Below are 115,343 nucleotides of genomic sequence, written 5' to 3'. Positions count from 1 at the left end.
GGATTCTCCGGTTTCATTTCATTAAACTGCTTCATCCGGTACTCTCTCGGAGAGCAACGCACCAGCTTTGAGAATAAGCGGGAGAACTGTGACAGATTACCGATCCCTACCTTTTCCGCCACCTCGACGATCGACATATGTGAAGTGAGCAATAAGGTCTGTGCCCGTTCGATCCGTTTCATCTGGATGTATTCGCAGGGGGGCATACCGATGATCCGTTTGAATATCTTTGAGAAATGATCGGAAGTGATACACATCCGGTCGGCCAGTGTCGTGACGGATATCCGTTGATCCAGATGCTTGTTGATATATTGAAGCGCCACATCCAGCTTTTCGTACGAGCTGTTCACTTCCGGCACACGCAGGCAGTCCTCGGTGATGAAGCGGGAGAAAAGCTGCAACAAGATACCGCTGCTCTCCACTGTCGTTGAAAAAGAAGAGACCGGGATTTCATTCTCTTTCGTATAGATATTCCGGTCGTTATCGTAATGCTTCGGGTCGGATGTAGGAAGCGACTTATCCGGGTTCAAAGCCAGAAAACGCTCCATCAGCGAATAGTCCATCGGAGTGGCTGCGACCTGCAGGTTCATCTTCATCGGGCTGCTGATGCCTTTACCGCCTGTCGTCTCGTCAAAGAAACAGATATAGTAGTGTTCCATGAAATCGTCGCACTCATAACTATGGAAGGCAAACTTAGGAATAAGGAAAAGCTGTCCGGGCAATAACTCATACCCTTTCTGATTAATATAAACGACTCCCCGCCCTTTTGTAATCAGATAAAGGCGGTAGAACGGACTGATCACATCCTGATAATTCCACCAGGTTTCAACCCGGGAATAGTCGGCATAAAGCAAAGGCAACGACAGATCGTAAGGTGAATAAGATACAAGCATATCAGACAATTATGGGTTAACCGCCGTAAATGTAGAAATAATTTCCCAATTCACAATATCGGATTATGCAAAGTATCCGTCTTATTTTGTCAAAGTATATAGAAAGAGATACTTTATTTTTGCATCAGTATAACTTTCTAATCTAAATTCATCATGACTCGCCTTTTCACAGTGTTACTTATTCTGTCCGGACTTCTCAGTCCGTCGATGCTCTCTGCGCAGGACTCCTGGCAAAGCCTGATAAACCGACTTACCTATTACTCGCCCGAAAAATATAAATCGGCCGTTAATAACCTGAAAAAGAAATATCCTGACAGCTATCGGCCGGATGCCGGTTGGGAGAAGGCTGTCAGCGAACTGGAGACTAATAAAGAGACGTTGATCAGCGGCCTGAAAGCCAAAGACACAAAAGCGGAAAAACAAGCCACCAAACTGTTGCAACAACTGGATGCCGCCCTGCTGGCCAACCCGTTGCTGGCCGACAAACAGGTCGTTGCCATCCGCAGAACCCTGGGCGACAAAGCCCGTAAAGCCATGAGTGGTGAACTGGGAATAGCCCCTTCCAACTTCCAGAACAACTCCGAGATAGGAAACCCCAAAGGGGGATGGACAAACGAATTCGTTTCACTCGACATCATCCCCGGCAAAATAAAACAAACCACACTCTATAAACCGGAACCCGGAATGATCATCACTGACCCGGAACCTCATTTCGACGGTAATAAACTCATGTATTCCTCTATCGGTTCATCCGACCACTGGCAACTGTTCGAACTCGACCTGAAGACCGGAAAGACCCGGCAACTAACCCCTGATACATATAAAGATTTCGACAGCTTCGACGGTTGCTACACCCCCGACGGACGGTATATCTTCTGCTCCACCGGCACCTTCCTCGGATTGCCTTGTACAGACGGAGGGAACAAAATGTGCGGATTATTCCTGTATGATCCGAAAACAGGGCGAACCCGCCAGTTGACTTACGACCAGGACAGCAACTGGGGACCAGTCATCATGGACAACGGTACCGTACTCTATCAGCGTTGGGAATATGCCGACCTGCCCCATTCCAACTCGCGGCTGCTGTTTACGATGAATCCGGACGGCACCACACAATCGGCCTTCTACGGTTCGAACTCCTACTTCCCGACCTCATTCTTCAATGCCCGCCCCATACCGGGACGGCCGTCGGCGGTAGTCGGTATTGCCTCCGGCCATCACAGCGTTTCACGCAGCGGACGCATGCTGATTATCGATACCAACAAAGGCCGTCATGAAGCGGACGGAGTCGTTGCCGAGATCCCGTATGCCGGCAAAAAAGTGGAAGCTATCGTTCGCGACCGCCTGCCCGACGGTATCTGGCCACAGTTCCTGCAACCGTATCCGTTGAACGATACCTACTATCTGGTGTCCATGAAAGAGAATCCGGAAAGCTTGTGGGGGCTTTACCTGGTCGACACGTTCGATAACCGTACCCTGATTGCCGAAGAGGAGAACGTCGCTTACCTTGAACCGGTGTTGATGGACAGCCGTAAGACACCGAATGTAATTCCCGACCGTGTCGATCTCGCCTCTTCAACTGCTACCGTATTCCTGCAAGACATCTATGAAGGCGGAGGATTGAAAGGGATTCCGCGTGGGACAGTCAAGAAGCTACGCATCGGTTCATTCAACTTCAGCCCTTGGGGCCAAGGCGGATTGCTGGGCACCATCGGTATGGACGGGCCGTGGGACATCAAACGAATCCTAGGTGAAGTGGATGTCGAAGAAGACGGTTCGGCCATGTTTACCATCCCAGCCAATACGGCCGTATTCGTACAACCGCTGGATGCAGAAGGAAAAGCATTGCAAATCATGAGAAGCTGGTTCACCGGCATGCCGGGCGAAACAGTCTCTTGTATCGGTTGCCATGAAGAAAAATCGACTATCGCCATTCCGAAGCGGACAAAAGCATCCTTGCAAAAACCGCAGGATATCAAAGAATGGTATGGAAAAGAAAGAGGATTCAGCTACCGCCACGAAGTACAGCCCGTTCTAGACAAATATTGCATCTCTTGCCACAATCAGGACAAACCCGGAAAGCCTTACCTGAAAGGGGACAAATGGATCGATGACTGGACTTCGAACATATCGGGAAGAGCCTGGAAGAACGGCGGACACTTTACACTCTCGTATGCCAACCTGCACCGTTACGTACGCCGGCCGGGTATCGAAAGTGATATGCACATGCTCGTTCCGATGGACGTGCATGCCGATCAGACCGAACTGATGCAGATTCTCCAGAAAGGCCACTACGGTGTCAAACTGGACAAAGAATCTGTGGAAAAGCTCTCCTGCTGGATAGACTTCAACGCTCCTTTCCACGGACGTCGTTCCGACATTCCAAAGTTTGAAGATGCAGAACAGAGCAACGAACTGCGGAAACTATACCGCGAAATGTTCGGTGCTCCTAAGTCGACTACCGAATGGTTGCCGGAAATCCCGCAGAATATCGAACCGGTCCGGTTTGAAAAGGAACAAAAAGCAATAGGCGATACCTTACTGGAGAAATGGCCGATCTACAACCCGACAGAAAAGCCTTACGACCAATGGAACGACACCCAATGGAAGCAACTGGCTCTGGGTAACTTCCAGAAAAGCATCCCGTTGGGTAACGGCCTGACACTCGAACTGGTAAAAGTACCGGCCGGCTCCTTTATCATGGGTAGCGACCGTCATCCGGACGAGTTGCCGCAGACCATCGTACAGGTAGACAAAGCGTTCTGGATGGGACGTTTTGAAGTCACCAACGCACAATTCAGAGCCTACGACCCGGAACACGACAGCCGCGACGAACACCGTCATGGTTACCAGTTCGGACGCAAAGGCTACTCGATGAACCATCCCGACCAGCCGGCTGTCCGTATCTCCTGGCAGGAAGCGATGGATTATTGCAAGTGGCTGTCGGAAAAGACAGGTATGAAGTTCTCGCTCCCCACCGAAGCACAGTGGGAATGGGCTTGCCGCGCCGGAAGCGATACGCCGTTCTGGTATGGAAATATGTCCGCCGACTTCTCCGGCTATGCCAACCTGGGCGATATCAAGCTGAAAGAGTTTGCCGCCTGTACCGCTTATAAGTTCTACGAGAGCGCGATGGTCATCGAAAACCCGAATAAGTATGACGACTGGATTCCGCGCGACACCACGTACAACGACGGCGGCTTTATCTCCGAACCGGTGGGACGCTACATCCGTAACCCGTGGGATCTGTTCGACATGCACGGAAACGTATGGGAATGGACATTATCGAGCTACCAACCTTATCCGTACAACGAGAACGACGGCCGCAACGGGGTCACTTCCGAAAACGGCAAACGTGTCGTACGCGGCGGTTCCTGGTACGACCGCCCTTACCGGGCGACCTCTTCTTTCCGTTTGCCCTATCGCGAATACCAGAAAGTATATAATGTAGGATTCCGTGTAGTAATGACTGAAGAATGACAAAGTGTTGTTTAAAATATTTGTTTTGTATAGTAGTAGTAATTAGCACCTGTTGCTCGTGCAGCAACACCAGAGAGAAGTTACTTGTTTCCGGCTGCGGCTGGAAACAGGTAGCGATCCTGGACAAAGCAACAGGTACGATCGAGTGGAGCCATCCGCTCACCCCCGGGGAAGACTGCAACGATGTAGAGATTACACCGGATGGTCATATCCTCTATGCCTATACTTCCGGCGCCCGTCTCATCACCCGCGACCAGCAAACCGTCTGGGACTTCAAAGCTCAAAAAGGTGAAGAACTGTTTACCGCCACGCATCTGCCTTCCGGCAATTACATGCTGGCAATCTGCGGCAACCCTTCCCGTATCGTAGAACTCGATGCCAGCGGCCAGCCGGTAGACGAACTGCAATTCGACACCAGCATCACCGGTGTGCACGACCAGTTCCGGCAGATCGTAAAGACTCCGCAAAACACCTACCTGATACCGCTTATGGGGAAAGGGGAAGTCGTTGAAATGAACAAAAACAAGGAAATAGTCAACCGGGCCGAATGCGGTGGCAATCCGTTTGCCATCCAGATACTGCCTAACGGAAACTGGCTGGTATCCTGTGGTGACGCGCATAACTTCGTGGAGATCGATCCCGCCGGAAAACAGATCATCCGGAATGTCGGTGACGACGACCTGCCGGATATCTCCCTCCTGTTCGTGGCCGAACTCGTCCGTTACAAAAACGGCAACACATTGATAAGCAACTGGAACGGACACAGCCAGGATAAATCGCAACCGCTATTGGTAGAGGTAGATCCCGACAACCGGGTCGTATGGACGCTTCCCCTGCATCCGGATATAGTCAATATCTCGGCGGTCTATTCATTTCAGGAATAACAGGCCTTAACTACCATACTTTTACACTATAGTGCTGACAGCCTTAACACTACTATGCTAATACTGTTAACACTATAGTATGAGTTGTACTGACACTACTATTCAAAAAGGATACGGAAACGGGTCAGTCCGTCTGCATACGTACGCAGGGAGAAAGAGCAGTTCTGTTTCTGCAAGACTTCGCGGATAAAGATCAGGCCGATCCCCTGCCCGTTCGGTTTGGTGGAGAAGAAAGGGCTGAATAGCTTGGCTTCGGTTTCCTTGTCTATCCCTTTACCTGTATCGGCTATTTCCAGACAGACCGGATGATGCGAAGTGCGGATGTAAATCTGCCCGTCATGGTCGATCGACTCCGCTGCATTCTTTATGATATTGACCAGCACCTGCTCGAAGAGGGCACTGTCGAGCTTTACGACAGGCGAAACGTCGTCGAGTTCCATGATGATCCGGATATTACGGTTCCGGCAAATCGTCTCCATAAACCGCTTGCAGGAAGTAACGACCGCATTCAGTTTATGGTTTATCGCCTGCGGCTCGGGAATACGCACCACATCCGCAAAGTTCGTAATGAAATGGCTCATACTGTAACAACGTTCGATGGAGACACGCAATACCTCGCATATATCTTCCGTATTTTCCAGTTCGCTGAAGGTCGATTCGAGCGTATCCAGGGTAGAAGTTATGCCGGCCGTCGTATTATTCACTTCATGGGCGATCATGCGGATCACCTTTTCATACGCCTTCTTTTCTGCTTTGAATACTTCCTGCGTCAGCACTTCCACCAGGTAGAAAGAATGATGAAACCCACGGTCTACGAAAGAGGAATGGGTACATTTATAGATATTGGCATCATTCAGGCGGATGGTCTGCGACTCGTACAAAGGGATATTCACCAGTTCCGCAGCCAACGGCGAGTCTATATCGGTCAGGGATTTACCGGCAAAACCGACGGTGGACGGCTGTCCGAACATTTTATGTGCCGCCGGATTGACAGACAGGATCACATTATCCAGATTCAGCATGATAACGCCCATCGGAGAAGCATTGATCAGCAGGTCGAGGAAATGGTTCTGCTCCCTCAGATGCAAACGCTCGTTCTTAAGCTGCTCCATCATCTTATTGAAGATGTCGACAATACGGTCGGCCTCTTTCTGCCCTACCCGGCTCAGGCGGGAACTGAAGTCCTGCTCCTTCAGAAGCTCCATACCGTTTCCGATAATATCCAGCGGTTTGATGATACGGCGGTAGAAAAGGATCAGATAAAGAACGGAAATGAACACCAGTCCCTCCACGACAAAAAACATGACGGAGGAGTAATTGTAGAATACGTGATAGGTCATCACCCCCATCACGGTCAGCAACAACCCGGTCAATATCCAGAACAGTCCTTTTACCCTCATCCGTCTGTCATTTATTTATCTGTGGGAATATCATATTTCTCCAAACGGCGGTACAGGGCAGCCCGGCTGATACCGAGCGCAGAGGCCACATGCGATAGGTTGCCGTTATGCGTTTCAAGCGCCTGAAGGATCGTTTGCCGTTCTATTTCATCCAGCGTCATGCCTTCAAAACTGGCGGCACTTCCTTTTGCTACGGTCTGGGGATTTCCCAGGTTCAGGCACTGGCTTTCAAAATCAGCCACGTCCAGCAACGATTTGCCGGAGACGAGCATCGTCCTTTCCACCAGGTTCTTCAGTTCGCGGATATTACCTGGATAAGGAAGACGTTGCAAGAAAGCCTTTGCATCGGCAGAGAAATCGACACGGGGCAAACCGTTCACCTCCGATTGCTTATCCGCAAAATAACGCGCCAGCAAAGGAATATCGTCTTTCCGTTCCCGCAAAGCAGGCAGATGGATCGTGATCAGGTTAATACGATAGAACAAGTCTTCACGGAACGTACGGGCGGCTACCATTTCCGGCAGGTTACAGTTCGTAGCACTCACCACACGGATATCCACCTTCCGGGGGCGACTGTCGCCCAATACCTCGAAAGTCTGATCCTGCAATACACGCAACAGTTTCACCTGGCAGGACAATTCCAGATCGCCTATCTCATCCAGAAAGATCGTACCTTTGTTAGCCATCTCAAAACGCCCGGTACGGTCGATATAGGCATCCGTAAAGGCACCCTTCTTATGTCCGAACATTTCACTTTCAAAAAGGCTTTGAGACAATCCGCCCAGGTTGACCTTCACAAAAGCCTCCTTTACACGCGGGCTGTTTGCATGGATAGCTTCAGCGATCAGTTCCTTCCCGGTTCCGCTTTCGCCGGTGATCAGTACCGAAGCATTGGTCGGGGCGATCCGTGAAACCGTGCCCAGTACGTCCATCAGTGCGTCGCTCTGTCCGATGATCTTGGCAAAATGGAATTTATTATCCGCATCGTTCCGGTTGAGCGGAGCCTTCTCTATTTTCTTCTGCTCGTTCAGTTCGAGAGCCGTACGGATCGATTTGAGCAGCACCAGGTTGTTCCAGGGCTTGGTTATAAAATCGAAAGCGCCGGCTTGCATACCCTGCACAGCCAGCGAAATTGAACCCCAGGCAGTCATCAGGATGACCGGCACATCGGGTTGAAATATCTTTACCTGTTTCAATAATTGAATTCCTTCTTCTCCCGTCGTAGTCAAGGTAAAGTTCATATCCATAAGGATCAGCTGCGGCGTTTCTTTGCGCACGATCGCCAACGCTTCTTCAGGCCCCGGAACAGCTTCCGGTTCAAAGCCTGCCCGCTTCAGCAAAAAGGTAAGCGAAGAACGAACAACTGCATCATCATCTACAATTAATATCATATCGGTGTCTTTTTGGGTTTGTAAAGATACGAATTATCTCCTTACTATTTCTTCAAAATCGGCATCCAGATTACGATCGTTGAGGAAATCATAGAGGGTGACGCTGCGCACATTATAGAAATAATTCCAGAAACCGTACAACTCGCGGATATGCTTTTGCTTGGCATCGTCTTTGGATTGCTGGGCGTCGTTCAGGTCGAGGATATTGATCTTACCGATCATAAAGGTTTCTATCGAAGTCTGATAACGCTTCTGTGCAATCTCGTCGGCTTCGGCTGCAATCTCCAGCTGGGCGGCCTGGTTGTTGAAGTTCTCCACCAGCAGGAAGATATTCTGGTTGAACGTCATCTGGTTCTGGCGGTTTTTGGAAAGTACCACCTCACGGTTCGACTCTGCCACTTTTACCTTCCCTTTCCGTTTGCCCCAGTCGAGGAGCGGGATACTGAAACCAACCTCTACCACCTGGTTATCCTTCAGCGGATTGTAAGCTCCGGCAAAATCATAGTCTTTTCCAGTATACCCCACGGAAGCAAACAGGTTTATATCGCGACGCTTCCCTTTGGCGGTGGCAACGGCATAATCGGCTTCCAGTTGTTCGCGCAGGATACGTTTCGCAAACGAGTTATTTTCCTGCGCCTTTTCCAATACATCCTGGTAAACCAGACGCATATCGGGTACAGACTCGGGGATAACCGGCTCTATCACATCTTCTTCGCTCAACCCCAGGAAAGAACGGAGCTGGAACATATTTGCGTTCAGGTTCGACTGTGCTTCCGTTAGTTTGCCTTTCGCCTGCAAAGCGGATAGTTTGAGTTGCATCAACTCACTTTCGGAGATATGACCGATCTTACGTTTAGCGACGGCTATCTCATATAGTTTATTGGCATTCTCGAGATTTTGCTCCGAAGTGAGCAGGTTCTCTTTTGCCAGCAGAAGGTTAAAGAAATAGGCGATCGTGGAGATGGTAACCTCTTCCACACTCTCGATATAGGCGGCTTTCGCCTCCTGATAACGTACGGGCTCGATACGGCGTTTCCATTTCTGGTCGTTCACCCCGAAGATAGGCTGTGTCAGGGTCAGCCCGATCGGGACGCTCATAAATTCATTGTAGGCACCGTGCCCGAGCTGACGCGAGAAGTTGAGCGACGTATTCAACGAGATCTTACCTCCGGTTAGCGCAATGTTCTGATCGATGGAGATAGCCCCGTCCATAGATAGGTTATTGTCCTGCACGAACGCATAGGTACCATCCGGCTGTTGGTTACGGCTGTATTGCTTGCTGTAGCTGGGGATCGTTCCTTTGAAATTCATTTCCGGCAACTGGTCTGCTATGTGGGTGCGGTATTCCCAGTAAGACGTTTTCAGTTCGTTGAGGGCTACAGCGGCATCCACCGACTGGAGTTGTGCCAGACCGATAGCCTCTTTCAGGGTCAGTTTCACTATATTCTCCTGTCCTTCCGCATGCAAGCCGGATACGGTCAGCAACAAAGATGCGATAGCTATATATATCTTTTTCATTGTTATAAATGTTTTTGCCTTTCCACAGGCAAAAGCTATGCCAAAAAGATATACAACTGATTTACTGAATCATAGCCACCTTCGATAGTGTCCGATAATGAACAGTGTGTCCGATATCGTTTCTTCTCCTTTCGTATACCAATTATATTTCGATATATTCTGCTGCGATTGATCTGTATGAAATACAGATTTATTACCTTTGGAGGTCTTAGAAAACAACTTACACTTATGTGAAACCATAACAAAGATAAAATGAAAAGCTTATTGGTATTTTTGATGATCGGTGTATCATCCGTAATGGCCCAGACTGAAAAGATCGACCTGACTGTCGCCCAAAAGATCAAGCAGGAAGAACAACTGAATTCCGACATAGAGCGGTTATCTTACCGTTTGCTGGATTATGCCGGCCCCCGCCTGACAGGGTCTGACGGGATGGAGAGAGGTTATAAAGTAGCCAAAGAAATGATGGAGGAATACAAGCTGTCTAATCCCCGCATCGAATTTGCCCGTGACTGGCCGCGTGGCGGATGGGATATCGAAAAGGCTTACGCCGCAATGACGTTACCTTATTATATACCCATCTTTCCGGCTCCGGTAGCCTGGACAAACGGCACAAACGGGCCGGTAAAAGGGGATGTTGTACTGATCACTGCCACAAACGACAAAGAATTGCAGGCATTGAAAGGGACACTGAAAGGAAAGATCGTACTGATGCCGTCTGTTACGGATTATAAGATCAGTTTCGAACCTATGGCCCGCCGGCATACGGAAGAGTCTTTAAAGCAAACAGCCGAATATCCGATCACTAAAGTACAGCCCCGTCGCCGCAGACCCGCCCAGGCCATCGAAGGAAGCGAGTTGTCTTATGCCGAAATACTGAGTTTTGTACACAAGGAGAATCCGGCCGTCATTATCCATGAATCGGGGAATTACAGTGTTCCGGGATTGAACTTCCATAAATTAGAAGAAGCCGGCCCCGTACCTTGCGAACTAAATATTGCCTGCGAAAACCACGGCTTGATGGAACGCTTGATCAGGAACGGTGAAAAGGTAGAAATGGAAGTCGATATCGCCGTTAAATTCGAGTCTGACCGCAAGATATATAACGTCATAGCCGAGATACCCGGCACCGACCCCAAACTGAAGGACGAACTGGTCATTATCGGCGGCCATCTGGATTGTTATCATATGAGTCCGGGAGCCGGTGACGATGGTGCCGGATTTATTGCCATGCTTGAAGCCATGCGTATACTGAAAGCCATCGGTGTACAACCGAGACGTACGATCCGTGTCGCTTTCTGGGGTGGTGAAGAAGTGGGCCTGCATGGTTCGAGCGGTTATGTGGAGCAGTTTGTGCAAGACCCGGTAACCAAAGAGAAAAAGAAGGAATACAATAAGATATCCGCTTACTTTAATTCCGATTATGGCCCAGGGAAATTCAGGGGTATATTTACCCAGGATAACCTACAGGTCTATCCGATCTTTACAGAGTGGATGCAACCTTTCCTGGATACAGGCTTTACGACTGTTTCCAACCGGAGCGTCGGCAGTACGGATCATATACCTTTCGACAATGCGGGTATTCCTGCTTTCCAGTTTATCCAGGATCCTATGGAGTGGGGACGCCATTCGCATCGCACACAGGATTTCTCCGACCGCCTGGTACTGGACGATATACGCCACAATGCAGTTATCGTCGCCTGGTTCGCTTATAATGCAGCAATGAGGGATGAGATGATGCCCAGGAAATAATAGCCAAGTTTGTAGGGGCAGGGTTGCCCCTACAAACTTCATATATCCCTTACAACAAACACATAATCTCCCGATCCGACTTCGACACAATAGAAACCATCTGCAAACCCGGCTGCTTTTACATCCTGTACAGTATCCAGCGGACGACCGCTTTCCGTTATTTCCGAACCGGTCGATGAAGGGAGACAGATACTGGCTGTTGCATTGACCGGGATCGTTACCCGGAGTTCAAAGGTATTGCCTTCTTTCTTCCAATTGCTTACAATCGGGCCGTTCACTGAGCGATAAGTACAGTTTACCCATGTCAGGTCACCGGCAGGTTGCGGTTTGATCCGGATTTTACTGAAACCGGGAGCCATCGGGTTTATTCCGGCCAACGACTGATAGAACCACTCTCCTACACTACCGAACATCGGGTGGTTTTGAGAATATACATTATCCGAATACTTCCAGGTTTCCCATAAGGTTGTTGCTCCGGATTCGAGCATATGCCCCCAGCCGGGGAAATCCTTTTTCGTGACCATTTCATAGGCAATATCATTCCGGTTATTCTGACGCAATACTTCCAGAATAGCGGGAACACCGAAAATGCCGGAAGCGATATGTCCGTCCCATTTCCCGATAGCTTTCAGAAAGACGGCAAAGACAGCTTCCTTTTCACTTTCCGGAATCAGATCATAAAACAAGGCGAATGCCTGGGCTGCCTGTGTGGCATTTGCCACTTCCCCTGTTCCGGGTTTCACGAATTCTTTTATAAATGATTCCTTTATATCCGCTGCCAACAGGGAATATTCCTGTGCATCCTTCGGCCGGCCTGTCAATGAGGCAAACTCAGCCAGTAAAATCACATGATGATAATAATGCGCGGTAGCGAACAAGGCGGGAACGCGTTCTTCCAGGCTCTCATGATCGTTGATACAAGTCCCGATCCGGTTCTCTTTCGCTTTTGAACGAAGGAATTCAACTTGTTTGCGCAAGGTCGGATAAAAGGCTTTTATTGTCCGCAGGTCACCATAATATTCATACAACTGCTTCTGCATGAAAGCGAAAGCCAGTTGCCACCCGATCGGGCCGGAGTCGTTCCCCAGTCCCATATCGGCTATCCCGTTATAAGGGGCCGTTTCGGTCATTCCCCCTTCAGGGCGCTGGTCGTTGGCAAAATCATGGAGCGCCTTCCGGTAGAAGTTCTCCATGTCGTAGAACCAACAGAACGTACGGGCAGTCCCGACAATATCGCCACCATAACCGAACTTCTCACGTGCCGGACAGTCGGATTGCACACTGAAAAGATTACTGCGGAACGTATAATCCAACACCTTATCCAAACGGTTCAGCATCGGATCGGAACATTCGAAAGACCCGGTTCTTTGCAAATCCGCACTCAGCCGGATCCCTTCCACATCCGATAAAGACGGGCGACCCGGCCATCCCGTTATCTCCACATACCGGAAACCGTGGAACGTAAAGCGGGGCGACCATATCTCTTCCCCCTCTCCTTTCAACGTATAGACATCTTCCTGCCAGGCAGTCTGTGGTTGACCGGCGGTTTCCCAATCGGCATCCCAGACCCTTTTCTGCTGTCCGGCAACGGAAGTCATCACGTTCAGGCTTCCGTCCGAATAAATATCTTCCCCGTAACGGATCCTGACAGTCGAGCCTTTCGCCCCTCTGACTTTGATACGCGCCACACCGGCAAAGTTTTGCCCCATATCGAAGACAAACTCTCCCGGACGCGTTTCCGTCATCCTCACGGGGTTGATCACTTCTATCTCCCGGATAGGCGGTTGCATTTGAGCCGTCAGCTGCCCGGCCGTGGCATTTGCTATCGGTACGGCCTGTTTCCAGCGGCTGTCGTCGAATGGGCAAGTATCCCAACCGTCTATCTCATTGCGGGCATCATACTGTTCGCCGAGATAGACGTTGTTACGCATAACCGGGCCGGTAGTTGTTTTCCAGCTTTCATCCGTACAGATTGTTTCCACCGACCCGTCGGTATACCGGATACGAAGTTGTGCTTTCAGGCAAGGGCGACCTATCGTCAGGTACTCCCGTAAGGGTTTGAAAATACGCATAGGCAGCGGGTTGTAATATCCGTTGCCTAGCATGACCCCGATCGCGTTTTCTCCCGAGCCGATCAACGGGGTTACGTCATAGGTACTGTATAATATTTGTTTCCCGTAATTCGTCCAGCCCGGATCAAGGACATGGTTGCCGATACGTTTACCGTTCAGGCTGGCCTCATAATATCCGATACCGGCAATATACAGACGCGCTTCCTGCACCGTTTTAGCGGGACGGAACGTTTTACGGAAAAGCGGGGACGGATCGTCTTTATAGAAATCTTCCTCCTTCTCCGGTGCTTTCGAACCATCACCGATCCATTCGGCTTTCCAGTCATCCGGAGACAGCATGGAAGTTTCCCAAAAGGCCGGCTCACTCCAAGCGGACACTTCCCCTTCCCGGTCATAGGCACGGACACGCCAGTAGTAGCGGGTAAAAGGCTTCAACTTCCTACCGGAGTAAACGATATTTACATTTTGCTGGCTGTTGACTTTCCCGCTTTTCCAGACCAACCCTTTCCCGTTCCGAAGATCGTCTTCCTTCAAAGCGACTTGTATCTCATAGGCTGATTGCAGTTGGTTACGGGTCTGTGACTCCAATCGCCATCCCAGCACGGGATTAAGTGCATCCACTCCCAGCGGGTTTTCCACATACTCGCAGGTCAACCCCTTTAGTTGTAAGGACTTGGCTCCGGCAAAAAGTGCGATACCTGCCAGGAAGCAGATAAGTATTCCTATTCTTCTCATAATCATACTAATTTAACAGGGCCAATCATTCCTGTAGGCAGCCATTTCTGATGGCGAGTCCACGACTGTCCGGTTTTATTCTCCGGGGTAGCTTTCAGATAGTTACCTACCGTAGTCGTGATCTTCACCTGCAATGTCTTGACAGGCGCCTTTGCCAGATGTTCCGGCAACTGATACACCCGATTGCCATACCATTTACATCCCAGACTTTCCCCGTTCAGGATCACTTCCGAAACGCCGTAGACCTTTCCCAGATCCAGATAATAGAACCCGGCTGCATCTTCCACCGTCTTTTCATAATATAGCACACCGGCAAATCCCTGCGTAGCCGGATCGGCCGACCAATCTATCAGGGTATCGATCTCCAGTTTTTTCGTATCTCCGTTGATATGTTCCATCCGGACATTCCAGCCGTTCAAGTTGACGGGAGACGAACTTTGTAACGGTATGGCAGGAATAGCCATCTTGTTCGCTTTGGCATCTTCAAATACGATCAGTTGGGAAGCGGCAGGCCCCAGAGTGATCTGCAAGACGGAACCGGATGCAGAAGGATAAGGCGACCGTTCGCCTGTTTCCGGATTCCAGAGCCAGGGCGTTTTACCGTTGTCGGCAAATGTGGCTTGTATGCGGATCTCATCATCCGGGTTACAGTTCGTTATAAAGTAAATATCCTTGTCCCCCGCCTGATGGCGTATCTGGCTGACATAAGGGCTCGGAGTATCAATTTTCATATAAGGGACAATATCGCATTGCTGTTGTACCCCTCGGAACCAGGATACCGGCTCGACCGGAGCTTCCACCGTAAAGAGCTGTGACGGATAAGCTTCCCTGATCCTGCCGATCGTCTGTTTCACCTTTTCGTCGTTCGTTTGATGATCTTTATATCCCGGTGATTTATAAGGTTCCTTACCGACAAAGATCAGTTTGCCCCCCGCCTTCACAAAGGCAAGCAAGGCCTCTGCCGTGGCCGGCATCATCGACTCGACTTCGAGCAATATCAGGGTATGGTACTTCCTTTTATTGAAAACCAGATTGCCCTTTTTAAAGCTGCTCTGCTGAATGATTCCTTCACTGATATAATCGCAACTGTTTCCGTTCCGGTGGATCGCCTCCCATACCTTATATTGATAGGACGGATAATGCAGTCCGGGGAATGGGTCACGCTGCGGCCCGTGTATCGTCCACATATCCGCCAACGGATGCATCACGGCGATGTCGGCGAAGAAATCAGACTCCTGAAGCACGGTCGATATGCGGGTTTTGTACGTCGCCCACAGATTAAAATAAGGCCACCAGGTATTGCGTTCGTTCAGGAACGTGCCGTACATGACCCATCCGGGGAACGGTACTTCCAGCGGACTATAATTAAATCCATGCAGGATAGAATGGGTCACGCCGGAAAGGTTACTCTGGTCGCCCGTCATCTTGATCTTTTCGAGCGTGGCGTTAAAGACATTTCCGGTATTGGTTATTTCTTCGCAACTGACTAACCTTTTCCCCGAATAATGGGCGGCCGATGCGACAAATTTATTCACGTTCGTATCGGTGGGCGATTTAATAAAGGCATCTTTCTCGCAACCGTCCGCATTCCAGAACCATGTTTCGCATTCGGGAATATCCACTTCCAGGGATGCTTCCAGCGGGTGGAACTCGCGGCCATAGGTTTGTATCCTCGACTTGAAACCGTATTTATTGCACCACTCCGTATAGGGCTTCAGGAAACGATCCCGCACGATATCCATACAGGTGACAAAGAAGTCATATCTCACGCGGTCTACCTCTTCCTTGGCCTCGCCGAACAAGGTCGTTGCCAGTGCTCCCTCGACAGCATGCCCCATATGCCCGACTTTATAGAGGATAAAAGGCAGATAAGGCTCTACATCATATCCCCGGCGGGTCTGAAACTCTTCCAGGAAATCATGGCACCAGTTGGCTCCTTCCAGTTCCATGCTGTCGCAGAACAAAGCACGGAACCCTTTCAGGTTGCCGATAGCGGGGAAGAGTTTATCCGACATCCTGTTGAGGAACTTCTCCACTGCTTGCTGGTTGTAATGGTTCAGCACTGGCCCGGCAGCACCGGGAGCACCGTTGATAACGGCCTGGAAACCGGTCACTTTCACCAGTGCATACAGGATATGTTCACCTTCCGGCAGATCGATGGAGATTACGTCCGCCCCTTTCTCAAAAGGAAGGTCTATGGCGGGGGTGAATGCCGACATTTCCACCGGAGCCAGGCAGAGGGAGTATAACTCGCTGGTTGCCCCTTCGTATTTGGATGCGACCTGCGGAGAGGCTTCCGCCAGCAGGTCGGCTGTTTTCAGTTCTATCTTTCCCGGCCCTTTTACTTTCAGGGCGGTCTGTGTCATTAGCTGGGTCTGTTCTTCCGGTTGCAGGAACTCGCCCCCGAAAGGCCAGCCCGAACCGACGATGATATCGCATATCATGCCCCGTTCTTCCGCTCCCTTGAGTGCGGTCTTTACCATTTCGATCCATTCGGGGCTTAGCCATTCCAGAGAAGGTATTCCCAGATCATCCCCTCCCGGAAAACGGATCGGATTGATCTCGACACCTCCTATACCGGCGGTCTTCATTATGTCGAGTTCGCGCAGGATCTCTTTTGCCGTTACTTTATCGCCGTTCCACCACCAACGAACAAAAGGTTTTGAAGTGACAGGCGGGTTCTGAAACAACATAAACAGCCTGTCGCTTTCGTCATTTTCACTGTCAACAAAGCGGCATCCTTGCATAAAAGGTAAGCTAAGAGCTGAAATCACACTGGACTTGATAAAGGTTCTTCTTGAAAGAGTCATATTCATGGATTATTGATTTGCAAAAAGTTAACTCCGTAAATGTAGATAAAAACTTTATAACAGGAACTAGCTGAAGCACAGAAAATAACAAAATAACGCAACTTTGAATGCAGTGTCATTATTGTAACATTTAATATCATTTATGCAACGTTTGTTCCCAGGAGAAAGAGTACTTTTACCAACTATTTATACCCTGATCTACCTATACGTTATATTCAGTCTGCATCATCCCATCCACGAATTTAAAAGCGTTTCTATTGTGTCGATCAATTATTGTCCTATAAATGAAGTTATATTGATTAATATCACTACATTTGCGATTAACAATATATTAACTATCATCTTAAATAAACCTGCTATGAATGAAATACTAATTATTCAAAGTAAAATATACGAAATTCGGGGACATAAGGTAATGCTGGACTTTGATTTGGCAGAAATGTATGGTACAGAAACAAAGTACTTAAAGCGGTCTGTAAAAAGAAATATTGAAAGATTTGAAGGTGATGACTTCATGTTTGAACTAACCAAAGATGAACTTTCAAGGTGCATTTTTGGCACCTTGAATAATCAAAGAGGGCACAACTTCAAATATATGCCTTTTGCATTCACAGAGCTAGGCGTTGCAATGCTTAGCAGTGTACTTAATTCAAAGATGGCAATAGAGGTAAACAGAGGTATTATGAGGGCATTTGTTGCTGTTCGTCAATTAATAACTATACCTTCAGTTGATAGAATAGAGCAATTGGATAATCAAATGAAGGAACTCAAAGAATACATCGAAGAGGTATTTACCGATTACAATGATATTAATGAAGATACCCGGATACAATTGGATTTGATCAATAAAACATTAGCAGAATTACAGGTACAAAAGAAGCTATCGAGTAAACCACGTAACCCGGTAGGCTTTGTGAAGCCAAAGTAATTATGTTATTAACAAATATCTGTTTAATTCATAAACAAATACATCATGAAAGTCAAAAACTCTACAATCCCTGCGGACAGCCTGATAAACAAATACCTCCCGGCAAACTATTCGGATGCATTCGAGTGTGAGATAACGACGGAGAAGGAGATTACTGCGGATGATATTCTGATCTCGTTATGGACAGATATGCCGGATTGGGTAAACAAACTCTTCAAACTGCGTAATTTATTGGTAAAACCATTCGGCCTCCAAGCCGGAGAAAAGGAAAAGCCGGACATTGAAAGATGTATCCGGACAGGAGAAAAGACTCCTTTAGCCAACATCACCGACAAATCACCCAACGAAACCATTATGCAGTTGGACGACAAACACCTCTGTGCTTACCTCTCCATCCATATGGAAGATCTCGGAGAAAACCGCAAAAAGATTAGATGTATTACCGTCGTACATTTTCATTACTGGCTGGGATATGCCTACTTTTATGCCATATGCCCATTCCATTTCCTGGTAGTAAGAGGAATGTTGAAACATATACTGAGACCAAGCGCCTTAAAAACGAATAAATAGCAGATTTACAGCTTCTCTGATTGATATTTGAAAGCTTTTGACCGATTACTGCAACCCGGTCAGAGCTAATTTATGTTCTTTTGCCTACGAAAAAATGATTAAAATGTCGTACTCATTCAAGGGGTACCTTTCCTTTTTGAGTTTGACTAATTAAATCGACCTTGTCTAACGGTAAGGACATAAATGAAAAACTATATATCATGAGAAATGTATCTTTAATGTGTATCTTGTTTTCGTGGCTGCTTTGCGCTTGTAGCGGCCCTTCAAACTATTTTGAACCCGAAAAGCAGAATGCACTCCGCGCCCCCTCCTATCCGTTGGTAACGATCGACCCATACACAAGCGTATGGTCGTTTACCGATCAGTTGAATGAAGATGCTACCCGTCACTGGACAGGCAAAAAACACCCGTTGCTGGGCGTTGTCCGGGTAGACGGTAAACCGTACCGTTTTATGGGTGTGGAGGATCTGCCGCTTAAGGTCATCCTTCCCACAGCCACCAAAGAGAAATGGGAAGCCGCCTATACCGAAAAAGAACCGGCTGCCAACTGGATCAAGCCCGACTTCAACGATGCTTCTTGGACAAAAGGACAGGCAGCCTTCGGTACCCCCGACATGCCGGATCTGTCTACCCCCTGGAACAGCAAGGATATCTGGGTACGGAGAACATTCGACCTCACCGAAGATTACACGTCACAACCGCTATATCTCGAATATTCGCACGATGATATTTTTGAATTATATATTAATGGTATACAGGTGATCTCGACAGGCTATGTCTGGAAAAACAATGTGCTGTCCGAACTCCCCGCAGAAGTGAAAGCGACCCTGAAACCCGGAAAGAACATTATTGCCGCCCATTGCCACAACAAGACCGGAGGTGGTTATGTGGACTTCGGCCTGTACAGGAAGGAAGAGAACAAAACATTCTTCCAGGAAGCCGCCGTTCAGAAATCTGTTAACGTACTGCCGACCCAGACATTCTACACATTCGAATGCGGCCCGGTCGAACTGGATGTTATCTTCACTTCTCCTTTATTAATGGACGACCTGGACTTGATGACAAGACCGGTCAACTATATCTCTTACCAGGCCAAATCGCTGGACGGACAGAAACATGACGTACAGATCTATATGGAAGCCACCCCGCAACTGGCCGTCAACTCCGACAACCAGCGTGTATCCTTCGACCGGGAAGAGAAGAACAATATCACTTACCTGAAGACAGGAACCACCGAACAGCAGGTACTTGCCCGGAAAGGGGACGATGTACGTATCGACTGGGGATATTTCTACCTTGCAGCCGGCACGGATGCCAACACGACAATGACGATGGGCCCGTATCATGCCACCAAGCAGAACTTTGCCGTCAACGGTAAACTGCCCGTAAACACCAACCTTGAAGGACTCTCATCCGATATGCAGGAAGAGATGAGCGTGTTGGCCTACAGCCACGACCTGGGTAGCGTATCGTCGCCCGTCGGCAGCTTCCTGATGATCGGATACGACGACCTGTATGCTATCCAGTATTTCAACGACAACCGGATGGCCTACTGGAAACACAACGGGCAGAAGAATATCGGACAGGCTTTTGAAGAAGCGAACAACGACTATGCTTCCGTTATGAAACGCTGCCGCCAGTTCGATACGCAACTGATGAACGATGCGGACAAAGCCGGAGGTAAAGAGTATGCCGAACTGTGTGCAATCGCTTACCGCCAGGCAATTGCCGCCCATAAACTGGTAGAGGACAAAGACGGCAACCTGCTGTTCCTTTCCAAAGAGAACTTCAGCAACGGCTCTATCGGTACGGTCGATATTACTTATCCTTCGTCACCGCTGTTCCTGATCTATAACCCTGAATTGTTGAAAGGGATGATGAACCCTATTTTCCATTACAGCGAAAGCGGTATGTGGAACAAGCCGTTCGCAGCCCACGACGTGGGTACTTACCCGCAGGCTAACGGCCAGACTTACGGGGGCGACATGCCCGTGGAAGAAAGCGGTAACATGCTGATCCTGACAACCGCCATTGCCCTGCGCGAAGGGAATGCCGAATATGCGAAGAAGCATTGGGAAACACTGACTACCTGGGCAAACTACCTGCTAAAGGAAGGGCTCGATCCGGAGAACCAGCTTTGTACGGACGACTTCGCCGGACACTTTGCACACAATGCAAACCTCTCCATCAAAGCGATCATCGGTATAGCCGGATACGGTAAACTGGCCGATATGCTGGGCGATAAGGTGACTGCCGAAAAATATATTTCCGCCGCTAAAGAGATGGCGATGAAATGGTCGTCTATGGCCAATGCAAGCGATCATTACCGCCTGACTTTCGACCAGCCTGCCACCTGGAGCCAGAAGTATAACCTGGTATGGGACAAACTGTTCGGAATGGGTATCTTTCCACAGGAAATAGCAGGCAAGGAAATGGCTTACTACCTGACCAAGCAGAACACCTACGGCCTGCCGCTCGACAGCCGCAAGACATATACCAAATCGGACTGGATCATGTGGTCGGCCTGCCTTACAGACAATATGAATGATTTCAGCCAGCTGGTATCGCCCATATATAAATATGCGAACGAGACGACTACCCGTATGCCGTTATGCGACTGGCATGAAACGACGAATGCCAACTCGGTAGGTTTCCGTGCCCGTTCTGTTGTAGGCGGTTACTTTATGAAGATGCTTGAAAAACAAATGTATAAGGGAGCCCCTGCGGCGGCTCCTTCTTTGACCAATGCACCTGCCATGCAAAAAAGCGAACTATTTATGGAATTACCGGACGATTGCCCTACCCCCGACGGGATGGCAATCGCACCGAACGGTGACCTGATCCTGGCCTGCCCCAACTTTGCCGACCTGGCAAAACCGGCTTGCCTGATGAGGATCACCCAGGACGGAAAGATCAGCAAATGGCTGGATGTCCCGGTATTACCGGAGACAGGATGGGCTGCCCCGATGGGTATCACGTTCGATAATGAAGGAAACTTATTCATCTGTGACAACCAGGGATGGAGCGGCGCAGAGAAAGCCAGGAACAAGGGAAGATTGTTGTGTTTAAGGCTGAAAGATGGTAGGTTGGACGAAACCATTGTGGTCGCTTCAGGAATGGAGCACCCCAATGGGGTTCGTTTCCACAACGGCAAATTGTATGTGACGCAAAGCTCCCTGTCCACTATCCAGGATCCGTCGGGCTTACTGGTTAGCGGAGTGTATTGTTTCGACAAGAACGACAAGAACATAAAAGTGACCAATACGAAAGCGGATAAGAACCTCATCACCACCGTCATTACGAAGAACAAAGCTGTTCAGTACGGACTGGACGGCATCGTATTCGATAAAGAAGGTAATTTATATGTAGGTAACTTCGGCGACGGCACTATCCACCGGATCACATTCGACGGCACCGGCAAAGTTATCGGAAACGATATCTGGGCACAGGATCCTTCACAACTGCGCACCACCGACGGGATGTGCATCGACGACGACGGCAATATCTGGGTAGCCGACTTCTCCGAAAATGCCGTTGCCCGTATCGACAAGAACGGCCGCATACAACGTATCGCCCAGAGTCCCGACTGCGACGGCAGCGACGGAGGACTGGATCAGCCGGGCGAACCGATCGTATGGAACGGCCAGGTGATCGTCTCCTGCTTCGATATCGTAACAGGGCCGGACAAGGTAAACACCGGACACGACAAGCCTTTTACACTAGCTAAATTACAACTTAACTAATAGATTATAACCTGCTAACATCATGAAACACTACTTATCAACATTCGCCGGATCGGCCATATGCGGAGGCTTTGCCTTCGGTATCTGGCCGGAACTCTGGAAAACTTACGGACTGATGGGCGGCTGGCTGGCGGCCACGCTTATCATCGGGATTATGTGGTATATGAACCATTACAACGGAGCGATATTGAATCCGGAAGGAAAGATATGGCTGGATCAGGGATGGTGTATCGGCTCTGCCGGTATCGCCTGGGGGATCGTCCGTTTCCAGGGCGACTTCGGAGGCTTCTTCCTGGCTGCCCCTACCCTGGTTTGTTGTCTTATCGGAGGTGCCCTGGCCGGACTCACCATCTGGGTGATGCGTTCGTGCGGTAACCGCCTGTCTAAAGAAGAGGAGACTACGGTATGAGCGAGTGGTTACAGACTTACAATGAACTGTTCGGCATGTACAATGCCGGTATCATAACCAGTATATTCGGTTCGTTCGCCGTCACTTTCACGGTGATATTCTGCTGGCCTAAACTGGTCAGGGACTTCGGGGCAAAAGGTGGATTTATCGCCGCCGCATTGATCATCGGAACGTTCTGGCTGGTCAACCATAAATTGCCCGGTTTCGGTTTCTCCACCGGCCTGGCCACGGATGCAAACGGCTTGCCGATGCAGTTCAGCCTGATCCATCAAGGCGCGCGGGGCAGTGCACCGTGGGTAGATATGGGTTGGGCCATTGCTATGGGGTTTGTGGTGTGCGATACGCTCTGCGGCTCCAAAGGCAAAAGGTGGGGCTTATTGAAAGAGGCTTTCCCGCGCTGGGTGGTTATCATTGCCGGAGGGATCGCCGGAGGTATTCTGGTCGGGCTGACCGGATATACGAATGCTGCATTATAAATAATATTCTATAGACCATGTCAAAATACGTTATTGCACACGACTTAGGTACGAGTGGCAACAAGGCTACTTTGTTCGACGAAGAGGGCAAGCTCATTGCTTCCCATGTAGCCGCCTACCGTACCGATTACGCTGCCGGCAACCGGGCGGAACAGAATCCGGACGATTGGTGGAAAGCGATCGTTGAAACAACAAATGCTTTACTGCAAATCGTCTCGCCCGCCGATATCGCCGGGGTTGCCCTGAGCGGCCAGATGATGGGCTGCTTATGTATCGATAAAAAAGGGAATCCGCTTCACCCTCACCTGCTTTATTGCGACCAGCGTTCGCAGGAAGAAGAAGCCTTCCTGACGGAAAAGATCGATCCGCTTCATTTCTATGAAATAACAGGCCACCGCATCAGCGCTTCTTATTCCATAGAGAAACTGATGTGGATACGGAAACACCTGCCGGAAGTATTCGCTAATACCTATAAGATGCTCAACGCAAAGGATTACATCAACTTCCGTCTTTGCGGCACGATTGCCACCGATCCCTCGGATGCATCCGGTACGAATGCCTACGACCTGAACCGCTGGGCATGGAGCGAGGAGATCATCGACGCTGCCGGACTGGACATGTCGCTGTTTCCGGAAGTTCGTTCCTCTATCGACGTGATAGGCGAAGTAACGGAAGAGGCTTCGAAAGCGACCGGACTCCGTAAAGGCACCCCGGTGATCTGCGGAGGTGGCGACGGTAGCTGTGCCGGAGTAGGCGTAGGCTGTGTAGCCCCGGATACTTCCTACAATTACCTGGGTTCCTCTTCCTGGGTAGCCCTGACCGTGGAAAACCCCGTCGTAGACGAACAGCGGCGCACCATGAACTGGGCACACGTCGTCCCCGGAATGCTGCACCCGTCGGGAACCATGCAGACGGCAGGAGCTTCCTACAACTGGATGGTACAGCAACTCTGCCAGCTGGAACAGGAAGAAGCCAGGCTACGGAAAGGGAATGTATATGAACTCATCGACGAGCAGATACGGCAATCCCCGATAGGAGCCAACAAGCTGTTGTTTCTCCCCTACCTGATGGGCGAACGCTCGCCGCGTTGGAACGTGAATGCCAAAGGTGCCTTTATCGGCCTGACGGTAGGACATACGCACGGCGATATGCTCCGCTCGGTGATGGAAGGTATCACCCTCAACCTCGGACTGATCGTCAACATCTTCCGCAACCACGTCCCCGTTGAAAACATGACGGTGATAGGCGGCTGTGCCAAAAACCCGATCTGGCAACAGATGATGGCCGACATTTACCAGACGGAAATAAAGATACCGAACTACCTGGAGGAAGCCACCTCTATGGGCGCCGCTATCCTGGCCGGTATCGGAGCCGGCTTGTTCAAAGACTTCAGCGTGACCGACCGCTTTATCCATATCGATAAGAAGATCAGTCCCATCCCGGCCAACGTAGAGAAATACAAAGAATTAATTGCCGTTTTCGACCGGACGTACGATCACTTGAAAGAAGTGTACACCGACCTCTCGGAAGTAAACCTATAAGAATTGAATATGAAAGGACAAATGAAAAGCGTAATCGCAACAGCTCCCGGCGTAGTAGAGATCCGGGAAATAGATATACCCGTTATCACGCCTTACCAGGCTCTGGTAAAAACGGAAATGGTAGCCCTGTGCAATGCCACCGACAGCAAACTGATAGCCGGACATTTCCCCGGTGCAGACCAGTTCCCGATGGCTCTGGGACACGAGAACGTCGGTATAGTAGTCGAAGTAGGAGCCAAAGTACGCAACTTCAAGGTGGGCGACAGAGCCATCGGCGGACTGAATGCCACCTTTACAACACCGGGGCTGAACAGTGCCTGGGGTGGCTTCAGCGAATACGTCGTCGTAAACGACTTCGAAGTATTGCAGGAAGAAGGCTTGGCTACACCGGAGCAGGGTTGTTGGGACAGTTTCGAGATCCAGAATGCCGTACCTGCCGACATACAACCGGAAGAAGCGGTAATTGCCTGCACCTGGCGCGAAATAGTCGGTGCCTTCAAAGACTTCCGCCTTGAACCGGGAAAGAAGGTGATGGTATTCGGTGCGGGCCCTGTGGGACTGAGCTTCGTCAAGCTCGGCAAACTGTTCGGACTGGCGCAGGTGGATATCGTAGACATGCTTCCCGCCAAACTGGAACTGGCGAAACGGATGGGAGCCGACAACGGCTATACCCCGGCAGAGATCGCCACGCCCGAATTTATCGCCGCCGCCAACCGTTCGTACGATACGATCATCGACGCGGTAGGCCTTCCTTCCATCGTCAATTCGGCCTTGCCACTTATCAAGATGGCCGGCGACATCTGCGTATATGGAGTCATGACGAAGAACCCGACGATCGACCTCGACCAGGCACCTTACAACTTCAACCTCTTCATCCACCGCTGGCCAACCCGCTCGGAAGAGAAACGGGCCATGACCGCACTGGCCGGATGGATACGCGAAGGCCGCCTGTCAGCATCCGACTTCATCTCCCATCGCTTTAAAATAGAACAAATAAACGAGGCGCTCGAAGCCGTCAAACGTAACGAAGTAATAAAAACAGTATTAACATTCTAAACATCATTTATCATGAACGAAATAACAGCAAACTTATCAGCAGAACAACTGGCAGGAATGATCGACCATACTTTCCTGAAGCCTTTCGGCACGGCGGAAAACATCGAGAAGCTATGTGCCGAAGCACGGAAATACAATTTCGCAATGGTTGCCATCAACCCGGCAGAAGTAGAAACCTGCGTTAAGTTACTGGAAGGCTCACCTGTCCGCGTAGGGGCGGCTATCGGTTTCCCGTTAGGCCAGACAACCACCGAATGCAAGGCGTTCGAAACACGCGACGCCATCGAAAAAGGGGCTACGGAGATCGACACCGTGATCAATGTGCGTGCCCTGCAGAAAGGCCGCCTGGATATTGTAAAGAAAGAAATCGAAGATATGGTTGCCATCTGCAAGCCCGCCGGCGTGATCTGCAAGGTCATCCTGGAGACTTGCTATCTGTCGGATGCCGAAAAGGAAACGGTCTGCCGGATCGCCAAAGAGGCCGATGTGGATTTTGTAAAGACCTCGACCGGTTTCGGTACAGCCGGTGCAACGGTGGAAGACGTAGCACTGATGCGCCGCGTGGTCGGCCCGGAGATCGGCGTGAAAGCAGCAGGCGGCATCCGCGACCTGGATACGGCTTTAGCCATGATCAAGGCAGGTGCCACCCGCATCGGTACGTCCAGCGGAGTCTCTATTGTAGAAGCGTATAAAGTTTCACTAGGTTGAAACAAAAGTTTCTTCGGCATGAAACAAATGTTTCACCTAAGAGAAACAATAGTTTCATGCCGAAGAAACTAATTGAAACATACCAAGCTGTTTCAATTATTCCGTAAAGCGGATCATTAAGAAAGAAGGGAGTAGAATGAATAACTTACACAAAATAGGAATGGGACTTATATGCCTTGTCCTGGCCGCCTGCCAGAACGAGGAAAAAGTGTATAAGGATCATCAACCTGTCGACAAACAGGAATTTATAACAGATATACAAGACCGATTTAATAAGATAAAGGCAACCGAAGGGATTGTCTCGAAAGACAGTACGGCTTCCCTCATCCGGGAAGCGCATCTGCATCTATATCACCACTATCCGGTTTACTACGACTGGTGGCTACAGGACGGAAGCGATATCAAATGGTTCGACCGGTCACTGCCCGAACAGATCAGCGAACGCCTTCACAAATTGCAGCAGGAAACAAAAGTAACCGACACGCCCGAAAGCATCACACAGGCTATCTCCTCTTACCTAGACGCCTGCCAGGCACGAAGGGAACAACGGTTGGCTTCCTTTGTAAAAAGCACGCCCGAAGTGGTGTTTACAAAGTTCCGTACCTTACGCCCGTCTTTCTTCGCCTATACGGAAGGTTTGTCGGATGCCCGCGCAGAATGCAATTTCTTTGCAGGAGGTGAGTTGGCTTACTTCAAAATGGAGGGTATCTGGGCGAAGGAGGAGACTTTATTGAAAGATACAGCCGGCGTTTTCCGTGATCCGGATGTACATTTCGACGGCAAACATGTCCTTTTCTCCTGGAAGAAATCCCAAAAGGAGGATGACTTCCATCTATATGAAATGGAAATGCCATCCCGGAAACTAAAACAGATCACTTCCGGACTGGGATTTGCAGATATAGAACCCATCTACCTGCCGGACGAAAATATCATGTTCAACTCCACCCGCAACGGTAGCTCGGTGGATTGCTGGACAGTGGAAGTCAGCAACCTGTATCTTTGCGACCGCGAAGGGCGTTATATGCGGCAGGTCGGTTTCGACCAGGTGCATACGTCCAACCCGACACTGCTCGATGACGGCCGCGTGGTCTATACCCGCTGGGAATACAACGACCGTGGACAGGTATTCACGCAACCGCTCTGCCAAATGAACCCGGACGGTACCGGACAAGCGGAGTATTACGGAGGAAACAGCTTCTTCCCGACCACCGTCACCCATACCCGCCAGATACCCGAAACGCGTAAGGTGATGGCGACGATCCTCGGACACCATACGCCGCAGCACGGTAAACTATGTATCATCGACCCGGAGGCAGGACGCGACGAGAACGAAGGCGTTATGCTGGTCGCTCCGCTTCACCGGCCGGAAGCCGTCAAAGTAGATACCTACGGACAGTTCGGCGACCAGTTCCAACATCCTTACCCGCTCAATGAGAATGAGTTCCTGATCTCCTATACCCCGCTCGGTTACCATGTAGGCCACCCGATGGAGTTCGGTATCTACTGGATGACACCGTCCGGCGAACGTGAACTGTTGGTTTCGGATGCAAGCATCTCCTGTAATCAGCCGGTCTTGCTGGCCGAACGCGAACGTCCTTTCGAACGTGTAAACAATGTGGACTATACGAAAGAGGAAGGCGTTTACTATATGCAAAACATCTACGAAGGAAACGGCCTGAAAGGTGTCGAGCCGGGAACAATCAAGAAACTGCGTATTGTAGAGCCGATCTACCGCGTGGCCAGTATCGGTGCCGCTTTCGGTTCTGATGCCGGGGGCGGAGGACATGCCTTCTCACCGGTAGGTGTGGGAAACGCCAGCTGGGACGTAAAGCGGATACTCGGCACGGTCGACGTACAGCCGGACGGTTCGGCCTTCTTCAAAGTGCCTTGCCGCACTCCGTTGTATTTCCAGGCGTTGGATGAGAATAACCGGGTGGTGCAGACCATGCGTAGCTGGTCGACCTTGCAACCGGGTGAAACACAGAGCTGCGTAGGATGCCATGAGCATAAGAACACGGTTCCGGTGGCTTCGCATCCGGTTTCGATAGCAATGAATACAGGTATCCAGAAGATCGAGCCGGAAGGTATCGGCGACCGCTCCTTCAGCTATATCAAAGAGGTGCAGCCTATCTGGGATGCACATTGTATCTCCTGTCACGACGGTGTAAAAAGCAAACTGAGCCTGAAAGGTGAACTGAAAGTGGTAGACCAGCAGACCAAGCGCAAGTTCTCGGACTCTTATCTCAACCTGACCCATGCCCGCCGTATGACCGAAGGTAACGACTCCTGGCAAGGAGACGCCCATCACCCGGAAGTGAACTGGATCAGCAACCTGTCCGAACCAACCTTGCTTGCCCCCTATTTTGCCGGTTCCAATACAAGCAACCTGATCAAAAGGCTTGAGAACGGGCACGGCGGATGCCGGCTAAGCAAGGAAGAAATGGAAACGATCGCGCTCTGGATCGACCTCTGCGTTCCTTTCATCGGCGATTACCGGGAAGCGAACAACTGGACACAGGAGGAAAAGGATTACTATACTTATTATGAGAAGAAGCGGGAGACATCCCGTGCTGCCGAGAAAGAGAATATCCGTCAGTATCTCCAATCGTTAAAAGCAAAGAAGTAATGATCATGAAAATAAACTGGACTTATATAGCCTGTCTCTCTTTAGCCTTCCTTGCCGGATGTAACGGGCAGGAAGTTTTTGCTCCGGATCATATCTGGAGTAACGGGGAGAGCGGTAATCTCCTGGTGACGAACCGGGATAAAAAGGAAGTATGCCTTATCGATGCCAATTTCAACAAGACCGGGATAAAGGCGGCATTACCCTCCCCGGCAAACGACCTGGTACAAACACCCGACCGGCATATCTGGGTGGTTTGCGACGGTGCCGGCGGTTCCCTCTGCGAGTTGGACGGGAAAGACCTGTCCGTCCTGTCAGAGACCAAGCTGGGGCATACACCTTCTGCCGTACTGTTCAACCCGCAAACGGGTTCTTTATGGACAACCCAACGTTTTAACAACGAGTTGTGGGAAGTGTCTCTCGAGACAAAAGAAGTTACGAACCGGATCACCGTCGGCCGCGAGCCGGTGGATATGGTGGCTTTTGCCAACGATAGCTTATTGCTCGTCGCCAACAACCTGCCGGAAATGTCTTCACTCGCCTATCCGATTGCCTGCCAGTTGGATATCGTGGATGTAAACAGTAAAAAGGTGGTAAAGCGATTACAATTACCCAACGGCTCGACGGATGTCAAGGCACTGGCTACCGACAGCAAGGGCGATTATGCCTATGCCGTTCACTTACTGGCGCGTTACCAGCTTCCTACCAACCAGGTAGACAGGGGATGGATGAGTACCAACGTGCTGTCCGTTATCAACCTGCATTCACAGGAAGTGGAGAATACGGTTCTGCTGGATACGCCGCAGAAAGGTGCATCCAATCCCTGGAATGTCGTTGTCTCACCGGACGACAGTAAGATATGGATTTCACTTTCCGGCACACACGAACTGGCTTCGGTGGATAGAATATCGCTGCACGACCGCCTGGCACGTGTCAAAGCCGGGGAGAAAGTGACTCCTTCGACCAAAGATGCTACCCATGTACAGGATGATGCAGGCTTCTTATATGGCATCCGCAACTTTTACAAGACAAAAGGCAAAGGCCCCCGCGCCTTGTATGTCACTCCGGAGAAAGTATATACGGCTAATTATTATACCGGAGAAATGGTCGCCTTCAACGGCAACGGCAAAGAAATGACCGCTGCTGTATTAGGCAGTCCGCTCGCTTCCACTCAGAAAGGGAAAGGGGATATGTATTTCCATGATGCAAGCATCGGTTTCCAGGAATGGCAGAGCTGTGCCAGTTGCCACCCGAACGATGCACGTATGGACGGATTGAACTGGGATCTGATGAATGACGGGATGGGGAATCCGAAGAATACCAAGACATTGGTTTTATCGCATCAAACTCCCCCTTGTATGATCTCCGGAATCCGTAAAGATGCGGAGACGGCGGTTATCTCTGGTATCAAGTATATCTTATTTGCAGCCAATACAGAGGAGATTGCTCCGGCCATCGATACATATCTGAAGTCGTTATCCCCTGTACCAAGCCCTTACCTGGTGAACGGGAACTTATCGGAAGCCGCCCAACGAGGAAAGGAACACTTTGAGAAAGATTGCGCCTCCTGCCATGCCGGTACTTATTATACGGATATGAAGCAATACAAGGTCAGTTGGACAAACGGAGCGGACAAGAATACAAAAATGGATGTCCCCGCCCTGAATGAAGTCTGGCGAACCGCTCCTTACCTGTATGACGGACGCAGTTACACGATGCAGGAGATGCTGAAAGTTCACGGCCCCGTTGAAGCGCTGACGGAGAACGAACTGAATGACCTCGCAGAATATGTATTATCTCTATAAATAAGAATCATGAAATATTTCGCTTATATATTTGTGTTTTCCTGCATGCATTGCCTGAGCGTACTGGCACAATGCGGGAACTTTGCCGGAGCCGATTATTCCCAGGGGATCGTTTTCATCATGGAAAACAACAAGATCGTCTGGCAGCATGAGGCTCCGGAATCGAATGATCTTTGGGTGCTTCCAAACGGCAACTTACTGTTCTCGATAGGCAAAGGCGTATTGGAAGTGACCCGTCAAAATGATACCGTTTTTCATTACGCCTCAGCAAGTCCAGTCTTTGCCTGCCAGCGTCTGAAAAACGGCAATACGTTTATCGGTGAGTGTAATGCAGGCCGCCTGCTGGAAGTCTCCCCCGCAGGGAAGATCGTCAGCGAGGTTTGCATCCTTCCGGAAGGCGTTACCGACGGCTCGTTCGCTTTTATGCGCAACGCCCGCAAACTGGACAACGGACATTATCTGGTAGCGCATTACGGCGATGAGTATGTAAAAGAATACAATTCAAAGGGTAAAGTCGTCTGGCAGGTACAGGTACCGGGCGGCCCCCACTCAGTGATCCGTCTACCTAACGGGCATACGCTGGTAGCCGTAGCCGACAAGACGCAGAATCCCCGTATCATAGAACTGGATAAGAAAGGGGATACCGTATGGGAGATCTCCAACAAGGATATTCCGGGAGAACCGCTGAAGTTCCTGGGGGGTATGCAGTATTTCCCCGATGGACGCTTACTTTTCACTAACTGGGTCGGACACGTAAATCCGGAGAAACGGGATCATCTGTTCCTGGTAGACCGGGACAAGAACATCCTTTGCACATTAAAGGACTTTGAAGGGATACAAACCATGTCGTCCGTATTCAGCACGGACAACAACGGCAAGTCTTATCATTAAACGATTTATTCAACGATGCATAGTAAACCTGTTATTACCCCGAAGCAACGCATCAACTCCATAGATGCGTTGCGTGGCTTTGCCCTGATAGGGATCATGTTACTCCATTGTATGGAGCGTTTCGACCTGACGTATGTTCCGGTAGTGGAATCGCCTTTCTGGCAAGCAGTCGATACGTTTGTTTTCGACTCGATGTCGTTTTTATTTGCCGGGAAGTCGTATGCGATCTTCTCGCTTCTCTTCGGCCTGAGTTTCTTTATGCAGATGGACTCGCAGGCAGCCAAAGGATATGATTTCCGCGGACGTTTTTTATGGCGTCTGACGTTATTACTCGTATTCGGATATATCAACGGTTTGGTTTACCTGGGTGAATTCTTTGCCGTGTATGCCATCCTGGGTGTTTTCCTGATACCGTTATATAAGGTTCCGTCGAAATGGCTGGTCGTTTTATGTGTCCTGTTATTCTTACAGATACCGGCTGTTATCAGTTTCATTTCTCTGCTGGAAAACAATGTGCCTAATCAGCCTACGGCTGCCGTTGTCTATATGAACCATCTGTATGATCTCTGTGCCCAACGGTTTACAGACTGTACTTTTGGGGGAGTAATAGAGTTCAACCTATGGAAAGGACAGTTGGCCAAGCTCCTGTGGGTATTCAATAATTATCGCTATTTACAGCTGTTCGGTTTGTTCATTACCGGTATGCTGATCGGACGCATGGGTATTCATAAGAGTGAGGAAAAGATGGTTAAGTATAGCCGGATGGTATTGCCTTACAGCATTGTATGGTTCATTGCTTTTTATGCGATCGTATTATTACTCCCCGTCCTCGGGGTGGAAGGTTTTGCCCTTTCTGTCGGAAAGACCTTGTTTAAGACGTATGCCAATTTAGGTATGATGATGATTTATATCTGTGGTTTTACCTTGCTGTATTATCGTTATAACGGACGTAATGTGATGGACAGGATCGCTCCGGTCGGTCGTATGAGCGTGACGAATTATATGGCTCAATCGATGGTGGGAGTTACTTTGTTCTATGGTTTCGGTGCTAACCTGGCGGTAGAGTTCAACTACCTGCAAAGTTTACTGGTCGGCATTGTTTTCTGCTTTATCCAGATCGGTTACAGCAATTGGTGGATGAAACGTTTTTACTACGGCCCGATAGAATGGCTCTGGCGCACGCTGACCTGGTTTGCCAAGGTACCTTTGCGACGGAAATAATAAAGAAAGGTAGCACTATAGACTCAGGTACTTCAACACTATTGTCTTATACCTATCAGCACTATAGTGCTACCTTCACTCACACAGGCTGACTGCTTATTTTTGCCGTGTGCTTTCTATCACTTCCCGGTTGATTTGTTCAACCTTCTCCAGATCCATCTTCTCGACCCAACGGTCGTATGTGACCAGCCCGTTTATCTCGTGCTCCACATCCGTTGTCTGTGTGTAGATAGCCGTACTCAAGCCGAAATACCGGATCATCTGTTCCAGTTCGTTGAGCATGAGTATATAGGTGTCGGTTAAGGTTTCTTTATTCAACATCATTTCATAGGCATCATTGCGAACAGGCCATAAATGGTTTCTGACAAACAGCCCCTTACCTCCGAACTCTCCGAGAGACGCTGCCCTTTTTTCATCCGGACAGGGCATTGCCTTCGGTTCTATTTTGCCATAATGGTGCATATCGACAAAATCGCCATTCCCCGGATCGCCATAGGCCGGGCGGTAACCCGGCGCGTAGTTGTAACCGGACAGGCCATTGACCAAGCGGCTGGGATCATACTTTTTCACCCAGTCTGTTATATCCGTTACCTCGAAAGCGCCCCAGTTTTCATTAAAAGGAACCCACATCACAATAGAGGGAGAGCTGATATGCTGGTCGATCATCACTTTCAATTCGTCACGGAACTGCCGGCGTACAGCAACGGAGTCTGCCCCGTCCGGTTCCCACAGGTTAGGCATGTCCTGCCAGACCAGCAGACCTAAACGGTCGCAATGATAATACCAACGCTGGGGTTCTACCTTTATATGTTTACGGATCACATTGAAACCGGCCCGTTTAGCCAACTCGATATCGTACAGCAACGCTTCATCCGTCGGTGCCGTAAAAATACCATCCGGCCAGTAGCCCTGATCCAAAAGGCCTATCTGGAATACAAACTTGCCGTTCAACAAGGGACGGTTGATCCCATCCACCTTTCCCAAAGAAACGGAGCGCATACCGAAATAGGAATCCACTTCATCTACTACTTTGCCTCCTGGATTCTTCAACTGCAACTTCAAATCGTATAAGAACGGATCTTCAGGACTCCACAGGTGAGGGTTCCGGATAGGCAAATAAAACTTGTTGTTCGCCGTCCCTTCCGATTTGGCAACTTCGGTAGTTCCATCTTTGGCGATAGCGGCCACTTTAAATCCGGCGTCTTCTGTCAAAACTGTAACCTCCAAGCGGTTATTTGTCAGATCCGGGATCAGTTTGATCCGGGAGATGAATTGTTTTTCCACCGGTTCCATCCAGACAGTCTGCCAGATACCGGAAGTAAAGGTATAATCGCCACGCGGGCCGTTCTTACCGGATGCCGCCTTTCCATCGTTGGGATCATAAGCTCCGACAACCAGCGAGTTCTCCCCGGACTTCAGGTAGTCGGTGATATCAAAAGTAAAAGCCTCGTAGCCTCCCGTATGTGCTCCTACTTTCTTGCCATTTACAAAAATGGTCGCAATACGGTCTACTGCTCCGAAATGTAACAAGACATTTTTACCTTTCCACGTTTTAGGAATAGTAAAACTTCGGCGATACCACAAACAAGTATCCCCTTTGCGGGCGATACCGGACAACTCCGCTTCAGGCGGAAAAGGTACCCGTATCTGCTCCGGTTTCGCTGGAAATGCCGGGACAGTAGTTGCCGATACCGGATCTTGCAACTCTTTCCCTCCCATATAATCCCACATGCCGTTCAAATTCTGCCAATCCGCCCTCACCATCTGCGGCCGCGGATACTCCGGCAGAGGAACAGACGCCTCCAATGCCTTATCAGTCCAAGGGGTCGGTAAGGTAAACTTTTCCGAACGCTGAGCCTTCATTTCAAATGCTCCTCCCAAGAAGAGACTGAAGGCCAAACTAAGAAACACAACTTTTTTCATGATATAACTATTTAATATTTGATTTTTAAGCATAACCATTTAGGGGATACCCTCCTTTTTTGAGTCTAAATATATGATAACTTTATTGTTTAACCCATAATTTTATTAAGTTATGAAACAAATTACAATGTTTGCATGTCTAAGTCTATTATCACTCGGACTAAGTTCTTTTACTGAAAAAGAGCACAAAACAGAAAATGTAAAAACAGAAACTGTTGCTTCAACACCAACACTTGTACAAACTTGTGGGAATCGTCTTTCAAGCGATGTCATTTACATCGATCAAAGCGGTTCAAACCTTTTTTTCACAAAAGGAGCAGGCTCTAGTTTTCGTATTGATTGGCAATGGGATCAAGGTGGTGGTGCAAAATATTATCCCAAAGGGACAACACAAGTTTCTATTCTAGGAGACAGATTCAGAATCAGCGTTCCGGGAGAAAGTGGCCCGAATGTTCAAACCTATTGCTTTACTATAGAACGATAATTCTGTATCACTATTATTAAACATCTTCATTGTTTTCTAGTAAAAAGAGCTACCCTGTGATGGGTAGCTCTTTCTTTATAAAGATCTCCTTATTTATAAACTCAATTCAAAAACGTTGGAATAAATATATTGGCTTGCTCCATTAGCTTTCACACCAATACGGCCGTATATTTTCCCGGAACGCTTTTTCGCTGTTTCTATTGAAGACAATACATTTCCATCCGTAATCGTTACAGAATAAGACTTACCCGCTCCTGGAGTCTTATCTTCAAAAGAATATCGGGCAAAGTTTGAATCCTCATCTACAAAATTGGTTGTACTTAAAAATACTTCAGCAACAGAAACTTCTGCATCTTCAATTATTCTTTCAATATCACAAGTTGCACTTATTGTTGAGCCAGACAGAGATACATTTGCATTTTTAACTAAGAAATAAGGAGTTACAAAAAGCTCTATAGTCTGAGTTCCGCTCAAATTAAAATCAACGGTATCCTTTTTTGCTTCAGATATCTGAACAGTTTTCCAAGGCCCATTACCACTATTCAGGATAATATGATATTCACCATCGAACAGAATCGCCTCAAACTTGGCATCCTGATCTAAATAAACTTCTATAGCATTTGATAATGCATATCCATACTGATAAATAGAAGCCTTGATAGAACTAGCCGTTCCTTTTACGTGGAGCTCATGTTTTTCACCAGAAGCATCTTTATAAAAAACTTGTCCATACAATTTCGACTCCGGAGCCTCATAATTATCCAAACCACAACTGAACAAAGACACCGAAAATAAACCGAATACGATATATTTAATTAACTGTTTCATATGCTATTAATTTTGATATGGATTCTTTACTAATTTGGGATTATTATTCAGCCAGCTATTATCAAAGAAATTATAATAATTTCTCATTTGGAAATATCTTGGATACTTCACCATATAAGCACGCTCTTCGTCGAAAATCCATTTACCATCATTCGGATCACCAGGTGCATCCACTTTATAAGGATATAATGCATAAGGAACAGCAGAGCGGGTATTTTCATTATTATCCCAAAGCTTATCTGCAATTCTCCAACGCTTAGCATCCCACCAACGATGATTCTCAAATGCCAGTTCCACTCTTCTTTCCTGTATAATGTTATCCAAAGTTACAGATCCGCTTAATAATGAAATGCCAGCTCTTTCACGAATCGCATTTATATATGTCAAAGCATTTGCCTGGTCTCCCAATTCCATTGCAGCTTCCGATGCAATCAAATAAACTTCTCCCATACGAAAACGCGGGAACCACATTTCAGAACCTTTTCCACGCAACGTAGCACCAATCGTTTCATCCATAAACTTCTTCAGGAAGAAACCGGTTTTATTGATATACTGTTGTTCTCCGGCTGTAACAGGTCCATTTACAGATGTGATCAACAAACCACTTCCGGTCTTTTCAGTACCAGGATTTCCGGTTTTGAAATTCCATTCACCATTACTTCCCTTCTGCATTAATCCTGTTTGCAGCGTCACCTCCGTATCACGGAAAGAACCTCCCGGCACTATTACTGTTGCAAATAAACGTGGATCCTTGTTCTCAAATAAATCCAAAGGTTTTTCATAATAAATGTAATTACCCTTATCATCCGTCAGTTTTAAAGAACCATCCGAATTGTTTATATACTCGAAATCTTCCACCAAATTCAAGATCACTCCCAGATAACCACGGTCTACATCTTCTGCATGAGAAGGCGGTACATTTTCTCTCGTAAATCCGATATAGTTGTCCGGCCCTACATAATCACGTGCCCAAATAACCTCCACATTATTATCCTTTAAGGATGTTGCAGCATAAAAGTTTTCTGTTTTATCAGAAGAAGTCTGCTGTAACTGGAAAGGAGACTGCTTTATAATTATTTCAGCTGTTTCAAAAGCAGTTTTATAATAATCACTAGCTTTTGAAGCCGGAATCCCAACTTCTCCGTTTGCTGTTTGAATAGGAGAAGATAATCCACTATTATATTTAGCAATAGAGCCTGCATATAATGCAGCACGCGATTTCAACGCTAATGCCGCCCATTTGGTAGCGCGAGCGGAATTCTTCGTAGCCTCTGTCGGTAACATCTCTGCTATTGCCGAGCATTCAGAGATTATATAGTCATAGGTTTCAACTTCACTGGAACGAGCGTATTGCAGTGAAGTTACATCCATTCCTGAACTATATTCAAATACCTCATCACCCACAATAGGAACTCCCCCTAAACCTTTACACATGGTAAAATAAGTGTATGCACGCAAAAAGCGAACCTCACCCTCATAGCGGTTACGGGTTTCATCATCCAATTCTACATTCTTCAGGCTGATAAGGAACTGATTAAAATTACGGATCAGCTCATAATCATATACCCGCCACCAATCGTCACCGAAAGTACGATGTTCACTGGCTCCTCCATCACATCTGATTGCTTCATCCAAATACTGATAATCACCGGAAGAGGATGTTCTTTCTCCCCATTCCAAACGACCATAGTAGTTAGCCAGAACTGATTTTACCATTGACTCATCACTAAAGACCAATTCATCTGAAACGATAGAATCCGGATCACGATCTAAAAAGTCAGAACAAGAACTTCCTGCCAGCATTAAAGCTATAACTGCTGAATAAATATATTTTCGCTTCATACTTCGTTAAAATTTAAGATTCAAACCAATACTCATTACCCGGTTAGTAGGATAAGCAATACCCGTATCTTTATCCACCTCCGGATCCAGATCCGTATTAGTCAACGTAAATAAATTCTGCGCAGAGAAATACACACGCAAATTGGACATATGTATTTTATCTAACCATACTTTCGGGAAGTTGTAGCCAAACTCAAGATTTTTCATCTTCAGATAACGGACATTTGTTGTCCAGAATGTACTTTCCCAATAATTACTGTGACCAGAGTTATTTAATAAAATAGTCGGATATTTTCCAGGTATCAACTCACTATCTGCATCCCATATATCAGATAAATGCCAGGTATCTTCCATCATATACTGAGGATTATTACCTCCTCCGTGGAATGGAGCCTGTACTTCACTTGTTCTTGAATAGCTGTTAAATGCACCGCCAGTTAAGTCAAATGCTAAATCAAAACCTTTCCAATTAAAGTAAAAATTAAATGCAAAGTTCAATGTCGGAGTACTTCCGCGTTGATAGCCGATAGGACGTTTATCCATATCGTTAATAACACCATCACCATTCACATCCCGATATTTGATATCACCAGGACGTAACGTCTTATTTCCTTTACCATCATTATCGATAGGATATGAAGCTATCTCATCCCAGCTCTGGAATTGCCCTACTGCTTCATACAACCATGTCAAATTACCAAAACGTTCATCTTTACTATTGCGATATTCATCCCATGAGTTAGAGAAACGAGGTTTATATTGATGCCAATCATAGAAACGGGCATAAGTCATATTATAACCCAATGAGTAACTAAAGTCACCAACCTGATCATTCCAGTTCAATATGAGATCGTAACCGGTCGTCATATCGGAGTTCAAACTTTCTTTAGGTAAACTAAAGCCTGTTTCGGTCGGGATCAGCACATCATAACGAGACTCGGGTAAACCCGTACGTATACGACGGAAATAATCGGCAGTCAAGCTTAAACGTCCATTTAAGAAAGATGCATCAAAACCGATATCTAAAGTTTTAGCTTTAATCCAACTCAACGTAGTTACCGGAAGTCCGCGAGGTTTAGAACCGACGATATAGACTCCATCCAAAGTAGAACCACCATCGTTATATGTATATCCGGACATATAATCAAAAGCAGAGTAACCGTCTGTATTATCGTCTCCAAGCAATCCGTAAGAACCACGAATCTTAAAATCAGAGAACACCGTTGTCAACAAACTTGTATTTTTCCAGAAGTTTTCTTCCGACATTCTCCAACCTAAAGAGGCAGAAGGGAAGAATCCCCAGCGATGATTCGGCGGAAATTTCCAGGAGCCATCATAACGGGCAGAGAATTCCACTAAATATTTAGAAGCAAAATCATAAGTACCACGAAACATATATCCCAAACGAGCTTCCGTATTATTACCGGAGTTACTTAATCCTGAAATATCAGAGAAATAAAGCAAATCCAACGCATTGGTTTTAGGCAATGTATTAACCGTCAGACTTGGTGTTGAACGGGTCTTAGCCTCCATACCGACCATCGCAAACATCTTATGTTTTCCAAATTGTTTGTCATAAGCCAACTGGATATTTGACGAGTATTCTTCTACATATTTTCTTATTTCCTGACGGTAAGGATTCGAGTTTGTATACACTACATTGTATTTATCATTTATATTATCATAATCATACAAATTATAAGTATACTCATGACAGTCATATTGATTATCTGCAAAATAGTATCCAAACAAACCTTTCGCCGTCAAGCCATCCAGAATTTTATATTCCAGATTACCCGTCAACTGCATAACACGCCAGATATCCAGATTATATCCGGATTTATCATATGTAAACATACCAAAGTTCAAATCATTCTGATTCGTTTGCGCAGGGTAATCCGGATTATCATTGGCAAAAGGACGATTCACTGGCAAGTTACGGTAGGTTGCAAACATAGCAGTCCAATAATCATCGCCACCAGCAACACCTGGATTCTTCTTCTTTTCATAACGGCCATTAATAGATACACCAGCTTTAAAACGTTCGTTAATCTGTGAATCCAGATTTACCTGAACATTCGTACGATTAAAATAACCGAAATCACGAACTATAGACTGTTGATTGGTATTAGATAACGATGCATAATATGATACTTTATCAGAACCTCCGGATATATTCGCACCAACATAAGATTGTGGAGCTGTTGTCCAAATAAAATCATACCAATCGAACGGACGATAACCGGCCTCTGTCCCTTGCATCCATTTATTGTATTCTTCCTGAGTATATTTACGGTTAGCTACTCCCTGAAGAGTTTCCGATTGTACATAATTATTCAAATAAGTCTGTGCATCGGCAGGTCTGGGGAAGTTTTGTTTCTGCCATCCATAACGGGCATTTATCGATACGGTATTTTTAGTATTCTTTTTACCTTTCTTTGTAGTTACCACAATAACACCGTTAGCAGCCCGCACACCGTAAATAGAAGCGGAAGCATCTTTCAAGACAGAGATAGTTTCTATATCATTATAGTCAATCTGGTTAAACTGTCCTTCATCTGTTTGAACACCGTCGATTACATACAATGGCGTACCCATATTACGGATTTTTATACCGGTAGTAGAACCCGGACGACCATCCGTTTGACGAGCATTAATACCGGCTACTTTACCGACCAATGCACCGGAAGAAGAGACAGAAGAAGAACGAGCAATATCATCTGCTCCAACAATTGCGATAGCACTTGTTAATGACTCTTTCTTCTGTGACATACCGAAACCGGTAATAACCACCTCATCCAAAGCCTGCGCATCCTCTCTTAAAGTAATATTTACAGTTGTTCCTTTAACGGGTGTACGCTGGGTGATATATCCGATAAATGAAACTTCCAGAACTGCATTAGGGGATACTTCTAAAGAAAAGTTTCCATTTACATCTGTAATAGTACCGTTGGTTGTCCCTTTTTCAACAATATTTGCACCAATAACCGGTTCGCCTAAATTGTCGACAACAGTACCTCTGATCGCACCTTTTTGTTGCTGCGCCTTCATTACAATGGTTCCGGAATCATTTTTACTTGTGGTTTTCCTTTCATCCGGCAACAATACGATCTGATTATTCGAGATTTCATAAATTAGTCCGGTAGATTTCAGAATACTATCCAGCACCTTCGCTACAGTCTGGTTCTGGGCATCGATACTGACCCGATGAGAAAAATCAATTTTATTCTCATCATAGAAAAAGGAGTAACCGCTCGCTTTTTCTATCTGGCTGATCGCATCACTTAACAAAACATTTTCTAATTGAATTGAGAAAGACTTTGCTTGTTCATTTGAATATCCATACAAACTTGAGGCAAGAAAAAAAAGACCTATAAACAGAGGTATTCTCCATATTCTTCCACTGGCCTCATAGAACATTTGCTTCTTCATAAACTCTTATTTTAAGATTATTATAGAAATAAATTAATTAATAAATAAAGGTTAATACAATTCTCTCATTTCGTTTCTGTTACTTCATAGGCAATGTGATTTAAAAGGTTTTTACTTATGCATAATTTTCACTATATTCTTTTCATCAAAACTGTATTGGATAGGATTAGTCCGTGCCATCAGCCGGAGAATCTCTTCCAGGGGTTCATGCCTGATAGAAAAAGTATAAGCCTGGCTTTCAGGAATAAGAGGATCCAGAATGATCTTCACACCATACCATTTTGATAAATATTTGGATAGTTCTTTGATTGATTTTCGTTCAAAGTGAATGGACTCGTTCGCCCACATCACGGCAAAAAGCACATCATTTTTTTCAGTAAGGATACTGCCTTCACTTTTAGAACAGACAGCCGTCTCGCCCGGCACAATCGTTTTTGAAACCACTCCATTACCGACAACAACAGACCCGGATAACAGGCTGACATTGATATTAGGGTCATTTTCACGCGCCGCTACATTAAAGGTTGTACCGTGCACTTTGACATCGAACCCATTACTCTTGACAATAAAAGGTCGATCCGGATCTTTCTTTACATCGAAGTATGCCTCCCCTTTCAATTTGACATTTCTTGTCTGATTCCAGATTGAAGTAGAGTACTCCAAAGTTGATTCAGTATTCAACCAAACCTGCGAACCATCAGGAAGCATTACTTTCGATTTACCGGTCAAAGAAGAATAAGTATAAGCCAGGTTACTCTTATACGTCTTGACAGACAGATATCCGGTCAGTGACAGCAAAGTCAGGATTAAAATGGATGCAACTCCGGAAAGCCAACGGAAAGAAGCCTGTGGTAATTTTATAACTTTGGGTTCATTCTTCTTCATACGAAGTTCCATCTTTGCCCACAAAGCATCCACATTCGACTCATAATTAGTGCCTTCTTCTACAATTGATAACCAAAGAGAATTCAAATCATTATAGACAGACATATTCTTCCCGTCAGCAAGCCAGACATCCAAAGCGGCCTGTTCTTCCAACGAGATTTCATTTTTGAATCTCTTTATTATAATATCCCAAGGTATGTTTCTATTCATTTTTTGCATCTTATACACCGTGAGACTCAAAAAGAATAGGCACCCCCTAAAAGAGATTGTACTTTTTTAGAAAATAATTTTATTGGCGAATGATTGGGAAGGAATAAATTGCTCATATTCAAAAACGGTTACCATATCCACCAGTTTCCGAATTGGACAATAAAAAAAGAAGCGTGGAAACTGTTGACATATCGATTCTGAGGCTCTGGACTGCCCTATGACCAATATATACAACAGCCCACGCTCTCTATCTTGGTATACGCTATATTTTAGGTATATAACAAGAAAAGAGCATGAACGTTTGTTGTACCTTATCCGGTCATAGTGAAATTGTCCAGATTTCAGAATCGGATAGTATCTTAAACGCTTATGCTTTACTCGTACATTGCACAGCAGGAAACGCTTTTCCCCTTATTGCTGTACGAAGCAAAGATAAACAGAAGATTTCAATATCAAAATATATTTCCTAAACATAAAACTAATTCCACCATATAATTATCACTGGCTGAAGTCAATGACAGGTAGAATTTACTCCGTCGTGGGAAAAGAAGCGATTCTCAGACGTGCTGCTCCCATCGGGATCAATGTGATTTCGTCTACCGCTTCTGCTTTCCGGGCATCTTCATACGGCAACACACCACACAGGCCATACTCATCGACTTTCCATTCCGGAATAAGACGTCCTTTCGCTTTAAATTCCAAAGGAACAGTCGTTAATGTAAACGGATTATTATTAAAAGGCCATTCTTTACGCTCGACAGTGATCGGAGCACTGGTCTGTAAGGCGTAATTCCATGAGCTTGCCGGATAAATCTCATAAGTAGGCCATGCCGAAGCATCAGCCCCTTCCTGCCATTTCGAATCACCGATTGCTGTTTCCCGGCTGTCTTTCTGTTGATAATCTTCATCAATCTTCAATGAAAGGGAAAGAGGGCCGTAATCGACACTGACACTGTTTTTATTGACCTGCCACTGCCGGTAATTGATCTCCATAGGAACAGTAAGAACTATCTCATCGGCATCCGACCATTCACGTGTGATCCTCGCATATTTACCTGCAATCAAATCAGCATTCAACTTCTCTCCGTTAACAGTTATCGATGCATTTTTACACCATGACGGAATACGTAAATATAGAGGGAAGGTAACATTCTCCGGTGTGGTAAGTGTAAAACGGATCGTTTCCTCAAATGGATAATTCGTTTGTTCCTGTATAGTGACTTCGGTACCGTTCCCCACTTTCACTTTAGCCTTACAAGCATTGTATAAAATGGCGGCAAGTCCATTATCTGGTGTAGCATAAATCAGATTTTCGGTATAATACGGCCAACCGAAACCATGATTATGCTGGCAACAACGGCTACTGAACGGATTCATCGAAAGGAATGGCCCGCTGTTATCGATACCCGGATGATGATTTTTGGAATCACTTACCACATGATTAGGGCTGGTAATATAGCGGAGCGCTTTATAGTCGGGCATTAAGGCAGCAGGATAACTATTAAACGCCACATCTTCACAATTCTCGGCCCAGTAAGGGTCACCACTTATCTGCAACATTATTTCATCTGAAGCCATCTGCTCCACGAAACCACACGTCTCCGTACCCTGCCGGGGATCGAAAAAGCCGATACGCGCATTCTCATCCGCCCCGAACATTCCACCCGGTACTTGTCCGAATGCACGACGCACCAGACTTTGTACATTATAGCTGGCTGATAACATGGAAGAATCGCCGGTGAACATAAAATAGGTAGCAGGTTCCCGGAAACATTGAGCCACATTTACATTATGCCAGTTAGGCAACTGAGTCGATTTCGTCCAATCGGCAGTATTCTTATGTATTTTCTCTCCTAACGTAAGTAAATTATGGTCTCCTGTCCGGTTGTATAGCCAGGCAACGCTCCAAAGATTATCGCCCCCACGGCTATTTTCCCAATAACTATACAGGAAATCTTCATCAGGCACAGTTAGTAAATAATTACAGTACTTTGTCATGAAGTCGATTACGCGCTCGTCATTAGAATATTCATAATAAGATTGCATAATCCACAGGACAATCATATTCGGCCAGAAATCCTGTTTTCCGTCATTCGAATGCACCGGCCCGAAATTACCGTCCTCACGTTGGCTTTTCAGAATATTTTCAATCCAGAACCGGGCTTCATTCATCATCTCGTTATCCTGGACGATATAAGCCAGGTTAGCATATCCGCGAAGCCAGTAAGGAACTTCCTCCCATCCCCATTGGCCTCCGGTTTCCAACCACGCATTATCCTTTTTCTGCAACCATGCACTGATCTCTCCCAAATGTCCGTTCAACCCATTCCTCTGCAACTCCAGTTGTTGTTTTAGCCATCCCTCCGGCTGAATGGTTCCGGCAGGTAATTTAATAAACTGTTGCGGCTGTAGAGGAGCACGGTTACTAACATAAAAATCATTTTGTACAGCAACCGGCAACCGGTCAACCTGTTCCAATAAAGTATCCTGCGGAGCTGAGCAGGATGCACAAATTAAAGAAAGAAATAATATACTATTCTTCATAATAAAACTATTATATTTCAGGATGATCAAAACATTTGCTTTTACAAATATAGACTCCAAAAAGGCTGATACCCCCTAAAAAATATAGTTTTTTTTTACCACAAATATGAATATGAGTCGCCCAGATATACCCTGATCTTCTTAAGCGCTATCGTTATTTGTCCCTCTACCGTCTTTTCTGAAATTTGAAGTTGCTGGGCTATTTCTTTATTAGTAAGATTATCTTCGCGGCTTTTCTTAAATATCTCCCTGCATTTCTCAGGTAAAAGACATACAGCCTCTTCTATCAAACGGTATAATTCCTGCAATTCCAGGTCTGAATTATAGTCTTGTCCGATTTCCTGCGTGGAAACATCCTCCAGGTAAACAGGGATCTTTTTATCATAAGTAAATGCCTTGTTGCGGGCTGCCTGGAAAAGATAGGCTTTTAGTGTTAACTTTATTTCAAAACGTTCACGGTTTTCCCATATATAGGTAAATATATCCAAGACCAACTCTTCTGATTTTTCCCGGTCATGGATATAATAGGTAATAAAACGTTCCAATGAATCCGTATACTGATAAAACAAATGCTTAAAAGCGATTTGATCACCTTGTTTTATAAGCTTTAGCAATAATATATCGTCGTTGTTACTGCTCATTCTCTAAATCCATAGATTGTTACCACCGGCATCAAAGATACGTAAAGATTTAATAATTTATTAATAAAGATGGAATTTATTTAATATTTCGGCTTAGTATACTAACTTAGGACACTTTGCTTCCGAGCATATATAAAAATAAAAAAGTCCCACAAACTTATCGTTTATGAGACTTTTTCTTCTATTTAAGTGATTCCGGAGCGATTCGAACGCTCGACCCACGCCTTAGAAGGGCGTTGCTCTATCCAGCTGAGCTACGGAACCATCCTTATTTGCGGTGCAAAGGTAGTATTATTATTTTAATCTGCAAACCTTAAAGCCTTTTTTTTCATTAGAAGGGATAACCTACTGCAAAATGCCAGGCAAAATTACCTTTCAGATTCGGATCCAGGACAGCCCAACGCTTTTTCCCACGCATCTGAGGATCATATGCTTTCATACCCGTATCAAAACGCAGGAGGAAAAAGTCGAAATCGAGACGTAACCCCAAACCATACGATACTGCGATCTCTTTATAAAAACGGGCAAAGTCAAAATTAGCATTCTCACGGTCTTTATCCTTATGCATTGTCCAGATATTTCCCGCATCCACATAAGCTGCCATTTCAAACTTCCAGAACATCTTTGTCCGATATTCCACATTCAGATCCAAACGGATATCCCCCACCTGATCGGCAAATGTGCCTTCCGAACCGATCTGCATACTTCCCGGTCCCAACGAACGGACAGACCATCCTCGGACACTGTTTGCCCCTCCTGAAAAGTAACTGCGTTCAAACGGCAACATTTTGGCATTACCATAAGGATAACCCACTCCTACTCCAGCATGAAATGCCAGTTTATTCCGGCTATCCAACACGATACTTTTACTAAAGTCGATGTCTCCCTTTACAAATTGAGCATAATTGATTCCAAATAGACGATACAAACCTGCTTTATCTTTATCCGCATGTGATAATTTAGATATTGCATAAAGCATATTACCTGCCATTTCAAACGAAACACGTAAGGAATGAGTATTCCTCAAACGGTTCTGGGGATTATAATTAGAGAATGAATAAGTATATCCGGAACCGACTACAAACTGATCGGTGAAATTATAAAGTTTCATCGACTCAGGTAGATCCGCCTCAAAATCAGCATCTATCTTTGGCAAATGAACATAATCTATATCCAGTAATTTGAATGTATGCCGTGCCTGCATATTTGAACGATCCTGCCAAATGTAACTCCATCCGCCGGAAAGAATGGCACGACGGTATTCGGGACGCGTCTGAATGCCATAACTCACTTTGAATTCAGTAGATGCACGAATCTTCCGTTTAAAATTATCACTTACGAAAGGAAACAGGAAGCGCGGAAACAAAATAGAAGACTCCGCCCCCAACTCCCAGTAACTACTCCCGTCCGATTGCGAAGACAAAGCCTCATAAGCCCCCCGCACCTTGGCTGAAAACACTTCCGACCCTTTAAACAGATTCCTGTGCTGATAGTTCAAACTGGAAGCAAAGCCGAAATCACCGGCCGAGTTCGTCCCTTCCAGGTCGACACCAAACCCTTGCAACTTGGCAGGAGAAGTCAGGATAGTGCAATTCAGCTTCATGGTATCCCCTTCCTCCACTTCCGAAAAGCGTATATTTACATTTCGCAATGCACGAAGAGCAGCAAAAGAAGAATAGGTTTGCTCTACAGCACGCTCATTAAACAAACGTCCCGGAGTAATGTAAGTACTCTTCGATAAAATACTCGGCCGGATACTTTTCCCGTTCTTTCCATATAATATCTGCAAATCACCAACTTTTATCGTATCCGACGAAGCCAGCGTTAAATCGCTCTGTACCTGATTCAGCGGATCATAATCCGTTACGATGGTTACATCCTTTATATAAAACTGACGGTGCAACGTATCGATTACCGAACCGTCCGGCTTAAGCTGACGATAAGGTTTCAATACCATATCCAGATCCACAATATTCCGATTATAAGAGCTGTCTGCCAGATAAGCCAGATAGTCGCGGTTAAAAGCATAATATCCCCTTCGACGAAGCAATGTCGTGATCCGCTGACGTTCCTTATCCAATATATCCCTGTCAAACAAAGCACTGTCTTTTATCAGAGAATTATAATCTTCCGGAGAAACACGGAAAGCCGATGATACGGCAGAACGGCGGGGTGCCTTCAAATGAGCGATACTGTCGATCTTCGGATCATCCAGATTCATTGTATAATCATGTATCCGGTAAGGCTCATTGGAGTTAATCCGGTAAGTAACAATTGCCTTCTTCTGCCTGGATGTATCCAATACAGCAGACACTTCGGCATTCACATAGCCTTTGTTGATAAAGAAACGCCGCAACTCATCCGTCGATTGGTCTACCAACGTAGTATCGAGGATAACAGGAGGTTCGCCAATACGGCGAAGCTGTTTACTAAGCCATCGTTTCTCGTTTCGTCCCGACCAGTCGTAGACGAAAAGCTGCCATTTCATCAGTCCGAACACCTTAAAGTTGGGTTGCTGCCTGAGATAAGGCTTCAACTCATTCGCTTTATAGGATTTATTATCGGAGACGATTACCACTTTATCCAGCAGATATTCTCCGTCACCGACATATTTCGTCGTACTACAGGCGGCCAGCACCCAAACAAGGCATAGGAAATATAGTATATGGAGGATTCCCTTCATCATTCAACCTTTTACGATCGCAAATGTAGCTGAATTTAAATAAAATCCTGTACTTTTGCTTTGTAAAAAGAGTAAAGATGCTGAGTAAGTCTAAAGTAAAACAGATCCGTTCGCTGGAATTAAAGAAGTTTCGTAACGAGTTGAATGCATTTGTGGCAGAGGGAAATAAACTGGTTGCCGACATGTTGCACGCATTCGAATGTGACCTGCTGATCGCCAAACCATCCTGGATGGCAACACAGGGAGACATTTCGGCCAAAGAATTACTGGAAGCCGACGATGAAGATATCCGCAAAGCCAGTTTCCTAAAAAACCCGCAGGATGTGCTTGCCGTCTTTAAACGCCCCGCCTGGACGCTGGAAGAAGCAGACCCGGCAAAGCAACTGATCATCGCTCTCGACGGGATACAAGACCCCGGCAACCTCGGTACGATCATACGCCTGGCCGATTGGTTCGGAATCGAACATATCGTATGCAGCCAGGATACGGCAGACGTATTCAGCCCTAAGACCGTGCAGGCCACTATGGGAGCCCTGGTTCACGTAAAAGTACATTATACGGATCTACCCGCTTACCTACAGACACAAGCCGGGAAGAAAATACCTTTATACGGTACCTTCCTCGACGGAGAAAATATGTACACGAAAGAATTATCCGAGACAGGCATTATCATCATGGGAAATGAAGGGAACGGTATCCGGCCGGATATAGAAGCGCTTGTCAATGAGAAATTATATATTCCCAACTATCCGCAGGAACGGGAGACATCAGAGTCGCTGAATGTGGCAATCGCCACTGCCGTTATCTGCGCCGAGTTCAGACGTCGCGGGGGTAAAGCCGGTTAACCGGTATACTGATACCGGAGCCCCTTTTGTTACCGTATCAGCAGCAGAGATCCATTGAGCCGGGACGAAACCTTCCCCGGCCGGAAAGACAACATCCGCCGGAACCGGTATCAACGTTCCATCATAAAATTCCGTACCGGCTATCTCCTGCTCCAGAGGATATATACCGGTAAAGCATCCTTCCGCATCCAACTCCAGGTAATGCATACGATACCATTTCCGCCAGTATATATAATGTGAAGCTATCCGGCGCATACAAGATTTATTTTACTGAATCTTTGCCCGCTATATTGACAGAATCCTTAGCGATACCCGGAAGGCGTCCGTAGTTGTAACGCATCAGGTTCAGGCTATCCACATATACCTTGAAATAAGAAGTCGAGTCATCTTTTCCATCCAGACGGATAAAACCATAGATACTCTTAACCTGTTTGGTCGGCAACGTACGTAAAGTCGTTTCGTGATAGCCGTCTTTCAATATTTTATCATTAACGGTAATGACCGTATCGCCCTGATTAGCACTCAGACGGATTTCCGGACGGTTCTTCATACCGTCATTCAATCCCCAGACACGCAATCCCAGGACAAAGGAGCTACCGGATGGATAATTCGTCTCCGGCTTGATATCGATCGTTACTCCGTTAAACAGAGCTTTCGGCTCAAAGGTGAGATAAGTCAGGCGCGGCCAGATATCTACCGAGTCCTGCTTGGAAACAGGGGCGGCGCTAGCCTGCACATCGCCCAACGCTTTTTGGCGTTCATTCAGTTCCGCCAGTACCAGATCGTACACCTGCATATAGATATCCAGGTTACGTCCATACCAAACCAGGGAACTATCATAAACAGCCTGTTCTATTTTATGCTTACGGAACACTGCCTGATAAAGCGCCTCCTTCTGTGCATCATCACTGTACGCCTTATAATCCGTATTGATCACCGCCTCTGCCAACTGCATATCGATCAATACAGCCTTCATCTCCTTTTCGGAGAGAATACCGTCAGGAACCTTACTGCATGAAAACAGCAAAGCAGCACCAAACAAAACGACGCCATATCTGCGCAAACTATTCCGCATTTATTTCTTTTCCTTTTCTTTCGAGAGACTGTCCGACAAGGTATGCCGGTAAAAAATCAGCAACAGAAAAACACCTACACAGATCGCAGAATCTGCCAGGTTGAAGATTGGACGGAAGAAGACAAACTCCTCTCCTCCCCAGATCGGGAACCAATCGGGAAACTCCGTCTGGATTAACGGGAAGTAGAACATATCCACCACCTTACCATGCAGCCAGGTAGCATACCCGCCATCGGCAGGCATAAAAGTAGCCAGCTGGCCATAGCTATGGTCGAATACGACCCCGTAAAATATTGAATCTATTATATTACCGATAGCTCCTGCAAAAATCAACGCGACACACGCTATAAAGCCAAATTTGTACTTCTCCTTCACGAGCTTATACAGGTAGTACCCGATAAAGCCAACCGCAACGATACGGAATACAGATAAGAACAGTTTGCCAATCACCTCGATCCCGAAAGCCATTCCCGGATTTTCAGTAAAATACAGATAGAACCACGGAGTGATCTCTATACTTTCGTGCAACTGCATATGTGTCTTGATCCAAATTTTGAGAGCCTGGTCAAGAAGAAGGAGCAGCATTACAATCAACACTGCTCCCCAGCCTTTGGAAAATTTCATTTATCTTTTGCCTCCTTGTTTTGCTTCGATACTCAAAGTTGCATGAGGTACGGCACGTAATCTTTCTTTCGGGATCAGCTTGCCTGTTTCACGGCAAACGCCGTAAGTTTTGTTTTCGATACGGATCAGAGCCGCCTGCAAGTTCTGGATGAACTTCATCTGGCGTTGTGCCAGACGTCCGGCCTCTTCCTTCGATAAAGTAGCAGCGCCCTCTTCCAACACTTTAAAAGTCGGAGACGTATCAGCCACATCATTCCCATCAGAGTTGGTCACACCTGACCGCAGCAAGTCATAATCCTTCTTCGCCTTATCCAACTTCTCTAAAATTATGGCGCGGAACTCCTCGAGTTCTGCATCCGAATATCTTGTCTTTTCTGCCATGGTTCAATAATTTTAGGTTCAACATTCATAATATAACATCAGGCGATCCAAAGTCGCAGTCCAAATATACGACAATATTTATATGCGGCAAGGGACGCTTTTCTTTTTTAATAAAAAATCATTCTTTCTCGATACGAACCGACAGATTGAAGTCTTCAAAATCAAGCACGGTTGCATCGCTTATCGCATGATCTGTTATTTCAACAGATACAGCCAGCACCTGGTTTGCAATATATTCATTATATTCTTTAATCGCTTCATCCATTTCGTCGGAAGAAAGAACCGTAACAGTGATCTTATCGGTTATATCAAACCCATTGCTCTTACGCAGGTTCTGGATACGGTTCACCAGTTCGCGGGCCAATCCTTCCTTACGCAATTCTTCTGTTACCGTGATATCCAATGCGACAGTCAGGCGGCCTTCGTTGGCAACCAGCCATCCCGGGATATCTTCCGAAATGATTTCCACATCCGCCCGTTCGATAGTCGCTTCCTGTCCTTCCACATTCAGCGTGAATGTACCGGCAGCTTCAAAAGCCATGATATCTTCCTGGTTCATGCCCTGGATAGCGGCAGCCAGGCTCTTCATGATCTTACCGTAACGCGGGCCTAACTTCTTGAAGTCCGGCTTGATACGTTTCACCAGAATACCGGCAGCGTTATCGACAAACTTCAGATCCTTCACATTCACTTCGTTCAGGATCAGGTTCTTCACCGCCTCGATGCTTTCCTGCTGGTGGGCATCCACAACCGGCACCATGATCGTTTGCAGCGGCTGACGCACCTTGATATTTACTTTACGACGCAGAGCCAATACCATAGAAGAGACATCCTGTGCCATCTTCATACGTTCTTCCAGGTCTTTGTCGATCAATGCTTCATCATATTTCGGGAAGTCCGACAAGTGTACGGACTCTACCGTTTCGCGTCCGGTAACGGCAATCAGGTCGCAGAACAGCTGATCCCCGTAGAACGGAGCGATCGGCGACATCAATTTGGCTACAGTTTCCAGACAAGTATATAAAGTCTGATAAGCAGACAACTTATCGGTCGTCATGCCCCCACCCCAGAAACGGCGGCGGTTCAGGCGTACATACCAGTTACTCAGGTTATCGTTTACAAATTCGGAGATAGCACGTCCGGCGCGTGTCGGCTCGTATGTCTCATAATATCCGTCCACATCCTTCACCAGTGTATTCAGCAACGACAAGATCCAGCGGTCGATTTCCGGACGTTCGTTCAATGCCACATCCGGCTGCGAGTAATCGAAGCCGTCTACATTTGCATACAGGGCAAAGAAAGAATAGGTATTATATAATGTACCGAAGAACTTGCGGCGTACTTCGTCCATACCTTCGATATCGAATTTGATATTATCCCAGGGTGATGCATTCGTAATCATATACCAACGCAACGGGTCGGAACCATACTGTTCGATCGTTGAGAACGGATCGACGGCATTTCCCAGACGTTTGGACATCTTGTTACCGTTCTTATCCAGCACCAGACCGTTGGAAACAACCGCTTTGTAAGCCACGCTGTCGAACACCATCGTTGCCAGCGCATGCAGGGTAAAGAACCATCCGCGAGTCTGGTCTACCCCTTCGGCGATAAAGTCGGCCGGATAAACCGTACGGTTATCCAGTATTTCCTTATTCTCGAACGGATAATGGATCTGAGCATACGGCATCGCACCCGAGTCGAACCAAACGTCGATCAGGTCTGTCTCACGTTTCATCGGCTTACCGCTTTCAGAAACAAGGATCACCTCATCCACATACGGACGGTGCAGGTCGATCTTCTCGTAATTATCCTTATTGTATTCGCCCGGATTGAAGCCATTCACCTTATAAGGATTGCTTTCCATAAATCCGGCCTTAACAGCTTTCTCTATTTCGTTGTACAGTTCTTCCACCGAACCGATACATATTTCTTCCGTTCCGTCTTCCGTACGCCAGATAGGTAACGGGGTACCCCAATAACGGCTACGGCTCAGGTTCCAGTCCTGCAGGTTTTCCAACCATTTACCGAAACGGCCCGTACCGGTACTCTGCGGCTTCCAGTTGATCGTATTGTTCAGTTCGATCATACGGTCGCGGCAAGCAGTAGTACGGATAAACCAGCTATCCAGCGGATAATATAATACCGGTTTGTCGGTACGCCAGCAGTGCGGGTAGTTGTGTACATGCTTTTCGATACGGAACACGCGGTTCTGCACCTTCAGCATCATACATATCTCGATATCCAATGTTTCGTCTTTGTCGGTCTTTTCCGGATCGTACGCATTCTTTACGAACTTACCCTGCCACGGATCGTAATCGGCAGCGTTCATATGAGCCTGTACATACTCCGGATCCAGATCTTCCAGCAGATAGAACTTACCGGTCATATCCACCATCGGACGTCTGTTGCCATCCTTGTCGATCATCATCAACGGCGGGACACCGGCAACCTTAGCCACACGGTCGTCATCCGCACCGAAAGTCGGGGCGATATGTACGATACCCGTACCGTCTTCAGTAGTCACAAAGTCACCATTGATTACCCGGAAAGCACCTTCGCCCGGGTTTACCCACGGGATCAGCTGTTCGTAATGCATACCTGCCAGTTCCGAACCTTTCCACTCGCCGACAACCTTAAACGGGATCAGCTTATCACCTATCTTGTAATCAGATAACTCCAGATCGGCAGCTTTCGGGTTGAAATGTGCCCCCATCAAATCCTTCGCCAGTACGACCGTCATTGGCATACCGGTGTACGGGTTGTAGGTCTGAACAGCCACATACGTGATGTTCGGCCCCATACAAAGAGCCGTATTGGAAGGCAATGTCCACGGAGTAGTCGTCCAGGCCAGGAAGAATGCATCACCGAACTGTGCCATTTCGGGCTTCGGATCGAGGATATGGAATTGAGCCGTACAGGTCGTATCCTTCACGTCGCGGTAGCAACCCGGCTGGTTCAACTCGTGTGAGCTCAACCCTGTTCCGGCTGCCGGCGAATACGGTTGGATCGTATATCCCTTGTACAGCAAACCTTTCTTATATAATTCTTTCAGCAGGTACCACAGCGTTTCGATGTAACGGTTATCGTAGGTGATATACGGATTTTCCATATCTACCCAATAACCCATTTTGTCGGTGAGGTCTTCCCATTCTTTGGTAAACTTCATCACATCGCGTCGGCAAGCTGCATTATAGTCAGCGACAGAAATCTTCTTGCCGATATCTTCCTTGGTTATACCCATGGATTTCTCCACACCCAACTCAACCGGCAGGCCGTGCGTATCCCATCCCGCCTTACGGTTGACCAGGAATCCTTTCATGGTCTTGTAACGGCAGAAAATGTCCTTAATCGAACGGGCAATAACGTGGTGAATACCCGGCATACCATTTGCAGAAGGCGGTCCTTCGTAAAATACAAATGAGGGGTATCCTTCGCGGATTTCAAGACTCTTGTGGAAGATGTCGCCATCCTGCCACTTCTTCAGCACCTCTTTATTGACATTCGATAAGTCAAACTTAGAATATTCGGCAAATTTCTTACTCATTTCGCGTTATATTTATCTTTCTTCTAAAAATGCCGCAAAGTTAGTGATTTAATTCTAATTAGGCAATAAAGAAATTCGCAGAACCTGATTGGATTTTACAAAGCTAAGTAATCTCCTTTTCAAAAAAATATAACTATCTTTGACCGCATAATAAGGTAACTGCTATGAAATCGACAAATGAATACTTGACACTATTACGGCAATATATGGATTCCCATGCCGGTAAATATGGTATTGTCCGCATGGGGATTTTCGGCAGTGTTGCCCGTGGCGAGCAAACAGAAAATAGCGATGTGGATATTTGTTTTGAAGCCCCTGCTCCCAATCTTCTCACATTAGCCCGTATCAAATTTGAACTTGAAGCTTTGCTAGGATCCAAGGTCGATCTGGTAAGATTGCGTGATCGTATGGATGAGTATCTGAAACGAAATATCGAAAAGGAAGCTTTGTATGTTTGACAAAAACAGGATAGTATTAATTCATTCGTGTATAATTGATCTTTTCCAGACTAAATTAAGAGAAAGATCAGGAATAATATTTATCTTTGCATTGGATTTATAAACTATAAATAATTATTACGATGGCCAAACCGATTAAAGAGACTCCGATCTTATTTGGAGAAGATGCAAAGCGTTTTAATCAATCCATTAAGGATGTGAAACCTGCTTCTGACGATGAAAAAAGACGTATAAAGGAAGCTTACGAGAATATGAAGAAAATAGCAACCTTTATGATGTGAATATGAAATTAGCAAAGTTGGAAGAATTAGAAAAGATAAAACCGTTTGATTGCGGCGACGTTGATTTAAACGGTTTTCTTTTTGATGATGCGTCCTATTATAAAGAACAAATGATTGCCAATACATTTGTTTTGGAAGAAGAAAGCGAAACGATTGCCTATTTCAGCCTTCTTAACGACAAAATATCTCAAACAACTATTTCTAAGAACTTATGGCGTAAACTCAGAGGAGTATTTCCCCATAGAAAGCATCTAGGAAGCTATCCTGCTGTTAAGATAGGACGGTTTGCAGTGTCACAAAGTCATAAAAAAGAAGGTTGGGGCACAGAATTGATCTCGGCCATCAAACAAATGCTGATTAATAATCAATCTATTTCGGCAAATAGGTTTCTGACAGTAGACGCATATATAACTGCAGTTCCTTTTTATGAGAAAAACGGATTTAAGCGACTGGTTAATAATACAGAAGACGATACACTTCCAATGTATTACGATTTGAAAGAGTTGGTTTAATCCCTTTGACCCATATTTCCTTACACCTGTCCCGTCCACACCTATCAAAAGTTGGCGGGACATTTTATTCCTTATCGTACAAATCGAGTAATCATAGCATTCATAAGAACAGCACATAACTCATGATTTCTAAGTCAACGAGGCATTTTTTCGTTATAAACAGTTGTTTATTTAATCGTATCTACTATCTTTGCAGTATTACAGAAAGTGCAGAAGCTATAGCGTTAGGTTCTGTTCTGTAGAAATATTTAGAATAAGGCATTTTAAAATATTATCTCAGTCTACATAAATTATCCCGTTTTTAGACAGAATTGAGATAGTAGCAACAAAATGCCCATGTTATTTGTATATTTAATTATATATGATATAGCGTGGGCTGTTGCTTACTATCAGTCTGTCGGGGAGGGATACCCTATGTAGCTGAGATGTAGCAATAGCGCCACGTTTTTTATGCCTTTTTCAAGCTATACTTTTTACAGCCCATACACTAGATAATATATTAAACAATCATACAATTCAGTAAAAGGTATAGTGAAGAGGGGACTCTACAACTGTCCGGTTCGGGAGAATAGGATAGTATCTATTATATAGCAAATAATATGTATCAGATAAAACGATTTATTCTATGATTAACCTGTTGACTAAAATACGCGATTATGTAAAACTTCTCCTCCCAAACGATCAGAAGCCAACCCTTTTAGGGAATGTACTCCCCGATCCTAAAGCTGAAATCTGGGAAGAAGCCTGTATCGTATCCCCACCGGTAAACCTGCCGGAAGAGGAAGAACGACCTACACAAGAGGATAAAGATAAAGAATGTGACTTCATTATTGAAGCATTTAAAAGCTTGTCGCCCGAATATATATTGATCGTTTCGGAAATGAGAAACCTACTTAACTCCGATCTTAAGAAAATAGTATTCCATGCATTAGCCACAAAGTTAAGCGTCGAAGAGGTTGCGACACATTTAGGCTTTACTCCACAAGAAGTAAAAGATATATTCCAGGCAGCAATTATGGATATAAGTATCCAATCCGGATTTGTAAGAGAATACCTCAACAATAGGATTCAAAAGGACAGAGAAATCAATGAATTGAATTCAAAGTTACAATTATTGAGAAATCAGTTAGTAATGGAAGAGATCAGACATCCGGCCAAAAAGAAAACCGCTTCTAAAATACCTTATGACAGACAAAAGAAATTGTTATCAAAACCATTAACCCAATGCTTGGATCTGGAGACAAGAACCTTAACTATTTTCAAATCAGTGGATATATACACATTAGAAGATTTACTGAAATATATCTCGACCAAGGGTATCGCAACACTGACGCTGCAAAAAAACTTCGGAAGCATATCCTTAGATAGATTGGAAAAAGAATTAATACGAAAAGGGATCTTTGACTCTAATGGTCATTGCGAACTATATCAAGATATGATTAAGAGGTAATAGCTAATATTTTTTTTCTGAAACTGCAATACAGTTATAAGCCATCCGGCTTGTGAGAGTCGGATGGCTTTTTTTACAATAGTTGAATATGCATGAAGTTCTCTTGATTCAACAAAACAACTTCACCGTCGCCGCGCCGATCAGCAGCCATCCCAGCAGGTTGCCGGGGGTTAATGGGGGCGGTTGTTTTTCCGGTTCGCGGCTTCCGGACGGATGATCGACAGGATCGCCCCGATGGCCGCCAGGGCTACCTCCGTCTGCGACAAGAGGATCGACAACAGTGCTGTCAGCCCCAACCACGGGATCGCCTGGCTGGCAGTGCCTCCCTTTCAGCCCTTGCGGGAAAAGAGTGTGCACCAATGACAACAGGAATTTACAAACAATACGAAGAGCATTCATACGCTATTGATTTTTTTAGGGATAAAACAAAAGATATTCAACACACCGGTGTCTTGATCAATTTACCGATCGCCGACGAAAGGTTGTCGAGCAAGCGGCAGTAAACGGCCCGGTTATCGCCGTTCACCTCACTGATATATTTGCTGTACGCAATTTCACGGGCAAAAGCAGCGGGATAATAACTAGCCGCGGCAGCCACCGGATAAGCCGTAGCAATGAGCCGGGCATAATCGAAAAAGCTACTCTGCGTATCGGCATACTTACGGAACGGCAACCCACCCTCCGACAGTATTACCTGGTAACCGTGCCAGAATTCGTTGGACGGCCCATATCCGGTGATACCGAACAAATTGCGATGCTGTTTCGCCAGGTCACTCTCCCCCCAACCCGACTCGATAGCCGCCTGTGCAAGCATGATTACCGGATTGATACGGAACCGTTTCTCCGCCGCTTCGGCTTCAGGAAGAAAACGTTTTACAAATTCATATTTTGTCATAAGATAGTATGATTTTATATAGCACAAATATCACCAAACACTTGACTTTCATCCGATATTTCACTATATTTGGGTATAGTAAACATCAAAAAGACATCGTATGAAAACAGAAGAACAAACCGTCGGATCCGACTACGGAATAGAACGTTCATGGGGATACCAGGAACTAGCCATTCTCTATTTTCCTCATATCAAACCGGAGAGTGCCACCCGTCAACTCGGCCGCTGGATCAGCGTCAGCCGGGAACTGATGTCCCAGCTGACTGCCAACGGATGGAAACCCGGCCGTAAGTTACTGACCCCGAAACAAGCCGCCTGTATCTTCCGCCATCTGGGCCCTCCCGGATGCTGACAGGCGGCCTCCGCCGCTACTCGATTACCGGACGGTCGTCTTCGCCACCACCACCGGACGAACCACTGTCCTCCTTATCGAGCATCATACGCTCGACCTTCAGCTTCTTGGCCAGCTCCAGCAACGCTTTCCCCGGACGGAACGTGATCCTCGGCCGCCTTACCATATCGGGAGTAAACTCCTTCTTGGTACTCGACCCCTTACTTCCCAATACCGCCTGGAAATATCCCAGGTCACCCAGTTGGATGGTCTGCCCATCCTGCAATTTCTGTTTCACCACAAACAAAAGACCATCCAGCACCAGCTTCACATCCCCTGCGGTTGCCGCCGAACGGTCGGCGATAATGTCACAAAGCATTGTCAAATCGCACATCCCGTTCGAACTGCTCGCCGCATAAAACAACTTCGCATCAGCCGCAGCGTCTTTGCTCATATCACGCCTTAATACCAATCGATACTTTACCGACATAATCTTATCAATTAAAAAGTTACTGACTCCGTTTCTTACTCTCTCTTGTAATATTACACTGTAAAGGTACGGCAACCCGGAAAGCCTCTGTCCGCCATTGTCGGCGGTTGTACTTCCCTGTCAGTATTTGTCGGTATTTGCCGGGTAAATAAGGCTATTTACATAACAGCCAGCGTTCGTCGAGCACCGGCGTACGCGACAAGGAAGCCGTTAAACCGGCCTGTACGGAGAGGTGGCGGGAAAGGCGTTCCAACAGTTCCGTATGCGATCCGTGCGTTTCCTTCAGCAGCCCCGTCAGCCGGGATGTTTCAGCCAGGATACGTTCTTCGTAATATTCCAGGCGGAAATACTCGACCAGGTCGTGGCAAACGGCCTCCTCCGTTTCGCTCAGCAAAGAGGGCGGAACGCCTGCCGGCAAGGGTAAATCCGGTAAGACGGCGGAGAGTATACCGGTCAACAGCCGCTCTGTAGACGGTATCATAGAAGACGACAAACCCATAGCCGTAAAATGCAGCAGATTGCGGTAGACCTCCGACGTGAACGGCAGGTCATCCTCCGCAAGCATACGTTCCACATGCCGGGCCGTCTCAGGATGTTTCAGGCAGAAAGCCAACAGGCGCTTCTCGCCGATCCCCACCCGCTCTGTCAATAATTGCATATACCGGTAAAAGCCGGCACATCCCAGCCTGCGGAACAACTCGTCGGGGTCTTTCGCCGTAGGCAACCGCAGGCTGCCCAATCGCAATCCTCCGGGCGGTTCTTCCAGCAGACGAACCGTTGCCGCCTGTCCTGCCGGGTCGTTATCGAGCAAAAGTACCGCCCGGCTACAGAAACCACGCAACAGCACCGCCTGCCCCGGTGTAAAAGCCGTCCCTCCCAAGGCTACCGTATTGGTAAAACCGGCGGCATGCATGGCCAGCACATCCTTATACCCTTCGGTCAGGTAAGCAAAACCTTCCAGCCGGATCGCCGCTGCCGCCCGGTGGATACCGTACAACATCCGGCTCTTGTCGAACAACCCGTTATTCGCCGAATTCAGATACTTGGGAGTGTCGGCGAGCTCCCCGGCCTCCACACTGCTATCCACCCGCCGCGCACCAAACCCGGTAAGTATTCCGTCGGCATCGTACACCGGGAAGATGATCCGTCCGCGCATCGCCCTGAACGGCTCCGGAACGAAGGCCGGGGCAAGTCCCACCCCGAAGTCGAGCCAGGTGGGAGACAGTTCGCAGTGTCCGGATGCAACGGGAAGCAACAAGCGCAGGAAATCGTTATTTTCTTTGATGATAACAGACCGTTTCCGATCATCAACCGGAGTAACCTTTCCCTTCTCGGAAGGGGAAAGGGGGTGTGTCGGCGGCTTACCGACAGCCTCCTGCGGTACCAGAATCTTCACCGCCTCCGCAAACAGACAATGCTCGAACCCCATCACCAGCCCGATCACATCGCCCCCCGCCCCGCAGGCATGGCATTTGAAATACTGGCCGCCTACATGAATGCCCAGCGAAGGATGATGGTCGTCGTGGAACGGACAAAGCATCTTATAATTCACCCCGGAACGATGTAACGTCCCATAACGCGCAGCCACCTTCTCTATCGGGTTGGCCGCTTTCAATCGTTTTATATCCATGATTTTACTTTTTGTACGGATAGATCTGTGTCAGGCTGTCGTTGTAGCGGAAACGAACCTCGCCCGTACCGCCGTTACGGTTTTTGATGATGAAAAGACGGCCTACGCGATGGTAGGACTCGTGGGTCACGTTGTCGTAAAGTTCGTTGTACTGTTCCGGGCGGTACACCATCGCGATACTGTCGGCAATCTGTTCGATCTCGCCGGAGTTGCGCAGGTCGCTCATCACCGGGATATGGTCGGTACGCGTCTCGCAGTTGCGGTTCAACTGGGCCAACGTCAGGCAAGAGACATCCAGCTCCATAGCCAGCGTCTTGAGTTTTCCGGCCGCCTCGCCCAGCGCCAGATCCATCGTGTCCTTCACTTCGGCACGGTCGGAACTGACATTGATCAGGTTCAGGTAATCGATAATGACCAGATCCAGTTTATGCTTGCGGTTCAGGATCATGCAACGTGCCCGTATCTCCGTCAGCCCGCTACCGCTGCAATAATTGAGGAAGAGCGGCAAGCGGTGAAGCTCGTCGGCCGCCTTGTCCAGCCGTCGGCGGTCGCCCTCATCCAGCAGCTTGAAACGCAGCTTGTCGGGCTCCACACCGCTCAGGGTACAGAGCAGGCGGCTGATCAGCTGGCGTTCGGTCATCTCCAGGCTGAACAGGCAGACCTTCTTCCCCTGCCGGGCGGCCGAGAGCGCCATGTGAAGCGCCAGCGCCGTCTTTCCCATCGAAGGACGGCCGGCCAGCACAAGCAATTCCCCTTTATAGAGACCGCCCAGGTAATGGTCGAACTCGTCCAGCCCCGTGCTGATCTGCAACTGTTCGCCTGCCCGCCGGCGTTCCTGTTCGTGATAAATCTCCGCCAGCACCCGTTCGCCCACTTCGGCCACCGTACGGGTCGTGCTATGCACGGCAAATTCTTCTTCCAGCTTCTCCAGATCCTTGTGCGAGGCATTGAGCAGGGCCGTCACGTCCACCCCCGGTTCGTGCGCTTCGGCAATACGGGCGGTCATCCGCATGATCGCCTGGCGCAACACCCAGCAGCGGATCACCCAGGCGGCATAGGTCTTGATGAATGCGGCATTACGCACCTTCAACAGTCCGTCGGCAATGAAAGCCAGGCCGTTCAGCTTCGCGGTATAGTCCGGATCGAGCCGGCGCATTTCGCGTTCCACGCTCAGCATGTCGATATCCGCCTCATGCTGGTAAAGTGCCAGCATCGCCCGGTAGACCAGGCAGTAATCGGGATTGGTAAACATTTCCGGACGCAGGCGGTCGCCCACCTCGCAGATGGCGGCACTCTGTGCCAGGATAGCTAATACAACAGCCTGCTCCATCTCTTCGGAAGAAGGCATACGGCCCGCGTTGTTCGCGTAATTCCCGGCAGCCACACTGACAGTCGCCGGCGGGACTGTGTTTTTCGTTTGTTCGTTTTTCATGACACTTACTCTTTAAATCGTTTATAATTCGGCCGTTCTACAGAGCGTCCCCCGAAGGCGGCATCTCCGGGGCGGGGAACTTCTTCCTTCGGAACCGCCGTTGCATCCGTCCCCATCTCCACCCGGAGGGATCGTACGAATGTGAACCGTCCTTCATGGCGTATTTCAAAATCCCCTTCTTCCTCCAGGCGTTTGAGCACTCGGCCGATGGTTGTCCGGGGGATGCCTGTTTTCTGCTCCAACTGCCTGACGGTGGTTATCCACTCCCCTTTGCGACAGGTCATCCGCCGCCTGTTCACCACCACCACCCCGTCGGCAAAATAGAGATGCCTCAGCAAACAGAGATAAACACCGGCCTTGCTCCGCCGCACCGGGTCGTCGGAGTAAAGGTCATCCAGTAAAAAATGAGGGACACGCAAAAAGCCGTTGCGCCTGCTCCCTCTCCCGTTCTTTTGTAGTTCCTGACATTTCATTTTACCCGTATTTAAGTTGAACAATAGGCTACGTATAGGTGGGACAATCGGCGGAATAATCGCGGGACGATCTCAGCTATGAATAAGAGATTTATTTCCAATCATTTAAACCATGCAAAAAGAGAACTGCGGGACAATCATGGGACGATCGGCGGGACGCCTTATATAATATAATAAGAATATGTAAATAAGATTACCTTCCGAGGTTTTCTCTTTTTCCGTTTTAAATAAAGATCACAGAGGCAAAGGTAATGAACCGGGGAAGGCGAAAGAGTATGATTTTATCGCAGGGAAGGGCCGTAAAACAAGAGGTATCCGGAAGAAAGGCAGCCGGAATTCATATTCTTATTTATTATAGAAACTGAGGTAAAGGCGTGTTACCAATCTTTGTAATGCTTCAACTTTTCGTGAAGTCTATTCGTCAGGCGCGTATCTGCACGCAACTTTCTCTGTAGCGTAGACAGCGCAAACCCTACATCGAAAACGGCCTGAAGATTTCTTGCCAGATGATCTGAATGACAATCCATTACCCCTAACGAGAGCGAGGCATGCATCAGGTCGATAAAAAACTCGCGGTGGTTTACTTTTATCAATTGATGATCTAAAATCAGGTCGGAACATCCGCAAGGCCCGGCTAATTGTTTTCCGTAGGTTTCAAAGAAAAGATGAGTAAAACGTATCTTCTTCGGATCGTCGCCGCCATCGGCCGACTCTTGCAGGAACCGGGCGCAATCCTGCAAAAACGTCATACTTTCTTCCATATTTTTAACTTGCTGTTTAAATCGAGCGAAGGAGCGATAGTATCCCCCGCAAAGGTGCGTTATTATATTTTCCATTCGACTGTTTATGTATAGCCGCTTTCTTCCGGAACCATCAAACAGGTAAAGGTAAATGACAATCATACAGTCTGTTAAATTTTTTGTTGACAATTTCGTGACAAATACGACAAAAACGTTTTTGTCGCATGACATGATAGTGGTAAATGTGGTAACACAGTAGTGCTAAAGGAAACAGGACTATAGTGTTATCTTAAACGACACTATAGTCCTACTTAAAAAAAGTACGGCAAACTACTTTTCAACGAGACATTTTCTTCATCCACGATAATTGTTTCCACGGATAAGGACCGTCGTTGTTTTGAGGTAGTCCCGGGGTGCTTCTTCCCTCTTCCACGTAGCGGATGAGCTGGTCGTGCAGGCGGCGGGCTATTTCGGGATTGGCACCGTAGACGTTACAAGTCTCTCCGGGGTCTTTCTCCAGATCGTAGAGCTGGCATTCGAGGGTACCTTCCTGCGGTTTGCGCGGCTCGCTCCAACCTCCGGAATAAGAAGAAAGGAGAAGCTTCCATTGGCCCTGGCGAATGGCGAAAGAGCCGTCAATGGAATGGTGGACGATCGCTTCGCGGACAGCCAGGCCCGTTTCGGGGGCGGTCAACAGAGGAAGGATATTGTAACTGTCTTCGGCCTCATCGTCAGCCAGTGGGTAGCCAGTGAGGGTGGCAAAGGTCGCCATGAAGTCCGTCAGGCAAATCGTCTGATCCACTCGTCGAGGTTCAGACTGTGCCGGCCAGCGGACAATACAAGGAACATGATGTCCGCCTTCGAAAAGATCGGATTTCATTCCACGGAAAATGTAGCTGGGGTCGTGGCCTTTCCGACCCAGCAGTTCGAAATCGGCACACGGCGAGCAACCGTTGTCGGATGTGAAGACGACAACGGTATTATCAGCAATTTTATTCCTTTCCAATACATCCAGAATACTACCTACCACGGCATCCGACTGCATAACGAAGTCGGCATACGCATTCAGTTTCGACCGGTCGGCAAACTCATCGGTCGGCACGATCGGCGTATGGGGCGATGTGAGCGGAAAATAGAGGAAGAAAGGCTTGTCGCCGACCGCCGACCGGTCAATATACTCCATCGCCTTCTTTTCTATCGTGGGTAATACATCTTTCATCTCCCAACCTTGCAATCCCCGCCCCGCACGGCTGTCCATATTCTGGTTGACCGGATAATACGTATCGGGCACCCCGTCCGTATGCCGATTTTCTATAAAACAATACGGAGGATAGTTGGGAGCATCGACCCCGAAGAAATAATCAAAACCGACATCGCAAGGCCCTCCGGTAATCTCTTTCGTGAAATCAAGATTATATTCATCCGGCTTGTCTACCGGCATCTTTCCGTCTTTTGTGGGGAAATTAAAACCAAGATGCCATTTCCCGATGCAAGCGGTGCTGTATCCCTGGTTACGGAGCATACTGGCCATTGTGGTGCGACCGGAAGGGATCAGGGGAGTATCATACCAGTGCAATACACCATTCTTCAAGATAGAACGCCAGTTGTAACGCCCCGTCAGCACGCCATAACGTGTCGGTGTACTGACGGCCGAACTCGAATGGGCATCACCGAAGACAACTCCTTCAGCGGCCATCCTGTCAAGGTGTGGAGTCTTGATCTTGCCGTTTTCATTCAGGTAAGAGAGGTCTCCATAACCCAAATCATCGGCCAAGATAAAGATGATGTTCGGGTGTTTCTTATCCCGGGCAACCATGTTCAGGGACATACCGGCTACAAAGCATGAGAATAGAATCGTTTGTGCTTTCATTTTATGTTCTTTTAGTTCACTTTCTTCAGAGGGATTTGTACATTAAACGAGCTTCCGTCGTATTTCTTGTTCAAGTCGTCAACGGAACAGGCGGAATATAACACCTGCGGATCGTCGTTTTCATCCAGAAGTAGCTGCGGACGTTCGAGGCGATCGACCTTCACCGTATCGCCCGAGGCTAGTAGCAGCTCTTTTTTCATAAACAGAGAGTTTCCAGGTAGCTTCCAGTCGATACCATCCTCCGAATACATGATGGCCAGGCAGGGACCAGACTGCGTGAAATGTCCGGTGAAGTCTTTGAATACGGCATAGAAAAGACGGTCTTTCCGGTTATACCACACATAAGGATCTTCAGCTGAAAGTTTTTGTCCGTCGGTCGAAGGCAGGTCGAACACGACGGTATCCAACGGAATGAAAGGCCCTGTCGGCGAGTCGCCGAGCGCAACTCCGTGCACTCCGCGCCAATGCGGATCGTACATATTTCCTTTGAAGTAAAGAAGGTATTTCCTGTCTGACGGACGATAGACCACCGAGGGGTTTACCACGATGATGTTGTCCGGCTTCGGCCGGGTTCCTTCGGGAGACGGGTCGACTATATCGTTGGGTTTAACCCTTGTCCGGGGGGAGAGCAGCGGGGTTTTGCTTTTCACGAACTCGCCTTTCAGTAATTTGTCGAACGAATCGAACTCGAGGACACCGATACAGAGCATCTGCTGGATACGGCTTCGCTGGTCTAATGTGTCGGCCTTCGATTTTACAGGCAGGTCGCCGGCGTCTTTACCTCCTACATAATAGAGGTAGTATTTATTGCCGAAGCGGCGAAGATGCGGATTCATAACGGTCTGTGCATCCCAGGAAGAGGTGTCGGGCGTAAAACCGTCCGCATTCAAGAAGAAGTCCAGTTGCCTGAAACCACCGTCAGGGCGGTCGGATACAGCCAGTCCCATCTTGGAGCCATACACCCAGGCATTGTTGAACGGATGCTCTCCGGCTTCGGGAGCCGAATAAACCATATAATATTTCCCGTCTTCTTCTGATTTCAGGACGGAAGCCCCCCACATGAAATGTCCGTCAACACTAAATGCGGAAGGACCTTCGCCGACCAGGCTTTCTCCCTTTTGAACAATCCCGATGTCGACCGGCGATGCCTCATAACTGCAATGGGGTACATTTGCTTCCCGGCAACCGACAAGCAAGGTGATAATACTAATACCTATTAATTGTTTATACATTGTTATATATCTTTTACTTATCATTTAGATGCTTCTTTCGGATAATTCGGGCTGTAAAGCAATGTTTTATCCCGTTTGACGAGTTGCCCGTTTTTAACAAAGCTGTCTCCTCTTTCCTGGAGGTGCTGCACCATCTCCTTCCGCATTTCCGATAATTGTTTCCGGTAGCGATCTGTTTTTGCCAGATCTTTCTTCTCGCCCGGATCGGTTGTCAGGTCGAACAATTGTTCTTCGCCAGAGTGCATGAACCAGATGTATTTGATCTTACCGTCGGTCAATGCGCACCAGTAGTTATCGGGCGAATAACAGGTTGCATGCTCCAAGTCGATGTATTTCCGCCATTCATCTTGTTTTCCGGTAACCAGTTTAAGCAGAGATTTTCCGTCCATGTCGGCAGGGACTTCTCCGCCGGCTATCTCCAGGAAGGTGGGAAGGAAGTCACGCAACTCTACCGGTTGTTCTACTTTGGTTCCCGTCTTTATTTGTTTAGAAAGGGAAGAGGGCCATTTCACGACATAAGGCACTTTGGTCGATCCTTCATAGGCATAGGTTTTACGCCAATGATAGTGGTCGCCCAGCATATCACCGTGGTCGGCAGTAAAGCAGATTAATGTATTGTCGTACATTCCTCTTTCTTTCAATACCTTGATAATCTCTCCGATCTGGTCGTCGATAAAAGTGACATTAGCATAATAGTGCCTGCGGGAATTGATGGCATATTCATCGCCCAAGTTGGCAAATGCCGCATCTTTCTTCACCTGGTCAGGTTCTTTGTGTTCAGCATATTTACCGCACCAGTCGCCTACCGAAGGAGCAGGTATATCGGCATTCTTATACATGTCGAGATAACGCTGCGGCGGATCATACGGACTGTGAGGACGGGCAAACGATACTTTCAGGAAGAGGGGTTGATCGTTGTCATAATTACGGATCAGTTCACAAGCTGTCTGTCCTGTCCAGGCCGTGGGATGCAGTCTTTCATCTAATTGGTACACACCGGCGACATGGTCGTTCCAACCGATACCAGTCAGGTCGGGATTTTTACCCGGTGCGTTTAGTTGGAACCATTCGCGGTAATCGCTTATGAAATCAGGACTTTCACTGCGTCCGCTCTCATCGACTAATGTTGCATGGAAGCCGTGCAATGTTTTCTGTGGAAACCAGTGCATCTTTCCGATACCGAACGTATAATATCCCAGTTCGCGCAACATCTTCGGCATCTCGTACTTATATTCGGTTGCCACCTGGCCGTATCCCAGCATCCCGTGGTTCCAGGGAGACAGGCCGGTCAGTAGGCCGGCACGTGCCGGAGTACTGCTCGGGGTTGAAGAATAACCGCTGACAAAGAGTGTTCCCTCGTGTGCCAAGCGGTCGATATTCGGAGAGATCACCGCTTCGTTACCCATGCAATGCAACGCGTCTCCGCGATGCTGGTCGCTCATGATAAAAACGATATGAGGCTGGCGGGTTGCTTTTGCGGGACTGATAACCGTTTCTTTCCATCCCGTTTTCTCCGCTTTACCTTCAGATGACTGAGCCAATGAATACCCGTTAAAGCCGACTCCTGCCACTAACGAGCTTTTGATAAAATCACGACGTTTCATACTATTTATTGTTTTTCAGGATATAAAAAACACCTTTTAAAGAATAAGTAAAGATAACCAATGTTCTTATCTTATAAACTTATTCTTAAAAAGGTGCATTCTATTATTTACCAGCCCGGATTCTGTTGCAGTTCCGGATTCAGTGTAATTTCATTTGTCGGGATACAATTCAGATAGTCCCTTTTTTCATCGAACTGATATCCGTTCGGTATCGATTTTTGAAAAGGATCCATAAAGCCTTCGCTATCTATCGGTGTAACGATCGGTTCCGACCATTCGTCTGCTTTGAAAGGGTATCCCTTAGGTCGTTTACCCTTAAATAATTTATGGGCGGCCCAACGGCGATAATCGTCAGAACGGAAACCTTCACAAGCCAATTCTACACGTCTTTCTCTGCGGATTTCGTACAATTCATCAGAAACCGGATAACCATAATCAATCTTTTCCACAGCCGACAGGTTTTGCGGAGTACTGAAATCGGGCATGCCAGCACGTTGTCGGAGGAGGTTAATCGATTTTGAATAATCGACATTACCGTCCAGTTCATATTTTGCTTCTGCATAATTCAACAAAACTTCCGCATACCTGAAGATGATAGCACCGGTTTGCGATGCGCCTCCGAAACCGGCACCTGAACCATCCGACAGGGGATCGACCCCTTTCCGTAACTGGAATCCGGTAGTATTCATAAATTCACCGGAGTTATCTAGGTAAGGTTTCTGAAATATGTTCTTACCATATTGGTTATTATCCCACATAACATCTCCCGGAATCCAGATCGTTTGTTGGAGACGACTATCGCATTCCGTGGCAATCAATGAGAGGTAATCGCTACCTTTAGTCTGGCCGGCAGCCTGCTTGTAATCATAAACTCCACCGTTTTTAGCCAGATATGAAGATACAAGATCCAAAGTCACATGTGCGTTGTTGGTCCCAACAGTCAGATATGACAAACAGTTGTGGGCCATGTTGAGTCCTTTATCATAATCTTTCCATAGCAACACCTCCTTGATCGGTTTATAATCTTCACGGCCCATCAAATAAGCATAATCTTCATCTGGCTTACCGGTAGAATAAATACCGACAGAATATTTACCAGGAGACATCAGTTCTTCAGCTGCTTCTACTGCCGCTCTGAAATACTTATCGGGATCTGCATTGGCTGTAGCAAAGACCGTACCTTTATGATATTTTTGCCATGTTCCTTCAAATAGGGCAACCCTCGATTTAAACAACAAGGCCGCTTCTTTACTCAAACGGTTGCTTCCTCCGGGAGCTTCGGACAATGGAGACAAGTATTCAATCGACTTATCCAGACAATATAATATAGAATCAACAACTATTGTCCGAGAGACACGCGGCGCATATAATTCAGGAGAATCCATTTCCAGGGTTTTCGAAAACCAAGGAACGTCTCCATAGGCTTTTACTTTCTCAAAATACAAATAGGCTTTGAAGAAATAAGCTTCACCCAAAAAATGACCGTATTCGTTGATATCATCCTTACAGTTGGAATAATTATCGAAGAAAAAGTTTACCGATCGTATTTTATCCCATTCCCAATGTCCGTTACCTTTTGAGGTCACTACCGATCTTGAATTATTCAAAACATCGTTCGGATTGGTGGTAATCATATTATCGGAACCTTTGTTGGCATCCCAGCCGAAAGTGCCGAGATAACCACCTTCGGCACCGCCTCCTGTGAAGGAAGGAAATACCGTATAGAACTGTAATGTATAATTTGCCAGATCTTTTGATGTGCTCCAATAAGAATCATTTCCGATCTTGTCCAGCGGAGCTTTATCCAACAAGCCATCGCAGGAAGAAAACAACAGGGGGAGGCTGGCAATACTTGCTAATATAATCTTTTTCATTTCTATCCTTTTTAAAATTGTAAATCTATACCAAATGCAAACACAGATTGGGCAAAATGAGACTTGGAATCTCCTCTGGCTTTACTGTCAGTCAGTTTTTTAGCTGTCTCCGGATCCATTCCTTTCGGGAATCTTCCGGTTATGGTGAACAAATTCTCTCCGGTAAAGAAGAAACGTACTTTCTCCATTTTGATCTTCTCCGTTATATTTTTAGGCAGGGAATAACCGAACTGCAAGTTCTTCAAACGAAGATAGGCTCCATTCTGAAGATAACGGGATTGAGCCTGGTAGTTTTTATCTTTTTCATTAGACAAATAAGGACGGGGAAAATAAGCATTCGTATTTACACCCAAACCTACATATTTTTCTGATTCCACCTCCCGATAATAATCCAGATGTTCGGGGAAGATAGAACATTGTGCCCAGGAGTCGAACCCCCAGAACATATTGCCGGTAAGCCACAGATCGCGCTTGGCAACTCCCTGGAAAAATATCGACAAATCAAAATTTTTATAATCGGCACCCAAAGTCAGACCGAACTGATATCGGGGAGTCATATTTCCTATTACTTTCAGGTCACCGTGATCATCGAGTGTATTTTTGCCTTTGTCGATCACACCGTCATTGTTTCTGTCTACATATTTTACATCACCGGTTCTCCAGGTCGGATAGAAGAAATGCTGTGATTTACTATCCATGATTTGTTGGGCTTCTTCATCCGTTTGGATCAGTCCGGCGGTTTCAAATCCCCAGATTTCACCAACTTTCATTCCTTCGTAATTAGTAGTCAATATCTTTGTCGGGTTGTTATATTTCGTGATTTCACTTTGATAATCGAACAACATTGCACTGACAGAATACCCCAGTCCGCATTCCAAACGGTCCCTCCAAGAGATATTAATTTCCCAGCCATTGGTTTTCATAGTCGAGTTATTTTCGTTAGGTAGATCAGCTCCGATAACACCCGGTAATGCCCTAGCCGGCCCCAAGCGGTTTTTTGTCAGTCGTTGATACCAGTCTGCATTAATTATCAAACGATTGTTCAATGCTCCCAGGTCGAAACCGATATCGAATGTCTGTGAAGTTTCCCAGGTCAGAGACCGGTTGATGAGGGGAGGTACTTCGGTATAAACCGGACGCTGTCCGTCAATCATCCATTGCAGTTGGGTTTTGATACCTAATAAAGGTAAATCCTGATAGGCATCTACATTCTGATTACCTAATTGTCCCCAGGAGGTACGGATCTTAAGTGTATTTACCTTGTCTGACCATTTTTCCCAAAAGTCTTCACGGGCAACATTCCAACCTGCTGAGAAGGAAGGGAAAAAGCCCCACCTGTTGCCTTCAGCAAACTTGGAAGTCCCGTCATATCGTCCGTTCGCTTCAAACAAATACTTTTCTTTATAATTATATCCGACTCGGAAGAATGCACCAGCTGTAGCCCAATGTTCCATTTCATCCTCCAACTGTATATCGCCAGTCGAAGTAGAAATCGAAGGCACTCCCGGAGCAATCAAGTCATTCTTTCGTCCCCAAAGAGCTTCATTCCGTTGTGTTTCATACTGCACACCACCCATCACCGTAAAGTTATGCTTCTCAGCCAAAGAGAAATCATAGGATGTATACATATTCGTACTTTGATACAAATTATTTCTCTGACGCTTGGCTACATAAGACGGCACTGTCGTTGCAAGAGGTATCATCGTTCCGTCTACCATATCTTCATAAGCCGTAAAGTTTTCCGATGTAAACTTCTGGGCATTCAGGCGAATAGAATAATCCGCATTGATCGTCCACCCTTTAAGCGGAGTAAAAACCATTGCAAAACGTTGCGTCAAGACATTATCTATCGTTTTATCTGTTCCTGCATCTTGTGTCCAGGGTATTTTAGATTGTCCCGGATGTACGCCATTCGGAGTCCATTTGGCTTGTGTTGGGTAAGTACGGGCAACCTGATGGAATAGCAGTTCATAATCTCCCTGGTTGTCGTAGTTCGGTTTTTCACGGTTAGCCACTTCAAAACGGGTATTAGTAGTGAACTTCCACCACGATGTCAAATCAACATCTAATTTTGAATTTATATTAAAGCGTCTGTACGTATCTGTTCCGTAATTCAGGATACCATCATCATAAACATGGCCTACTGAAACAAAATAAGCAGTCGTTTTGCCTCCCCCTCTGATACTTACATTTTCCTGATTCCTCAACCCCGAACCATAATATTCATCGAACCAGTCATAGTTGGCATTCGAGCCTTTTACATTTTCCCATACGCTTGGATTCGTTGCACTCGGAACTGTTTCCGGTAAACTAGGATCATTCTGGTAAGCAATGATGCGGTCGATCGTTTCATTTGTAAAGACCAATCCGCCACCATTTGTACCCGCCTCATTCATCGCACGGGCAAAGGTATACGAATCGACCATAGTAGGCATACGGTGCGGCTTGGCTATAGAAACATTCGCCGATACGCTTACCTGGGGTTTGGTTTCTTTTCCTCCAGATTTCGTTGTGATCAGGACTACCCCATAAGGAGCACGTGCTCCGTAAATAGCTGCAGCGGCAGCATCTTTCAAAACAGATACAGATTCAATATCATTCGGATTCAGCCGGTTCATATCTCCTTCTACTCCATCGATCAATACGTATGCACTTCCCTGTCCTCTGATCTGAAAATCAAGATCGGCACCAGGCTCGAAGCCATAGTCTCCGGCTGTAAAATTTACGCCCGACACTTGTCCCTGCAATGCTTGGCTAACATTAGTTACCGCCCTGTTCTGAAGTTTATCTCCTTCTATCGCTTCAACGGCTCCTGTCAGATTTACTTTTTTCTGTGTACCATATCCAACAACCACAACTTCATCCAACGCCTGTGAATCTTCCTTCAATGCAATAGTCAAATCCGAACGGTTGCCTACAGCAACGTCCTGCCCGATATAACCAATATAAGATACTTGTATTACAGCGTTATCGGATACTGTCAAACTGAACTTACCATCAATGTCCGTTATTACTCCGTTGGTCGTACCTTTCTCTATAACGTTTGCACCGATAACCGGCAACCCGTTTTGATCGTAAACAACGCCTGCTACTCTTTTTTCTTTACTACTCTGTTGAACACCTTGTTTCTCTGTCGATAAGATAATCTTTCTGTCTATAACCGAATAAGATACATCTGTACCGGCAAACACGGTTTCCAATACTTTAAATATATCGCTTTTCTTGGCCACGACAGATACTTTACGATCCAGATCGACATGTTTGATATTAAAGAAGAAAGAGAAGTCGGATTGTTCCTCTATTTCATCCAACACTTCCTTTACCGTTTGGTTCCGCATCTCCAGATTCACAGTGGCTTTCTGGGCATAGCTGCCTGATGCTTGTGCCAAACCGATGGAACATAATAGTAAGAAGACTGATAACTTCATAACTCTCGGTATTTTATTTAAGATAAACCGCAGAAACTCTGCTACCCAATACTGTTGGGTATTAAAATGTTTTTGCATAACTTTGTACTGATCTAATTAATAAAGTGATTTACTACTGCTTGTCTCCAAACAAGCGTTTTAAATTAAGTCTTTCCATCCGGTGAAATACTCCAATATTTCTCCGGATGTTTTTCTTTAAGGTGCTCTGCTTTCCATGATTTTTCCAAATTAGATTAATAGATTTCAATTCTCGTTCTCTCGTTTGTCGTATCCCCGGTATCCAGGTAACGCCATTTTATATTCGATGATATTTTGAAGATTTCCAATATACGTTCCAAGCGCTGGTTGGTAAAAGATCCGTTGAATGCTTCCCCCCGGAGGCGGTTATTAGATAAGACGAAAGTGACGTTAAACCGCTTCTCCAACATCCGCAATGCTTCCGGTAGCGGGGTTGCCTGGAAGATGATTTTTCCGTCTTTCCAGGCCGTTTCAGTCTCGCCGCTCGTTTGGATCAGTTTTACCTGCGAAGAAGTTGTGTCATACATCAGCTTCTGTCCGGGTTTCATATCCACCGTGGCAGGCTGTCGGTTCTTCTGGTAGGCAAAGCGTACTTTTCCTTCTACCAGGGTTGTGGAGACAAACGAGTCCCGCTCGAACGCCTCTACATTGAATGATGTTCCCAATACTTCAATCTGTGTATGATGGGGGCCTGAAACGATAAAACGATGTTCGGGGTCTTTCTGTACTTCGAAGAAGGCTTCCCCTGTCAACTTCACATCCCTTTTGTCTTTACTGAAAAAGGAAGGATAGGTCAAAGAGGATTCCGAATTCAGATAGACTTTGGTGCCATCCGGAAGATCGACGGTTGTTGTCATTCCCGGATTTGTTTTCACTTCTATCATCTGTGCGACCTCAGTTGGAGAGGGAGTAAAGTTCTGAATAGCGAAAGCGATAAGAAGAGGGATAAAAAGAATAGCAGCCGCCCGCTGTACCCAGGTAAACCAGGTTATATGCGAAGGAACCTTACTCATTTTACGGCTTACGGAAGCTAATGCTTTCTCCATATCCACCCTCGACTCCATCTGCACCGTCCCCATGACCTGGTCGATGGTATACATTTGCTTGACAATCCGGTAATTTTCATCCGACTGCCCGATCCATTCCTCCACCATCCGGCATTCCTCTATCGTTGTCTCACCGGAACAATACCGGGGAAGGATCTCTTCTATCTTATCTCTATTGAATATTTCCATCTTCGTTTTTATGCCTGTTTATATATTAGACAAGGGAAGTCGGACAGATTACTAAACGGAATAGCACTTTTTTTTATATTTTTTTTCTTCGGTAAAAAAACTATCTTTGCCGTCAAGGAGAAAATGGTATGAAAAACACCTCACAAGCGATAGATGACTCACACCTGTTATCAGCCATGCAGCATGGAGATAAGAAAGCTTATGGTACCTTGTTCAGGAGATACTATCCGATGTTATGCACGTATGCGAACAGGTTTGTAAGTCTAGAGGACGCGGAAGAGATCGTGCAAGATGTCATGTTGTGGTTGTGGGAAAACAAGGAGACACAGATGTTCAATACCTCTTTCAGCCAATACTTGTACAAGACGGTCTATCACCGATGTATTAACCAACTCACCCGCCAGCAATCGCAACTGCGGGCAGAGACACGTTTCTATGAATATATGCTGGAAATGCTGCAGGATACCGATTTCCAGCAAACAGAGGAATTGAAAAAACACATCAGCCAGGCAATACATGCCTTACCGCCCAGTTACCGGGAAGCTTTTGTGATGCACCGCTTCGAGAATAAAAGCTACAAAGAGATTGCCGAGATCCTGCAGGTTTCCACCCAAACCGTAAATTACCGGATCCAGCAATCCTTAAAACTGTTACGGGTCAGCTTGAAAGATTATTTACCATTGATCTTATTCTTATTTCCCAAGAACCTGCTTTCATAAAAGCTTACCGAATAGCCAGTAACAGCGCCACCACTTCCGAATAAATCTTCCGGCCGGAAGGAATATTATTGCCTTTCAGGAACCAGTTGTAGGCTGTATCCTGGATCTCACCGACCAGCGGGCTGTATAAGGCCTGCCAATAAGCGACTTTTTGATTATACATTTCCTTTACTTCCGGGGAGATCGTTTCTGTCCATTGCTTAAATTCTTCTTCCGGCAATAGTTGATAGGCATTGCCTAAGACATAAGACAGCAGGCCGAAATAACCGGAGAAACGTATTTCCGGTACCGTTGAATGCGAGCAGACCAGAAAACCGTACAGGTTAGCTTCCGCCTCATTGGATATTCCCAACACATGAGCCATTTCATGGGCATAGGTAAAAGGATACTGGACAGCCAATAAGTCGCGGTTCAGGTTAAACTCATTCAGGAAGGGCCCCATATAACCCAACACGCCGACACTGCTCATCATCGGAGAGATCAACATCGGTTTGGCACGCAGGTGGCCGGACGGCTTGTTCATCCCGAAACGTCCGGCTATCTCCTCATACCCCAGTCTGGTTTCTTCGGCTACCAGTTTAGGATCAATCTTCTCAAAGGAAATATAAGTGCTGTTCAATGAGTCTGTATATGCCGTAAGAAACGATCGGAAAGCCTCTTCCGAATAGTCTGCATAAGGGACTTGCGCACGGGTATAAAAGTCGGCTCTGAAATAGTTCATCCCCCAGGCAAGATAGAACCAGGCATATACCCAAAGCAGGTATTCAGCCATCCGCCCGAGCGTCCTCAGCCACGGACGGCGCTTCACGATCGCATAAATCAGATAGACGATCAAGCCGACAATACTTCCATAAATAAAGCAATCGCCAACCGAAAAGGGGAAAAGAGAAGAAAAGCGGGACAAGACAGCCGATATCACCGGATAAACCGTACGGGCATACCACTCTCCTATGGCAGGAAAAGACATTACTATCCGGATGAATACCAGTAAAACAGCCAGGATAACCCAGCGTAAACGTATCTTTTTAATCAGTTCTGTTACCATTATCATGTAAACAAAGATAGATAATCCCGGTCACTCTCCAAACGGATGTACGAATATAAACCGTGCCCCTCCCGTATAAGTCGGATCGACAGTCAGCGTACCTCCGATGAGATCGGCAATGGTACGGCAGATAGGCAGCCCCAGGCCGGCACCCTGTTTGAACTCGTCCACTTTCACAAAACGGTTGAAGATACTCTCCTGTTTTTCCAGAGGAATGCCACAGCCGGTATCCGTAACAGAAAAGACGACTTGCTTCTTCTCCCTGTCGACCCGGTAATCGAGGTTGATCTCCCCCTGTTCCGTGAATTTGGCGGCATTCGCCAAGAGGTTCAGCAGCAATTGCTGTAAACGAAGCGGATCGGTTTTCACTACATAATCTTTATCCGAACAGGTCAGGGTCAACTTAACGCCCGGTTGTACTTTGGGTTGTACACTCTTTTCTGCATTCCGGCAACATTCATAGACATTGCAGTCTTTGAGCGTCAGATTATAAGCGCCTGACTCCAGACGTGATAAGTCGATCACATCATTTACCAGATTAAGCAATAAATCCGAATTATTATTGATGATCCGGATAAACTCCTTTCTTTCCTCACCATCCGCATCTTCCAGCAAACCGGAAAAGCCGACGATGGCATTCAACGGTGTCCGTATCTCATGGCTGATATTGGCGACGAAAGCAGTTTTCAGACGGTTAGACTCCTCCGCCTGCTCTTTGGCGACACGTAATTTATCCGTCGTATCGATCAATACTCCACGCTCCTTTTGCAGGTCATTCTTTAATTTACGCACATGGTAAACATAACGGAGCAAGAAAGAGAACAGGACTAACAGCACACCGAAGAAAATAAGGGTGATGGTCAGTTGGGTTTGTTTTTGTGCCAATTGTTTCTTTTGGTAAAGCATGCTTTGCTCCTGCATCTTCTTGTCATTCAGATCGTGCAAAGTGCGCAGTTGGTTAAGCTGGCGGGTAAAAGCGGTGACGTTTGTTTGTTCAACCAAAGCAAGTAATTCACTATGCAAAGCCAGTGCTTCCTCTTTCTTTCCGGCGGCTTTCAGGATATCGATCTTCACTTTAAGAACGTCCGGCGAATACTCTGCCGTCAGGGTCTTGTCGATCTGGCGAAGAGCCTCGGGATAATCTTTTACAAACAGATAATATCGGGCTAATGCCAGGTTATATATAGAAATCAGGTAGATTTCATCTTTATTTTTCTCATTTACATAAGAGGAAGCCTTTTGTACAGCCTTATACGCTTCTTCCCGGTTTTGTTCTGCTACATATAAATTAATGTAGTTGGAATACAAAATACAGAACATCCGGGCAAACGGATAATTGCTCCACTGTGCAGGGGGTTGCACCTTCATATCCCGTAATAGACACTCATAGCGTTCAAGAACAGTTCTGGTTTTATCCAGTTCATTCAGCCGCAGATAAGAAATAACCAGATAAGAGATGATCTGTATCTCATAAGTAGGATCATCACCCGATTCCCTTATCAAAGACAAACCTTTTTCAAAGGCAGTAGTCGCATCTTTATCCCTGCCTATAACGAGATAAATCATTCCCAAATATTCGTTACTGGAGATGGCTCCCCTTAAGACTCCCGTTTCATCCGAGAGGATCTGAAGGCGTACCGCCTCATTCATCGCCAATTCATATTCACCATTGATCAGATAATAGCGACAATAATAATTGAGGAAGTCAAATAGTTCATCAGGAGTATCCTTACGGACCTTCGTTACAGAGTCAAGTATCCCTCCCCAATAGAACAGACTATCCTTTTTATTCCTGTTGCAATAATAGCGTCCTAAAGAAGAGAGGGCTTCGTAATAATATTTCATTGAGTCGACATCACCGGCCAATTGCACCAATTGCTTCTGATAACTGACTTCGGCCGGTGTCTCCCGGGTCAATCGGGTCAACTTGTACAGCGACTGCAATTTGACATTTACATCGGTTGCCTTCCGGAGAACAGACAACAAACTATCCTGATCTAATTTCTTTTGATTTTCATCAACAATTACACCAGAACAGTAGGCTTTAGTCCCCCATAAAAACAGACAAAACACGATAAATATCCCTCTGTAATATATGCATTTGTTCCTCATAAAAGCGTCTCCATCTATTGATTTCCAAAGATAGATGTTTTTATAGAACGACAGCGCAATATCCGGTATTTTTTATTCCCGGATTACATATTAGATATATTCTTATTCAACAGCTTCTTTGCCTCCGCTTCCGACAGGTTCCGACGGGCAGCATAATCTTTCATCTGCTCTTCGTCGATCGAACCGATCATGAAGTATTGCGAATCGGGATGGGCAAAATAAAGACCGCTGACCGTAGCCGTTGGATACATAGCCCCGTTTTCCGTCAGCTTCACTCCGATCTGCGACATATCCAGCAGGTTATCCAACGTATAGTTGAGCAACTGATCCGGCAGCGACGGATAACCGATAGCCGGACGGATACCCTGATATTTCACCTTATATAAATCGGAGATCGGTAAGGATTCGTCCGGTGCATATCCCCAGTATTCCTTACGCACCTTTTCATGCAGGTATTCGGCCAGGGCTTCAGCCAGACGGTCGGTCAATGTTTGAAGCAACATCGAGTTGTAGGTATCTCCTTCCTCTTCCAGTTGGTTCTTCAGAGACTCGGCACCGGCACCGGCTGTTACTACAAATGCACCGGCATAATCGGTACGGCCTTCGGATACCGGCAGGAGATAATCGGCCAGCGACTTATAGATACCTTCTTCCTTCTTTGCCTGCTGACGCAATACCGGGATCGTGATATCGCCCAGGCGGATATTATCACCGTCACTGTTGGCGGGGAAAAATCCGTAGATGGCCTTGCAATACTCGGCCTTCATTTCTACCAGACGGTCGAGCAGCTTCACGGCATCCTTATACAATTGCATCGCTTCGGCAGCCTTCGCACGTTCTTCTTCCGGGAAGTCGGCCAGCCAGGATGCACGACAGCCGTCGCAACCGTGTATCTGCGTAATGGTGGCATAACGTCCGTTCAGCTTCCAGGCACTGAAGAAGAAAGTCCAGTGTATATAAGGGATGATCTCCTCCAAAGGAACGTACGGAATAACATGTATGCCCATCCGGTTCGGAACCACCGGCGTATAGGCCGACCAGTCGAGCTTCTGCGGATTGGCACGGGCTTCATCCAGCGGAACCAGCACTTCTTTCTTCTTCTCCATAGAAGCACGCAAGGCTTCATATTCTTTATTGAGATTTTCTATATAAGCATCACGGGTATCCGGATTCAGCAACTTGGCTGCGATCAACGGATTCTGCGAAGCATCGAGCACGTGAATGACAGGATAGTCGTAATGCGGCGCGATCTTAATGGCCGTATGCAGCTTAGAGGTCGTTGCCCCACCCACCATGACGGGGATAGTCAGGCCGGCTTTCTGCATTTCGTCCGTTACATGCACCATCTCTTCCAGCGAAGGCGTTATCAGTCCGGACAGGCAAACCAGATCCGGCTTTTCTTCGATAGCTGTCTTTATAATGACTTCGGCCGGAACCATCACCCCCAGGTCGATCACCTCATAATTGTTGCAGGCCAGCACGATCGATACGATATTCTTTCCGATATCGTGCACGTCGCCTTTTACGGTAGCGAAAACAACCTTTCCCGCTTTTGCCGAACCGGAAGCGGACTTCTCCGCCTCGATAGCCGGTTGCAGGATGGCAACGGCCTTTTTCATGGTACGGGCAGTCTTTACCACCTGCGGCAGGAACATTTTGCCGGCACCGAACAACTCACCGACCTTATTCATGCCACTCATCAGAGGGCCGTCGATGATATCCACGGCACGGGGATAGGCTTTCAAGGCTTCCGCCAAGTCTTCTTCCAGATGGTCGCCGATCCCTTTTATCAAGGCATATTCGAGACGCTCCTTCAACGGTTGTTCCCTCCAGGCTTCCTGTTTTTCTTCCGCTCCGCCCTGCTTTTCCACATGCAGGTTCTGAGCATACGTGATGAGTTCCTCGGCGGCTTCCGGACGACGGTACAGGATCACATCTTCCAGCAGGTTACGGAACTCCGGTTCTATATCTTCATAAAGCACGGCTGATGAAGGATTGACAATCCCCATATCCAGCCCCTTGCCGATGGCATGGTAGAGGAATACGGAATGCATCGCTTCGCGCACATAATTATTTCCACGGAAGGAGAACGACAGGTTACTGATACCGCCGCTTACTTTCGCACCGGGCAGATTCTGCTTGATCCACTCGACGGCACGAATGAAATCGAGACCGTACCCGTTATGTTCTTCCATACCGGTAGCAATAGCCAGTACATTCGGGTCGAATATAATTCCATTCGGATCGAAATCTATTTTCTCCCGGAGGAGACGGTAAGCGCGTCCGCAGACTTCCGCTTTCCGTTCGAAGGTATCGGCCTGCCCTTTCTCGTCGAAAGCCATCACGACAACAGCCGCTCCCAATTGTTTGATCCGGGCGGCATGAGCCAGAAAGGCTTCTTCCCCCTCTTTCAGGGAGATCGAGTTGACGATGCTTTTTCCCTGTACGCACATCAGGCCTTCTTCGATCACTTCCCATTTGGAAGAGTCGATCATAACAGGCACGCGGGCAATATCCGGTTCGGATGCCACCAGGTTCAGGAAAGTAGTCATTTCCTTTACCGCATCGAGCATACCGTCGTCCATATTGATATCGACTACTTGGGCACCGTCTTCCACCTGCTTGCGGGCAATGGTCAGCGCTTCTTCATAGTTCCCTTCCTTTATCAGGCGAAGGAATTTACGGGAGCCGGCTACGTTACAACGTTCGCCGATATTGATAAAGTTATTTTCTTTCTTTACTTCCAACAGCTCTAGTCCTGACAGCCACAGGCAATCGGGTTTGGCAGCCGGGACATGCGGTTTCGCCCCTTTTATCAACGCCGGATATTGGGCGATATGGGCAGGGGTCGTACCACAACAACCTCCCAGGATATTAACCAGTCCCTCTTCAATGAACGGTTTCACATGACCGGCCATCTTTTCGGGCGTTTCGTCATATGTTCCGAAACTGTTCGGCAAGCCGGCATTCGGATAGGCACTGATATAATAAGGAGCATGTTTGGCCAGTTCCGCCAGATACGGTTTCATATCGGCTGCACCGAACGAGCAGTTCAGGCCGATACTCACCAGATTGATATGCTGGACGGATGCCAGGCAGGCACCCAGCGTCTGACCGGACAATGTACGTCCTCCCTGGGCGGAAAGCGTCAGCGACAACATGATCGGCAGTTCCTTTCCTTTTTCCTTCAGGGCTGTCTCGGCAGCCTCCAATCCGGCCTTTACATTCAGCGTGTCGAAGGTCGTTTCAAAAAGGATGATGTCCACCCCTCCGTCGATCAGGGCTTCCACCTGTTCTTTATAGGCTTGGTAGACATCTTTATAGGTGACAGCCCGGTAAGCGGGATTGCTTACGTCGGGGCTCATGGAAGCCGTCTTATTGGTCGGGCCTACCGATCCGGCTACAAAAATAGTCCGGCCGGGATGTTCCGCCATAAACTCGTCGGCCACTTCGCGTCCCAACTTTCCGGCAGCCAGGTTTATCTCACGCACATATTCCTGCATGCCATAGTCTTCCATCGAAATGGCATTAGCATTGAAGGTGTTCGTCGCGAAGATATCCGCCCCGGCATCCAGGTACTGGCGATGAATGGATTTGATAACATCCGGACGGGTGATACACAACAGGTCGTTGTTCCCTTTCAGTTGCCCGGGAAAATCGGAGAAACGATCGCCTCTGTAATCCTGTTCTTTCAGGTTAAATCCCTGGATCATGGTACCCATACCACCATCCAGAATCAGGATACGTTCCTGCAGGGAGCGTATAAATATTTCTTTAGTCATAGATATGTTGTTTCGTAGTGAAAAGAGAAACGGTAAGCAACTATATCTTACCGCTTGAATGCTCTGTCCATTTCCCGCTTATCGTCACGAGCCTTGATCGAGTCGCGCTTATCGTATTCCTTTTTACCTTTGGCGATAGCTACAACGACTTTGGCAAGCCCTTTTTCATTGATAAACATACGGGTAGGGATAATCGTAAAACCGCTGTTACGGGCTGCACCGTCGATCTTGCGCAGCTCCTTCTTCGTAAGCAACAGCTTACGGTCGCGGCGTGCCACATGATTATTATACGTACCATAGAAATATTCGGCGACATACATGTTCTTTACCCATAATTCGCCTCTTTCCATAATACAAAAAGTATCCACCAGGCTGGCTTTTCCCAGACGGATCGATTTGATCTCCGTCCCGGTCAGCACGATCCCGGCCGTGAACGTGTCGAGCAATTCGAAGTCGAATGTTGCCCGCTTGTTCTTTATCTGTATATTATTACTAATCTTTTCTTTCATCTTTCTTTATCTGTCAATAACGCAAGCCCGGCATCAACATGAAAAGTACAAATTCAATTACGGCTGGCGTCAGTAAAATAACAACGGTTGCTATACCGGCAAACTTCAGGCGTTCCTTCTCTTCCACCTGCATATAAGGGCCTGCTCCCTCCCAAACGATATAAAAGGTATAAAGTATGAAGATACGCAGAAAGAAAAATTCCGGCAACAGCATCAGGACGATATTCAACGCAAACATCAGTGACGAAGAATAACCGACAAAACGCTGGCAAAGTTTCATATCTTTCGTTCTTTTAAAGAATCCCTGCCAAAGCTCATTCAACAGATAAGCACTCAGGTAGAAACCACCGAACGATGAAACCAGGGTTTTAATGGAAGACTTCAAAGCCAGCTCTATGTCGAACTCTTTCCGCGTAAACAATACGCCCAGAAATGCAGCCGCAGTAACCAGCCCGATTAACGGGTACACGAATTTTGATAAGAATTCGTCACCCTTCTCTTCTTTCTTTGTCAGCATCTCCCACGCCTTCCCCGGCTGGGAAATGATAGCTATTACCCACTTTAATATCTCTTTATACATCTCTCCGTTTTCTATTCAAATGACAAAAGTATAAAAATAAGGGATATAAATAGTTATACAAAACCTTTTATCATTAATAACGGTATCCTCCCCCTTACCGTAAACTTCTATTTTTACCCGTATCCCTCTTATTCTTCAGTTCCGTTTTCCAAATCATAATTCAACTCCAATACAGACCATTCAACGGCAGTCGTGTCTTTATTGGGTTTTGCCACATAATTGACAGCAATAGTAAGCGTCTTCGACTGATTGGCTGTTTCCATCTCCAAAGCTTTATTGAAAAAGCTTTCGATATCGAATGCTTCCGTATGAGGCACCAATGCCGAGTCTGCATCTGCCGGAATCTCCGACTTCCGGATGGCACGCAAATACAGGTTGTATGTACGAAAACCATCTGTCGTCTTATACAAATTAACACTATCATAATGCATTACAAAACTATCCCGCTGACTTTCCGGCTCATTGAGCTGCGGCCAGAGGAAAAGACGTCCCTTGATATAAGGTGTACGCGTCCCGATCTTTGCTATATATTGTTCGTCTGTCAACAGAGTATCCGATGGGACAGTTCCTTCCACTGTCCACAAAGGGACTTCCGTTGGCTCACCGAGCAATTCAACCGACAAGCTGTCTGTCTTTTGTAATTCAGGATTGGAAGTATCAAAAGAATATTGCACCATAAAACAGTCGCCCGCATCCGCACGCAAAGAGTTTATGCTGGAAGAATAGATCAGACGACCACCACTCAGAACAAGTCCCCTGGATGGACGAACCTGATAAACAGCTTCCTGCTCCCCTACAGTTATCCGGGTATTGGAATCACCCAGACAGGATGATAGCATGATAAAACAAACCGCAAATACCCAATATAAATCTTTCTTTCTCATTTCACATTTCATCTGTTAATCATTTATGCCTTACAAGACTCCACACAAAGGGATCGTACAAAGGTAGTAAAAAAGAAAACACAATAAACAAGAAAACCGGGAACCTTTGCAAAAACAAAGAAACCCGATTCACTTCCCGTACCGAAAACGGTACCAGGACAGTAGTGCCAGTCCCAATAACACTACTATGCTAAGAATACTAGCACAGTAGTATCAAGACAGTTTACACTACTATGTAAAAGTATGATTTTTAAATCATATCCGAATAATAAGCTTTCGGCAAACGGCGGCAGTTATACTGGGAAGCCATCACTTCACCGTAAGCACCGGCAGAACGCAAAGCGATCAGGTCGCCGCGATGTGCCTTGTTCAGTTCGACATCTTTACCGAATACATCGGATGATTCGCAGATAGGGCCCACCACATCGTAAAGCTCCACTTCCTCATCACTGGAGATATTTTCGATCCGGTGATACGCGTCATACATAGCCGGACGGATCAGTTCGGTAAAACCTGCGTCGAGGATAGCAAATTTCTTCGTCTCGCCAATCTTCACATACAGCACCTGTGAGATCAGTGTACCGCACTGTGCCACCACCGAACGGCCCGGTTCGAAGTGAACCTCTTGTCCGGGACGGACTTTCAGCAGCTTGTTGAATACCGCGAAATAATTATCGAAAGCAGGAATAGGCAGATGGTTCGGATGATAATAATCGATACCCAGACCGCCACCGAAGTTCAGATTTTCAATAGTGATACCACGGGCTTCCAGTTCTTCCTGTATCTCATTCACACGGATCACCAGGTTACGGAATGAAGACATATCCGTGATCTGTGAACCGATATGGCAATGAATACCGATCAGCTTCACGTTCTTCAGTTTTGAAAGATTATCCAATACTTCCCCGAGCTGGCTCAGATTGATACCGAATTTATTTTCTTTCATACCGGTCGTGATCTTGGCATGTGTATGCGCATCTACTTCCGGGTTGATACGGAGAGCCACAGCGGCTACTTTATTCTTTGCGGCTGCCAGTTCGTTCAGGATATCAAGCTCGACGGCAGACTCGACGTTGAAGCAGAAGATATCGTTATCCAGTCCCAGGTTGATTTCCCAGTCGGCTTTACCGACACCGGCAAATACGATCTTACCAGAAGGGAAACCGGCATCCAGAGCGGCCTGTACTTCGCCACCGCTCACACAGTCGGCGCCCAGTCCGTTTTCGGCTATAATAGAAAGGATACGCGGATTGGCATTTGCTTTCACGGCATAATGTACATGGTAATTGTACTTGCCGGCTTCCGTTTTTACCATATCCAGGGTGTCCTGCAATAATTTCACATCATAATAATAAAAAGGCGTAGGAAGTGCCTTCAGTTTATCTATCGGGAATGTTCCTTTGAGCATATTATTATATATTATATAAATTAAAGAAGGGCAGTCTGAATAGGCTGCCCTCGGATTATTTAGTTGTTAAATAAATGATCGCTTAACGCCTGTAGCGCTTTTACCTTATCAGTGGCCTTCACCAAAAGCGAAACGTTGTAGTTGCTTCCGCCGTATGAGATCATACGAACCGGCACGTCTTTCATCGCCTGTACGATACGGGCTTCGAAACCAACGTTATCCCATTCCAGGTCGCCTACCACACAGACAATCACCATGTTTTCATCTACGGTAACTGTTCCGTACTTCTTCAGGTCGTCTACAATTTCTTCCAGATGCTTACGGTTGTCGATCGTTACGGAAACACCCACTTCAGAAGTGGTAACCATATCGATCGGAGTCTGGTAGTTTTCGAAGATTTCGAATACCTTACGCAGGAAACCGGTAGCCAGCAGCATACGGCCGCTCTTTATCTTAATGGAAATGATATTGTCTTTTGCCGCAACAGCCTTGATCTTTCCTTTTTCCGTTTCGTTGGAGATCAACGTACCGGGAGCTTCCGGCTGCATGGTGTTGAGCAGACGAACCGGGATATTGTTCAACTTGGCCGGCAGGATACAAGTCGGGTGCAGGATCTTGGCACCGAAGTAAGCCAATTCCGCTGCTTCTTCGAAATGCAGGTTACGAACGGGTGATGTCTTGTCGACAATACGCGGATCGTTGTTATGCATACCGTCGATATCTGTCCAGATTTGGATTTCTTCTGCATTGAGAGCTGCACCGATCAGAGAAGCGCTATAATCGCTACCGCCACGTTGCAGGTTATCGATCTCACCGTAAGCGTTACGACAGATATATCCCTGGGTGATGTACAGTTCCGCGTCCTTATGTTCGTTCAGTAATTTGCTTAAACGTTCCTTGATATATACAGGATCCGGTTCAGCATTTTTATCCGTACGCATATATTCGAGTGCAGGAAGCAGGACAGACTTAACGCCTGTTTCATTCAGATACAGGTTCATCATGCCGGTAGAGATCAATTCTCCCTGTGCCAATACGACTTTTTCCTCAAACAAGGTGAAAAGGTCTTTCGTAAAGGTGCGGATATAGTCGAAATGAGATTTTACAAGTTCTTTGGCCTTCTGCTTATATTCGTCGGTGCTATACAGTTCTTCGATATGTCCGTAATACTTCTGTGCAAGCTTATTGATGATCTCGTTTGCACCATCCGGATTTTTCTTGTACAGGTAGTCGGATATTTCAACCAACGAGTTGGTTGTACCAGACATGGCAGACAACACCACGATGTTACGGTCGCCTGAGCAAATGAGCTTTGCTACCTCTTTCATTCTCTGTGCAGATCCCACAGAAGTACCGCCAAACTTTAAAACTTTCATTTTCTTTTCCTATGATTAAATTGTTTGTTCCTTGCTTTTTGCGTGTGCAAAGTTACATAAAAAATTATTCTCCCACATCACCCAGACAGGCATTCTCACATTTAACTATACGGGCCGGATAATTATGTACCAGTGTATAGTTATGTGTGGTCATTATCACGGCCGTACCTTTCTGGCAGATATCATGCAGAAGCTGCACGATCTGACCGCTTGTTTCCGGGTCGAGGTTGCCTGTCGGCTCGTCGGCCAGTATCAGCTTCGGATCGTTCAGAAGCGCCCTTGCTATGACGATACGCTGTTGTTCGCCACCCGATAGTTCGTGCGGCATCTTGTATCCTTTGTTATGCATCCCGACCTGATGGAGCACATCGTCGATGCGCTCTTTTATCTCGCTCTTCTTTTTCCATCCGGTAGCCCGCAGGACGAACTCCAGATTACGGATCACCGAACGGTCGGTCAGCAACTGGAAATCCTGAAAGACAATCCCCAGCTTACGGCGGAGATAGGGTATATCTTTCCGCTTCATCTTACAAAGATTATAGTCGAGCAGCCAGGCTTCTCCCCGGCCGATCGGGATTTCGCAATACAATGATTTCAACAGACTGCTCTTTCCGGAACCGACTTTTCCGATGACATAGACGAACTCTCCGTTACGAAGGGTAAAAGAGGCGTTATGGAGTATGACATTTTCGTCGCGGCAGATCTCCACATCTTCTAGTTTGAGCAGTATTGTATCTTCCATAGTAATTATGCTTTATGTCTTTTCTTTAATTCGCGTGCCAGATCCTCCAGACGAAGGCCTTTGCTTGTAAGTAATACGATCAGGTGATAAACCAGGTCGGATGCTTCATAAATAAAGCCGTCCTCTGTTCCGTTGGTCGCTTCGATCACTGTTTCGACAGCTTCTTCGCCTACTTTCTGAGCCATACGGTTCACTCCCTTCAGGAACAGGGAAGTAGTGTAAGAGCCTTCCGGCATCTCCTGGCGGCGCTGCTCGATAAAGTCCTGCAGATATTTCAGGAACATGATATCCTCGATGTTCTTTTCACCGAAACAGGTATCGGCACCTGTATGGCAAACCGGACCGGCCGGAATAGCCTTGATCAGGATCGTATCGTTATCGCAATCCACCATCATACTTACCACCTGCAGGGTATTACCGCTGGTTTCCCCTTTCATCCACAAACGATTCTTGGTGCGGCTGAAGAAAGTCACCTTTCCGGTTTCTCTTGTTTCCTCATAGGCTTCTTCATTCATAAAGCCCAGCATCAATACTTTGTTGGTATTGTTATCCTGAACGATTGCCGGGATAAGCCCGCCCATTTTTTCAAAATCTAATTTCATCTTATTCTTGTAATTATATTCTTACATTGATTCCTTCCGTATGAAGGTATTGCTTTAAATCGGATATGCCTATTTCGCCGAAGTGAAACACGCTGGCTGCTAATGCGGCATCCGCTTTCCCTTCAGCAAAGGTATCACGGAAGTGGTTCATCTTTCCGGCTCCCCCGGAAGCAATGACCGGGATATGCAGGTTGTCGGCCAATACGGATAATGCTTCATTCGCATATCCGTCTTTCACGCCGTCGTGTGTCATACTGGTAAACAGTATCTCACCGGCTCCACGGCTTTCCGCTTCGGTAGCCCACTGGTACAAATGTTTATCCGTTGGGATACGTCCCCCGTTCAAATAACAGATCCAGTCGCCGTTTTCGTTGTTCGCATCGATGGCCACAACGCATACCTGGCTTCCGAAGTTCTTCGCGATCTCCTCGATCAGCGAAGGATTACGCAACGCAGCCGAGTTGATCGAAACCTTATCGGCTCCGGCGCTCAACAGACGATCTACGTCTTTCAGTTCATTGATCCCGCCTCCTACCGTAAACGGAATACTGATATTTGCCGCTACTTTCTTCACCAGTTCCGTAAATGTCTTACGTCCCTCGTGCGAAGCGGTTATGTCCAGGTAGACAAGCTCATCGGCTCCCTCCCGGCTATATTGCGCCCCCAGCTCCACAGGATCTCCTGCATCGCGAAAGTTCACAAAATTTATTCCTTTTACTGTTTTTCCATCTTTAATATCCAGACAGGGTACTATTCTCTTCGCCAACATACTTTGATCTCCCTTAATTATCAGGTAAAACGAAGCAGATCTTTCAAATCGATCTTTCCTTCGTATATCGCTTTGCCGAAAATAACCGCCGGTATTCCCGCCTCAGCCAGTTTTTCTATATCCTCAATAGAACTGACCCCGCCGCTGGCTATGATATATATAAAAGGTAATGCATCCCGTATTTCCTTATACAATTCGATAGCTGGCCCTTGCAACATTCCATCCCGGCTGATATCCGTACAGATCACTTTTGTGATGCCTTTGTCGTAATACCCCTCGATGAAAGGAATCAGTTCCTCATTAGTTGTTTCTTCCCATCCGCTGATCGCTATTTTTTTATCTTTGGCGTCAGCGCCTAATATAATCTTCTCGCTTCCGAACTTAGTGATCCATGAAGTGAACACTTCGGGATTCTTTACGGCGATACTACCGCCCGTCACCATCTGCGCCCCGCTTTCGAAAGCGATCTCCAGATCGTCTTCCTGCTTCAATCCGCCGCCGAAATCAATCACCAGCGAAGTGCGCGTAGCCAGCCGTTCCAGTATACGGTAGTTAATGATCCGTCCCTGACGTGCCCCATCCAGGTCTACCACATGCAGACGACGGATACCATGTGCTTCGAACATCTTCGCCACTTCGAGCGGATCTTCATTATACACTTTCTTTGTGTCGTAATCACCTTGCGTAAGACGTACACATTTTCCGTCAATCAAATCTATAGCTGGAATAAGCTCGATCATATATCTTTATAGTTTTAGAAAGTTCTTTAGAATTACTTCACCGACAGAACCACTCTTTTCCGGATGAAACTGCGTTGCATAAAAGTTATCCTTATGCAGCGAAGCGCTGAACGGAAGAATATAATTAGTGGTTGCAGCCGTATACTCGTTCACCGGTACATAATAACTATGTACGAAGTAAACAAATTTGTTCTCTAATTGTGCGGTAAATAAACCGTCTTTAACTTGCATGATCGTGTTCCATCCCATGTGGGGCACCTTATCCTCATGACGGTGAGGGATGAACCGCTTCACTTCCGTATCAAAAATTCCCAGGCATTCTGCATCTCCTTCTTCAGAATGACGACACATTAACTGCATACCCAGACAAATACCCAGTACGGGTTGTTTCAGGTCCCTGATAACAGCATCCATTTTATGTTCTTTCAGATAAGCCATAGTGGTCTGTGCTTCCCCTACTCCCGGGAAGATCACCTTATCTGCTTTACTTAATATTTCCGGGTCCGCTGTAATCACAGGACTTACGCCCAATCGCTTCAGTGCATAACTCACTGAGTAGATATTTCCGGCATTATACTTAATAATGGCGACGTCCATTTTCTTTCTCCGTTTTCTTTTTTATATTGAGTTGCAAAAGTAACAAATTATCATAACATATCACTGTATGGTTTATGAAAAGTTGCCAAACAGTGTAGATTTGTGACAAACCTGTTTTAATTCGCCCCTTCGAGGACTCTGGTATCTTTGAAAAGAGTCGAAAAAAATCTTACTTCTTAACCTGCTGCATATCAGCCATGATCTAAAAAAACATACATTTTCTTTCTCTGAAGTATTGCAAGATTAAAAATAATACTTACCTTTGCACCGCAATCGAGAGAGATTGATAATAAAAAGAGGTTCGGTAGTTCAGTTGGTTAGAATACATGCCTGTCACGCATGGGGTCGCGGGTTCGAGTCCCGTCCGGACCGCCTCTTTTAATTATGATTTCCTTATTTGTTTTGGTTCGGTAGTTCAGTTGGTTAGAATACATGCCTGTCACGCATGGGGTCGCGGGTTCGAGTCCCGTCCGGACCGCTTTCGAAGAAAGCAAAATAAAGTAAAGCTCTGTAATTTAGTAATTACAGAGCTTTTTCTTTTAGTGTCTGCTCTATATCCTTATTGCTCTGGATATAGAGCAGACATTATAATAAAGAAACAGTGCCAACAATGGCACTGTTTCTTTATTATCCGAATATCCATTTTGAAGCCTTAGGAATCAGTCGGTAGAAAAGTGCGACAAACGCCCACGATATAGCAAATACCATGACTGCCGTTACCGGTATCTTTATCGAAACGGGTATGGATAACGCATTGGCAATAGCATAACCAAGCCCGACAACAAAATAATGTACCAAATAAATTCCGAGTCCGCATTTGGTGATATTCGCAAATAGGGCTATATATTTTGCGGAGCTGAATTTCACTTGACGAACCAATAGAAACAGCGCAACAGTCATCAGTGCCACATTAGGGGAACAGTACAAAAAGAAAAGCTCCATCTCCTGCTCCGTACAGTCGGGATTCGCAGTCATAAATTTGAAGCCGATATAAGTGACTACATAACCTATGGCAAATAAGGTGAGCGCAACCGCAATTGTTTTACTCCAGCTCCATGGCTTCACGTCTTTTGTCAGATAATACCCTAGCAGCAAATAGCCGTTAAATCCTGCAAAGTAGTAGAATGTCCCAAATGTATTCCACGCACTAAGCCCGAATAGCTCGTGCGAAAAGAAAGTGTAAGCATAAGGCATAAAGAGAGTAACCGCCCAAATGGAAAGGAATATCTTTTTTTGCGAAACAGTCGCTTTCTCGACCCAAGCCGAGAAGAAGGGCATATACAAATAGAGCCCGATGAGCATATACAAATACCACATCGGCACGGTGTAGACATTAAATTGAAATGGGATGAGCGCAATGTTTTTCATCGCGTCACTGAATGATTGTGAGGCATCGGATGAAGCATACGCAAATACATCCGAGATAATCGTCGGTGACAATCCCAACAGACCGGTTACCCACGGGAAAAGATTGTACAAGACAGACCATATCAGAAAAGGCACTGCAATTCTAAAAAGCCGTTTTTTGTAGAAGTCACCTATGGATAGATTCACGGGTAATAGCAACAATCCTGTAATCATAACAAACAACGGAACACAAGGGCGGAGAAATGAACCGTAAAGAGACCCCCAAAAATTGAATTCTGGATTGGAACGAGCTTCGGCTGAGACATTAAAAGGGTCGGAACAGTGAATGCAAATCACCATAAAGATGGCGATAAATCGAAGAACATCCACCCAAACGATTCTGGATGGTTGGATTAAGTGAGTTTTTTGCGACATATCTTTGTTACTTATGTGAAAATATCCACAAAGGTACAAAATTGCCTTTCGCGACTTTTTTAACTACTTAAAGAAAACGTATTCATTTCCTTAATGCACACAATGTGACATGTGACATTCCAAGATAAGAAGCGATGTAGCCTAAATTGACACGCTGAATCAGATCCGGGTTTTTCTCCACGAAATCTTTGTAACGTTCCTCTGCCGACATATACAGGCGATAAATGAGCCTTCTTTCCATCTCGACAAACGCTTTTTGGTGCAATATGCGCAACCAATTTGCAATGTCGGCATCACTTGAACACAGGTTTTCGAGTTTCGCTATCGGAATATAGTAGAACAGGGAGTTTTCAAGCACTTGTACCGCTTCGTTTTCGTACCCTGGGGTTTTACCGTAAAAGCTATTTGTCGAATAGATTAGATCACCCTCTTTGCTAAACCAGGAAGTAACCTCCTTGCCTTCAACCAGATTATATGCGCGAGCGATACCTTTTTCAATGAAATAGACATTCGTGTCTTTTTTATCAGGAGCAATTAGTATTGTCTTTTTCGATATGTTGATAGGGTGCAAACAAGAGGTTAACTTTTCGATAGCATTTTCACTAACATTGAAAGTTTGCTTTATTGAGCTAATGATTCTGTCCATAGTATATATAACTGCCTAATATATAGCACAAAGGTATAAAAATAAGATTTTATTTTTATAGCAGAGCTACACCTTAAATTTTTTCGTTCTTTCCAATATATAATCCTAATTTTATTTCTTAAGTATTCTCATTAAGCTGGCAGCATCCTGCAATAAATTCACCGTCTCAAAATGTCCTTTATAAAACACAGCCCAGTTGTTGAATACGCAAGGTAGCTCCTTGGCTTTTTGTAGTGTATCCACCAGGATGAAAGATACAGGAACATCATTCATTTCACAATACTGTCTGACAATATCAATTTTTTGATCGATATAAGGACACTGCATATCATAATAAATTGTCAGCTCTTTGCTTTCAATGACTTCTTTCTTAGCATTTTGCGCGAACTTCGGCATTGTGCCGTCAAAAGAAAGCGCAAGCAATTCATATCCGCTATCGGTTACATCAACAACCTCAAACCCGAACTTCTTTGCAAACGACTGGTCAGAAAGCCAGGATTTTTGTTTTTTTGCCCCGAGCATACAGATACCGGATTTACCCTTTTCTTTAGCATCGACTATACAATACTCCATCAGTGCCCGCCCATATCCTTTTCCTTTATAATTACCCAAAGTCCATAAACAATAGAGGTAATAATAGTTATCACCTATTATGGGAACCCAGGCTGTTTCCAAAGGAGCATACTCGATAAAAACCGTCGCTTTTTCATTTAACTTTCTAAAGACATGACCTTCACTCAGTCGATCAGAAAGCCATTGACGTTTTGCCTCAACACCGGGATGAGGCTTTTTAGTACGGATAATGCAACACAAATGCTCATCTGCCAGGTTCTCCGCTGTTAAGTTAATAAAATCAGTATCCATATGTATCTTCGCTTCAGAAGTGTAAATGTAGTAAATTTATACGGATTCTACCATTTACCTCAAAAAACATACAATTCGTCAATCTTATTTGAAACCAGCTTCTCCACCTCATAGCTTTGCCGATAGATTATTAAACGACAAAAAATATGAAAACGAGAAAGATTATTCAGATACTGCTTTTATGTTTACTGACTTATCCTTTATATGCACAGCAAGCAGAAATCAAAGTTTCCGGTAAAGTGACAGATGTCAATAATGAAACTTTGGAAGGAGTTACCATTTTACTTAAAAGTTTTATTGACTCCACCTATATTAGCGGAACCATTACAGATACTTGCGGAGTATTTGTTCTTCCTAAGGTGAAACCGGATAAATACCTGTTAGAGTTTTCAATGCTGGGATATAAAAAACAATACATTACAATACAAACAAAAGAGAGTCAGGCCCTTCCTTATGTCATAATGGAAGAGGATGCTCAACTACTTTCAGCTATAACAATAACCGGTATGCGCAAACTGATGACGATGAAACCCGGAACGACCTCTTTCGATATGGACGCAATGGTACTCGGCTCTCAGGGTAACGTACTGGATGCATTAAGAAGCCTCCCCGGGGTAATGGTAAATGAAGATGGCAGTGTGATCCTGAACGGACAGAGCGGCATTCAGGTACTGGTCAATGGAAAAAGTACTTACCTGAGCGGAGACAAGCTGGTCAATTATCTACGCTCAATGCCTGTTTCATCCATAAAAAACATCGATCTGATTACCAGCCCTTCCGCCAAATATGATGCTGCCGGAAAAACAGGGCTGATCGATATCCGGACACAAAAGGTTACCGTTGAAGGCTGGACAGCCCAGGCTAATACAAGCTATCAGCAATCAGCCGATGGCAAATGGAACGTCGGAGGACGCTTGACCTACCAAAAGAATAAACTAGGACTTTTCCTCGATTATTCTCATTACCAGGGAAAATATAAATCGACACTGGATATCTTCCGCGAATACAATCTGCAAAATACAACATCCTCTCCCATGATGAACATCAACCAGAATTCAAGAATGAAAGACCATAACCGGGGAGACTGGGCTCGCCTGGGAATGAACTACGATATAAACGACAACTTCTCTTTTGAGGTATCCACCAACGGGACACTTTTTACTAAGCGCATACCCGGCAGCACCGATACATACATTCAAAAAGCCAACAGCCCTGTCGATTCTTCCCTTCATACCCAAAGCCGGACTTATACCAAACAACGGGCTATTTCCGGTGGTCTTCTTCTTAACTACAAAAACGACAAGGATCAGACAGCCGACTTTTCATTTGATTATCTGCTGCATGAGCATAAACAAACGCTCTCCATGTTGAACGAAATGAGAAACCCGGAAGAACAGATATTAAGCAGAGACACATTAAAAGGCGATATGAGCAGTAACATACGCATGTATTCCGCACAAGCCAACTGGGGTATGCCTTTACCGGCTGAATTCAAGTTCTATTCCGGACTGAAGTTCACCTGGGTAGACCTGGATAACAGTGCATTATATGCAAACCTAAGAACCGGGCAATGGCTCCCCAACAACAGCCTGAGTAACATGTATAAATACAATGAGAATATCAATGCCGCCTATATCCAGGTAAACGGACTGGTCGGAACATTCAGCCTGGAAGCAGGTTTACGCCTGGAACAAACCCGTATCAGCGGAACGCAATATTCACCGGACATAAACCGGAACGACTCTTCCTATACGGACAACTATATCCACCTGTTTCCATCCCTGACCGTGCAATATAATATTCCGGAAACAGACAACAGTATCTCCTTTTTATACAATAAAAGGATCATCCGTCCCAACTATGGCGACCTGAGTCCGTTTAATTATATATGGGATGATTATACCCGTTCAACCGGCAATCCCAACCTGAAAGCCGAACTTACGGATAACATAGAACTTGCCTATATTCACAGGAAAATGTACCGCGCAACCCTGTTTTTCTCATATACCCAAGCCCCCATCATGCAGAATATTGAAATAATGGAAGACAATGTCGCTGTCGTCTATCCGGAGAACTTTAAAAATAACTCAAGGATAGGGCTCCGACTGGATGCAGGCGACCTGATCAGAAAAAGGTGGTGGAGAATGAGTGCTAATGCCACCCTGTTTTATAGCTTATATAAGTGGAGAGATACCGGAAAAACCATTGAAAAGAAACTGTTCACCCCATCTATCAGCATCAACAACCAGTTCATACTTCCTGCCGGGCTGAATGCCGAGATATCCGGTTTTTACAACGGACGTATGGCATTCGGACAAGCCACTGTCAATCCCCACTGGTCTGTATCGATGGCAATACAGAAAAAAGTCTGGGATGATAAACTCACACTCCGTTTATACGCCAACGACTTGTTCCAAACGAACAGACAAGATCTTGACCTCGATCTGTCCGGGAATATCGGCAAGGCATCCACCAAACAGTTCAACGATTATCGCTGTATCGGTATCTCCGTCTCAATTAATTTAAAACAAGGCAAACAATCTAAAAAAAGTAGCCGCGATACAAGCATAGATCAAAGTAAAAGAATAAATTTATAGTTTGAAATCAGTTATGAAAATAAAATACAACATCCTGAGTCCGTTGCTTATGACCATGCTGGCAATCTGCTGCTTGTGGATTGTCACGGACATGGCCTATGGAGTACGTATGTGGGAACTAGGTGCATCAGCCTGGTTCGACCGCATAAAGGCTCTCGCCCTCATAATGATAAATATTATCCTGGCCTCCCTGTTCTTCAATAGCCTGGCCACTATTTTCTTCGACAGAAATAAAGAAAACAAACTTCTTCCGAAAATAATAGAATATTTCTGGGTGATCCTGTTTATCATTGTCACACTCAATATCAGTCTGTACGTAATAATTATTTTCATTAATGAGACGACTTACCGCTGGGGAGAAGCCTTACTGATCAATGCCACAGCCCTACCCATATTCCTTTTTTATTATACTTCGATCAGAAATACAATCCTAAACAAGCATTACACAGAAAAGATCATCCAGTTGGAGAAATTAAAAGTCGATCAACTGGATGCAGAACTGAAACTATTACGATCACAGTATCATCCGCATTTTCTATTTAATGCCCTGAATACTGTCTATTTTCAGATCGATGAAGAAAATGAGGCTGCTATCGAATCGATCGAACTGCTTTCCGACCTGCTCCGTTACCAACTATACGATATAAATACGAAAGTGACGATCAAACAGGAAGTCGATTACTTACAAACTTATATACAATTTCAGCTGCTCCGTATGACGGAACGACTGAAATTTGAATCATCTTTCGATATGAATCTGAAAGATCAAAAAATACATCCGCTACTATTTCAGCCTTTATTGGAAAATGCCTTTAAATATGTAGGAGGAGATTACCTGATACAAGTTCAAATGCAACAAAAAGATTCAACTGTTCATTTTATGGCTAGAAACACCATTATACCTGACACTGACAAAAAAGAAAAATCCGGTATAGGTATCGAGAACCTCAGAAAAAGATTGAATCTACTTTATCCCGGTAAGCACCGATTAGATATTACAAACGACGGAACTTATTTCACCGTTAATTTATTCATCGATTTATCAGAATAATATGGAAATAAAATGCATTATAACAGACGATGAACCTATCGCCCGGAAAGGTTTGAAGCGATATATCAACAAAGTTGATTTTCTGACAATAGCCGGAGAATGCGAGGATGCGGTACAACTCAATAACATGCTCAAGACTGTTCATGCAGACTTGCTTTTCCTCGACATCGAAATGCCTCATCTGTCGGGACTGGATCTTTTAGCCGATCTGCAGAATCCACCCCATGTAATCATCACCTCAGCCTACGAGCAATATGCCCTGAAAGGATACGAGTTCGATGTAGTGGATTATCTGCTGAAACCTATCCCCTTTTCCCGCTTCCTGAAAGCTGTCAACAAAGTACATACAATGATAGAATCCGAATCGAAAAAAGAGGAGGATATATATATCTTTATAAAAACAGAGAAACAGCTAAAAAAAATCTATCTCAAAGAAATACTCTTCATTGAGAGCATGGAGAATTACATTATCATCCATACACCAACTACCAAAGATACAGCCAGCATCCGGTTGAAATCCATACTCGACACGCTTCCGGCAACTTCCTTTATGCAGGTGCACCGTTCATTCATTGTAAACCTATCCCACATACAGGCTATCGAAGGAAATCAGTTAGTTATCGGAGAACATAAAATTCCGGTATCACGCCCGATGCGGGAAGAGGTGTACAAAGCGATTATCAATAATCAGTTGATTACAAAATAACCATAGGTTCATTCTTTTGTTTCTGTCAACCACGCCACCTTTTGCTCGGATTCATGCGGGCGACCGATTATATCCGCATAAAGCTCCGGACGACGGGCATTCCGATAACGATAACCTCCGGCTTGTTTTAATTTATCAGGGGTGGCTGTAGCAATTACGAAATCATCTCCCAACTTACGGCATTCCGCCAATATATCACCAAAAGGATCCAGAATCATTGAACAACCGTTTTTAACTTCATTATAGTCACGTCCGATCGGGTTGGAGAACACCACATACACGGCATTGTCGTAAGCTCTGGCGGGAAGCCATTTCATCAGCCAGGCACGACCTTTCAAACCATCAAACTCCTGCCGCAAACTCGTAGGGTCAATCTCTCGGTTTTCCCACAACTTCATATCTACCAAACCTGCACCGGGGCGTGGAGATGGCGTACACATCGTCACATGAGGCATAAATATAATATCCGCTCCCAACAAAGCCGTGGCACGAACATTCTCAACAATATTATTATCATAGCAGATCAATATACCACATTTCCACCCTTTGATCTCAAACAATACATATTGATCGCCCGGTAAAATATTTGGATTGATAAACGGATGCAATTTTCGGTACTTCGCTTTCAATCCATTGCCATCCACACAAACTTGCGCTTTATAGATACGATCCTCCTCTCTCTCAAAGAATCCGGCTAACAAGGTGACACCAAATTCTTTAGCGATAGCAATTAGTGCTTGCGTGCTTTCCCCTGCAGGAATCGGTTCAGCAATAGCCAACAATTCCTCACGAGACAAATCCTTGGCAAACGTATATCCGCACACCGAGCATTCGTGAAAAGCCACCACGTCCGCACCTTCAGCCGAAGCTTTCCGACACATCTCCCGGATAACGGAAAGGTTATACACTTTGTCATTATCCCGTGTCTCAAACTGCACGGTAGCGATTTTCAATAATTCCATTAATATGTTGATTTATTAGGTTTACATATTATTCAATAGAGTCGTAAAGATAACAATTATCTTTTTCCCCAACCCGATTTCAGTAATAAGTTAATTACAAAACAGCTCGTTTAATTTTTAGCTTACCGGATCTTGATATAACCACAGTATCACCGGCAAAAGCATCCCCCTGATAAACATCGTTCAGATATATTCGATTATCTCTTTCTTTGAAAGTATAAGGCCCCGATTGGAAAGTGTCTCCACTGTCATCTGTAAATCCACTAATAGATTGGGGAGTTACGAAAACAATATCTTTGTATATCAAAGATGCTTTCATTCTATATGGCTTAACAATAAGCGACTTTTTAGTAAACAGGTTTCCCTTTTTAAATATTATCGTATCGTTTTCCTGTACATGGCCAACAAAAGCATTGTTCAGAAACAAAAATCCTTTATGCTCTTTGATCAAATCCTTCCCTGCCCTGATAAAAACGGTATCATTATTTATATAACTTCCATAACCGGGGAGTCCGCGGGGAAGCTGTATCTCAAACCCTCCGGTATTGTCTGTTACAAAATTCATTTTCATCATTTGCTGTGCATTACATTTGGTGCCGACTGTATACAAACTAAAACCTATAGCCAGACATACCGTTGTTAAAACTGATAATTTTGCCATTGTGTGTACTTTTAAGTTAAACAAATCTTTCAAAACAGATTTGAATGACAAATGAACCGGGAGTTCAGCTTTACCGACTTCCTGAACCTCCGGAGCAGCTAACAAGTCACAATCCAACGCAGTAGCAATTAGCCTCAATGTATAACTTCTTGGCACTACTTTTCCTGACTCGATACGTTGCAAAGTTCGGACACTAATATTACATTTACTTACCAGTTCCTCTTGGGTTAACCCTTTTGTTTCCCGAAGCCCTGCAATGTACTTACCTAATTCCGGTTGTTTCATCTTCATTCAAATTTTCGACAAGATTATGCATAACTCAAACTTTCAACAAATAAAGCAGCAAACTTTCACCCGACATTTACCCGACATTTGGCTACAGCACAGTATATTCATACAAAGTTAATAAAACATCGTATAATAATAATGATATAATACAAATAACCTTAAAAGCCCATTCAAATCAATACAAAATTCATTGTAATACAATTATCATATATATATTTGCACACAACCTATTTTATAGAGGCCATGAAGAATATAACCGGATTGCTATTGCTATTATTGCCTGTTTTTTGTCTGATATCATGTAGCAATGATAATGACGAAGAACTAATTGAGAAAAAGAGTTACGAACTAAGTTCTATCCAATGGACTTTACGGGAAGGTGACGGAGAAGAATTCTTCGAGATAAAAATTCCTGAACGGATTTTCCAAAACACTGGAGACGAGATTATGTGGATAACAGTTCATTCTCATGGCTATATTGATGAAACATCTCTATTCCATATTGAAGATAAAGTGCTCACTGATTTATCAGAAGATGATTCCACTATTATTTCTATACCTGATATGACAGAAATATTATCTTCAAACTTCAAATATTTAGTCGGAGGACGACAAGCACCTTTTCAAACAGAAGAGTCAGTACTTACTCCTAACAGAACCATAGAAGATCGCACTTCATTAGCTCCTCACTGTGAACTACACTACTATACCACCATTAAAATAAAAAAAATAATAGCAACATACAAAGCACTTCTTACAGAAAAAGGGGGAGCAAGCAGTTATGAAGCAGAAGGTAAATGGGAGGGCCAATTTTTTGCTGGATCAACTGAACATTATACTATTAATGAGATAAAATGACAGTTTCTATAAAGAGACTTACAACTATTGAAGTATTGTCGTTTGGCATCAGCACTTAAATGTTTTTTGTGTGGATAATATAGTGCACTAACATATAGATCACCATTTCTAACAAATGCATTCAATATGAGATAAAAAATGCACTATTCAAAACAACACACTCAAACAAATCCTACCAAACAGCCAGTTTTTCGGCCTTTCCCGGGTAAACTTCACACGAAGTCCGAGCTGATTGCGATTACCTCCGAGGTAAATGGCAGTCAAGTCCGAGGTAATTCAAATTAGGTCTGAGACAATTCGAACCAAGTCCGAGGTAGTTGGGATCAGCTGCCGGATAATTCAGAGAAATTCGGTTTATAACTCATTTTTTCTCTTCAAACCTCATCCTCTAAACAAAATCAGAGCTTCTTTTATCGTGGAAGCGTTGCAGGACATACACTTTTTGGGTTGACATTTTCATTGTAGAAAGAACCGGAAAATATCCACTCTGCTAATTACCTCCGGAGACAATCCCGACAAGCAATCAACATTCGATAATTCACGCCCGATTCTTTACAAAATGTCAATTAACAACTGCTGCTCCCTGCCATATTTATAAACAGTCTCCCACATCCCTACGTACAGGATATCCTCAGTAAGCAATAATAACAAAATGACATTTTGATAAATTCAAGTTCACTTGATCGACAAAAGTATTTTATATCCTCCAATCACTCAGATTAATGAACAAGCACTACAACGTAACTGTTATAAATAAAAATAGAAACTATAATTTACGACCAACATAAATACGAACAATATGGAAACTTTCAAAGATATTATAAACGGGGACAAACCTGTATTGGTAGACTTTTTCGCAACTTGGTGCGGGCCTTGTAAAGTGATGAGCCCTACGGTCGAAGCTTTAGGGAAAGAATTAGTTGGACAAGCACGTGTTCTCAAAATCGATGTGGATAAGAATGAAGCTGTAGCCAATCAATATCGCATTCAGTCTGTTCCAACATTGATTATTTTCAAAAAGGGAGAAGCTGTTTGGCGTACGTCTGGAGTAATGGAGAAAAGTGCTCTTTTGCAAGAAATAAAAAATCACCTAATATTTTAATACATTCAGACTTAATCTAGACAATACAAACAGCTATAATATTATAGAATATGTAAAAAGAGAACTCCAAAATGGAATTCTCTTTTCATTAAAATACAATTTAAATATTTCTTATTTTTCTTCTGGTATAGGATAATCAAGCACCTTCGATGTAGCCCAGGTAGCCGCTGTTGTATCCTTATTAAATTCTTTTATATAGTTAAATCGGAAATATACATTCGTCTTATTTTCACTCTTTTCCTGAGCTGTTGCATAACTAAAGAAAGTACTCATAGGAAAGGCATTCTCAAAAGTCACGTTACCCGTACTATTTTTACCATCGGTAACCTTCACTGCACGTAAGAAAACTTCATAAACACGCTGACCATTAATTTCCTTTACTTCCTGATTTCTATCAAATGATAATGACATCAGGTTAGACTGATCACTAGACGCATTAGGATGGCTAGACAAAACAAAAAGCATACCTTTCATATATCCACCAACCCCTGCATCAAGAATTGTCATTTCATTTTTTTTAATAGTAGTAGTATCATCTAAATAAGGAGCAACATCTCCTGTAGAAACTTTTCTATATTGAAATTCAGATGCCGTATAATATTCAGTAGCAGACTGATTAACCGGATCATCACCATTTATTTTTTTCCAGGCATAAATACATTGCCCCTCAGACAAATTATCCAATTGAGGATGATAAATAGGTACTGAATAATCACTCTCATATGCCAGATTTTTGAAAGATTTAGTAGACATCTTCACTACAGCATATGCTTCGTATGAACTTTCATTATTTCCCCCATCCAAGCAAGAGGTCAACAAAACTGTAGCCATAGCTACCGCACCTAAAAACTTAAGTTTCTTCATTTTTTCTGTTCTTTTTTTTTTATGTTATTAGTATTTGTTTATTTAGAAACCCAGGCGGAATCCGGCCTGAAGACTTACATTAAATGGTTTTTCGGAACGTACGGTTTCAATCGTACTTCCATTGTCAAAGTAATAGTCGACACCCGCTTCCGCATAAAGACTTACAAAGCGAAGCAATGGATAGCTTACACCTGCACGGGCATTGACAGACCACATCCACTCTTTCATACGGATATGTTCGCTCTCTTTTCCATATAACTCTTTACCTGAATATTTCTCTGTAATCAACTTACCCGACACATTCACTTCTGTCATGGCACCTGCTGCGGCATACACCTGGAAACGATTCCATTCAGCAATCTTATAGGACAAAGAAACCGGAATACCGATAAAATGAAGCTTTTGTGCTGTCTTATTATAATATATCGGGGCATCCACATCCCAGGTAGAAGACAAAAACGTATAATTCAACCCCATCAACAAGGCAAACCGGTTATTCAGATAACGGCTTACAGAAAAGCCCACTGATATCGGTGTCTTATGATGTATGTTTGTCTTCGGATATGTATTATTCTCAAAGTTAGCAGCATTGAGGAATAATAACTCCTGATCTGTCATCATCGTATTTTTCAGTGCGTATGTATTCAACGAGTTATTTGTACCCGCTGTCACACTACCACCTCCCATACCGAATCCCCATTTACGCGGAGACACTTCTTTTTCTTTTTTACCCACCGGAGCAGCATCTGCTATCAACGACCGGGTAGTAGCAGAACCCACTTCCGGATGATCCTGTGCAACTTCTTCTTTTTCAACCACTACAGGTTCTTCATCCGGATGTATTATTACTTCTGCTTGCTCCTCCAAATCATCATCTGAAGAAATAATGGCAGGTTCAGTATCGGCAACCTTTACGGCCGCCTTATATGTTGACTGCACTTTAGCCGGCTGTTGCACTACGGCTATCGGTGATGCAGTTACTTTTTCCTTTATCGGCTCTACCGGTGCGACGGGAGCTTCAGCCTCTTTAGCCAGCTCAGTCTCCACCTTTTTAGTCTCTTTCTCTATCTTCTCTGCGATCGGAGCCACTTCCTTCTCCGACTTAAACATATAAACGCCTCCTGTTATCATCAATAATGAAATAACTGCCGCAGCAGCCCAGTAGCGAAGCGTTCGACGGAAAGGTACCGGTGCTTTTACCGGTAAACGATCGGCAATAGCCTCCCAATCCCCCGGCATCGTATCCACCTCAAAATCTTGCAATTTCAAGCGGAACATATCATCAAATGTATCTCTTTCCTTTTCCATTTTCTCCTTTCAATACAAAGCGTTAATCCTCTTTTGTAACATCTGTTTGGCGCGCGTAAACTGTGAACGTGACGTACTTTCCGTAATATTCAACATCTCACTGATCTCCTTATGGGAATATCCTTCTATTGCGAACAAGTTGAATACCGTACGGAAACCGGTTGGCAACTCTTGTACCAACTGCATCAGCTCCGCTGCCGACATACTTGAAATGACCGAACTGTCGGGCTGGATCAGCTCCGCCGTATTATCCAGGTCGGTCGATTCGCGCAATACATCTGATTTACGCAAATACTCCAATGCACAATTTACAAAGATCTTCCGCATCCACCCCTCGAATGAACCAGCTCCCGAATAAGAGTCCATACTGGTAAAAACCTTTACAAAACCATCCTGCAACAAATCTCGGGCAGTCTCCCTGTCGTTCACATAACGCAGACAAACCCCCATCATTTTGCGGGAATACCTCTCGTAAAGCTCTTTCTGAGCCAGCCTGTCCCCCTTCCTACAACCTTCTATTAGTTGTGTCTCGTCCATTCAGTGTGTGCCTTCTCACCTCTTACGAGGCCGTACAAATATTATGATGTTATTCTCGTACAAAACGCTGCATGTTTCATGAACTTTTTTTCATAAAAGAGGCGGACACATAGATCCGCCCCATACAGGTATGCTTTGCAAAGATAAGATGTTCTAACGAATTTCCGTGTTAACGGATATAGACTGCTTACTTTTTTTTCGCAGGATCGACCGGGCAGCCGGCACCGTCGTCGACAGGCACTGCTTCCATTCCAATCTTTTTAAAGGCTGAAGCCAATTTGGTCTTGGAAGTTTTATCTGTCTTATAGGTTACGTTTACCGTACGAGTTTTCAGATCGCACTTCAGATCGGTCACCCCTTTCTCGAAAGCAATATTCTTTTCTACCTTTTTCTGGCAATTGGCACATTCCATTTCTTCCACGAAGAAAGTTACCGTGTCCTTTTTCTTCTTTGCATCCTGTGCATAGGCCGTAGAAAGCGTAAATACGGCACAAATCAATGCTACTACTAACTGTTTCATAATGTATTTGTATTAATTGGTAAATAATTTATCTGTTATTTTTAATCGCGGCTGATGTTAAAACGTAAGCCGGCATATATCTTTCGTCCGTGAACAGGGCCCCAAACCATCGAGCCATCGAAGTTATCCCCCCGCGGGTTTTCCGCATCGATGATCGGGTGAGACTGCTTGTAATCGAACAGGTTCTCGGCTCCGATATAGATAGACCAACGGCGGAAATACCGGGTGATCTGTGCATTGACAACCGTATAAGCATTAAAGTTCGGTTCCCACAGCGGATTCGTCGCATCCGGAGTCGGCATACGTCCTCCTCCGTTAAACTGTCCGGTCAGGTCGAACTGCCACTTCTTCAACGGAGTCTGATAAGAGGCCGTTGCCAGCGCTTTATAGTCGCTGACCAACGGTTTCTTCAGCCGCCGGGTCACTCCTTCCGCATTCCGGTAATCCGTTTTGGCATCCGTGTAACGATAAGCCGCAGTCAGGGTAAATCCACGGAAGAAAGGGTAAGTCGCTTCCACCTGGAAACTGTTGGAATACGATTTTCCATCCAGATTATAGAAGCCCACAGCATGCGGATCACTATCCATATCGACAACCACCTGCTTCAGGAAATTGGTGTAATACCATTCCCCGTTCAAAGATAATTCTTTTCCGAACAAAGGGATATAGAACGACAGGTTCAATCCTGTATTCCACGCCTCCTCCTGATCCAGGTTTTCGGCAATATTCATTTTACGGCTACTCGACAACAGGAAGTTGTTTTCTGCCAGGATATTGGCCGTACGGAAACCTTTCCCTGCCGAAGCACGGACATGGAACCAGTCGAACGGATTATATTTAATATGTACGCGGGGCGTAACAAAGAAATCGTATAAAGAGCTGTAATCGGCACGGATACCTCCCAGAACGATCAGCTTATCATTCAGATTGTAAGTGTACTGCACATAGGCACCGGGGACAACTTCCGTACGGTCGAACACCTTACGCGTTCCTGCCTGTAAAAGGTTTTCATTGAAACCGTCATAATTCATACTCAATCCGGTGCTCAGGCTGTGTGCCGGAGAAAACTCTTTTTCATACAACAAACTGGCATACACATTATTCTGATAAACATTGTAGGGCGTACGGTCGTACATGGACTTTTGTTCATGGTAAGAGCCGGAAAGGATCAGCGCCACGCTCTCCACTTTTTCCTTATCGATGATATAAGCCTGTTTGGTATACAGTTCCGCACGGTTCGTTTCCAGATGCACCTGATACGGATCAGCGAAATCATGGTGTTTGGTAGCCTGGCCACCGGTACGGTTTTCATGCAGATAACGTGCTCCGTACTGCGCCACATAATTATCCAGTTTATGATACCAGCGGTTCATCAGGTTGACCTGTTCCTTTAGCGGAGTATCCAGAAAACCGTCGTCGTTGCCGTCATGCTGCTTCTTATCATTGGAATAATGAACCAGCAAGCCGGTCGATACCTTATCGTTGATATGCCACGAAGCATCCGCATTCCCTTCATAACGCCCGGCATCGCTACCGAACAGGTTCACTGAGAAAATATCCGCCGTAGGTGGTTTCTTGAACTCCACATTGATCTGTCCGGCAAGGGCTTCATATCCGTTCTTAACAGAAGAGGTACCTTTAGACACCTGTATACTTTCCATCCAGGCACCGGGCACATAGTCCAGTCCGTACAAAGACGCTGCTCCGCGGAAGTTCGGATAATTCTCCGTCAACATCTGGACATAGGTTCCTGCCAGCCCCAACAGTTTGATCTGGCGGGCTCCGGTAGCCGCATCGGCATACGACACGTCGACAGACGGGTTCGTCTCAAAACTCTCGGCCAGGTTACAACAGGCGGCACGGCATATTTCATCATAGGTAATCTTTTGCGTCTGCAATACGCTGGTACGGGAAGCGATCGTTCCCATTTTACGTTCGCTGATCACGACTTCTTCGAGGGCGACTTCCCCTTTCAAAGTGATTCGCAACGGTTCATCAGGGTTAGTCACCGGCATCACAAAAGTGGTATAGCCGATATAACTAACGACCAGGTTATTCGTACTTTTTCTTGTTTTCAACTTGAAAGCGCCATCCACATCGGTCGTTGTCCCCTGCTGGGTTCCTTCCCAGTACACATTGGCACCGATAACCGGCTGGTTATTATCATCAAACACATGCCCTTTTACTTCATCCGCCCGGGCAGAAATGGCGAAGAAGGTTATTAATAGAATAAGATAGAGTTGTTTCAACATTACTTTACACTTTGATTCAATAAGTATTCGATTAGCACTATAGTCCTACCCCTATCAGCACTAGTATGCTAACACTACCAGCACGATAGTATGAATGGGGCTGACACTACTATCCTGTTTCCATAGCGGATACAGGCCGGAGTAGTTTCGGTCTACTAAATCAAAAGTGTAGTAAGCAGGTTCAGGTAAATACGCGGACAGACAACAGGTGGCCCGTCCTGATCCTGCGCAGTATATTCTTTTATGGAAGGAATAGGAAGCAATGATGCCAACGGAGAAGCGAACGACAAAAGGTCGATCACTGCCGGTTGTAATTCAACTACCGGATTAGCGGAACTGCTCCAGTCGAAACTGATGCGCTCCAAACCACAGCAATCGTCTTCGCAACAGCCGGAATTACAGGCAGTAGCTTCGCCTACCGCATCGCAACAGCTATGTTCGTGCACTTCGCAACAATTATCATTCAACAATACGGCAACACCTTCTGTGCGGCAATCGCCACAACAATAGGTAATTAAGTTTACTCCGGCACCTCCATAGAAGATTAGAGTCGCCAGAAAAACGATAAACAGATATGTCACAGTATTTTTCATCCGACACAAAGATAGTGCTTTCGTTGCACCACTCCTATGCATTAATATTATTTAGGAAATTGGGAGAGATAATAATATGTTTCAGGAGATACGGCACTCTCGATATGGTAGCGGGTGGAAGCAGAGACACTGAAAGTGTAACCTCTCTCTTCATTCGGAGCAACCGGAAGATAAAGTACCGTGTCCCTCACTCCGGTAGCCAGAATAGATTTGGCCGATGCCGTATCGATAGAGTCCGTCAACGAATAATAGAGGGTATATGTCAGGTCTTCCTGCTCCGCTGCCGGCTTTTGCCAGGACAGTTTCAACTCGTTATCCACCTTTTCCACACGGATCTCCGCCGGAGCAGCCGGAATCTTGTCGCTTAGCCAGGTGAGCGGTAATAACTGGGCGGGATATTTGTAGTAGTTGTCTCTCAACTCTTCATAAAGTCCTTTCGTATTATCCAATACATTCTCACAACGGAAAAAAGTACAACCCGCCCCGCCATAATAACGGCTGTAATCTATCTGGTCGGTAATGTCGTTCACAGTCCAGTCCGCTTCATTCTTTTCCATACGGTAAGCACCCAAGCCGGGTACAACCAGACGACCGTTACAATTCTCCACCCAATTGTCTACAAACGGGAAAAAGTTGTCATGCAGATAATACATCATGGGGACGATCATATCCTGTTTTCCTTTTTGCATCCACATCTTCGGATCCTGGAAAACACTTTCGTAGGCCGTCCAGCCGGCATTGGGAACCCGTTCGATACGGTTATATTTACCCAGCGGCGAACTGCTGACCTGCACCCAGGGCTTTGCCTGTTTTACCCAGTCATAGATACGGTACACCATCTTGTTGATGTTCTCGCGCCGCCAGTCCGGCAACTTCTGCGATTTACCATATTTATTATGAACCGCTTTATCCGGAAAGCTCTTTGCCTGCTCCGGATAACGGATATAATCAAACTGGATACCGTCGATATCATAGCCGTTAACCAGCTCTTTCACCAACGACAGAATGTAATCGGCAGTCTCCGGCACTCCCGGATCGAGATACCATTCCCCATTATGGCGTTTGCATAACTTCGGATGGCGTTTGACGACGGACAGTTTGCCTTGTTCCTTCACAGCCTTCTCCGTACCAACAGGAAATGTCACAAACCAGGCATGGCATTCCATCCCCCGTTTGTGACATTCTTCTATCGCAAAAGCCAACGGATCATATCCGGGCATTGTTCCATATTTACCTGAGAAAGTTTTAGCGGCCGGTTCTATCGCCGAACGGTAAATAACATCCCCCCGCAGACGCACCTGCAAAAAGACGGTATTGAAATTCGCATCGGCCAACCGATCCAGTATATTGCATAAATCCTGTTGCTGGGCTTTCCTTCCCGCCTCTGTTGTAGCCGGCTTTTTAGGCCAGTCCAGACCATAGACGGTAGTAAGCCAGACAGCACGGATCTCGTGCTTCGGAGATTCAACCGCTCCTATTGTCTGAAGCAGTAAAAGTACCAGAAATAACAGGCAATACTTTCTCATTTCCACTTATTTATTTAGTGGCGCAAAGGTAGTATATTTTCGTTATTTACCAATTTCAGATAAATATCTCTCTGCTTCAATAGCGGCCTGGCAACCTGTTCCGGCAGCTGTAATGGCCTGACGGTAATGCGGATCAGCAACGTCGCCTGCGGCAAAAACTCCGGGTACTTTTGTACGCGGTGTTCCGGGTACGGTCTTGATGTATCCTACTTCGTCCGTATCGATCCACGGTTTGAAGATATCCGAGTTCGGTTTGTGTCCGATAGCCAGGAAGAAACCATCGATAGCGATGTCTACTTTTTCTTCGTCCGCTTCACCCATGCGTTTTACCAGGTGGGCACCTTCCACGCCGTTTTCACCAAACAGGCCGATCGTATTGTGCTCAAACAAAACCATAATGTTCGGCGTATTGAATACGCGTTCCTGCATAACTTTCGATGCACGCAAGAAAGGTTTACGGACAATCAGATACACCTGCTTTGCCAGTCCGGCCAGATAAACAGCTTCTTCACAAGCCGTATCTCCACCGCCTACAACAGCAACCACTTTCTTACGGTAGAAGAAACCGTCGCAGGTAGCACAGGCGGAAACACCCATTCCTGCATATTTCTGTTCGTCAGGAATACCCAGATATTTAGCGGTCGCACCGGTTGCGATGATCAAAGCTTCTGTCTCAATCACTTTTTCTCCGTCGATCGTCACCTTATAAGGGGCGGCAGAAAGATCGGTTTCAGTAGCAATCCCGAAACGGATATCAGCACCGAAACGCAATGCCTGCTGTTTCAGGTCTTCCATCAACTCCGGGCCAGTGATGCCTTCCGGATAACCCGGGAAGTTTTCAACCTCCGTAGTAGTAGTCAACTGTCCCCCTGGCTGAATGCCTTCATACAATACGGGAGACAAATTAGCACGTGAAGCATAGATTGCTGCTGTATATCCTGCAGGGCCGGAACCTATAATCAGGCAACGAACCTTTTCATTCATTGAATCGCTCATACTTTTATATTTGAATATTAATAATAGACTATTAACGAAGATCGATGATCTCGGCATCCGGGTAATCGCTCTCTTTGAAAACAAAAAAATCATCCGGTTGGTTTACACCAGTCTTCAACTTACTGATATGAACCGTGTTACTGATCCCGTTTTTTGCTTCGACCTTGATCGTAGCCGGGAAATTGGAGAACTTTTCTATCTGTAACTCCACACGGATGATATCCCCTTTTTTCTTTGGCGTCAGTTCGATGTCATAAGCCGATTTACCATTGGCTGCGGTACTTTCACCGATATATTTGGCTGTAAATCCTTTCTTATACATACGCAGCAGTATAGCCGGATTGGTCAACTGCAATTCTTCCCCGGTAGGAGTGCTTACGTTCACTTCGTCGTTACGTTCCACATAACTCCACTGTGTCGTTCCGTCAAACCAGGTTGTCATATCAGGTGTCACCAGGGTGAACTTATCCCCTTTCATATGAATCGTCCCCTCAAAACTTTCCGATACCTTCTGCACATCCGAACGGGTATTTAATGCAAAAGAAGCCGAAATACCATTTGAATTCTCATAAGCGAAAGCCGCCTTGTCGAGAATAGACACCGGATTTTGCGCCCTGCTAATCACTCTGACACCAAAAAGGAGACATAACAGAAGACCCACAAAAGCAATCCCCCGCCATATTCTAATTTTCTTTTCTCTTTCCATAAATAACATTTGCTGGTTAATACATTATTTCAGGGAATTCAGCAGTTGCTCCAGATTGTACTCATCCTGGATCAATACCTGACGCGCCTTACTTCCTTCAAACGGTCCTACGATTCCGGCTGCTTCCAACTGATCCATCAAACGTCCGGCACGGTTGTAACCGATGGCGAACTTACGCTGGATAAGCGAAGTCGAGCCCTGTTGCTGGATAACGATCAAGCGGGCGGCTTCATCGAACAGCGGGTCACGATCCGAGAGGTCGACAGCACCCGGTGCTTTGTCATCTCCACCCTCTCCCACATATTCAGGCAACAGGAAGGCGGTTGCATATCCGGCCTGACCGGAAATATAATTCACGATCTGTTCCACTTCCGGAGTATCCACAAAGGCACATTGTACACGATTCGTATCGCCCCCCTGCGAGAACAGCAAGTCACCACGACCGATCAGCTGGTTAGCTCCCGGAGCATCCAAGATCGTACGCGAGTCGACCATCTGCATCACGCGGAATGCCATACGGGCCGGGAAGTTCGCCTTGATAATACCGGTAATGATATTGGTAGACGGACGCTGTGTAGCGATGATCATATGGATACCGACGGCACGCGCCTTCTGGGCAATACGGGCAATCGGCGTTTCGATCTCTTTGCCGGCCTGCATGATCAGGTCGCCGAACTCATCGATGATAACGACGATGAACGGCATGAACTTATGTCCCTTCTCCGGATTCAGATGGCGGGAGACAAATTTGGCATTATACTCTTTAATGTTACGCACGTGTGCTTTCATCAGCAACTCGTAACGGTCGTCCATTTCCTTACAAACAGAGTTAAGCGTCATGATAACCTTCGTGCAGTCTGTAATTACAGCCTTATCCGCATCCGGCAGTTTCGCCAGGTAATGACGTTCCAGGTCGGAATAGATGCCGAACTCAACCATTTTCGGGTCGACCAGCACAAACTTCAGTTCCGACGGATGCTTTCTATATAATAAAGATGTAATAACCGCATTCAGGCCGACTGATTTACCTTGTCCGGTAGCACCAGCCACCAGCAGGTGAGGCATCTTACACAGGTCGAACATAAAGATCTCGTTGGTAATAGTCTTACCCAACACAACCGGCAAATCGTATTTGGACTCCTGGAATTTACGAGAAACGACCACCGACTGCATGGATACGATCTGCGGATCTTTGTTCGGCACTTCAATACCAATCGTTCCCTTACCCGGCATCGGTGCAATGATACGGATACCCAATGCCGACAGGTTCAAGGCAATATCATCTTCCAGGTTCTTGATCTTTGAGATACGGACACCGGTATCCGGAACAACTTCATATAACGTAATGGTTGGCCCGACTGTCGCCTTGATAGAAGCAATGCTGATACCGAAACTTTCCAGCGTCTGCTTGATACGTTTCTGGTTGGCCATCTGTTCTTCCATATCGACCTGATGATCGCTAACATCATATTTCTTCAACAGCTCGATCGGAGGCATACGGAAATTAGACAGATCCAGTTTGGGGTCGTACTCACCTAATGAAGATGCATCGTAAACCTCATCGTCACCGGAAGGGACTTCCACTGTAAAGCGGGGATCTCCCGGAAGGTCTTCCGGATCATCGGGTTGATTCCCTGCATCCGGAACATCGTATGCTTCTTCCTCCTGGGGTACTGTTACCTCAAATGTATCGTCAGCTGATACATTCGAATAGGTTTCAGTACGGGGTTCAGGTTTACGATAGCTTTCCTCCTCGTCGGCAGACTCCATTTCTTTTGCCGTATCAAAAACGAACTCATCCGTTTCCGGCCGTTCATCCGGCTGATCTGTGATAATATGCTCAGACACATCTTCTTCTTCCGAGTCAACTTCATCCGTCTCTTCTTTCTTTTCTCTCTTGAGACGTTCCTTCAACCAACCGAAAGAAAGCAGCTTTTGCAGGAACGGTATTGTTTGCTTACTGGAGAAGATGGCAATAATCAGAAAAACTCCGGCCAGCAACAGAATTGTCCCTGGAATGCCGATATTGGTAATCATCATTTCAGACAGATAATATCCGTGCTGTCCCCCTAAATAAATAAAGGTATCTTCATATCCGGTGATAAAAACAAACGCAAAGAATAACGATCCCCAGACCAACATGGCGGCACTGAACAGGAAACGCTTCAGCAGGGAGACCTTGCGCAGGTTCATCAACTTTGCCCCGACCGATCCCAGGAAGAACAGAATCATAAAAGAAGAGATACCGAACCAACGGTTCATCAACAAGTCGGCCAGGAATGCACCTCGTACTCCCGTCCAGTTCTCCACCGATCCCCTGTTTGTCAGAAGATCCGACAGCGGAACATTCTCGATCTTACTCTGATCGGCTCCTCCCGTAAAGAAGAAAGAGATCAGGGACAGTCCTATATAAATCGTGATAATCGCAATTACCAGTCCGGTAATAAAACGGGTACGTTCGTTGGTGAAGAACATCTTCATCATTGCAAACTTACCCGGTTCATTATTATTATTTTGTTTTGTTGTAGTTGCTTTCTTTGCCATATAAATCCTCGTATATATTTAAGTAAAAAGAGATTTATCCACCCTCTCCTTATTTTATAACATGCAAATATACGGGATTTCTCCAAACTGCCACGCAAAAAAAATCTTTTATTCCGGTTTAATACTTTTCGCTAAATTCAACGATTTATATATCCAATCCGCTAATCCTCTTTCCATACCACAACACCTGCCGGCTCCAACACCCTACTACCTATTAATATTTTAGCACGAGAAGGGATTGCTATATTTTGAGTAATCGAAGTGTAATTCAAAGCCACATAAAATCCATCGCGCCATTCTTTCACAACCCCATAGGGAAGGTCATCGACAGTCACCTTCGCTTCTTCGTAGACACGGCGCATCACATCCTTTTCCAACTTTCCGTCATCCGTATCTGTTCCAATATAAGTAACAGTTCCCTTTCCCAGCTTATGGTGAACAACAGAAGCCGATCCTTTATAAAACTGATCTGCATAAGTAGCCCACACTTCCGTCCCCTTTTTCGGCGTGATAACATCAGCCCAATTGTTCCAATCGTACTTTTCCGTACCGAAATTCACCCCGCCTTGCAGACTTTCAGGCAAATGATCATAAAACAGGTTGTCTATTCCGGCTAAAAAATGAACAGGTGCAGCCAAAGGAGCCTCCCAGAGTTTACCATTCCGATCTTTTTGTCCCGTACGGCAAGTCAAAATCAAATGTCCTCCCTGTTCTGCATATTTCACCCATCGCTCCACCAACATGCTGTCCAGTAATTGATAAGCCGGTGCGATTAAAAAAGGATAACGGGAAAAGTCTTCTTTCTCGGATATAATATCGACAGGGGCAGCGAAGGTTTTCAACAGGTTATAATATTTATGAATATGCGACATCGTGTTCCATTGATCCGTTTGTTTCTGGAAATCTGTTTCCCAATAATTATTCATATCGAAAAGCATTCCGATGCGACGTGCCGCCAAATATTCCGGCATTTCGCTATCCGGATCATAAGCCATTCGTAACTGCTCCATTTCTCCAGCCACCTGCCGATACTCTTCACCTCCGGGAGATAAGGTAACCCCGTCTGTCATGACCATTCCGTAATGATACTGTTCGCTTCCTTTCAACGGTTGCCTGAAACGATAATTACATACGAATTTTCCTCCTCCGGCAAATACATGATATATCCACATACGAACAGCCCCCGGCATAGGTTGAGGATTGTAAACGCCCCAATTCACCTGCCCCGGTTGTAATTCCATAACTCCAAATGTTTTCCCAGCAAAATTTCGGAACTGATCATTCGGAAAACCGATATCTTCCGGAATTCCCA

89 protein-coding genes, 3 tRNA genes and 1 pseudogene (2 of these 93 running past the window's edge) are annotated in these 115,343 nt (G+C 46.0%); 31 read left to right on the top strand and 62 right to left on the bottom strand.

Annotation, left to right across the window (positions count from 1 at the left end; genetic code table 11):
* Positions 1–893 carry the 5' portion of a helix-turn-helix domain-containing protein gene (locus tag HMPREF1536_RS15845; protein WP_028726220.1) on the bottom strand. 7 nt of this gene lie to the left of the window's left edge, so the window shows 893 of its 900 coding nt (coding positions 1–893); its start codon is at positions 891–893; the stop codon falls past the left edge of the window.
* Between the two features lie 153 nt (positions 894–1,046).
* Between HMPREF1536_RS15845 and HMPREF1536_RS15840 the strand changes: the two genes are divergently transcribed.
* A complete protein-coding gene (locus HMPREF1536_RS15840) occupies positions 1,047–4,373 on the top strand; it encodes an SUMF1/EgtB/PvdO family nonheme iron enzyme (protein WP_028726219.1) in 3,327 nt (1,108 codons plus the stop codon).
* Positions 4,370–5,257 carry a beta-propeller domain-containing protein gene (locus HMPREF1536_RS15835; RefSeq protein ID WP_028726218.1) on the top strand — a complete coding sequence of 296 codons (888 nt, stop codon included), beginning with the start codon at positions 4,370–4,372 and terminating at the stop codon, positions 5,255–5,257. The genes HMPREF1536_RS15840 and HMPREF1536_RS15835 overlap by 4 nt, the downstream gene beginning before the upstream one ends.
* Before the next feature lie 98 nt (positions 5,258–5,355).
* Here the strand turns inward: HMPREF1536_RS15835 and HMPREF1536_RS15830 are convergent, their stop codons facing one another.
* From HMPREF1536_RS15830 to HMPREF1536_RS15820, 3 genes are read right to left on the bottom strand one after another with little or no spacing between them, the layout of a single operon-like run.
* On the bottom strand, positions 5,356–6,657 hold the full coding sequence (locus tag HMPREF1536_RS15830; protein ID WP_028726217.1) for a sensor histidine kinase: 1,302 nt from the start codon (positions 6,655–6,657) through the stop codon (positions 5,356–5,358).
* Positions 6,658–6,668: 11 nt separating this feature from the next.
* The gene (locus tag HMPREF1536_RS15825; protein ID WP_028726216.1) at positions 6,669–8,048 is read right to left on the bottom strand and encodes a sigma-54-dependent transcriptional regulator; all 1,380 of its coding nucleotides are present in this window, start codon (positions 8,046–8,048) and stop codon (positions 6,669–6,671) included.
* 33 nt (positions 8,049–8,081) lie between these two features.
* The gene (locus tag HMPREF1536_RS15820) at positions 8,082–9,566 is read right to left on the bottom strand and encodes a TolC family protein (protein WP_028726215.1); all 1,485 of its coding nucleotides are present in this window, start codon (positions 9,564–9,566) and stop codon (positions 8,082–8,084) included.
* A gap of 252 nt (positions 9,567–9,818) precedes the next feature.
* On the opposite strand from HMPREF1536_RS15820, the gene HMPREF1536_RS15815 reads away from it, so the two are divergent.
* On the top strand, positions 9,819–11,318 hold the full coding sequence (locus HMPREF1536_RS15815; RefSeq protein ID WP_028726214.1) for a M20/M25/M40 family metallo-hydrolase: 1,500 nt from the start codon (positions 9,819–9,821) through the stop codon (positions 11,316–11,318).
* Between the two features lie 38 nt (positions 11,319–11,356).
* Here HMPREF1536_RS15815 and HMPREF1536_RS15810 read toward each other — a convergent pair whose 3' ends face one another.
* Both HMPREF1536_RS15810 and HMPREF1536_RS15805 read right to left on the bottom strand, forming a co-directional pair.
* Positions 11,357–14,125, bottom strand: coding sequence for a family 78 glycoside hydrolase catalytic domain (locus HMPREF1536_RS15810; protein ID WP_199884259.1), 2,769 nt, complete (start codon positions 14,123–14,125; stop codon positions 11,357–11,359).
* 2 nt (positions 14,126–14,127) lie between these two features.
* Positions 14,128–16,941: a glycosyl hydrolase gene (locus HMPREF1536_RS15805; RefSeq protein ID WP_081693238.1), complete on the bottom strand. Its 2,814-nt coding sequence runs from the start codon at positions 16,939–16,941 to the stop codon at positions 14,128–14,130.
* A 352-nt stretch (positions 16,942–17,293) separates the two neighbouring features.
* Between HMPREF1536_RS15805 and HMPREF1536_RS15800 the strand changes: the two genes are divergently transcribed.
* The 13 genes and pseudogenes from HMPREF1536_RS15800 (at position 17,294) to HMPREF1536_RS15745 (ending at position 32,906) form a co-directional block, all read left to right on the top strand.
* Positions 17,294–17,863 (top strand): ORF6N domain-containing protein, encoded by a 570-nt coding sequence (locus HMPREF1536_RS15800; RefSeq protein WP_028726211.1) that lies wholly within the window; start codon positions 17,294–17,296, stop codon positions 17,861–17,863.
* Positions 17,864–17,908: 45 nt separating this feature from the next.
* A complete protein-coding gene (locus HMPREF1536_RS15795; protein ID WP_028726210.1) occupies positions 17,909–18,433 on the top strand; it encodes a DUF2867 domain-containing protein in 525 nt (174 codons plus the stop codon).
* Positions 18,434–18,633: 200 nt separating this feature from the next.
* Positions 18,634–21,147 (top strand): annotated as a pseudogene (locus HMPREF1536_RS15790) (glutaminase domain-containing protein); the annotation flags it as partial.
* Positions 21,139–22,176 (top strand): SMP-30/gluconolactonase/LRE family protein, encoded by a 1,038-nt coding sequence (locus HMPREF1536_RS28440; RefSeq protein WP_199884263.1) that lies wholly within the window; start codon positions 21,139–21,141, stop codon positions 22,174–22,176. The pseudogene HMPREF1536_RS15790 and the gene HMPREF1536_RS28440, both read left to right, overlap by 9 nt.
* A gap of 22 nt (positions 22,177–22,198) precedes the next feature.
* Positions 22,199–22,585: a Lin0368 family putative glycerol transporter subunit gene (locus HMPREF1536_RS15785; protein WP_028726209.1), complete on the top strand. Its 387-nt coding sequence runs from the start codon at positions 22,199–22,201 to the stop codon at positions 22,583–22,585.
* Entirely contained in the window at positions 22,582–23,061 is a 480-nt protein-coding gene (locus HMPREF1536_RS15780) for a Lin0368 family putative glycerol transporter subunit (protein ID WP_028726208.1), read from the top strand. The genes HMPREF1536_RS15785 and HMPREF1536_RS15780 overlap by 4 nt, the downstream gene beginning before the upstream one ends.
* Before the next feature lie 17 nt (positions 23,062–23,078).
* Complete coding sequence (gene xylB / locus HMPREF1536_RS15775; RefSeq protein WP_028726207.1) at positions 23,079–24,602, top strand: xylulokinase; 1,524 nt, start codon at positions 23,079–23,081, stop codon at positions 24,600–24,602.
* A gap of 21 nt (positions 24,603–24,623) precedes the next feature.
* Positions 24,624–25,658, top strand: a complete 1,035-nt coding sequence (locus tag HMPREF1536_RS15770) for a zinc-dependent alcohol dehydrogenase (RefSeq protein WP_028726206.1) — start codon at positions 24,624–24,626, stop codon at positions 25,656–25,658.
* A gap of 12 nt (positions 25,659–25,670) precedes the next feature.
* On the top strand, positions 25,671–26,366 hold the full coding sequence (gene deoC, locus HMPREF1536_RS15765; RefSeq protein ID WP_028726205.1) for a deoxyribose-phosphate aldolase: 696 nt from the start codon (positions 25,671–25,673) through the stop codon (positions 26,364–26,366).
* Positions 26,367–26,502: 136 nt separating this feature from the next.
* A complete protein-coding gene (locus HMPREF1536_RS15760) occupies positions 26,503–28,992 on the top strand; it encodes an HzsA-related protein (RefSeq protein WP_028726204.1) in 2,490 nt (829 codons plus the stop codon).
* Positions 28,992–30,794: a c-type cytochrome gene (locus HMPREF1536_RS15755; RefSeq protein WP_028726203.1), complete on the top strand. Its 1,803-nt coding sequence runs from the start codon at positions 28,992–28,994 to the stop codon at positions 30,792–30,794. The genes HMPREF1536_RS15760 and HMPREF1536_RS15755 overlap by 1 nt, the downstream gene beginning before the upstream one ends.
* A 9-nt stretch (positions 30,795–30,803) precedes the next feature.
* Entirely contained in the window at positions 30,804–31,685 is an 882-nt protein-coding gene (locus HMPREF1536_RS15750) for an aryl-sulfate sulfotransferase (RefSeq protein WP_044191304.1), read from the top strand.
* A 15-nt stretch (positions 31,686–31,700) separates the two neighbouring features.
* Positions 31,701–32,906: a DUF418 domain-containing protein gene (locus HMPREF1536_RS15745; protein ID WP_028726201.1), complete on the top strand. Its 1,206-nt coding sequence runs from the start codon at positions 31,701–31,703 to the stop codon at positions 32,904–32,906.
* A gap of 96 nt (positions 32,907–33,002) precedes the next feature.
* Here the strand turns inward: HMPREF1536_RS15745 and HMPREF1536_RS15740 are convergent, their stop codons facing one another.
* Positions 33,003–34,829, bottom strand: a complete 1,827-nt coding sequence (locus HMPREF1536_RS15740; protein ID WP_028726200.1) for a glycoside hydrolase family 2 protein — start codon at positions 34,827–34,829, stop codon at positions 33,003–33,005.
* Between the two features lie 112 nt (positions 34,830–34,941).
* On the opposite strand from HMPREF1536_RS15740, the gene HMPREF1536_RS27675 reads away from it, so the two are divergent.
* Positions 34,942–35,313 (top strand): hypothetical protein, encoded by a 372-nt coding sequence (locus HMPREF1536_RS27675; RefSeq protein ID WP_147337515.1) that lies wholly within the window; start codon positions 34,942–34,944, stop codon positions 35,311–35,313.
* Positions 35,314–35,406: 93 nt separating this feature from the next.
* Here HMPREF1536_RS27675 and HMPREF1536_RS15730 read toward each other — a convergent pair whose 3' ends face one another.
* The 8 genes from HMPREF1536_RS15730 to tamL all read right to left on the bottom strand — a co-directional run bounded on the left by HMPREF1536_RS15730 (position 35,407) and on the right by tamL (position 48,381).
* Positions 35,407–36,141 carry a DUF3823 domain-containing protein gene (locus HMPREF1536_RS15730; protein ID WP_028726198.1) on the bottom strand — a complete coding sequence of 245 codons (735 nt, stop codon included), beginning with the start codon at positions 36,139–36,141 and terminating at the stop codon, positions 35,407–35,409.
* A gap of 6 nt (positions 36,142–36,147) precedes the next feature.
* Positions 36,148–37,983 carry a RagB/SusD family nutrient uptake outer membrane protein gene (locus tag HMPREF1536_RS15725; protein ID WP_028726197.1) on the bottom strand — a complete coding sequence of 612 codons (1,836 nt, stop codon included), beginning with the start codon at positions 37,981–37,983 and terminating at the stop codon, positions 36,148–36,150.
* 6 nt (positions 37,984–37,989) lie between these two features.
* Positions 37,990–41,415 carry a TonB-dependent receptor gene (locus tag HMPREF1536_RS15720; RefSeq protein ID WP_044191301.1) on the bottom strand — a complete coding sequence of 1,142 codons (3,426 nt, stop codon included), beginning with the start codon at positions 41,413–41,415 and terminating at the stop codon, positions 37,990–37,992.
* 111 nt (positions 41,416–41,526) lie between these two features.
* Positions 41,527–42,510 (bottom strand): FecR family protein, encoded by a 984-nt coding sequence (locus HMPREF1536_RS15715; RefSeq protein WP_028726195.1) that lies wholly within the window; start codon positions 42,508–42,510, stop codon positions 41,527–41,529.
* Positions 42,511–43,038: 528 nt separating this feature from the next.
* Positions 43,039–45,054: a beta-L-arabinofuranosidase domain-containing protein gene (locus tag HMPREF1536_RS15710; RefSeq protein ID WP_028726194.1), complete on the bottom strand. Its 2,016-nt coding sequence runs from the start codon at positions 45,052–45,054 to the stop codon at positions 43,039–43,041.
* 95 nt (positions 45,055–45,149) lie between these two features.
* On the bottom strand, positions 45,150–45,695 hold the full coding sequence (locus HMPREF1536_RS15705) for an RNA polymerase sigma-70 factor (protein ID WP_028726193.1): 546 nt from the start codon (positions 45,693–45,695) through the stop codon (positions 45,150–45,152).
* Positions 45,696–45,885: 190 nt separating this feature from the next.
* Positions 45,886–45,959: transfer RNA gene (locus HMPREF1536_RS15700), tRNA-Arg, on the bottom strand.
* Positions 45,960–46,026: 67 nt separating this feature from the next.
* The gene (gene tamL / locus HMPREF1536_RS15695; RefSeq protein ID WP_028726192.1) at positions 46,027–48,381 is read right to left on the bottom strand and encodes a translocation and assembly module lipoprotein TamL; all 2,355 of its coding nucleotides are present in this window, start codon (positions 48,379–48,381) and stop codon (positions 46,027–46,029) included.
* A 74-nt stretch (positions 48,382–48,455) separates the two neighbouring features.
* Between tamL and HMPREF1536_RS15690 the strand changes: the two genes are divergently transcribed.
* On the top strand, positions 48,456–49,223 hold the full coding sequence (locus HMPREF1536_RS15690) for an RNA methyltransferase (RefSeq protein ID WP_028726191.1): 768 nt from the start codon (positions 48,456–48,458) through the stop codon (positions 49,221–49,223).
* Here HMPREF1536_RS15690 and HMPREF1536_RS15685 read toward each other — a convergent pair.
* The 5 genes from HMPREF1536_RS15685 to ileS form a co-directional block, all read right to left on the bottom strand.
* Positions 49,146–49,478: a hypothetical protein gene (locus tag HMPREF1536_RS15685; RefSeq protein ID WP_028726190.1), complete on the bottom strand. Its 333-nt coding sequence runs from the start codon at positions 49,476–49,478 to the stop codon at positions 49,146–49,148. The genes HMPREF1536_RS15690 and HMPREF1536_RS15685 overlap by 78 nt on opposite strands.
* A gap of 7 nt (positions 49,479–49,485) precedes the next feature.
* Positions 49,486–50,298: a DUF4296 domain-containing protein gene (locus HMPREF1536_RS15680; RefSeq protein WP_028726189.1), complete on the bottom strand. Its 813-nt coding sequence runs from the start codon at positions 50,296–50,298 to the stop codon at positions 49,486–49,488.
* The gene (locus HMPREF1536_RS15675) at positions 50,299–50,922 is read right to left on the bottom strand and encodes a lipoprotein signal peptidase (protein WP_028726188.1); all 624 of its coding nucleotides are present in this window, start codon (positions 50,920–50,922) and stop codon (positions 50,299–50,301) included. It lies immediately after the preceding gene.
* A complete protein-coding gene (locus HMPREF1536_RS15670; protein WP_028726187.1) occupies positions 50,923–51,303 on the bottom strand; it encodes a TraR/DksA family transcriptional regulator in 381 nt (126 codons plus the stop codon). It lies immediately after the preceding gene.
* Between the two features lie 118 nt (positions 51,304–51,421).
* Positions 51,422–54,850 carry an isoleucine--tRNA ligase gene (gene ileS, locus HMPREF1536_RS15665; protein ID WP_028726186.1) on the bottom strand — a complete coding sequence of 1,143 codons (3,429 nt, stop codon included), beginning with the start codon at positions 54,848–54,850 and terminating at the stop codon, positions 51,422–51,424.
* 164 nt (positions 54,851–55,014) lie between these two features.
* Here ileS and HMPREF1536_RS15660 point away from each other — a divergent pair, with 164 nt between their 5' ends.
* The 4 genes from HMPREF1536_RS15660 to HMPREF1536_RS15650 all read left to right on the top strand — a co-directional run bounded on the left by HMPREF1536_RS15660 (position 55,015) and on the right by HMPREF1536_RS15650 (position 57,551).
* Positions 55,015–55,308 carry a nucleotidyltransferase family protein gene (locus tag HMPREF1536_RS15660; protein WP_028726185.1) on the top strand — a complete coding sequence of 98 codons (294 nt, stop codon included), beginning with the start codon at positions 55,015–55,017 and terminating at the stop codon, positions 55,306–55,308.
* Positions 55,309–55,430: 122 nt separating this feature from the next.
* Entirely contained in the window at positions 55,431–55,589 is a 159-nt protein-coding gene (locus tag HMPREF1536_RS27910) for a hypothetical protein (protein ID WP_167331489.1), read from the top strand.
* 2 nt (positions 55,590–55,591) lie between these two features.
* Positions 55,592–56,101, top strand: coding sequence for a GNAT family N-acetyltransferase (locus HMPREF1536_RS15655; RefSeq protein ID WP_028726184.1), 510 nt, complete (start codon positions 55,592–55,594; stop codon positions 56,099–56,101).
* A 625-nt stretch (positions 56,102–56,726) separates the two neighbouring features.
* Positions 56,727–57,551 carry a hypothetical protein gene (locus HMPREF1536_RS15650; protein ID WP_028726183.1) on the top strand — a complete coding sequence of 275 codons (825 nt, stop codon included), beginning with the start codon at positions 56,727–56,729 and terminating at the stop codon, positions 57,549–57,551.
* A 108-nt stretch (positions 57,552–57,659) separates the two neighbouring features.
* On the opposite strand, the gene HMPREF1536_RS15645 is transcribed toward HMPREF1536_RS15650, so the two are convergent.
* Positions 57,660–57,851, bottom strand: a complete 192-nt coding sequence (locus HMPREF1536_RS15645) for a hypothetical protein (protein ID WP_225607918.1) — start codon at positions 57,849–57,851, stop codon at positions 57,660–57,662.
* Positions 57,852–57,987: 136 nt separating this feature from the next.
* Positions 57,988–58,446 carry a glucosaminidase domain-containing protein gene (locus HMPREF1536_RS15640; protein WP_028726181.1) on the bottom strand — a complete coding sequence of 153 codons (459 nt, stop codon included), beginning with the start codon at positions 58,444–58,446 and terminating at the stop codon, positions 57,988–57,990.
* A gap of 100 nt (positions 58,447–58,546) precedes the next feature.
* On the opposite strand from HMPREF1536_RS15640, the gene HMPREF1536_RS15635 reads away from it, so the two are divergent.
* Positions 58,547–58,798, top strand: coding sequence for a DUF4248 domain-containing protein (locus tag HMPREF1536_RS15635; protein ID WP_044191296.1), 252 nt, complete (start codon positions 58,547–58,549; stop codon positions 58,796–58,798).
* A 16-nt stretch (positions 58,799–58,814) separates the two neighbouring features.
* Here HMPREF1536_RS15635 and HMPREF1536_RS15630 read toward each other — a convergent pair whose 3' ends face one another.
* The 11 genes from HMPREF1536_RS15630 to HMPREF1536_RS15580 form a co-directional block, all read right to left on the bottom strand.
* Positions 58,815–59,267, bottom strand: a complete 453-nt coding sequence (locus HMPREF1536_RS15630) for an HU family DNA-binding protein (RefSeq protein ID WP_028726179.1) — start codon at positions 59,265–59,267, stop codon at positions 58,815–58,817.
* Between the two features lie 154 nt (positions 59,268–59,421).
* Complete coding sequence (locus tag HMPREF1536_RS15625) at positions 59,422–60,897, bottom strand: CHC2 zinc finger domain-containing protein (protein ID WP_044191294.1); 1,476 nt, start codon at positions 60,895–60,897, stop codon at positions 59,422–59,424.
* 4 nt (positions 60,898–60,901) lie between these two features.
* Complete coding sequence (locus HMPREF1536_RS15620; RefSeq protein ID WP_028726178.1) at positions 60,902–62,329, bottom strand: replicative DNA helicase; 1,428 nt, start codon at positions 62,327–62,329, stop codon at positions 60,902–60,904.
* Positions 62,330–62,334: 5 nt separating this feature from the next.
* Positions 62,335–62,802: a hypothetical protein gene (locus HMPREF1536_RS15615; RefSeq protein WP_147337514.1), complete on the bottom strand. Its 468-nt coding sequence runs from the start codon at positions 62,800–62,802 to the stop codon at positions 62,335–62,337.
* Between the two features lie 377 nt (positions 62,803–63,179).
* Positions 63,180–63,563 (bottom strand): hypothetical protein, encoded by a 384-nt coding sequence (locus HMPREF1536_RS15610; RefSeq protein WP_225607919.1) that lies wholly within the window; start codon positions 63,561–63,563, stop codon positions 63,180–63,182.
* Positions 63,564–63,879: 316 nt separating this feature from the next.
* The gene (locus tag HMPREF1536_RS15605; RefSeq protein WP_028726176.1) at positions 63,880–65,412 is read right to left on the bottom strand and encodes a sulfatase family protein; all 1,533 of its coding nucleotides are present in this window, start codon (positions 65,410–65,412) and stop codon (positions 63,880–63,882) included.
* An 11-nt stretch (positions 65,413–65,423) separates the two neighbouring features.
* Complete coding sequence (locus HMPREF1536_RS15600) at positions 65,424–66,644, bottom strand: glycoside hydrolase family protein (protein WP_087881017.1); 1,221 nt, start codon at positions 66,642–66,644, stop codon at positions 65,424–65,426.
* A gap of 20 nt (positions 66,645–66,664) precedes the next feature.
* A complete protein-coding gene (locus tag HMPREF1536_RS15595) occupies positions 66,665–68,248 on the bottom strand; it encodes an arylsulfatase (protein WP_028726174.1) in 1,584 nt (527 codons plus the stop codon).
* Between the two features lie 107 nt (positions 68,249–68,355).
* Positions 68,356–70,122 (bottom strand): RagB/SusD family nutrient uptake outer membrane protein, encoded by a 1,767-nt coding sequence (locus HMPREF1536_RS15590; RefSeq protein WP_052349760.1) that lies wholly within the window; start codon positions 70,120–70,122, stop codon positions 68,356–68,358.
* An 11-nt stretch (positions 70,123–70,133) separates the two neighbouring features.
* Positions 70,134–73,550 carry a TonB-dependent receptor gene (locus HMPREF1536_RS15585; protein WP_044191291.1) on the bottom strand — a complete coding sequence of 1,139 codons (3,417 nt, stop codon included), beginning with the start codon at positions 73,548–73,550 and terminating at the stop codon, positions 70,134–70,136.
* A gap of 233 nt (positions 73,551–73,783) precedes the next feature.
* A complete protein-coding gene (locus HMPREF1536_RS15580) occupies positions 73,784–74,803 on the bottom strand; it encodes a FecR family protein (RefSeq protein ID WP_028726171.1) in 1,020 nt (339 codons plus the stop codon).
* A gap of 128 nt (positions 74,804–74,931) precedes the next feature.
* Here HMPREF1536_RS15580 and HMPREF1536_RS15575 point away from each other — a divergent pair, with 128 nt between their 5' ends.
* Positions 74,932–75,522: an RNA polymerase sigma-70 factor gene (locus HMPREF1536_RS15575; RefSeq protein WP_028726170.1), complete on the top strand. Its 591-nt coding sequence runs from the start codon at positions 74,932–74,934 to the stop codon at positions 75,520–75,522.
* A 4-nt stretch (positions 75,523–75,526) separates the two neighbouring features.
* On the opposite strand, the gene HMPREF1536_RS15570 is transcribed toward HMPREF1536_RS15575, so the two are convergent.
* The 13 genes from HMPREF1536_RS15570 to hisH form a co-directional block, all read right to left on the bottom strand.
* Entirely contained in the window at positions 75,527–76,573 is a 1,047-nt protein-coding gene (locus HMPREF1536_RS15570) for a DUF3810 domain-containing protein (RefSeq protein ID WP_044191289.1), read from the bottom strand.
* Positions 76,574–76,597: 24 nt separating this feature from the next.
* Entirely contained in the window at positions 76,598–78,679 is a 2,082-nt protein-coding gene (locus HMPREF1536_RS15565) for an ATP-binding protein (RefSeq protein WP_028726168.1), read from the bottom strand.
* Positions 78,680–78,762: 83 nt separating this feature from the next.
* Positions 78,763–82,461 (bottom strand): methionine synthase, encoded by a 3,699-nt coding sequence (gene metH / locus HMPREF1536_RS15560; RefSeq protein WP_028726167.1) that lies wholly within the window; start codon positions 82,459–82,461, stop codon positions 78,763–78,765.
* Between the two features lie 47 nt (positions 82,462–82,508).
* Entirely contained in the window at positions 82,509–82,970 is a 462-nt protein-coding gene (gene smpB, locus HMPREF1536_RS15555; protein WP_028726166.1) for an SsrA-binding protein SmpB, read from the bottom strand.
* A gap of 13 nt (positions 82,971–82,983) precedes the next feature.
* Positions 82,984–83,550 (bottom strand): YIP1 family protein, encoded by a 567-nt coding sequence (locus HMPREF1536_RS15550; protein ID WP_028726165.1) that lies wholly within the window; start codon positions 83,548–83,550, stop codon positions 82,984–82,986.
* A gap of 128 nt (positions 83,551–83,678) precedes the next feature.
* Positions 83,679–84,434: a hypothetical protein gene (locus HMPREF1536_RS15545; RefSeq protein WP_028726164.1), complete on the bottom strand. Its 756-nt coding sequence runs from the start codon at positions 84,432–84,434 to the stop codon at positions 83,679–83,681.
* Between the two features lie 250 nt (positions 84,435–84,684).
* Complete coding sequence (gene lysA / locus HMPREF1536_RS15540) at positions 84,685–85,842, bottom strand: diaminopimelate decarboxylase (RefSeq protein ID WP_028726163.1); 1,158 nt, start codon at positions 85,840–85,842, stop codon at positions 84,685–84,687.
* 59 nt (positions 85,843–85,901) lie between these two features.
* The gene (locus tag HMPREF1536_RS15535; RefSeq protein WP_028726162.1) at positions 85,902–87,218 is read right to left on the bottom strand and encodes an aspartate kinase; all 1,317 of its coding nucleotides are present in this window, start codon (positions 87,216–87,218) and stop codon (positions 85,902–85,904) included.
* Positions 87,219–87,282: 64 nt separating this feature from the next.
* Positions 87,283–87,960 (bottom strand): cell division ATP-binding protein FtsE, encoded by a 678-nt coding sequence (locus HMPREF1536_RS15530; protein ID WP_028726161.1) that lies wholly within the window; start codon positions 87,958–87,960, stop codon positions 87,283–87,285.
* A 5-nt stretch (positions 87,961–87,965) separates the two neighbouring features.
* Complete coding sequence (gene hisIE / locus HMPREF1536_RS15525; protein ID WP_028726160.1) at positions 87,966–88,562, bottom strand: bifunctional phosphoribosyl-AMP cyclohydrolase/phosphoribosyl-ATP diphosphatase HisIE; 597 nt, start codon at positions 88,560–88,562, stop codon at positions 87,966–87,968.
* A 13-nt stretch (positions 88,563–88,575) separates the two neighbouring features.
* The gene (hisF, locus tag HMPREF1536_RS15520) at positions 88,576–89,331 is read right to left on the bottom strand and encodes an imidazole glycerol phosphate synthase subunit HisF (RefSeq protein WP_028726159.1); all 756 of its coding nucleotides are present in this window, start codon (positions 89,329–89,331) and stop codon (positions 88,576–88,578) included.
* 20 nt (positions 89,332–89,351) lie between these two features.
* Positions 89,352–90,071, bottom strand: a complete 720-nt coding sequence (gene hisA / locus HMPREF1536_RS15515; RefSeq protein WP_028726158.1) for a 1-(5-phosphoribosyl)-5-[(5-phosphoribosylamino)methylideneamino]imidazole-4-carboxamide isomerase — start codon at positions 90,069–90,071, stop codon at positions 89,352–89,354.
* Between the two features lie 6 nt (positions 90,072–90,077).
* Positions 90,078–90,668 (bottom strand): imidazole glycerol phosphate synthase subunit HisH, encoded by a 591-nt coding sequence (gene hisH / locus HMPREF1536_RS15510; protein ID WP_028726157.1) that lies wholly within the window; start codon positions 90,666–90,668, stop codon positions 90,078–90,080.
* A gap of 298 nt (positions 90,669–90,966) precedes the next feature.
* On the opposite strand from hisH, the gene HMPREF1536_RS15505 reads away from it, so the two are divergent.
* Both HMPREF1536_RS15505 and HMPREF1536_RS15500 read left to right on the top strand, forming a co-directional pair.
* Positions 90,967–91,040: transfer RNA gene (locus HMPREF1536_RS15505), tRNA-Asp, on the top strand.
* A 32-nt stretch (positions 91,041–91,072) separates the two neighbouring features.
* Positions 91,073–91,146: transfer RNA gene (locus HMPREF1536_RS15500), tRNA-Asp, on the top strand.
* A 149-nt stretch (positions 91,147–91,295) separates the two neighbouring features.
* On the opposite strand, the gene HMPREF1536_RS15495 is transcribed toward HMPREF1536_RS15500, so the two are convergent.
* From HMPREF1536_RS15495 to HMPREF1536_RS15485, 3 genes are all read right to left on the bottom strand, one after another.
* Positions 91,296–92,450 carry an acyltransferase gene (locus HMPREF1536_RS15495; protein WP_028726156.1) on the bottom strand — a complete coding sequence of 385 codons (1,155 nt, stop codon included), beginning with the start codon at positions 92,448–92,450 and terminating at the stop codon, positions 91,296–91,298.
* Between the two features lie 82 nt (positions 92,451–92,532).
* The gene (locus HMPREF1536_RS15490) at positions 92,533–93,096 is read right to left on the bottom strand and encodes a Crp/Fnr family transcriptional regulator (RefSeq protein WP_028726155.1); all 564 of its coding nucleotides are present in this window, start codon (positions 93,094–93,096) and stop codon (positions 92,533–92,535) included.
* A 111-nt stretch (positions 93,097–93,207) separates the two neighbouring features.
* A complete protein-coding gene (locus tag HMPREF1536_RS15485; RefSeq protein WP_028726154.1) occupies positions 93,208–93,960 on the bottom strand; it encodes a GNAT family N-acetyltransferase in 753 nt (250 codons plus the stop codon).
* A gap of 146 nt (positions 93,961–94,106) precedes the next feature.
* Here HMPREF1536_RS15485 and HMPREF1536_RS15480 point away from each other — a divergent pair, with 146 nt between their 5' ends.
* Genes HMPREF1536_RS15480 through HMPREF1536_RS15470 form a run of 3 tightly spaced genes read left to right on the top strand, consistent with a single transcriptional unit; the run spans position 94,107 to position 98,314 of the window.
* Positions 94,107–96,557: an outer membrane beta-barrel protein gene (locus HMPREF1536_RS15480; protein ID WP_028726153.1), complete on the top strand. Its 2,451-nt coding sequence runs from the start codon at positions 94,107–94,109 to the stop codon at positions 96,555–96,557.
* 13 nt (positions 96,558–96,570) lie between these two features.
* Positions 96,571–97,608 carry a sensor histidine kinase gene (locus HMPREF1536_RS15475; RefSeq protein WP_028726152.1) on the top strand — a complete coding sequence of 346 codons (1,038 nt, stop codon included), beginning with the start codon at positions 96,571–96,573 and terminating at the stop codon, positions 97,606–97,608.
* Position 97,609: 1 nt separating this feature from the next.
* Positions 97,610–98,314 carry a LytR/AlgR family response regulator transcription factor gene (locus HMPREF1536_RS15470; RefSeq protein WP_028726151.1) on the top strand — a complete coding sequence of 235 codons (705 nt, stop codon included), beginning with the start codon at positions 97,610–97,612 and terminating at the stop codon, positions 98,312–98,314.
* An 8-nt stretch (positions 98,315–98,322) separates the two neighbouring features.
* Here the strand turns inward: HMPREF1536_RS15470 and HMPREF1536_RS15465 are convergent, their stop codons facing one another.
* Together HMPREF1536_RS15465 and HMPREF1536_RS26675 are read right to left on the bottom strand one after the other, a co-directional pair.
* A complete protein-coding gene (locus tag HMPREF1536_RS15465) occupies positions 98,323–99,276 on the bottom strand; it encodes a nitrilase family protein (protein WP_028726150.1) in 954 nt (317 codons plus the stop codon).
* A 94-nt stretch (positions 99,277–99,370) separates the two neighbouring features.
* The gene (locus HMPREF1536_RS26675; protein WP_081693244.1) at positions 99,371–100,222 is read right to left on the bottom strand and encodes a helix-turn-helix domain-containing protein; all 852 of its coding nucleotides are present in this window, start codon (positions 100,220–100,222) and stop codon (positions 99,371–99,373) included.
* 246 nt (positions 100,223–100,468) lie between these two features.
* Here HMPREF1536_RS26675 and HMPREF1536_RS15455 point away from each other — a divergent pair, with 246 nt between their 5' ends.
* Together HMPREF1536_RS15455 and trxA are read left to right on the top strand one after the other, a co-directional pair.
* Positions 100,469–101,083 carry a hypothetical protein gene (locus HMPREF1536_RS15455; protein WP_044191284.1) on the top strand — a complete coding sequence of 205 codons (615 nt, stop codon included), beginning with the start codon at positions 100,469–100,471 and terminating at the stop codon, positions 101,081–101,083.
* A 799-nt stretch (positions 101,084–101,882) separates the two neighbouring features.
* Positions 101,883–102,185, top strand: a complete 303-nt coding sequence (gene trxA / locus HMPREF1536_RS15450) for a thioredoxin (RefSeq protein WP_028726148.1) — start codon at positions 101,883–101,885, stop codon at positions 102,183–102,185.
* 111 nt (positions 102,186–102,296) lie between these two features.
* Here trxA and HMPREF1536_RS15445 read toward each other — a convergent pair whose 3' ends face one another.
* The 11 genes from HMPREF1536_RS15445 to HMPREF1536_RS15395 form a co-directional block, all read right to left on the bottom strand.
* Positions 102,297–103,049 carry a BFO_2992 family lipoprotein gene (locus HMPREF1536_RS15445; protein ID WP_028726147.1) on the bottom strand — a complete coding sequence of 251 codons (753 nt, stop codon included), beginning with the start codon at positions 103,047–103,049 and terminating at the stop codon, positions 102,297–102,299.
* A 42-nt stretch (positions 103,050–103,091) separates the two neighbouring features.
* Complete coding sequence (locus HMPREF1536_RS15440) at positions 103,092–104,357, bottom strand: porin family protein (RefSeq protein WP_028726146.1); 1,266 nt, start codon at positions 104,355–104,357, stop codon at positions 103,092–103,094.
* A gap of 9 nt (positions 104,358–104,366) precedes the next feature.
* Entirely contained in the window at positions 104,367–104,894 is a 528-nt protein-coding gene (locus HMPREF1536_RS15435; RefSeq protein ID WP_028726145.1) for an RNA polymerase sigma factor, read from the bottom strand.
* A 187-nt stretch (positions 104,895–105,081) separates the two neighbouring features.
* A complete protein-coding gene (locus HMPREF1536_RS15430; protein ID WP_028726144.1) occupies positions 105,082–105,414 on the bottom strand; it encodes a cation transporter in 333 nt (110 codons plus the stop codon).
* Positions 105,415–105,455: 41 nt separating this feature from the next.
* The gene (locus HMPREF1536_RS15425; RefSeq protein WP_028726143.1) at positions 105,456–107,666 is read right to left on the bottom strand and encodes a TonB-dependent receptor; all 2,211 of its coding nucleotides are present in this window, start codon (positions 107,664–107,666) and stop codon (positions 105,456–105,458) included.
* A gap of 155 nt (positions 107,667–107,821) precedes the next feature.
* Positions 107,822–108,259, bottom strand: coding sequence for a hypothetical protein (locus HMPREF1536_RS15420; protein ID WP_028726142.1), 438 nt, complete (start codon positions 108,257–108,259; stop codon positions 107,822–107,824).
* Positions 108,260–108,306: 47 nt separating this feature from the next.
* Positions 108,307–109,785: a glycoside hydrolase family 10-like protein gene (locus HMPREF1536_RS15415; protein ID WP_028726141.1), complete on the bottom strand. Its 1,479-nt coding sequence runs from the start codon at positions 109,783–109,785 to the stop codon at positions 108,307–108,309.
* Between the two features lie 42 nt (positions 109,786–109,827).
* On the bottom strand, positions 109,828–110,781 hold the full coding sequence (trxB, locus tag HMPREF1536_RS15410) for a thioredoxin-disulfide reductase (protein ID WP_028726140.1): 954 nt from the start codon (positions 110,779–110,781) through the stop codon (positions 109,828–109,830).
* A 31-nt stretch (positions 110,782–110,812) separates the two neighbouring features.
* Positions 110,813–111,487 (bottom strand): outer membrane lipoprotein periplasmic chaperone LolA1, encoded by a 675-nt coding sequence (locus HMPREF1536_RS15405; RefSeq protein WP_028726139.1) that lies wholly within the window; start codon positions 111,485–111,487, stop codon positions 110,813–110,815.
* A gap of 24 nt (positions 111,488–111,511) precedes the next feature.
* Positions 111,512–114,031 (bottom strand): DNA translocase FtsK, encoded by a 2,520-nt coding sequence (locus HMPREF1536_RS15400; protein WP_028726138.1) that lies wholly within the window; start codon positions 114,029–114,031, stop codon positions 111,512–111,514.
* Positions 114,032–114,192: 161 nt separating this feature from the next.
* Positions 114,193–115,343 carry the 3' portion of a beta-galactosidase gene (locus HMPREF1536_RS15395; RefSeq protein ID WP_028726137.1) on the bottom strand. It continues 943 nt past the right edge of the window, so 1,151 of the gene's 2,094 nt are visible here — the last part of the coding sequence; its start codon lies beyond the right edge, outside the window — the gene reads right to left on this strand; it ends in the stop codon at positions 114,193–114,195.

The sequence above is a fragment of the Parabacteroides gordonii MS-1 = DSM 23371 genome, assembly GCF_000969825.1.
Taxonomy (GTDB): domain Bacteria; phylum Bacteroidota; class Bacteroidia; order Bacteroidales; family Tannerellaceae; genus Parabacteroides; species Parabacteroides gordonii.
The sequence above is the reverse complement of the archived record's forward strand: the minus strand, read 5'-3'. Positions and strand labels throughout refer to the sequence as shown.

Excerpts from the sequence above, each read along its gene's own strand:
- HMPREF1536_RS15840 (WP_028726219.1), top strand. The coding sequence starts at position 1,047 with ATGACTCGCCTTTTCACAGTGTTACTTATTCTGTCCGGACTTCTCAGT.
- HMPREF1536_RS15835 (WP_028726218.1), top strand. The coding sequence starts at position 4,370 with ATGACAAAGTGTTGTTTAAAATATTTGTTTTGTATAGTAGTAGTAATT.
- HMPREF1536_RS15830 (WP_028726217.1), bottom strand. The coding sequence starts at position 6,657 with ATGAGGGTAAAAGGACTGTTCTGGATATTGACCGGGTTGTTGCTGACC.
- HMPREF1536_RS15825 (WP_028726216.1), bottom strand. The coding sequence starts at position 8,048 with ATGATATTAATTGTAGATGATGATGCAGTTGTTCGTTCTTCGCTTACC.
- HMPREF1536_RS15820 (WP_028726215.1), bottom strand. The coding sequence starts at position 9,566 with ATGAAAAAGATATATATAGCTATCGCATCTTTGTTGCTGACCGTATCC.
- HMPREF1536_RS15815 (WP_028726214.1), top strand. The coding sequence starts at position 9,819 with ATGAAAAGCTTATTGGTATTTTTGATGATCGGTGTATCATCCGTAATG.
- HMPREF1536_RS15810 (WP_199884259.1), bottom strand. The coding sequence starts at position 14,125 with ATGAGAAGAATAGGAATACTTATCTGCTTCCTGGCAGGTATCGCACTT.
- HMPREF1536_RS15805 (WP_081693238.1), bottom strand. The coding sequence starts at position 16,941 with ATGAATATGACTCTTTCAAGAAGAACCTTTATCAAGTCCAGTGTGATT.
- HMPREF1536_RS15800 (WP_028726211.1), top strand. The coding sequence starts at position 17,294 with ATGAATGAAATACTAATTATTCAAAGTAAAATATACGAAATTCGGGGA.
- HMPREF1536_RS15795 (WP_028726210.1), top strand. The coding sequence starts at position 17,909 with ATGAAAGTCAAAAACTCTACAATCCCTGCGGACAGCCTGATAAACAAA.
- HMPREF1536_RS28440 (WP_199884263.1), top strand. The coding sequence starts at position 21,139 with ATGTATAAGGGAGCCCCTGCGGCGGCTCCTTCTTTGACCAATGCACCT.
- HMPREF1536_RS15785 (WP_028726209.1), top strand. The coding sequence starts at position 22,199 with ATGAAACACTACTTATCAACATTCGCCGGATCGGCCATATGCGGAGGC.
- HMPREF1536_RS15780 (WP_028726208.1), top strand. The coding sequence starts at position 22,582 with ATGAGCGAGTGGTTACAGACTTACAATGAACTGTTCGGCATGTACAAT.
- xylB (WP_028726207.1), top strand. The coding sequence starts at position 23,079 with ATGTCAAAATACGTTATTGCACACGACTTAGGTACGAGTGGCAACAAG.
- HMPREF1536_RS15770 (WP_028726206.1), top strand. The coding sequence starts at position 24,624 with ATGAAAAGCGTAATCGCAACAGCTCCCGGCGTAGTAGAGATCCGGGAA.
- deoC (WP_028726205.1), top strand. The coding sequence starts at position 25,671 with ATGAACGAAATAACAGCAAACTTATCAGCAGAACAACTGGCAGGAATG.
- HMPREF1536_RS15760 (WP_028726204.1), top strand. The coding sequence starts at position 26,503 with ATGAATAACTTACACAAAATAGGAATGGGACTTATATGCCTTGTCCTG.
- HMPREF1536_RS15755 (WP_028726203.1), top strand. The coding sequence starts at position 28,992 with ATGATCATGAAAATAAACTGGACTTATATAGCCTGTCTCTCTTTAGCC.
- HMPREF1536_RS15750 (WP_044191304.1), top strand. The coding sequence starts at position 30,804 with ATGAAATATTTCGCTTATATATTTGTGTTTTCCTGCATGCATTGCCTG.
- HMPREF1536_RS15745 (WP_028726201.1), top strand. The coding sequence starts at position 31,701 with ATGCATAGTAAACCTGTTATTACCCCGAAGCAACGCATCAACTCCATA.
- HMPREF1536_RS15740 (WP_028726200.1), bottom strand. The coding sequence starts at position 34,829 with ATGAAAAAAGTTGTGTTTCTTAGTTTGGCCTTCAGTCTCTTCTTGGGA.
- HMPREF1536_RS27675 (WP_147337515.1), top strand. The coding sequence starts at position 34,942 with ATGAAACAAATTACAATGTTTGCATGTCTAAGTCTATTATCACTCGGA.
- HMPREF1536_RS15730 (WP_028726198.1), bottom strand. The coding sequence starts at position 36,141 with ATGAAACAGTTAATTAAATATATCGTATTCGGTTTATTTTCGGTGTCT.
- HMPREF1536_RS15725 (WP_028726197.1), bottom strand. The coding sequence starts at position 37,983 with ATGAAGCGAAAATATATTTATTCAGCAGTTATAGCTTTAATGCTGGCA.
- HMPREF1536_RS15720 (WP_044191301.1), bottom strand. The coding sequence starts at position 41,415 with ATGAAGAAGCAAATGTTCTATGAGGCCAGTGGAAGAATATGGAGAATA.
- HMPREF1536_RS15715 (WP_028726195.1), bottom strand. The coding sequence starts at position 42,510 with ATGAATAGAAACATACCTTGGGATATTATAATAAAGAGATTCAAAAAT.
- HMPREF1536_RS15710 (WP_028726194.1), bottom strand. The coding sequence starts at position 45,054 with ATGAAGAATAGTATATTATTTCTTTCTTTAATTTGTGCATCCTGCTCA.
- HMPREF1536_RS15705 (WP_028726193.1), bottom strand. The coding sequence starts at position 45,695 with ATGAGCAGTAACAACGACGATATATTATTGCTAAAGCTTATAAAACAA.
- tamL (WP_028726192.1), bottom strand. The coding sequence starts at position 48,381 with ATGATGAAGGGAATCCTCCATATACTATATTTCCTATGCCTTGTTTGG.
- HMPREF1536_RS15690 (WP_028726191.1), top strand. The coding sequence starts at position 48,456 with ATGCTGAGTAAGTCTAAAGTAAAACAGATCCGTTCGCTGGAATTAAAG.
- HMPREF1536_RS15685 (WP_028726190.1), bottom strand. The coding sequence starts at position 49,478 with ATGCGCCGGATAGCTTCACATTATATATACTGGCGGAAATGGTATCGT.
- HMPREF1536_RS15680 (WP_028726189.1), bottom strand. The coding sequence starts at position 50,298 with ATGCGGAATAGTTTGCGCAGATATGGCGTCGTTTTGTTTGGTGCTGCT.
- HMPREF1536_RS15675 (WP_028726188.1), bottom strand. The coding sequence starts at position 50,922 with ATGAAATTTTCCAAAGGCTGGGGAGCAGTGTTGATTGTAATGCTGCTC.
- HMPREF1536_RS15670 (WP_028726187.1), bottom strand. The coding sequence starts at position 51,303 with ATGGCAGAAAAGACAAGATATTCGGATGCAGAACTCGAGGAGTTCCGC.
- ileS (WP_028726186.1), bottom strand. The coding sequence starts at position 54,850 with ATGAGTAAGAAATTTGCCGAATATTCTAAGTTTGACTTATCGAATGTC.
- HMPREF1536_RS15660 (WP_028726185.1), top strand. The coding sequence starts at position 55,015 with ATGAAATCGACAAATGAATACTTGACACTATTACGGCAATATATGGAT.
- HMPREF1536_RS27910 (WP_167331489.1), top strand. The coding sequence starts at position 55,431 with ATGGCCAAACCGATTAAAGAGACTCCGATCTTATTTGGAGAAGATGCA.
- HMPREF1536_RS15655 (WP_028726184.1), top strand. The coding sequence starts at position 55,592 with ATGAAATTAGCAAAGTTGGAAGAATTAGAAAAGATAAAACCGTTTGAT.
- HMPREF1536_RS15650 (WP_028726183.1), top strand. The coding sequence starts at position 56,727 with ATGATTAACCTGTTGACTAAAATACGCGATTATGTAAAACTTCTCCTC.
- HMPREF1536_RS15640 (WP_028726181.1), bottom strand. The coding sequence starts at position 58,446 with ATGACAAAATATGAATTTGTAAAACGTTTTCTTCCTGAAGCCGAAGCG.
- HMPREF1536_RS15635 (WP_044191296.1), top strand. The coding sequence starts at position 58,547 with ATGAAAACAGAAGAACAAACCGTCGGATCCGACTACGGAATAGAACGT.
- HMPREF1536_RS15630 (WP_028726179.1), bottom strand. The coding sequence starts at position 59,267 with ATGTCGGTAAAGTATCGATTGGTATTAAGGCGTGATATGAGCAAAGAC.
- HMPREF1536_RS15625 (WP_044191294.1), bottom strand. The coding sequence starts at position 60,897 with ATGGATATAAAACGATTGAAAGCGGCCAACCCGATAGAGAAGGTGGCT.
- HMPREF1536_RS15620 (WP_028726178.1), bottom strand. The coding sequence starts at position 62,329 with ATGAAAAACGAACAAACGAAAAACACAGTCCCGCCGGCGACTGTCAGT.
- HMPREF1536_RS15615 (WP_147337514.1), bottom strand. The coding sequence starts at position 62,802 with ATGAAATGTCAGGAACTACAAAAGAACGGGAGAGGGAGCAGGCGCAAC.
- HMPREF1536_RS15610 (WP_225607919.1), bottom strand. The coding sequence starts at position 63,563 with ATGGAAGAAAGTATGACGTTTTTGCAGGATTGCGCCCGGTTCCTGCAA.
- HMPREF1536_RS15605 (WP_028726176.1), bottom strand. The coding sequence starts at position 65,412 with ATGAAAGCACAAACGATTCTATTCTCATGCTTTGTAGCCGGTATGTCC.
- HMPREF1536_RS15600 (WP_087881017.1), bottom strand. The coding sequence starts at position 66,644 with ATGTATAAACAATTAATAGGTATTAGTATTATCACCTTGCTTGTCGGT.
- HMPREF1536_RS15595 (WP_028726174.1), bottom strand. The coding sequence starts at position 68,248 with ATGAAACGTCGTGATTTTATCAAAAGCTCGTTAGTGGCAGGAGTCGGC.
- HMPREF1536_RS15590 (WP_052349760.1), bottom strand. The coding sequence starts at position 70,122 with ATGAAAAAGATTATATTAGCAAGTATTGCCAGCCTCCCCCTGTTGTTT.
- HMPREF1536_RS15585 (WP_044191291.1), bottom strand. The coding sequence starts at position 73,550 with ATGAAGTTATCAGTCTTCTTACTATTATGTTCCATCGGTTTGGCACAA.
- HMPREF1536_RS15580 (WP_028726171.1), bottom strand. The coding sequence starts at position 74,803 with ATGGAAATATTCAATAGAGATAAGATAGAAGAGATCCTTCCCCGGTAT.
- HMPREF1536_RS15575 (WP_028726170.1), top strand. The coding sequence starts at position 74,932 with ATGAAAAACACCTCACAAGCGATAGATGACTCACACCTGTTATCAGCC.
- HMPREF1536_RS15570 (WP_044191289.1), bottom strand. The coding sequence starts at position 76,573 with ATGATAATGGTAACAGAACTGATTAAAAAGATACGTTTACGCTGGGTT.
- HMPREF1536_RS15565 (WP_028726168.1), bottom strand. The coding sequence starts at position 78,679 with ATGAGGAACAAATGCATATATTACAGAGGGATATTTATCGTGTTTTGT.
- metH (WP_028726167.1), bottom strand. The coding sequence starts at position 82,461 with ATGACTAAAGAAATATTTATACGCTCCCTGCAGGAACGTATCCTGATT.
- smpB (WP_028726166.1), bottom strand. The coding sequence starts at position 82,970 with ATGAAAGAAAAGATTAGTAATAATATACAGATAAAGAACAAGCGGGCA.
- HMPREF1536_RS15550 (WP_028726165.1), bottom strand. The coding sequence starts at position 83,550 with ATGTATAAAGAGATATTAAAGTGGGTAATAGCTATCATTTCCCAGCCG.
- HMPREF1536_RS15545 (WP_028726164.1), bottom strand. The coding sequence starts at position 84,434 with ATGAGAAAGAAAGATTTATATTGGGTATTTGCGGTTTGTTTTATCATG.
- lysA (WP_028726163.1), bottom strand. The coding sequence starts at position 85,842 with ATGCTCAAAGGAACATTCCCGATAGATAAACTGAAGGCACTTCCTACG.
- HMPREF1536_RS15535 (WP_028726162.1), bottom strand. The coding sequence starts at position 87,218 with ATGAAAGTTTTAAAGTTTGGCGGTACTTCTGTGGGATCTGCACAGAGA.
- HMPREF1536_RS15530 (WP_028726161.1), bottom strand. The coding sequence starts at position 87,960 with ATGGAAGATACAATACTGCTCAAACTAGAAGATGTGGAGATCTGCCGC.
- hisIE (WP_028726160.1), bottom strand. The coding sequence starts at position 88,562 with ATGAAATTAGATTTTGAAAAAATGGGCGGGCTTATCCCGGCAATCGTT.
- hisF (WP_028726159.1), bottom strand. The coding sequence starts at position 89,331 with ATGTTGGCGAAGAGAATAGTACCCTGTCTGGATATTAAAGATGGAAAA.
- hisA (WP_028726158.1), bottom strand. The coding sequence starts at position 90,071 with ATGATCGAGCTTATTCCAGCTATAGATTTGATTGACGGAAAATGTGTA.
- hisH (WP_028726157.1), bottom strand. The coding sequence starts at position 90,668 with ATGGACGTCGCCATTATTAAGTATAATGCCGGAAATATCTACTCAGTG.
- HMPREF1536_RS15495 (WP_028726156.1), bottom strand. The coding sequence starts at position 92,450 with ATGTCGCAAAAAACTCACTTAATCCAACCATCCAGAATCGTTTGGGTG.
- HMPREF1536_RS15490 (WP_028726155.1), bottom strand. The coding sequence starts at position 93,096 with ATGGACAGAATCATTAGCTCAATAAAGCAAACTTTCAATGTTAGTGAA.
- HMPREF1536_RS15485 (WP_028726154.1), bottom strand. The coding sequence starts at position 93,960 with ATGGATACTGATTTTATTAACTTAACAGCGGAGAACCTGGCAGATGAG.
- HMPREF1536_RS15480 (WP_028726153.1), top strand. The coding sequence starts at position 94,107 with ATGAAAACGAGAAAGATTATTCAGATACTGCTTTTATGTTTACTGACT.
- HMPREF1536_RS15475 (WP_028726152.1), top strand. The coding sequence starts at position 96,571 with ATGAAAATAAAATACAACATCCTGAGTCCGTTGCTTATGACCATGCTG.
- HMPREF1536_RS15470 (WP_028726151.1), top strand. The coding sequence starts at position 97,610 with ATGGAAATAAAATGCATTATAACAGACGATGAACCTATCGCCCGGAAA.
- HMPREF1536_RS15465 (WP_028726150.1), bottom strand. The coding sequence starts at position 99,276 with ATGGAATTATTGAAAATCGCTACCGTGCAGTTTGAGACACGGGATAAT.
- HMPREF1536_RS26675 (WP_081693244.1), bottom strand. The coding sequence starts at position 100,222 with ATGAAACAACCGGAATTAGGTAAGTACATTGCAGGGCTTCGGGAAACA.
- HMPREF1536_RS15455 (WP_044191284.1), top strand. The coding sequence starts at position 100,469 with ATGAAGAATATAACCGGATTGCTATTGCTATTATTGCCTGTTTTTTGT.
- trxA (WP_028726148.1), top strand. The coding sequence starts at position 101,883 with ATGGAAACTTTCAAAGATATTATAAACGGGGACAAACCTGTATTGGTA.
- HMPREF1536_RS15445 (WP_028726147.1), bottom strand. The coding sequence starts at position 103,049 with ATGAAGAAACTTAAGTTTTTAGGTGCGGTAGCTATGGCTACAGTTTTG.
- HMPREF1536_RS15440 (WP_028726146.1), bottom strand. The coding sequence starts at position 104,357 with ATGGAAAAGGAAAGAGATACATTTGATGATATGTTCCGCTTGAAATTG.
- HMPREF1536_RS15435 (WP_028726145.1), bottom strand. The coding sequence starts at position 104,894 with ATGGACGAGACACAACTAATAGAAGGTTGTAGGAAGGGGGACAGGCTG.
- HMPREF1536_RS15430 (WP_028726144.1), bottom strand. The coding sequence starts at position 105,414 with ATGAAACAGTTAGTAGTAGCATTGATTTGTGCCGTATTTACGCTTTCT.
- HMPREF1536_RS15425 (WP_028726143.1), bottom strand. The coding sequence starts at position 107,666 with ATGTTGAAACAACTCTATCTTATTCTATTAATAACCTTCTTCGCCATT.
- HMPREF1536_RS15420 (WP_028726142.1), bottom strand. The coding sequence starts at position 108,259 with ATGAAAAATACTGTGACATATCTGTTTATCGTTTTTCTGGCGACTCTA.
- HMPREF1536_RS15415 (WP_028726141.1), bottom strand. The coding sequence starts at position 109,785 with ATGAGAAAGTATTGCCTGTTATTTCTGGTACTTTTACTGCTTCAGACA.
- trxB (WP_028726140.1), bottom strand. The coding sequence starts at position 110,781 with ATGAGCGATTCAATGAATGAAAAGGTTCGTTGCCTGATTATAGGTTCC.
- HMPREF1536_RS15405 (WP_028726139.1), bottom strand. The coding sequence starts at position 111,487 with ATGGAAAGAGAAAAGAAAATTAGAATATGGCGGGGGATTGCTTTTGTG.
- HMPREF1536_RS15400 (WP_028726138.1), bottom strand. The coding sequence starts at position 114,031 with ATGGCAAAGAAAGCAACTACAACAAAACAAAATAATAATAATGAACCG.